This window comes from Streptomyces brasiliensis, from assembly GCF_014647875.1.
GTDB lineage: Bacteria > Actinomycetota > Actinomycetes > Streptomycetales > Streptomycetaceae > Streptomyces > Streptomyces brasiliensis.
In genome coordinates this window covers 341814-453472 of record NZ_BMQA01000002.1, presented here as the reverse complement: position 1 = coordinate 453472, position 111659 = coordinate 341814, and the positions used below count along the sequence as shown (strand labels likewise).

Here is a 111659-nt window from a genome sequence, read left to right as displayed (position 1 = left end):
CGAGGTCACCCTGCACGAGGGCCGCAAGCACATCGTCCGCCGCATGCTCGCCGAGGCGGGCTTCCCGGTGGAGAAGCTGGTGCGTACGTCCTTCGGCCCGATCACCCTGGGCGACCAGAAGTCGGGCTGGCTGCGCCGCCTGTCCAACACCGAGGTCGGCATGCTGCTGAAGGAGGTCGACCTCTAGGAGGCGGCTCCTGTCGTGGGCCGGTCCCGGATTCGTCCGGGACCGGCCGATGCTTTTTCACGCTCCCGCCGGTCTGTATCCCAGGCGGACGGAGGGAGCCGGCATGGCTGTGACGGGGACGGACCACGAGGAGTTCGTACGGCTGACCGACCCGTACCGGCGGGAGCTGCTCGCGCACTGCTACCGGATGCTGGGCTCGGCCGACGAGGCCGAGGACCTGGTGCAGGAGACGTATCTGCGGGCCTGGCGGTCGTACGACGGCTACGAGGGCCGGGCGAGCCTGCGGACCTGGCTGCACCGGATCGCCACCAACACGTGTCTGACGGCGCTGGAGGGCCGCGCGCGGCGTCCGCTGCCCTCCGGGCTCGGCGGGCCCTCCGAGGCGCCCGAGGAGGTCCTGAGCGCTCCCGTGACGGACGTTCCGTGGCTGCGGCCGCTGCCCGACGCGCTGCTCGACCCGGCCACCGTCGTGGCCGCGCGGGGCAGCCTGCGGCTCGCGCTGGTCGCCGCGTTGCAGCATCTGCCCGCGCGCCAGCGGGCCGTGCTGATCCTGCGGGACGTCCTGGCCTGGCGGGCCTCCGAGGTCGCCACGCTGCTCGGGACCTCGCCGGTCGCCGTGAAGAGCACCCTGCAACGCGCGCGTGCCCGCCTCGACGAGGTGGCTCCGGACGAGGACCTGCTCGCCGAGCCGGAGGGCGCGGCGGACCGGGAGGTGCTCGACCGGTACATGGCCGCCTTCGAGCACGCCGACATGGACGCGCTGATCGGGTTGCTCCAGGAGGGCGTCGAGCTGGAGATGCCGCCCAACCCGGAGTGGTTCAGCGGGCGCAAGAACGTGCTGCGCTTCCTGGCGTCCCGGGCGCACCACCGGGCGGGCATCGCACGGATGCTGCCCACGCGCGCGAACGGACAGCCGGCCGTCGCGATGTATCTGCGTGACGAGGACGGCGTCTTCCGCGCGCATTCGGTCCAGGTGCTCACCGTGCGCCAGGGGACCGTCACCCGTATCACCGCCTTCCTGGACGCCGGGTTGTTCGAGGGGTTCGGCATGCCGCGGGTGCTGTCGTGAGCGCCGGGAGGCCCAGGTGAACGCCGGTGAGTTGCTGGAGCGGTCGCTCGCCTACGCGTTGGGCAGTGTCGCCGGGGTGGTGCCCGGCAGCCTCGGGCGGGCCACCCCGTGCGCCGCGTGGGACCTCGGGGATCTGCTCGGTCATCTCGACGACTCGGTGGAGGCGTTGTACGAGGGGCTGACCGGCGGGCGGATCGGGCCGTTTCCCTCCCCCGCCGGTGGCGACGCGGCGTGTGGGTTCCGTACGCGCGCGTGCGCACTGCTCGGCGCCTGGGCCGCCGGGCCCGGGGAGCGGGTCCTGGTGGGCGAACGGGCGCTGGACGTGCGGGTGATGGCCGCCGTCGGCGCCGTGGAGATCACCGTGCACGGCTGGGACGTCGCCCAGGCCGGCGGGCGGCCCCGGCCGATCCCGGGCGCGCTCGCCGCCGAACTGCTGTCCGTCGCGCGGTGCGTGGTCGCGGCGGAGGACCGGGGCGTGCGGTTCGCGGCGCCGCTCACCGTGTCGCCGCGCGCCGGTGCAGACGTCCGGCTGCTGGGCTTTCTCGGGCGCCGCGGTTCCTTCCCGGGGTGAGCCGGGTCGATTCTTCGTGACCGGCCCTCAGGGCCTCACGAAAGGAACCGTCATGACCGACACGACCGTACGTGTCCCCGCCGCGAGGCACCCCCCGGCGAGGCGCCCTGGCGGCGCGGCTGGACCGTCGCCCTCGCCGGGCTCGGCGCCCTGCTGTGCTCCCTCGACGTCGTGGTCGTCGCCACGGCGCTGCCCGCGCTGCGGGCCGGCTTCGGGGCGAGCCTGTCCGACCTGGAATGGACCATCAACGCCTACAACCTCGTCTTCGCCTGCCTGACCCTGACCGGAGCGGCCCTCGGCGACCGTTTCGGCAGGCGGCGGATGTACGTCGTCGGGCTCGCCGTCTTCACGCTGGCCTCCGCGTTTTCCGCACTGGCTGGCAGGCCGGGCGAACTCGTCGCCGCGCGGATCGCCCAGGGCGCCGGCGCCGCCGTCCTGCTGCCGCTGACCCTGACCCTGATCAGCGACGCGTTCCCGGCCGAGAAGCGGGGTGTCGCGATCGGTGTGTGGGGCGGGGTGACCGGGCTCGGCGTGGCGGCCGGACCGGTGCTCGGCGGGGCCGTCACCGAGGGACTGTCCTGGCAGTGGATCTTCTGGCTGAACGTGCCGACCGGCCTCGTCATGCTGCCCCTGGCCGCCACGAAGCTCCGCGAGAGCCGTGGTCCGCGGCACCGACTCGACGTTGTCGGGCTGCTGTTGGCGGCTGTGGGGCTGACCGGACTGGCCTGGGCGCCGGTGCGGGCGCCCGCGGCGGGCTGGGGGAGCGCCGAGGTGATCGGGGCCCTGGTCACCGGTGTCGCGTTCGTGACGGCGTTCCTTCGGTGGGAGCGGTCGGGCGCCCGCTATCCGATGCTGCCGCTCGCGCACTTCCGCAACCGCGGATTCTCCACCGCCAACGCCGCCGGCTTCCTGACGTTCGCGTCGCTGCTCGGCGCCCTCTTCATGATCACGCAGCTGTTCCAGGTGGGGCTCGGCTACTCCCCGCTGGAGGCGGGCGTGCGCATCCTCGTGTGGAACGCCATGCCGCTGCTGGTGGCCCCGGTCGCGGGCGCGCTCGCGGACCGTTACGGCACCCGGCCCTTCATGCTGGCCGGCCTGCTGCTCCAGGCGGTGGGCCTCGGCCTGCTGGCCTGGCAGGTGGAACCCGGTGTCGGCTACGGCCGTCTCGTCGGCCCGCTCATCGTCGCCGGCGTCGGCATCTCCCTGGTCTTCCCGAGCGTCGCCAACGCCGTGACCTCGTCCGTGCCGCTCGGCGACGCGGGCGTGGCGGCCGGCGTCAACAACGCGCTGCGCGAACTCGGCGGGGTCTTCGGCATCGCCGCCGCCGCGATCGTCTTCACGGCCTACGGCGGTTACGGCTCACCGCAGGCCTTCGTCGACGGCTGCGGCGCAGCGCTGTGGGTGACGGCGGGAGCGGCGGGCCTCGGGGCGGTGGCGGCGGCGTTCGCACCGGCACGCGGGGGCAGTTGAGAGGGGCGACGGGGTTGTGCGGCCCGCTCGCGCTCTTTATAGTCGTAACGACTATTAGTCAACGCCGATCGTGAAGGGGGCGAGCGGGCGTGACCATGCCGACCGGCTACGACAAGTACGCCTTCGAACCTTTCGCCGTCACCGTCGACCTCGCCGTGTTCACCCTGCGCGCCGGCGCCCTGCACGTGCTGCTCGTCGAGCGCGGGCAGGAGCCGTACGCCGGCCACTGGGCGCTGCCCGGCGGCTTCGTGCTGCCGACCGAGTCCGCCGAGACCGCGGCCCGGCGCGAACTCGCCGAGGAGACCGGCCTGTCGGACGTCGGCGGCCTGCACCTGGAGCAGCTGCGCACCTACAGCGAGCCCGGCCGCGACCCCCGGATGCGGGTCGTGTCGGTCGCGTTCACCGCGCTCGTGCCCGACCCGCCCGAACCGCACGCCGGCAGCGACGCGGCCCAGGCGCGGTGGCTGCCGTACGACACGGCGAAGCCGCTCGCCTTCGACCACGACCGGATCCTGGCGGACGCCCACGACCGCGTCGGCGCCCGGCTCGAGTACACGTGTCTCGCCACCGCCTTCTGCCCGCCCGAGTTCACGCTCGGCGAACTGCAGCGGGTCTACGAGACCGTGTGGGGCACCGCCCTCGACCGGCCCAACTTCCGGCGCAAGGTGCTCGCCACTCCCGGCTTCGTCGAACCGGTCCCGGGCGCTGCCCGGCTGACCGGCGGCCGCGGCAAACCCGCCGCGCTCTATCGCGCCGGAGCCGTCACCACCCTGCACCCGCCCCTGCTCCGACCGTCCCGGGAAGGACGCCCCGCATGACCTCAACGGTGAACAAGCTCGCCGCCACCGGCTCTCTGCTCGGCCTCGCGCTCGGGGACGCCCTCGGGTTCCCCACCGAGTTCAACGACGTGCCCTCGATCCTCGCCAAGTGCGGGCCGTGGCGCGAGATGGAGCTGCCGAAACGCGCCTTCGTCTCGGACGACACCCAGATGACGCTGGCGGTGGGGCGGGGCCTGAGGACGGCCATGGACCGCGGTGTGCTCGCGCCGAAACGGCTGGCGCGGCCGGTGCGCGAGGAGTTCGTGGACTGGTACCGGTCGCCGGAGAACAACCGTGCGCCCGGCCGCACCTGCCTCAAGGCGTGCAGCCTGCTGAAGGAGGAGGGGCGGGTCTGGCAGGACGCCAGCCAGATCGGCTCCAAGGGCTGCGGCGCCAACATGCGGGTGGCGCCCATCGGCCTCGCCCCCGGCCTGAGCGACGAACAGCGCGCGGGGGCCGCCCAGTTGCAGGCCGCGCTCACCCACGGGCACCCCACCGCCCTGGCCGCCTCCGACCTCACCGCCCACGCCGTTCGGCTGCTCGCCCAGGATGCCGAGCCGACCGGACTCGTCGGACAGCTCCGCTCGTACGCCTACGACAGCCGCGGCCACTACCACCACGAGTGGCTCGGCGACCTGTGGACCCGCGCGCAGGACCCCACGCCCGAGCACTTCATCGGCCGCGGCTGGGACGACTGCCTGGCCGCCCTCGACCGGCTCCAGGACGCCCTGCGCACCCCCTCGCCGGAGACCGACCCCTGCCTGGCCACCGGCGCGGGCTGGATCGCCGAGGAGGCCCTGGCCACCGGCCTGCTGTGCTTCCTGCTCTTCGTCGACGAACCGGTCACCGCGCTGCGCCGGGCCGCGTGCAGCTCCGGCGACTCGGACTCGATCGCCTGCCTGACCGGCGCCTTCGCGGGTGCCCACCTGGGTGCGGAGGCCTGGCCGACACCGTGGGCGGACCGCATCGAGTACCGGGGCGACCTGATGACGCTCGGAGCACTCTGGGACGCTTAGCCCATGCTCGACGCTCTCGACACCGACCTGGCTCCGGTCATCGCCGAACAGCCCCACCCCGTCCTCTTCGCGACCGTCTCCGGCGCGCATCTGTACGGCTTCCCCTCCGAGGACTCCGACCTGGACCTGCGCGGTGTCCATCTGCTGCCCGCCGGCGAGCTGCTGGGGCTGCGAGAGCCGGAGGAGACCCGGTCCAGGGCCTGGGTGCGCCAGGGCGTCGAGATGGACCTCGTCACCCACGACCTGCGCAAGTTCGTACGGCTGATGCTGCGGCGCAACGGCTACGTCCTGGAGCAGCTGCTGTCGCCGCTGGTCGTGCACACCGGCGACGCGCACCGCGAACTGGCCGCGCTGGCGCCCGGGGTCCTCACCAGCCATCACGCGCACCACTACCGGGGGTTCGCGGTGACGCAATGGCGGCTGTTCGAGAAGACCGGTGAGCTGAAGCCGCTGCTGTACACCTTCCGTGTGCTGCTCACCGGCATCCATCTGATGCGCAGCGGCGAGGTGCAGGCCCATCTGCCCACGCTCGTGGCGGAGTCGGACGTGGCCCCCGGCTACCTGCCCGGCCTGATCGCCGCCAAGGCGCAGCGCGAGCACGGGTCCGCCGAGGTCGACCACGCGCGCGTGCAGGCCGATGTGGAGCGGCTGCACGCCGTGCTCGACGAGGCGCAGGCCGGCTCAGCCCTGTCAGACGCCCCCTCCGCGTACGACGCCCTGCACGACTTCGTGGTGCGGGTCCGGCTCGACGGGCAGCTCCCGCAGGGCTGAGGCGCGGCGGACCCGCACCAGGAAGTCCTCCACGCACCGGCGGTCCGGCTCCGGCGGGAGCGGCGAGCGCGGTGCGGCCCGCTCGGTCTCGCCCGCCAGCCGGGCCATCCAGGCCTCGACCTCCGGCCACGGGACCTCGCCCCGCTTCACCGCCAGCAGCGCGTCCCGCTGATCGCCGACGTCGATCCGCAGCTCGCCCGTGGCCAGCAGATCGCGGGCGCTCGTCAGCAGCCGCAGCAGATGCATCGCGTGCTTCCAGCGCGGGGCTCCGTGCGTGCGGACATCGACGTCGAGCTTCTTGCGCTGCCCGAGCGCGTAGCGCGTAAACGTGTCGTGCACCTGCCGGGACAGGAACGCCCCGCGCAGGGCCAGCAGTTCGCGGCCCGTGTCGTCGACGTGCTCCACCAGGGGCGAGTGCAGACACTCCAGGACGTTCGGGTTCCCGCGCAGGGCGAGTTCGCAGAAGCGCTCCAGCTCCCAGCCGAACTGCTCCTCGGCCGGGCCCTCCACGTGCGTCGGCGGCTTCTCGAAGCGCCAGAACAGCGGCGTCGGGGCGAGGAAGACGCCCCGCCGGTCGGTGTCGCTGCCCTCCGTCGCCAGACCGAAGGCGCGCGAGCCCATCACGCACGCGTAGACGGTGTGGTCGCGGACCAGGTCGTGAGGGTGCATGCCCGTGAGCGTACGGGCCCGCTCACGCGAGGCGGATCGAATTTCCGTCCACGGTGATGTTCGCCGGCGCCAGGGGCTGCATCGCCGGGCCGTTGGCCACCGAACCGTCGGCCACATGGAACTTGCTGCCGTGGCAGGCACAGTCGATCGTGCCGTTCGCGACCTTCGCCACCGTGCAGCCCTGGTGGGTGCACAGCGCCGAGAACGCCTTGAAGCGGCCCTGCGACGGCTGCGTCACGACGACCTTCTCGGCCTCGAAGACCCGGCCGCCGCCGACCGGGATGTCACTCGTCCTCGTCAGCTCCTGCCCGGCGGCGGCCGCGGTCGTGGACCCGGGGGCCGATTCCGTCGCCGTCTCGCTCGCCACTTCCGTCTTCGTGTCGCCGCTCTCGCTGCCGCAACCCACGCAGCCCACGGCGAGTGCCGCCGCGCCGGTGGCGAGGACGCTGCGCCGCGTTGCACTGTCGGTCATGTCGTCACTCCAAAACGCAGGGAAATCGCTCCGAGCGGAGCATCAGCATCCTGGCACCGGAGCCATCGAAGTCAGAGCAACCCGGGGTGAAGTGCACCAAAACGCGCAATCCGTACACCAGGCGGCGCAACGCACACGGCGCCGCGCCCTCACCCCGAGTAGCAGGGCGGGGAGATCCGAGTGACATTGGCAGGGTCCGAGGCCGGCTCCCTACCAGCGCCCGGCCGTACGCGAAAGGCAGGACGATGGCGGGTGACGATCTCGATCTCGGCAAGATGCTCGGGCAGCTCCTCGACAGTCAGAGCGGCAGCGCGGCCGGCGGCACGCTGGGCACGCTGCTCTCCTCGCTGGCCGGCCGCCAGGGCGGCGGCTCCAACCCGCTCGGCGGGCTGCTCGACATGCTCGCCAAGTCCGGGACGGCCCAGCAGAAGGACTCCTGGGCCGGCAACGGCCCGAACCGGTCCGTCACCGGCAGTCAGATCCAGAAGGCCCTGCCCGACGAGACCATCCGGCACGTCGCCCAGCAGGCCGGAGACACACCCCAGCAGGCCGCCGACGAGATCGCCCACTCGCTGCCCCGGGTCGTCGACAGACTGACCCCGACCGGCCAGATGCCCTCGGGCACCTCCCTGGAGGACCTCGCCGAGCAGCAGAACCTCTGAGGCGCCGGCCCACCGCGCCCGGCCGCGGTCTCAGGGGGCGGGCGCCACGCACCGTTGTGACGCGGGCTGACTAGGCTGGACGGGCAAGAGCCGACAAGCACCTCAGCAAGGAGCAGCACCGTGGCGGTACGAGCGGTCCGGGGGGCCGTCCAACTGGAACGGGACGAGGCCGGTCACATGGACGAGCAGGTCGGGGCCCTGCTCACCGCCATCCTCGAACGCAACGGGCTGACCGCCGACGACCTGATCAGCATCTGGTTCACGGCCACGCCCGATCTGCACAGCGACTTCCCGGCCGCCGCGGCCCGCAAGCTCGGCATCGTCGACGTGCCCCTGATCTGCGCCCAGGAACTGGACATCGAGGGCGCCATGCCCCGCGTGGTCCGCATCCTCGCGCACATCGACTCCGACCGGCCCCGCGCCGACCTCGCGCACGTCTACCTCGGTGCCGCGGCCGCCCTGCGCAAGGACATCGCCCAGTGAGGACCGCACTCGTCATCGGCACCGGCCTCATCGGCACCTCCGCCGCGCTCGCCCTGACCCAGCGCGGCGTCACCGTCCACCTCGTCGACCACGACCCCGAGCAGGCCCGTACGGCGGCCGCGCTGGGCGCCGGCACGGACGAGGTTCCGGACGGCCGCGTCGACCTGGCGATCATCGCCGCGCCGCCCGCGCACGTGGCTACCGTCCTCGCGGACGCCATGCGGCGGGACGCGGCCCGCGGCTACATCGACGTGGCCAGCGTCAAGGGCGGCCCGCGCCGCGAACTGGAGCACCTGGGCCTCGACCTCTCGTCCTACATCGGCACGCACCCCATGTCGGGGCGCGAGAAGTCCGGGCCGCTGGCCGCCAGCGGCGACCTCTTCGAGGGCCGCCCCTGGGTGCTGACCCCCACCCGGGACACCGACACCGAGGTGCTGAACCTCGCCCTGGAGCTGGTCTCGCACTGCCGGGCCGTGCCGGTCGTCATGGACGCCGACGCCCACGACCGCGCGGTCGCCCTGGTCTCCCACATGCCCCACCTGGTCTCCAACATGGTCGCCGCGCGTCTGCAGCACGCCGAGGAGGCCGCCGTACGGCTGTGCGGACAGGGCATCCGCGACGTGACCCGGATCGCCGCGTCCGACCCCGGGATGTGGATCGACATCCTGTCCGCGAACCCGGGCCCGGTCGCCGACCTCCTCGCGGACGTCTCCACCGACCTCGACGAGACCGTCCGCGCCCTGCGCGCCCTGCAGTCCTCCGACGAGGCCAAGCGGCAGGAGGGCAGCGCCGGCATCGAGGACGTGCTGCGACGCGGCAACGCGGGGCAGGTCAGGGTGCCCGGCAAGCACGGGTCCGCGCCGCGGGTGTACGAGGTCGTGGCGGTCCTCATCGACGACCAGCCGGGCCAGCTGGCCCGCATCTTCGCGGACGCGGGGATGGCCGGGGTCAACATCGAGGACGTCCGCATCGAGCACGCGACGGGACAGCAGGCCGGTCTCGTCCAGCTGATGGTGGAGCCGAAGTCGGTGCCGGTGCTGTCGGCGGCGCTGCGGGAGCGAGGGTGGGCGTTGCGGCAGTAGGCGGGCGGTGCTGTCGGTACCGGTCGTCCCGCCGGGACAGAGCCGTCACCCGAAGCCAGTAACCTTGTGCAGGGCACCATCGCGCCCCGCCCACTCCCGCCTCACCGCACCAGGAAGGTGTCCCTCCGTGGAAAACGGCGCCGCCCGACCCGTGATTGTCGCCATCGACGGCCCCTCCGGCACGGGCAAGTCGAGCACGTCGAAGGCCGTCGCCGCGCAGCTCGGCCTCAGCTACCTCGACACCGGGGCCCAGTACCGGGCGATCACCTGGTGGATGGTGAACAACAGCATCGACCTCGACGACCCGACCGCCGTCGCCGCCGTGGCCGCGAAGCCGGAGATCGTCTCGGGCACCGACCCGGCCGAACCGACGATCACCGTCGACGGCACCGACGTCGCCGCCCCGATCCGCACCCAGGAGGTCACCTCCAAGGTCAGCGCGGTCAGCGCCGTGCCCGAGGTGCGCGCCCGGATCACCGAGCTGCAGCGCTCGCTGGCGGCCTCCGCGGAGAAGGGCATCGTCGTCGAGGGGCGGGACATCGGCACCACCGTGCTGCCGGACGCCGACCTGAAGATCTTCCTCACCGCCTCCCCCGAGGCCCGCGCGGCCCGCCGCAGCGGTGAGCTCAAGGGCGTCGACGTCCACGCCACCCGCGAGGCGCTGATCAAGCGCGACGCGGCCGACTCCTCCCGCAAGACCTCGCCGCTCGCCAAGGCGGACGACGCGGTCGAGGTGGACACCACCGACCTCACCCTCCAGCAGGTCATCGAGTGCGTCGTCACCCTCGTCGAGGAGAAGCGGACGGCGAAGTGACCGAGGCTGCCGCGTCGGAGCGGGGCGCCGAGGTCGGGCGGCGCCTCGGCGTCGGCCTGATGCACACGCTGTGGCGACCGCGCGTGCTCGGCGCCTGGAGGGTGCCCGCGAGCGGCCCGGCGATCCTCGCCGTCAACCACTCCCACAACATCGACGGCCCGATGGTCATGGGCGTGTCGCCCCGGCCGACGCACTTCCTGATCAAGAAGGAGGCGTTCGTCGGACCGCTCGACCCGTTCCTGCGGGGCATCGGCCAGCTGAAGGTGGACCGCCACAGCGCCGACCGCACGGCGATCACCCGCGCGCTCTCCGTGCTGGACGCCGGGGGAGTGCTCGGCATCTTCCCGGAGGGCACCCGCGGCGAGGGCGACTTCGCCTCGCTGCGCGCCGGGCTCGCCTACTTCGCCGTACGCAGCGGTGCGCCGATCGTGCCCGTCGCCGTACTGGGAAGCTCCGACAAGCCGGGACGGTTGATAAAGGCACTGCCCCCGCTGCGCTCCCGCGTGGACGTCGTCTTCGGCGACCCGTTCGAGGCGGGCGACGGCAGCGGCCGGCGCACGCGCAAGGCGCTCGACGAGGCGACCGAGCGCATTCAGAAGCAGCTCACCAGCCACCTGGAAAACGCCAGGCGCCTCACCGGGCGCTAGGGCGACACTTGAGTAGTGGATCTCCGTTTGTGCGGGGATGCCACCGATCACCACGATGGAACGACGAGGTACGGACTTCATGAACGAGCAGAACCAGCCCGACGGCTCGGCCGAGCACGAGTACGAGCACGGGGCGCTCGGCGACGCCGAGTACACGGAGTTCATGGAGCTCGCCGCGGAAGAGGGCTTCGACCTCGAGGACGTCGAGGGTGCCATCGAGGCGGCGGGCCACGGTCCGCTGCCTGTGCTCGCCGTCGTCGGCCGCCCCAATGTCGGCAAGTCGACCCTCGTCAACCGGATCATCGGCCGTCGCGAGGCGGTCGTCGAGGACAAGCCCGGCGTCACCCGCGACCGCGTGACCTACGAGGCCGAGTGGTCGGGCCGCCGCTTCAAGGTCGTCGACACCGGCGGCTGGGAGCAGGACGTCCTCGGCATCGACGCCTCCGTGGCCGCCCAGGCCGAGTACGCGATCGAGGCCGCCGACGCCGTGGTCTTCGTCGTGGACGCCAAGGTCGGCGCGACCGACACCGACGAGGCGGTCGTACGGCTGCTACGCAAGGCCGGCAAGCCGGTCGTGCTGGCCGCCAACAAGGTCGACGGCCCGAGCGGCGAGGCGGACGCGGCCTACCTCTGGTCGCTCGGTCTCGGCGAGCCGCACCCGGTCTCGGCCCTGCACGGCCGGGGCACCGGCGACATGCTGGACGCCGTCCTGGAGGTCCTGCCGACCGCGCCCGAGCAGACCTTCGGCGGCACCGGAATCGGCGGCCCGCGCCGCATCGCGCTGATCGGCCGCCCGAACGTCGGCAAGTCCTCCCTCCTGAACAAGGTGGCCGGCGAGGAGCGCGTCGTCGTCAACGAACTCGCGGGCACCACCCGCGACCCGGTCGACGAGCTGATCGAACTCGGCGGCGTGACCTGGAAGTTCGTCGACACGGCCGGCATCCGCAAGCGCGTCCACCTCCAGCAGGGCGCCGACTACTACGCCTCGCTGCGCACCGCCGCCGCCGTCGAGAAGGCCGAGGTCGCCGTCGTACTCATCGACGCCTCCGAGAACATCTCGGTACAGGACCAGCGCATCATCACGATGGCCGTCGAGGCGGGCCGCGCGATGGTCATCGCCTACAACAAGTGGGACACCCTCGACGAGGAGCGCCGCTACTACCTCGAGCGCGAGATCGAGACCGAGCTGGGCCAGGTCACCTGGGCGCCCCGCGTCAACGTCTCCGCGCGCACCGGCCGCCACATGGAGAAGCTGGTCCCGGCGATCGAGACGGCCCTGGCCGGCTGGGAGACCCGCGTGCCGACCGGTCGCCTGAACGCTTTCCTCGGCGAGCTGGTCGCGGCCCACCCGCACCCGGTTCGCGGCGGCAAGCAGCCCCGCATCCTGTTCGGCACCCAAGCCGGCACCAAGCCCCCGCGGTTCGTCCTCTTCGCTTCCGGCTTCATCGAGGCGGGCTACCGCCGCTTCATCGAGCGCCGTCTGCGCGAGGAGTTCGGCTTCGAGGGCACGCCGATCCATATCTCCGTGCGGGTGCGCGAGAAGCGCGGCGCGAAGAAGAAGTAGAGACCGAACGACCGAAGGGCGGTCCCTGTTCCGACGGGGGCCGCCCTTCGTGCCGTACGTCAGAGGCCGCGCCGCGGGCCGGGCGGCAGTGCCGCCGGGACGTGGGGCACCCCCGTGTCCTGCCGCCCCAGCAAGCCGACGCGCTGCCACTGCACCTGCGACTGACCGCTGCTGCTCGGCCGGACGCTGTACGCCCCCGCGCTGTAGGCGCTGTACACACTCGACCCGTACGACGTCGAGCCGTACACCCCCGTGTCGTGCGTGCCGGTGCTGTGCGGGGCGTACCCGAAGGCCACGAACCCCAGCTCCTCCTCGCCGGTGCGGTCACCCGGCAGGGTCCGGAAGGACTTGACCCACTCCGCGTAGAGCGTGTCGTAGATCGGCGTGGCCGATGGTCCGCCCGGAGAGTCCCGCCCGGCCCGCGCGGACGGGATGGTGGTGAAGGAGGGGCGGCGGGAAGAAACGTCGTATGCGTGCACGTATGTCCAAACGACCCGAAACGTGAAGAGATGCGGGCGTATGGCGCCCCGCGGGCGCGCCCCGAAAAGGCACGGGCCGTTTCGGCATGCGGCTCCGCCGCGTGGGCGCGAGCAGCCGAAACGTGGCCCTCACCCGCCCTCGCGTCCGCACGGGCCACAGCACTAGGCGCTCACGTCCCCGGCGTTGGTGCTCACGTCCCCGCCAGCGGCAACGTCGCAGCGACCAGCAGACCGTTCGCCGCCGCCTTGTCGAGCGCGTCCCGCAGCAGGTCCTCACGCGGCTGACGCCCGATCGACCCGACCGGCGCCGCGAACATGAGCACCTGCTGGTGCTTGTTCGCCGCCGCCCGCCAGCTGTCCGTCACCTGGAGCGGCTGGTGCGCCTGCCACCAGGCGACCGGCTGCCCGCCGTTGCCGCCGGGCTGCAGGACCGCGTGCAGCTGACCGACCGCGAGCAGCACCGACCAGCCGTGCAGCACCGGCGGCACGCTGCTCAGCTCGATCACCGGCATGAACCCCTGCTCGATGAGCAGCGGCAGGAAGTCGTCACCGGCACCGGTCGTACCGGGGCGCACGATCGGCGCGGTCGGCTCCACGACGAGCGCCGGGTGCAACTCCCCGGCGATCAGGACGAGTCCGCTGGTCACCCCGAGCACGGCCTGCTCGGGCGCGGGCTGCTGCGCGGTACCGGGGGAGGCGCTGTCGCCGTTGATGGAGCGGACTGCGCCCTGCAGTTGCTCCTCGGTGACCTGGACGACCTGCGAGGGCAGGCAGCTGGCGTGGGCGAAGGCGAGGACGGCGGTCTCGTCCCCGATGAACAGAACGGTGCTGGTGCGCTCCTGCTCGGAGTCGCCCGGGGTGCGACAGGACGTGCAGTCGTAACTGCCCGGTGCGTTCTCTCCGGCGAGCAGCCGGTCGGCTTCTTCGTCGCCGATCTCGGCGCGTACGGCGTCACTGACGTCGAGCATGCGCGGCACGGTGGCTCCCTCGGGATGCGGTGCGGTGCGACCGGGTGGCTCCCGGCCCAATGAGCCCCGGGGGTTCCGGGCTCATGAAGAAGACAACGGGTGATCTGTGGCCGGAGTCACGCACCGGCGCGAACGGAATCGAACCATCCACCGCACAGCGTCACGACCGGCGCGGAATCGGATACTCCGTGTCAACTCTTCGGAGAGCAAAGGAATTTGGGCCGGTGAAGTGAATCACAGACGACTCGTGTCTCTGGTCGACAAATCCGGAAATCAGCGAATGAAATGGGTGGCTGAAAATCGTCGATACCCGGGGTAACAGTGAACTGGCCTGGAATGACGGGGAGTTGGTTGATATCAGCCGGTCCGGCTCCCTAGATTCCTCCGCCGTGTGCAACGAGCACCGCTCGGGTACGTCCGCCGGCCGCACCAGGCAAGAACGCAGCACCGGTCCAGGCGGACGGGTCGGAGCGCGGCGAACCGCGTCCATGCGCGGCGACCGTGTTCCGGCCTGGGGGACCCCGGGTCCGTGGAGAGGGAATTACATGTCCGAATGTGCCGATACCTACGCCGCCACCACCCGTGACAGCGCGCGCCCCGACGGCGCCCGCAAGGCACGCACGACGGCGGTCCTCGCCGGCGCGGCGCTGCTCGTCCCGCTGGGACTGCTGGCCGCGACCGGCAACGCCGCGGCGGCTGACAACGGGGTGTGGGACCGCATCGCCCAGTGCGAGAGCGGCGGCAACTGGCACATCAACACCGGCAACGGCTACTACGGCGGACTCCAGTTCTCCGCCGGCACCTGGCGCGCGTACGGCGGAACTGCCTACGCGTCGACCGCCGACCGGGCCTCCAGGGCCCAGCAGATCGCCGTCGCCACCCAGGTCCAGCACGCGCAGGGCTGGGGTGCGTGGCCGGTCTGCTCGGCACGGGCCGGTGCGTCCGGCGCCGCACCCGCGGCCGCCTCCTCCGGTACGGCGGCCGGGAAGACCGCGAGCCGCAACAGCACCGCGCACACCGTCAAGTCCGTCCCGTCGAAGCCGGTGAAGACGCCGGAGCGTACGACGGGCCACACCACCCGGGGCTCGTCCCGCGGTGACTACACCGTGCGCGAGGGCGACACCCTGAGCGGCATCGCCGCCCGGCACGGGACCACCTGGCAGCGGATCTACGCTGCCAACAAGGCCCTCATCGGCGGTGACCCCGACCTGATCGTGCCCGGACAGCGCCTCGCCCTCTGAACAGCTCCCTCTGTCCCGGACACGCGGCCCCGCCCGGTCACCCGACCGAGCGGGGCCAGGGGCCGCGCGCGATGGCATCGCGCGCGTGCGTGGACGCGTTCATGAACCGCAGCCGGCACTGTCCCGCAAGAGGACATGAACCGTACGTGCTTCGACGTGCCGCAACTGCCGTACGAGCCCTGAGACAGACTGGGCCCATGCTGGAGACCTCGGCACGACTGCTGCGCCTGCTCTCGCTCCTCCAGGCCCACCGCGAGTGGTCCGGGGCCGAACTGGCCGAACGGCTCGGTGTCACACCGCGCACCGTGCGCCGGGACGTGGACCGGCTGCGCGAACTCGGCTACCCCGTCAACGCCAGCCCCGGCACCGGCGGCGGCTACCAGCTGGGCGTGGGCGCGGAACTGCCGCCGCTGCTCCTGGACGACGACGAGGCCGTCGCCGTCGCCGTCGGCCTGCGCACCGCCGCCGGACAGGGCATCGAAGGCATCGGTGAGACCTCAGTACGCGCCCTGGCCAAGCTGGAGCAGGTGCTTCCGCACCGGCTGCGGCGCCGGGTGGGCGCCCTCAACGCGGTCACCGTGCCGATGCTGCGCGGCCCGCTGTCCTCGGCCGTCGACCCGGCCGTCCTGACCGAACTGGCCCACTTGTGCCGGGACTCCGAGCGCCTGCGCTTCGAGTACCGCGGCCACGACGGCACCGTCACGCGCCGTACCGCCGAACCGCACCGGCTGGTGTGCACCGAGCGCCGTTGGTACCTGGTCGCCTGGGACACCGACCGCGCCGACTGGCGCACCTTCCGGGCCGACCGCATCACCCCCAGGCCCCCGCACGGCCCTCGCTTCACCCCGCGCCGGCCGCCCGCCGAGGACCTCGCCGCCTATGTCTCCAAGGGGGTCTCCACGCGCGCGTACACCGACCGGGCCGTCGTACGGCTGCTGGTGCCCCTGCGCGAGGCCGCCGAACGCATCTCGCCCTCCGTGGGCACGCTGGAGGCCGACGGCGACGACGCCTGTCTGCTGCGCACCGGGGCGCACGGGCTCGACGTGATGGTCATCCACGTGATGATGATGGGCTTCGAGTTCGAAGTCGTGGAACCGGCCGGGCTGACCTTGGCGATCAGGACGGCCCGGGACCGGCTGTCCCGCGCGCTGGAGCGGGACGGTCGTCCTCCAGCGCCGCGTACTCCGGGTGGTGCAGATCGAACGCGGGGGCCTCGGAACGGACCCGGGGCAGCGTGATGAAGTTGTGCCGCGGCGGCGGACACGACGTCGCCCACTCCAGGGAGCGTCCGTACCCCCAGGGGTCGTCGACCTCGACCTTCTCGCCGTGCTTCGTGGTCTTCCAGACGTTGTAGAGGAACGGCAGCGTCGACAGGCCGAGCAGGAAGGCGCCGATCGTCGAGACCGTGTTCAGCGCCGTGAAGCCGTCGGCGGCCAGATAGTCGGCGTACCGGCGCGGCATGCCCTCCGCGCCCAGCCAGTGCTGCACCAGGAACGTGGTGTGGAAGCCCACGAACAGAGTCCAGAAGTGGATCTTCCCGAGCCGCTCGTCGAGCATCTTCCCGGTGAACTTGGGCCACCAGAAGTAGAAGCCGGCGAAGATCGCGAAGACGACGGTGCCGAACACGACGTAGTGGAAGTGCGCGACGACGAAGTACGAGTCCGTGACATGGAAGTCCAACGGCGGCGACGCGAGAATCACCCCGGTCAGTCCGCCGAACAGGAACGTCGCCAGGAAGCCGCACGCCCACAGCATCGGCGTCTCGAAGGACAGCGAGCCCTTCAGCATGGTCCCGGTCCAGTTGAAGAACTTCACGCCCGTCGGCACCGCGATCAGGAACGACATGAAGGAGAAGAACGGCAGCAGCACCGCGCCCGTGGCGAACATGTGGTGCGCCCACACCACCACCGACAGGCCGGTGATCGTCATCGTCGCGCCGACCAGCGTCAGATAACCGAAGATCGGCTTGCGGCTGAACACCGGGATGATCTCCGTGACGATTCCGAAGAACGGCAGCGCGATGATGTAGACCTCGGGATGCCCGAAGAACCAGAACAGGTGCTGCCACAGCAGCGCACCGCCGTTGGCGGCCTCGAAGACCTGGGAGCCGAACCGCCGGTCAGCCTCGAGGACCAGCAGGGCCGCCGCGAGCACCGGGAACGCCATCAGGATCAGGATCGACGTGAACAGCGTGTTCCAGGTGAAGATCGGCATCCGGAACATCGTCATGCCGGGCGCGCGCATCCCGATGATCGTGGTGATGAAGTTGACCGCGCCCAGGATCGTCCCGAAGCCGGCCAGCGCCAGCCCCATGATCCACAGGTCGGGTCCGACGCCGGGGGAGTGCACGCCGTCGTTGAGCGGCGCGTAGGCGAACCAGCCGAAGGCGGCGGGGCCCCCGGGCACGGCGAGCGAGCCGAGCACGATCAGACCACCGAACAGGAAGAACCAGTACGACAGCATGTTCAGCCGGGGGAAGGCGACATCGGGCGCGCCGATCTGCAGCGGCATCAGCTCGTTGGCGAAGCCCGCGAAGCTCGGGGTCGCGAACAGCAGCAGCATGATCGTGCCGTGCAGGGTGAACAACTGGTTGAACTGGTTGTTGTCGACGATCTGCAGCCCGGGACGGGCGAGTTCGGCACGCATCAGCAGCGCCATGACCCCGCCGACCAGGAAGAAGGCGAACGACGTGATCAGATAGAGATGGCCGATCTTCTTGTGGTCGGTGGTGGTGAGCCAGTCCACGGCCAGCCGCCCGCCCCGCGGACGCGGCACGGGTCGCACCGCCGTCCCTACGGTCTCGGTCCCCATCGCTCGCTCGCCCCTTCGCTCGTCGCGCCCGGGTCCGCCGCAGCCATGATGCTCGTCTCCCCGTGGGCCCGACAGAGGGCGTACGGGGGTTCTGTGGCGACGCGGTGAATTTCCTATGCGACGTCATTTCCCGCGGTATCGGTCGGATTCGGCGGTGAAACAGCCCGCGTGATGCTCCCCGGGCAGCACTCCCGCGAACTTTCCAGCAGGCTTTTCGAAGGGGCGTCGCAACACGCGGGAATTACGTTCGAATGCGCCGGTAAGGCGTAAGGAACCGCCCGGTCGTGTGACGGAGTTCGACGGAAACGCGTGTCGTGATCCTGTGACAGAAGTGTGACCGGAGAGGTATGCGTGACGGTCGCCACGCCTTTGACTTCCACGGTCGGCGCGGAGCGCCTAGCGTGGCCGTATGGCAAACATTCCCACTCCGCCGCCGGAGCCCCAGGACAGTCCGGCCGGGTACGTCGGCCTCGACGCAGCGCACGCCGAGCGGCTCGCGCGGGAGCGCGGATGGTCGACGGTACGGTCGTTGCCGCCGGGCGCGATCATCACCATGGAGTACCGCGTGGGGCGACTGAACTTCGAGGTGCGGGACGGCACGGTGGCCCGCGCCTGGAAGGGCTGAGCCGCCGCGCGGGCGACGAGACACATAACGGCGAAGGCCCCGGTCCTGCATCCAGGACCGGGGCCTTCGAACGTCGCGGGGGTGGGCTGTGCGTACCGGTCCCGCCGATGCGGCTGCGTCAGCCGCCCGTCAGCGGACGGGCCGCCGGGGCGGTGCCGCGCGGGACACGGTCCGAGTGCGGCGGGCGGCGGCTGCCCGCCGGGGTGACCGGGGTGCGCTCCGAGCGGGCGGTGTGCGGGCCGAGCGCCAGATGAGTCGGCGCCCGGGGTGGGCGGACCGAGGCGGCCGGCTCGCGGCCGGGTGCCGCTCCGTCCGCGGGCGTGGTGCGTGGCTGGAGCACAACGGGCGTGACCGGTACGGCCGGTGCCGGCACCGTACGGCCGCGGCGGGAGCGCCAGCGGTCGCGCAGGTCGAACAGCGCGATCTCGGCCCGGGCGATCAGCGGCTCGAACCACGGCAGCGCCAGCAGGATCAGCAGCCCCGCGGCCCAGCCGAGCAGCACGTCGCTCAGCCAGTGCGTACCGAGGTAGACGGTGGTGAGGCCGACGCCGAGCGAGGTCACCGCCGACACCGCGGACAGCCAGCGGCGCGCTCCCGGAGTGGAGGCCAGATAGGCCAGGATGCCCCAGGTGACGACCGCGTTGGCGGTGTGGCCGCTGGGAAATATATCGCCGCCCAGACCCATCTCGTTCGAGCCGATCACGGTGGCGTAGTGCGGCCCGAGCCGGCCCATGCCGATCTTGGCGGCGCCGACCGTGATGTTCAGCAGCAGCAGGGACGCGCCGAGGGTCAGCATCGGACGGAGCGTGTGCTGCCGCCAGGAGCGCCAGCCCAGCCAGGCCGCGACCATCACGGCGGTCGGGCCTCGCTGGCCGAGCACCACGTAGTAGTCGAGGAAGGCGTGGATCTCCGGCCATTGCTGGTACGGCCGGAAGAACATGACCTGCCAGTCGAGGCGGACCAGCCACGAAGTGGTCACCACGGCCCACACGATCGCCAGGTAGAAAGCCAGGGTCGCGGAGAACAGAACGACCCGGTGCCGGCTCATCTTCGGCACATCGATGTGAGCCGGTCGTTCCGGCTCACGGTCCAGCCTGGCGAACACCCGGTCCAGACGGGTGAGGTTTCGTTCGGTACGCACCCAATGGACGTTACAGCGAGTGAGCTCATGCCCCGGTCGAATCACCGGCTTTGTGATGACGATGTGATGTGGGAAACCTCTCAGGAGCACGCTAATTTCCGATGAATCCGCAATCTGTGGCGGGCATCTTCTTCAATTCCTTTGATCATGCCGGGCGTTCGTTATAGCGCACTTATGAATTCGTTCACCGGGGCATGGGGTGGAATTTTCCCGGCGCTCACTGGCCGTACAGACGGCTCACGGTGGACCGGAGCCATTCAGCCAGAACGCGCCATAGACCGCCGACGCCACTGCGACACCGGCCATGACCAGGGCCGATCGAGACGTGCGTAGTCGGGCCAGGGCCGACGCGACGGGCAGCAGGAGAGGGAAGGCGGGCAGCAGGAGCCTCGGCTTGGAGCCGAAGTAGCTTGACGCGCACAGGGCGAGAGCGACGACGACACCCGTGTACACCAGCAGCGGAAGCGGCTGATGCTGCCGCACGCCGGTGACGTACAGCCAGATCACCAGGCCCACCCCGATGATCAGCCCGAGCCCGGCGAGAGCCGACGGGAATGACGTGAACTTGTCGGCGACGAAACGGGCGAAGGCGTACCCGCCGTCGAAGCCGTTGCGCCAGCCGGCCTGTACGTCGAGATAGCCGAGGGGGCCCTTGCCGGTGCGACGGCCGACCCACAGGACATACGCGGCGGCGCCGAGGGGGGCGAGGAGCATGCCGAGGGCGCGAGGCCACAGGGGTGCGCCGAGAGTGACGGAAGAGGCGCGTGTTTCGCCGTTCGCGCCGTCCGCTTCCCGAACGCGCCGGGCGTGGACGGCGCTTGCCAGATCAGGAGCGCGTTCGCCGACCCGCGCGCCGTACGAGGTGAGCGTGCGCCGATCTCGCACGAACGGGGCAATGCCCGCGACCCACACCGCCGCCACGACGGCGAGGCCGACCGGCCGGGTAAGCCCCCCGAGGGCGGCGAGCGTCCCCGCCGTCACCCAGCGGCCGGTCAGTACGGCGTACAGCGACCAGGCGGCGAGCGCCGTGAAGAGCGACTCGCTGTACGCCATCGACTGCACGATCCCGACGGGCAGTACGGCCCACAGCAGAACGGCGCAGACACCGGCCCTGGGCCCGTACGCATGATCAGCGACCGCGAAGATCCCCCACGCCGCCGCGAGAGACGAGACCAGAGCCACGACGAAGCCGGCGTCGGCGTACGACAGCGGCGTCAGCGCGTGCAGCAGCCGCTCCAGCCAGGGCAGCAGCGGGAAGAACGCGAGATTGGAGTGGACGTCGCCGTTCGGTAGCCGCACCTCGTAGCCGTAACCGAGATCGGCGACCCGCGTGTACCACAGCGCGTCCCAGCGGGCGGTCAGCAGCGTGTATCCGCTCGAGCCGCGCGCCGCGCTCCACACCGCCAGCACCAGCAGGCCCAGGGCGCGGACGGCGGCGTACCCGAGGAGGGCCGGGGCCGCCCGGCGCAGGGGTGTGGCGCTGGACGGTGCCACACGCGTCGCAAGATCGGTCACGGGCTCGATTATCGACCGGGCGCGGAACCGGAACGGTAACCGGGACGTGGTCAAGGAGGCGGACAGTGGCGTACGCCACATGCGTCCGCGGAGAGTGTGAGAGGTCCGCCACGTGCCGCCGTAACGAACTCGCGTACGCTGACGTGTCACTCGCGTTCGTCTCGAACGGCGCCGGAGACCCCGCTCCTCTCCGGCCGAACGACGGGGCGTCCCCACTCCGCCGAGCCGCCGCACGCGAGGGAACTTCTTGGAGGTACGTACATGTCCGGGACGACCACGGCCGCCGCAGCGCTGCGCCGTCGGGCGGCCGGGGCCGGTGCCAACCGCTGGGTCGTCCTCGTCGTCCTCTGCGTCAGCCTGCTGCTCGTCGCCCTCGACGCGACCGTGCTGCACGTGGCCGTGCCCTCCGTCACCGAGGATCTCAAGCCCGGCGCCATGGAGCTGCTCTGGATCGTCGACGTCTATCCACTGGTCTGTGCCTCGCTGCTGATCCTCTTCGGCACGCTGGGCGACCGGGTCGGCCGCAGACGCGTCCTCCTGCTCGGGTACGCCCTGTTCGGCGTCGCCTCCGCGGTCGCGGCCTTCGCGCCGAGCGCCGAGGTGCTGATCCTGGCGCGGGCGCTGCTCGGTGTGGGCGGCGCGATGATCATGCCCGCGACGCTGTCGATCCTCCGGCAGGTCTTCCCCGACCGCCGCGAGCGGGCGCTGGCGATCGGCATCTGGAGCGCGGTGGCTGCGGTCGGCGCGGCGGTGGGTCCCCTGCTCGGCGGCTTCCTCCTCGAGCACTTCTGGTGGGGCGCGGTCTTCCTCGTCAACATCCCGCTGATGCTGGTCAGCCTGCCGGTCGGCCGACTGCTGCTGCCCGAGTCGCGGGGCGATCGCGACGGGCCCTGGGACGTGGTCGGCGCGCTGATGGCGGCGGCCGGGCTGTTCGGGGTGGTCTTCGGGGTGAAGCGGCTCGGCGGCGGGGAGCCGGCGCTCGACGCGCTCACCCTGGCGCCGCTTGTGCTGGGCGTGCTGCTGCTGGTGTTGTTCGTACGGCGTCAACGGCGGCGTCCGTTCCCGCTGGTGGACCTGCGGATGTTCGTGCGGCCGGCGTTCAGTACGTCGGTGGGCTGCATCGTGCTGGCGATGCTCGCGCTGGTCGGCCTGGAGCTGATCGCGGCGCAGTACCTGCAACTGGTCCTGGGCCTGTCGCCGCTGGAGACGGGTCTACGGCTGCTGCCGCTCACGATCGCGGCGATGGCGTCGGGGTTGGCGGGCGCGCGGATGCTGCGGCGGTTCGGGCCGCGCCACATGGTGTGCTTCGGGTTCTGCCTGACCGCGGCGGCGGTGGTGACGCTGACCGCGATGGGCGGGGAGGACGACGCGGGGCTGCTGCTGTTCGGGTTCGTGCTGCTGGGCTTCGGGCTGGAGACGACGCTTTTCGGGGCCTACGAGTCGATGCTCAGCGAGGCGCCGTCCGAGCAGTCGGGCGGGGCGGCGGCGATCGGCGAGACGTCGTACCAGCTGGGCGCCGGGATCGGCATCGCGCTCCTCGGGAGCGTGATGAACGCGGCGTACGCGCCTGGACTTGCGTCCGTGCCGGGGGTGCCGGCGTCGGCGTCCGCGTCGGCGGGGCATTCGCTGGGCGAGGCGTACGAGGTGGCCGGGCGGCTGGGCGGGGCGCCGGGCGCTGCGCTGAGGCGGGCGGCACGGGACTCGTTCGTGCACGGGCTGCATGTGACGTTGCTCGTGAGTGGCGGGCTGTTGTTGCTGGGGGCGGTGATGGCGTTGCGGTTGCCGCGGGTCATGCACTGCGAGGAGGCTCCGCTGGAGGTCCCGTCCCCGAGGGAACCGGAACGGTCCCGCGTCTCGGTGTGACCCACTTCGCCCACCCACGCACCACCCGTGCCACTGGGCGGAGAGGCCGGACTTGCCCGCGGGGGCGGACCGCCGCCGGCGGCTGCGGGCGGTGGGTCGGGGGGTGACCTGCGGTGGGTTGTGGGAGCGGTCCGCGGTGGGGGGGTGGGGCGGTCTGCGGTAGGTGGTGGGGAGAGCGGTGTGGGGGGGGGGTGGGGGCGACCTGCNGGGGGGGCGCTCCGCGGTGGGTAGTGGGGAGTGGTGTGGGGGTTGGGTGGGGTGACCTGCGTGGGTTGTGGGGAGCCTGTCTGCGGTGGGTAGTGGGGAGTGGTGTGGGGGTGGGTGGGGTGACCTGCGTGGGTTGTGGGGAGCCTGTCTGCGGTGGGTAGTGGGGAGTGGTGTGGGGGTGGGTGGGGTGACCTGCGTGGGTTGTGGGGAGCCCGTCCGCGGTGGGTTGTCGGGAGCGTCCGTCGGTGGGCTGTGGGGAGCGATCCGCGCCCGCCGACCGACTCGCTGACGCCTTGAAATCCTGCCGCGGCCGCCGAGGGCGCGAAGCCCCACGGGAAGCCCGGCCTGTCGCCCCAGCCGCACGGGTGGTGCGTGAGCGGGAGAGGAAAGGACCGTCGGCTGGACGTGCAGCGGGCCGCGCCGTAGTCTCAGCCCGTACTTAGCGCTGCTAGTTTTATTTTGCCGGAGTCGGAGGGTTCCATGTCCTCGTCCCAGAAGCCGCCCCCGTTCGACCCCGCCGACCCCCTCGGCATCGACGACCTCCTCACCCCCGAGGACCTCGCCGTCCGCGACACCGTCCGCACCTGGGCCGAGGACCGCGTCCTGCCGCACATCGCCGAGTGGTACGAGAAGGGCGAGCTGCCCGGCATCAGGGACCTCGCCCGCGAACTCGGCCGCATCGGCGCCCTCGGCATGTCCCTCACGGGATACGGCTGCGCCGGCGCCTCCGCCGTGCAGTACGGTCTCGCCTGTCTCGAACTGGAGGCCGCCGACTCCGGCATCCGCTCCCTCGTCTCGGTCCAGGGCTCCCTCGCCATGTACGCGATCCACCGCTTCGGCAGCGAGGAACAGAAGCAGCACTGGCTGCCCCGTATGGCTGCCGGAGAGGTCATCGGCTGCTTCGGCCTCACCGAGCCCGACCACGGCTCCGACCCCGCCTCCATGCGCACCCACGCCAAGCGCGACGGCACCGACTGGGTGATCAACGGCCGCAAGATGTGGATCACCAACGGCTCCGTCGCCGGTGTCGCCGTCGTCTGGGCGCAGACCGACGACGGCATCCGAGGCTTCGCCGTACCCACCGACGCCCCCGGTTTCTCCGCGCCGGAGATCAAGCACAAGTGGTCCCTGCGTGCCAGCGTCACCAGCGAGCTGGTCCTCGACGACGTACGGCTGCCCGCCGATGCCGTACTTCCCGGGGTCACAGGACTGCGCGGCCCGCTCAGCTGTCTCTCGCACGCCCGCTACGGCATCGTCTGGGGCGCCATGGGCGCGGCCCGCAGCAGCTTCGAAGCAGCCGTCGACTATGCGAAGACACGGGAGCAGTTCGGTCGGCCCATCGGCGGCTTCCAGCTCACCCAGGCCAAACTCGCCGACATGGCGGTCGAACTGCACAAGGGCATCCTGCTCGCCCACCACCTGGGGCGGCGCATGGACGCCGGGCGTCTGCGTCCCGAGCAGGTCAGCTTCGGCAAGCTCAACAACGTACGGGAGGCCATCGAGATCTGCCGCACGGCGCGGACGATCCTCGGTGCCAACGGGATCTCGCTCGAATATCCCGTGATGCGGCACGCGACCAACCTCGAGTCGGTGCTCACCTACGAGGGCACCGTCGAGATGCACCAGCTCGTGCTGGGCAAGGCGCTCACCGGGCTCGACGCCTTCCGCTGATCCCCATGAGCGGGGCAGGGCCGGCGAGCGGCCCTGCCTCAGCTCTGGTTGAAGAAGCCGTCCGAGCGGTGCGCGGCCGCGTCGCCGCTGACGATCTCGGTGTCGGCGGGGGTCAGCAGGAACACCCGGTTGGACACGCGGTCGATCGAACCGCGCAGCCCGAAGATGAGCCCCGCCGCGAAGTCCACGACGCGCTTGGCGTCGGCGGGCTCCATGGCCGTGAGGTTCATGATGACCGGGACCCCGTCCCGGAACAGTTCGCCGATCGCGCGCGCGTCCCGGAAGCTGTCCGGGGTGACCGTGCCGATACGGCGGCCCTTCTCCTCGGCGGTGTCCGAGGCCACCTTGACCCGCGGGTCGGTGACCCAGGCATCCCCGGACTCGGTCCCTTCGGAGTAGTCGTCGTCGTAATAGCGCTCGTCATCGTTGTCGTCGACGAGGCCAAGCCAGGCACTCGCCTTGCGTACCGATCCCATGGACGCCTCCTCTCACAGCGGTCCTTCTTGCTTTCCGCATCCCTATGGTCATCCATGATGCGGATGGCGCGCCAAGTGGATAGACGCCGCGCGGGGGGTTTGTGACGCTACTGGTGCACAGCCGATCCGTCGAGAGTCCTTCTCCCCCAAGGGTCGTACCACGTACGGCTGCTGACTGTGAGTGAAATAATATTCTTCGCGGCGTACGGGTGAGATGTGGTGCGTCCGGGTGAGCCGAACCACTGATACGACGTGACAGTCGGCCGATACGATGCCGCAGCTCAACGTCGAATCACGGCGCGGGGGATCGTCGTGTTCGGAATCGTCAGGCCTTGTGGTCACCGGCTCGGTGAGAGCCTCAAGACACAATGGATAGCGCATTTGTGCGGGCTGTGTCTCGCGCTGCGCGGGGACCACGGCCAGTTCGCACGGGTCGTGACGAACTATGACGGGCTTCTCATATCGGTTCTGACGGAGGCTCAGTCCGAACGGGCCGGAGGATGGCGGCGTGCGGCCGGACCGTGCCCGTTGCGCGGCATGCGCACCGCGTCCGTCGCCCAGGGCGAGGGAGCGCGGCTCGCGGCGGCCGTCTCGCTGGTGCTCGCGTCGGCCAAGGTGCGTGACCATGTCGCCGACGGGGACGGGGTGCTGGCGCGCCGGCCGGTGGCGGCGGCCGCGCGCCGGGTCGCCGACAGCTGGGGGCGTGCGGGTGCGCGCAGCGGTTCCGCCGTGGGGTTCGACACGGGGCTCCTCGTGGACGCCGTCGACCGGCAGACCGGCATCGAGGCGCTCGCCGGGCCGGGGACGCCGGTCCTGACGGTGACCGAGCCGACCGAGACCGCGACGGCCGCCGCCTTCGCGCACACCGCGGTGCTGGCCGGGCGGCCGGGGAACGCCGAGTCGCTCGCCGAGGCGGGGCGGCTCTTCGGACGGCTCGCCCACCTGCTGGACGCCGTGGAGGACAGGGAAACTGACGCCACGTCGGGTGCGTGGAACCCTCTGGCCGTGACGGGGACGTCCCTTGATGAGGCCCGTCGGCTCGCCGACGATGCCGTGCACGGCATTGGGCTCGCCTTGCGGGAGGTCCAGTTCACCGACGGCAGGCTGGCGCATCTGCTGCTCGCACATGAGCTGGAGAGGTCGGTCGACCGGTCCTTCGGCACGATTCCCTCCGGGGGTGAGCCGCCGCGTCTTGAGAAGCGGGGGTTCTGGGCGGGGTGTGCCGTGGCGACAGGGCTGTGCTGTACGTGCAAGGTGTGTTGTGCCGACGAGTTCGAGGGGCCGTGGTCTCGTCGGCGACGGCAGGGTTGTTGCAGCAACTGCGATTGCTCATGCTGCGAGGCGTGTGAGTGTTGCGAGTGCTGTGAGTGTTGCTCGTGCTGTGACTGTGGGGTTTAGCGCCGTTTCGCCGTAGGGGTTCTCTCTCCGGGCGGGTGCGGCTTTTCATATGGTTGCTCGCGCCCACGCGGCCGAGCCGCACATCGATACAGCCCCGCGCTCCTGGGGGGGGGGCGCGGGTGCCGGCGTCAGCCCTTTAGTTCCGGGGGGCTGATCTGGGACTTTGTTATTGCCGAGTCCGTTGTTCCCCATTTCTTGAGAATTTTTTCGTACGTGCCGTCAGTTATCAGTTCGTCGACCGCCGCCTGGAAGGCAGGGGCCAGTTTCGTGCCCTTCTTGGAGGCGAAGCCGACGTCGAGGCGGTGGAATTCGTTGAGGAACTTCACGCCGGGCTGGTGGGCGACGGCGTAGCGCAGGCCGTTGATCGTGGACATCACGACGTCGCTGCGGCCCTGCTGGATCGAGGACCAGATCGCGCCCTGCTCGGCGTAGGTCTGCACCGCGTACGGCTTCTTGCCGGCGTCGGTGCAGACGTGCTTGTTCTCCTCCAGCGTGGCCTCGAAGGTCGTGCCCGCGCTCGTCGCGATATTCAGGCCGCACAGCTGCGCGAGGTCGGTGACCTTGCCCAGCTTGCTGTCCTTGCGGACAGCGAAGCCCTGGCCGTCGTTGATGTACGTGACGAAGTCGATCGTCTTGCGGCGCTCGTCGGTCACGCCGAAATTGCTGGCGCCGAAGTCGTACTTGCCGCTGTCGAGCGCGGGCAGGATCGCCTCGAAGCCGGCCTGTTCGACCTTGACCTCGAGGCCGAGGACATGCGCGACCGCCTCGGTGAAGTCGACGTCCTGGCCGGTCAGCGTCTTGTTGTCGTCCAGATAGCTGACCCCGGGCGGGGTGTTGCCCACGGCGACCCCGACGGTGAGGTTCTTCGTGCCCGGTGGCAGCAGAGCGGCGGCCGCCGGGTCCTTGTGGATGGCGGAGACCACGTCCGTGATGGGGATCTTGTCGGACGCGGCGGCAACGCGGGCGGCGCCGGTCGTGGACGACTCGTCGCCCGAGCCGCATGCAGTGAGCAGCAGGGCGGCCGAGGTGAGCAGGGCGAAGGGGGCGAAAAGTCTATAACGGGCGCGAGTGGGCGTATGCATCGGGTAGCTGTCTCCTGGGAGCAGAAGGCGTGCGGAGCGCGAGGGGAGGGGTGCGCGTGTGAAGGCGTGAAGCAGGGAGCAGAGAGATGTGCGGGGCACGCAGGAAGCGGCTGCCTACGGGCAGCGCGCGCAGGGGGTCAGCTCAACAGGAACAGGACCACACGCGACCGAAGTCGATGTGGGAGCGGGTGACCAGCCACTGCTGTGGATGCATGGGCCAAGTGGAACAGGTCCCCGGAACCGCGTCAACTGACTTGAGACGTACGGCTCACAGTGTGGACAACCTTGACAGTGAAGGGAAACGCCCGCGTACGCTCGGTGCACGGCCCTGCTGAGGGGCTCGGCCGTACAGCGCCGTGCGCGGCGCTCCGTGTGAAGGCACCCACCGTGTTCGACCTTCCCCACTCTCGGCTTCGCACGAGCGGGGGGATCCCCACCACGGAGCCTTCGCATGTCATCCGACACCCTCGCCAAAGTCCCCGTCGATCCGCAGATACCTCCTGAGCGCGCGGAGACACTGCGGATCGTCCCGCATCGCCGGTTCGGGCAGTGGACGGCCGCCGTCGTCGTTCTGGTCCTGCTCGGGTTCGCGGTCGATTCCGTCCTGCGCAACGACGCGTTCCAGTGGGACGTCGTCGCCGACTGCTTCACCGCGGACTCCGTGCTGCGCGGGCTGTGGCTCACGCTGTGGCTGACGGCCGTGGTCATGGTTCTCGGCTTCGCCCTCGGCGCCCTGCTCGCCGTCTTCCGGCTCTCGGCCAACCCCGTGCTGCGGGCTGTGAGCTGGGGGTACGTGTGGCTGTTCCGGTCGATCCCGATCCTGGTGCAGCTGCTGCTGTGGTTCAACATCGGGGCGCTGTACCCGCATGTCTTCGGTGTGAAGACGGTCGATCTGTTCAGCCCGATCGCCGTCGCGATCATCGGGCTCACCCTGCACGAGGCCGCGTACGCCGCCGAGGTGGTGCGCGGCGGCATCCTCTCCGTCGACCGCGGCCAGATCGAGGCCGCGCAGGCGCTCGGCCTGAGCCGGTGGCGCCGGCTGTGGCGGATCGTACTGCCCCAGGCGATGCGCTCCATCGTGCCGCCCGCGGGCAACATGCTGATCGGCGCCCTCAAGGGCACCTCCATCGTCAGCGTCATCGCCGTCAGCGACCTGCTCTTCTCGGCGCAGCTCATCTACCACCGCACCTACCAGGTCATCCCGCTGCTGATGGTCGTCACGATCTGGTACACCGTCGTCACCTCGCTGCTCGGCGTTGGCCAGTACTACGTGGAGAAGCACTTCGCGCGCGGCACGAAGGCGGCGCGATGAGTGCGACGGGAGCGGGAGGGCTCGGGCGGCCGCAGCTGGTGATCGTCGGGGCCGGGCCGCGGGGAACCGGCCTGCTCGAGCGCATCGCCGCCAACGCACCTGATCTGTATGCCGGTTCAGGCCTTGACATCCATCTGGTCGACCCGCACGAGCCGGGCGCCGGACGCATCTGGCGCGCCGCGCAGTCGCCGCTGCTGTGGATGAACTCGCACGCCGAGGACGTCACCATGTTCACCGACGAGACGGTGACCATGAAGGGCCCGGTACGGGAGGGGCCCACCCTGCACGAGTGGGCCGGCCTCGACGGCCGTACCTTCGCCGACCGGCAGATCCAGGGGCGCTATCTGCGGTGGGTGTACGACCGTGCGGTGGCCGAGCTGCCTCCGGGCATCACCGTCCACCACCACCCCCGGCGCGCCCTGCGCGTCAGCGGTCCGCGCGAGGGCCGCCAGCAGGTGTGGCTGGAGGGCCGCCCACGCCCGCTCCTCGCCGATCTCGTCGTCCTGGCCCTCGGCCACCTGGACGCCGAACTCGGCGACGAACAGGCCGAGTTGGCCTCGTACGCCGCCACCCACGGGCTGGTGCACCTGCCGCCCGACTTCACCGCCGACAGCGACCTCACCTCGCTGGAGCCCGGCGCGCCCGTCGTCGTCCGCGGCTTCGGGCTCGCCTTCGTCGACCTGATGGTGCTGCTCACCGAGGGCCGCGGCGGACGGTACGAGGGCGACACCTATGTCCCCTCGGGGCGGGAGCCGGTGCTGTACGTGGGTTCGCGGCGCGGTGTGCCGTACCACGCGAAGATCGGCTACGACTGGAGCGGCGAACGGCCCCCGCTGCCCCGCTTCCTCGGGCCGGCCGAGGTCGACGAACTGCTCGCCCGACCCGCCGGCTTCGACTTCCGGCGGGATGTCTGGCCGTTGGTGGAGAAGGAGCTGGGGTTCGCGCACTACCACCGGCTGTTCACCGTCCACCCGGGGCGGACGGCGGTCGCCTGGGCCGACTTCGAGGAGAAGTACGCCGCCGCGGCGAGCGCCGTCGAGATCCAGGCCCTGGTCTCCGCCGCCGTACCGGACCCGGCCGACCGGCTCGACCTCGCCGCGCTCGACCGCCCCCTCGACGGGGTGCGCTACGCCTCGCACGAGGAGTTCCAGCACGGGTTGCGCGGCTACGTCGAGCACGACCTCGGCCGTCGGCACGATCCCCGGCACAGTGCCGACCTGTCCGTCTTCCTCGGGCTGCTCTCCGTGTACGGGCAGTTGATCCGGCTCGGGGACATCGGGCCCTGGTGGCACGGCTTCTTCAGCTATCTCGCCTCCGGGCCGCCCGGACCCCGGCTGCGGCAGCTGCTCGCGCTGTCCCGGGCCGGCGTCGTCCGATTCGTCGGCGCCGACATGGCGGTGACGGCCGAGGGCGCGGTGTTCCGGGCGTCGAGCCCGACCGTACCCGGCTTCTCGGTCGAGGCGCGGGCGCTGGTCGAGGCGCGGCTGCCCGAGCCCACCGTCGGACGCGCCCGCGACGGTCTGCTGCGCGAACTGGCCGCCGACGGGGCCGCCGAGACCCCCGACGGGCTGCTGAGGGTGGACGCCGGGGACGGCCGGGTCCTCGACCGGTCCGGGCGGGCGCATCCGCGGCGCTTCGCGCTCGGGCCGTTCACCGACGCCCGCGCCCCCGGCGCGTTCACCCGGCCGCGCACCGGCGGTCCGGCGTTCCGGCAGAACGACGCCACCGCGCGGGCCGTCCTGGCCTTCCTGCGGGAGCGGTCCGGACGCGCCGCCGCGTAACCCCCAGTCCACCCAACCGAGTTCACCGAGTCCACCGAAGGATCCACGCGATGAGCGTCATGGTCGACATCAGATCCGTCCACAAGAGCTTCGGCACGCTCGATGTTCTCAAGGGCATCGATCTCCAGGTGCGCACCGGAGAGGTCACGGTCGTCCTCGGCCCGTCCGGCTCCGGCAAGTCGACGCTGCTGCGCGCCATCAACCACCTGGAGAAGGTGGACCGGGGCGCGATCAGCGTGGGCGGCACGCTGATCGGCTACCGGCGCTCCGGAGACAAGCTGTACGAACTGCCCGAGCGCGAGGTGTTGAAACAGCGCACCCGGATCGGCTTCGTCTTCCAGGACTTCAACCTGTTCCCGCACCTCAGCGTGCTGGACAACGTCATCGAGGCGCCGGTCTCCGCGCTGAAGCGGCCCCGGAAGGAGGCCGTGGACGACGCGCGCCGACTGCTCGACCGGGTGGGGCTCGCGGACAAGGCCGACAGCTACCCGGGGCAGCTGTCCGGTGGTCAGCAGCAGCGGGTCGCCATCGCTCGCGCCCTTGCCCTGAAGCCCAAGCTGCTGCTGCTCGACGAGCCGACCTCCGCGCTCGACCCCGAGCTGGTCGGTGAAGTCCTCGACGTCATCAAGGACTTGGCGGGGCAAGGCGCCACGATGATCGTCGTCACCCACGAGATCGGCTTCGCCCGCGAGGTCGCCGACACGGTGGTGTTCATGGCCGACGGGCGGATCGTCGAGCAGGGCCCACCTGCCCAGGTGCTCGACGATCCGCGCAGCGAGCGGACACAGGCGTTCCTCTCGAAGGTGCTGTGAAGAACATTTCGCATCTACTGAGAAAGGGGGTCCCCGCATGACCGCACCGCACGGCCGCAGGCAGCTGCACCTGGCCGCCGCCGTCGACCAGCAGTCGGCGTACGACTTCGGCTCCTATGTCGAGCTGGCGCGGCTCGCCGAGAGCGGTGGCCTCGACTTCGTGACGCTCGGCGGCGGCTTCGCCCGCCCGGGTCCTGACCCGCTCGCCGTCCTGTCCCGGGTGGCGTCCCGGACATCCCGTATCGGCCTCGTGCCCACAGTGACCTCCTCCCAGGCCCAGGCGGACGTCGCGACTCTCGACCGGGTCAGCCGCGGCCGGGCCGGCCGGCGGCTCGACGTCCCGGCCGGCGAGGGCGAGGCCCGTCTCCTGCGCCACCAGCCCGTCCGCATCGTCGACGTCGCCGACGGGGAGGCCCCGCGCGCGGCGGCCCGGTACGCCGACGTGGCGCTGGTGGGTGCCGCGAGCGCCGCGCAGGCGTCCGCCGTACGCGACCGACTGCGCGCTCTGGCCGACGAGTCCGGCCGGGACCCGGACACGCTGCGGGTCCTGGTGAGTCTCGTCGTCGACCTCGGGGGCGGCGAGCACGCCGCCGAGCCGGGGCACGGCGGGGGCGGCCCCCGCCAGACCGCCCAGGGCCCGTTCTACCGGGGCGGCCCGGTCGACCTCGCGGAGCTGGTCGCCGCCTGGCACCAGGACGGCACCGTCGACGGCTTCCACTTCATCCCCGCCGAACCGCACCGCGACCTGGAGCGGCTCGTCAACGGCACGGTCGCGCTGCTCCAGCACCGCGGACTGTTCCGCACCTTCTACCCGGGCAGCACGCTGCGGGAGCACCTGGGCCTGCCCCGGCCCGCCGACCGGTACGTCGTGAGCGGGGGAACCTCATGACCGTACGAAAGGATCACGACATGACGACGACGGACGCGTCCGGCGACTGGAAGCGTTGGCACGCGCACCGCACGGAGACGGTCTCGGCGCCCTACGGGCCGCTCGCGCTGGCGGGCACCCACTGGATCGAGGACCATCCGGCGGGGCGACTTCCGGACATCCCGGGGAGCTGGGCCGTCGACGGCGACGCGGTCGTGCTCACCGCCGACGGGGCCGACGGCCTCCTGCTGGACGGTGAGCCCTTCGCCGGCGAGGCCCGCCTCGGTGCCGACAGCGAGCCGTCGGCCCGCGTCACACTGGGCGGACGCAGACTGGTCGTGCTGGTCCGCGAGGGTGTGTGGGGCGTACGGGACTACGACCCGCAGGCCGGGGCGCGCCGCGCCTTCCGGGGCATCGACGCCACTCCGTACGCGCCGAACTGGTCGGTGCCGGGGCGCTTCACGCCGTACGACGGGACGCGCACCGTGCGCGTGGGCAACGCGGACGGACGCGAGCGCGGACTCGCCCTCGCCGGTGAACTCGCCTTCGCCCTCGGCGGACAGGAGCTGACGCTCCAGGTCGCGCAGCAGGCCGACGGGCGGCTGTGGGCCGTGTTCGCCGACGCCTCCAGCGGCGAGGGCAGCTTCCGGTTCCGCTTCCTGTACCCGGCCGCGCCCGACGCGGACGGCCGCACCACGGTCGACTTCAACCGCGCCCAACTGCCCCCGTGCGCCTTCGCCGGCCACTTCATCTGCCCCTTCCCGCCGCCGGGGAACACACTGGACGTCGCGATCGAGGCGGGGGAGCGCAACCTCGTCGGGTAGCGGGCACCCCCGCAGGGGAGCGTGAAGCGGTCGAAAACCGTGTGGTTACGGACACGAAATGGGCAGCAATTCGCAAAGGTAGTTCAAAGGTTGACGGCCGAAAGGCGCTCTTGCGCCGACCGGCCGTCCGGCCGAATACTCCCCCCAGCGCTTGTCAGGGGCACGGCATGTCCGGAATCCGGGCGGCCCGCCCCCTGACCGCGCCTCACGGGCCCCGACCCCACGCGGGCCCCCGACTTCCCCCGGGAGGGAACGAAAAGTGAGGATCAAGCGCACCACCCCCCGCAGCGGAATCGCGAGACGGACCAGGCTGATCGCCGTGGCCACCGGATTCGTGGCCGCAGCCGCGATCGCCGTCCCCACCGCGAACGCGAGCGACGCCCACACGTTCAGCGCCAACCAGCTCACCAGCGCGCGGGACTCGGTCCTCAAGGCCGACGTCCCCGGCACGGCCTGGGCGGTGGACAGCACGACCAACCGTGTCGTCGTCACCGTCGACAGCACCGTCTCCGACGCCGAGATCGCCAAGATCAAGGAGCAGGCGGGCAGCAACTCCGGCGCGCTCACCATCAAGCACACCTCCGGCACGTTCAAGAAGCTGATCTCCGGCGGCGACGCCATCTATGCGAGCAGCTGGCGCTGCTCGCTGGGCTTCAACGTCCAGGACAACAGCGGGAACTACTACTTCCTCACCGCCGGTCACTGCACCGACGGCGCGGGCACCTGGTGGTCGAACTCGTCCCACTCGACCACCCTCGGCACCACCGCCGGCTCGTCCTTCCCCGGCAACGACTACGGCATCGTGCGCTACACCAACAGCTCGGTGGCCAAGTCGGGCGCGGTGGGCAGCGTGGACATCACCAGCGCGGCCACGCCCTCCGTCGGCGCCACGGTCTACCGGCGAGGTTCCACCACCGGCATCCACAGCGGCCGGGTCACCGCGCTCAACGCGACCGTCAACTACGGTGCCGACGGCGTTGTCAGCGGCCTGATCCAGACCACGGTCTGCGCCGAGCCCGGCGACTCCGGTGGCCCGCTCTACTCCAACGGCGGTGTGGCCTACGGTCTGACGTCCGGCGGCAGCGGCAACTGCACCTCCGGCGGTACGACCTTCTTCCAGCCGGTCACCGAGGCACTGAGCGCCTACGGGGTCCACGTCTTCTGACGCCGGCTCCAGGGCACGGCCCCGCACGCACCGGCCCCCGCACGCAACTGGCGTGCGGGGGCTCCCTCTTGCCCGGCTCGGGGAGTTACCGTCGAAGTACAGGAAGTGCTCTCCTGAACACTCCCACTTCGGACCCCTGGGGGCCGGCATGGTCGAGTTGCTGGTGGCGGCGGGAGCGACCCTCGTGTCCGCCGGAGCGGTGTACGTGATGGCGGCGGCGCGCGTCGTCAAACAGTACGAGCGGGGTGTCGTCTTCCGGCTCGGCAAACTCCGCTCGGACGTCCGCGAGCCGGGATTCACCCTGATCGTGCCGTTCGTGGACCGGCTCCAGAAGGTCAACATGCAGGTCGTGACCATGCCGGTGCCGGCCCAGGAGGGCATCACCCGCGACAACGTGACCGTACGGGTCGACGCCGTCGTCTACTTCAAGGTGACCGCGCCCGCCGAGGCGGTCGTCCGGGTCGAGGACTACCGGTTCGCGGTCTCGCAGATGGCGCAGACCTCACTGCGTTCGATCATCGGCAAGAGCGAGCTGGACGACCTGCTGTCCAACCGCGAACAACTCAACCAGGGGCTGGAGTTGATGATCGACAGCCCGGCCGTGGAGTGGGGCGTCACCATCGACCGCGTCGAGATCAAGGACGTGTCCCTGCCCGAGACCATGAAGCGGTCCATGGCGCGGCAGGCCGAGGCCGACCGGGAGCGCCGGGCCCGGGTCATCAACGCCGACGCCGAGCTGCAGGCGTCGAAGAAGCTGGCGGAGGCGGCCAAGGAGATGTCCGAGCAGCCCGCCGCGCTGCAACTGCGGCTGCTGCAGACGGTGGTGGCGGTGGCGGCCGAGAAGAACTCCACGCTGGTGCTCCCCTTCCCGGTGGAGCTGCTGCGCTTCCTCGAGAAGGCCCAGCAGCAACTGCCTCCGGCATCCGGAGGGTCGAATTCCAGCCAGGGCTAGACGTCACTCTCCGCCGAGGAGTTACTCGCTCGTAGCATTTGCAGTGCGAATTTCCTGGGGTGACCGTAAACGGTCAAAGAGGTGGGGGCGTGCGGCACCGTCCACGCGCGTCCTGAACTCGACCTTGTGCGCTCCCTGCGGAGTTCGGAAGAGTGGGCGCCCGTCAACCAGCCTTCCGGTCCATGAGGCCCCCACAACCTCGCGGATCATCCCCCCACAGGAGGACGTGAGTTGAAGCACCGACGCATACCCAGGCGGCGGGCCGTCGGGGCGGGTGCGGGAATCGCCGCACTGGTCGCAGCGGGGGTCGCCTTGCAGAGTGCGAACGCCAGCGAGACCGCGAAGACCGCCGCGCCCGAGACCCTGTCGGTCCCGGCGGCCGGAAAGCTCGCCTCCACGCTCGTCCAGGACCTCGGCGGCGACGCGGCGGGCACCTACTACGACGCGCAGACGAAGAGCCTCGTCGTCAACGTGCTGGACGAGACGGCCGCCAAGGCCGTCGAGGCGGCCGGCGCCAAGGCCAAGGTCGTCGTGAACTCCCTCGCCGAACTCGACGGCGCCCGTGCGACGCTGGAGAAGGACGCGGCCATCCCCGGCACCTCGTGGGCGACCGACCCGGTCACCAACAAGGTCGTCGTCACCGCCGACAAGACCGTCTCCAAGACCGAGTGGGCCAAGCTCACCGACGTGGTCCAGGGGCTCGGCGACAAGGCCGGACTCCAGCGCTCGAAGGGTGAGTTCAAGCCCTTCATCGCGGGCGGCGACGCCATCACCGGCTCGGGCGGGCGCTGCTCGCTCGGCTTCAACGTGGTCAAGGACGGCCAGCCGTACTTCCTGACCGCCGGACACTGCACCGAGGCCATCTCCAGCTGGTCGGACTCGTCCGGCAACGTCATCGGCGAGAACGAGCAGTCCAGCTTCCCGGGCAACGACTACGGCCTGGTCAAGTACACCGCGGACGTCGACCACCCGAGCGAGGTCGACCTCTACAACGGCTCCGCGCAGCAGATCACCGGCGCGGCCGAGGCCACCGTCGGCATGCAGGTCAGCCGCAGCGGCTCGACGACCCAGGTGCACGACGGCACGGTCACCGGTCTGAACGCCACGGTGAACTACCAGGAGGGCACGGTCAGTGGTCTCATCCAGACCGACGTCTGCGCCGAGCCCGGTGACAGCGGCGGCTCGCTCTTCTCGGGCAGCAGCGCGATCGGCCTGACCTCCGGCGGCAGTGGCGACTGCACCTCCGGCGGCGAGACGTTCTTCCAGCCGGTCACAGAGGCGCTCTCGGCGACGGGCAGCTCGATCGGCTGACGCACCACCGCACGGCCCAGGAGTCCCGCCCCGCGCGCGAGGGGCGGGACTTGGTGCCGGGCATCGCCCCGGCTGCCCGGCCGTCGCGGCCTCCGTCGTCGACCTCGCCGATCCCGCCAGGGACCGCTGGACGGTCGTCCCCGCGGCCGACGGCGAGCGGGACGGCCCGCGCCGTTGCCGGCCGCGGCGGGATTCGACCCGCCCGTGCCGCACGCGGGCTGTCACACGACCACGTCCTTGACCGTGGTCGGTGAAGCGGTGGCCCCCGCCGGCCCACCTCCGGCCCGCGCGAGGGCATGGCGATCGGTCCGCTGCGGGGAGACCTGCTGGTGGCACGCCTGCTGCTCCACCGGCGCCGCGGCTCGGACCCGGAGACGTACGCCCTCCTCTGCACCGAGCTCGCCGCTGCCTGTCGGGAGGCGGCCCTGAGCGCCGGCCCGTACCGGCAGTGGCTCCCGCGCAACAAGAGCCTGCTGCTGCACGCACCCGCGGCGTGACACCCCGCCGCCCGTTCGCGCAGGTGAGACGCGCTCGAACAGATGTCGCACACTTGTTCGAGGATTGGGGGTATGGTGGGTGAGAGGGGAAGGGAACTGATGTTCGAGAGTCGGTCGGGGCTCACGAGTGCGGGAGGTGCGGATGCCGGGCTTCACGCATCTGCGTACCGTCTCCGGGTTCTCCCTGCGGTACGGCGCCTCGCACCCGGAGCGCCTCGCCGAGCGCGCCTCCGAACGGGGCATGGACGCCCTCGCCCTCACCGACCGCGACTCCCTCGCCGGCACGGTCCGCTTCGCCAAGGCCTGCGCGAAGGCGGGCGTCCGCCCACTGTTCGGCGTCGACCTGGCGGTGGGGGAGCCGGAGGCCGTACGACGGGACGAGTCCGTACGCCGGGAACGGCGCCGTACCCCGGTGCGCGGCGGTGCCTTCATCGACGAGTCGACACCCCGGGCGACCTTCCTCGCCCGGGACGGCGCCCGCGGCTGGGCCGGCCTGTGCCGCCTGGTCACCGCGGCCCATGCCGGCGAGGGCACTCCTCTGCTGCCCTGGTCCGGCGACCACGGCGACGGGCTGACCGTCCTGCTCGGCCCCGGCTCCGACGTCGGCCGCGCCCTCGCCGCCGGCCGCCCGGACCGTGCCGCGAAGCTCCTCGCCCCCTGGCGCGAGGTCTACGGCGACGCCCTGCGCCTCGAAGCCGTCTGGCACGGCCGCCCGGGTACCGGATCCGGTTCCCTGCGCCTGGCCGCCCGCACCGTCGGTTTCGCCGCCGAGCAGCGGATCCGCCCGGTGCTCAGCAACGCCGTCCGCTACGCCGACCCCGGCCAGGGGCAGGTCGCCGACGTCCTGGACGCCGCCCGCCGGCTGGTCCCGATCGACCCGGCCGGGGAACTGGACTCCGGTGAGGCCTGGCTCAAGGGCGCGGGCACCATGCTCGCGGTGGCCGAGCAGATCGTGGAGGCCGCGGGCTTCCGGCGCGACACCGCCCACCGCCTGCTGGAGCAGACCCGGGCGACGGCCGCCGAGTGTCTGGTCGACCCCGAGGACGACCTCGGCATCGGCACCGTCCACTTCCCCGAGCCGCACCTCGTCGGTGCGGGCCGCCGCACCGCTCAGCGGGCGCTGGCCTCGCGGGCGGCGGCGGGCATGGTGCTGCGCGGCCACTCGGGGAAGCGGGAGTACTGGGAGCGGATGCACCACGAGCTGGACATCATCGCCCACCACGGCTTCGCCTCCTACTTCCTGACGGTCGCTCAGGTCGTGGACGACGTACGGGGGATGGGTATCCGGGTCGCCGCGCGGGGGTCCGGCGCGGGCTCCCTCGTCAACCATCTCCTCGGCATCGCGCACGCCGACCCGCTGGAGCACGGGCTGCTGATGGAGCGCTTCCTGTCCAAGGAGCGGGTGGTGCTGCCCGACATCGACATCGACGTGGAGTCCGCGCGCCGGCTCGAGGTCTACCGGGCGATCATCGACCGGTTCGGCACCGAGCGGGTCGCGACCGTGTCCATGCCGGAGACGTACCGCGTGCGGCACGCCGTCCGGGACGTCGGCGCCGCCCTGTCCATGGACCCCGCCGAGATCGACCGCATCGCCAAGTCCTTCCCGCACATCCGCGCCCGCGACGCCCGTGCGGCCCTCGAGGAGCTGCCCGAACTCAGGCAGCTGGCGGGGGAGAAGGAGAAGTACGCACGGCTGTGGGAGCTGGTCGAGTCCCTCGACGCCCTGCCGCGCGGCATCGCCATGCATCCGTGCGGGGTGCTCCTGTCCGACGCCTCCCTGCTCTCCCGTACGCCGGTCGTGCCGACCAGCGGCGAGGGGCTGCCCATGTCGCAGTTCGACAAGGAGGACGTGGAGGACCTCGGACTGCTCAAGCTCGACGTGCTGGGCGTGCGGATGCAGTCGGCGATGGCGCACGCGGTCGCCGAGGTGGAGCGGGCGACGGGGGAGCGGATCGACCTGGACACCGTGCCGGAGGGCGACCCGGCGACGTATCGGCTCGTCCAGTCCACCGAGACGCTGGGCTGCTTCCAGATCGAGTCGCCGGGCCAGCGGGACCTGGTCGGGCGACTCCAGCCGGCCACCTTCCACGACCTGGTCGTCGACATCTCCCTCTTCCGGCCCGGTCCGGTCGCCGCCGACATGGTGCGGCCGTTCATCGAGGCACGGCACGGACGGGCGCCGGTGCGCTATCCGCACCCGGACCTGGAGGAGCCGCTGAAGGGGACGTACGGGGTCGTCGTCTTCCATGAGCAGATCATCGACATCGTCGCCATCATGACCGGCTGCGGGCGGGGCGAGGCGGACCGGGTGCGGCGCGGGCTGTCCGACCCGGAGTCGCAGGGGCGGATCCGGGTCTGGTTCGCGCAGCACGCGGCGGCCGGCGGCTATGACGCGGAAACGATTCAGCGCACCTGGGCGATCCTCGAGGGGTTCGGCAGCTACGGCTTCTGCAAGGCGCACGCGGTCGCCTTCGCCGTACCGACGTACCAGTCGGCGTGGCTGAAAGCGCACCACCCGGCCGCCTTCTACGCCGGGCTGCTCACTCATGACCCCGGGATGTACCCGAAGCGGCTGCTGCTGGCGGACGCGCGGCGGCGCGGGGTGCCGATCCTTCCGTTGGACGTGAACCGGTCGGCGGTCGCCCACCGTATCGAACTGGTGTCTGAATCGAAGGAGTGGGGACTGCGGTTGGCGCTCTCCGACGTGCACGGCATCAGCGAGGCCGAGGCGGAGCGGATCGAGGCCGGACAGCCGTACGCCTCCCTACTGGACTTCTGGGAGCGGGCGCGCCCGAGCCGACCGCTCGCCGGGCGGCTCGCGCAGGTCGGCGCGTTGGACGCCTTCGGCGCCAATCGCCGTGACCTGCAACTGCATCTGACCGAACTGCACCGGGGCGCCCGGGGCGCGGGCGGCAGCCAACTCCCCCTGGCGGGAGGCCGGAAGACCGCGCCGGCCGGGCTGCCGGACCTGTCCTCGGCCGAGCGGCTCAGCGCCGAACTGGGTGTGCTGTCCATGGACGCCTCGCGCAATCTGATGGACGACCACCGGGAGTTCCTGGCGGAGCTGGGCGTGGTCCCGTCGCGGCGGCTGCGCGAGGCCCGTCACGGCGAGACGGTCCTCGTGGCGGGCACCAAGGTGGCCACCCAGACCCCGCCGATCCGCTCCGGCAAGCGGGTCATCTTCACCACCCTGGACGACGGCACCGGCCTGGTCGACCTCGCCTTCTTCGACGACTCCCACGACGCCTGTGCACACACCGTCTTCCACTCCTGGCTGCTGCTGGTGCGCGGAGTGGTGCAGCGACGCGGCCCGCGCAGCCTGAGCGTGGTGGGCGCCGCCGCCTGGAACCTCGCCGACCTGGCCGAACTGCGCGCCGGGGGCGGGCTCGACGAGGTGGCCGCGCGGCTCGCGGAGCCGGTGCCGGAAGGGGGCGGGGATTCGACCGGCGGACGGCGAATCCAGATGCCCACCGGATACGAAATGCACCCGTGGGCCGATCTGCGTCCGGCGGGTCAAGAGCCTTCACAGATACGGAAGTTGTGGCACCAGAGTCCGGGGAGCGCGGGATGACCATCCTCTGTGTACGTTTCCAGCTGCCGCCGATGTACGAGGCCGCCCTGCCGGGTCTGCTCGGCCTGCTCGAGGAGTTCACCCCGGTCGTGCAGGCGCTGCCGCCGGACGGGGCACTGGCCGATCTGAGGGGCGCCGAGCGGTACTTCGGGCGTGACGCCGTCGAGCTGGCATCGGTGATCCGGGTCCGCGCCCTCGCCCTGTACGGCGTCGACTGTCTGATCGGCGCCGGCCCCGGACCGATGCTGGCCCGCATGGCGCTGCGCGACGCCCGGCCCAGGATGACGTGCGAGGTGCCCGCGGACGCCGTCCTGGAGTTCCTCGCCGAGAAGCCCGTCGCCGCCCTCCCCGGCGTCGGCACCGCCACCGCCCGAACCCTGTGCGAGTACGGCCTCGACACCCTCGGCCGGGTCGCCGCCGCGCCGCTGTCCACGCTCCAGCGCCTGGTCGGCGCCAGGGCGGGCCGCGAGCTGCACGAGAGGGCGAACGGTGTCGACCGGGGCCGGGTCGTACCGAACGGGGTGTCCCGCTCCCTCGCCGCCGAACGCCCCTTCGACCTCGACGAGGTGGACCCCGACCGGCACCGCCGTGCGCTGCTCTCGGCGGCCGGGGAACTGGGCACCCGGCTGCGCGCCCTGGAGAAGGTCTGCCGCACCCTGACCCTCACCGTCCGCTACGCCGACCGCACCTCGACCACCCGCAGCCGCACCCTCGCGGAACCGACGGCGCACTCCGGCGCGCTGACGAGAACGGCGTACGGCCTGTACGAGTCGCTCGGCCTCCAGCGCGCCCGGGTCCGCGCGGTCCTGCTGCGCGCCGAGGGTCTCACCCCCGCAGAGCAGGCCTCCCACCAGCTCACCTTCGACCCCGTGGACGAGAAGGTCCGCCGCATCGAGGAGGTCGCGGACCGCGCGCGAGCGAAGTTCGGGCCGAGGGCGGTGATGCCCGGGACGCTGGCCGCGTAACTTCCCGCGGCCGGCGATCAGTTGGCCCACGGCGGCACGATGCGCGTGCCGTCGGCCAGGTCGGCCGCCAGACCGATGGACGTGGTGACCCAGGTGACCGCGGTGCCCTCGGTGAGGTTCTCCACGCCGAGGGTCGCGCCCGGGCCGACGAGCACGGTGTCGCCCGCGAGGACGCGCTCGGTGCGGCCGTCGAGGGTGATCAGCAGCTCGCCGTCGAGCAGATGGATGACCTCCTCGCGATTGACGGTGTGGGCGGGGGCCTTGGTTCCGGGCGGGACCCCGCCGCGCCACGCGCAGAGTTCCTTGCTGCCGGTGCGCGGGGTGACGTACGAGATGAAGCGGGCGCCGTGGATCTCGTGGGTGACGGCGTCGGACGAGTGGATGACGGGCATGGACGGCCTCCGGTTTCGCCGGTTGGTCAAGCTACTTGACTATATGGTCAAGCTGCTTGACCTTCCCGTCAAGGGTGTTTCAATGCAGGCGTGCAGAACTCTGAGGCCCTGGCCCTGACCGCCGCCCTGCTCGCCGCCGCGGGTGATCTGACCCGGCGCATCAACGAGGGGGTCGTGGCCCGCGGGTTCGAGGGGCGCCCCGCGTACGGATTCGCCTTCACCCGGCTAGCGCGGGGCGGTGCGACGGTGACCGACCTCGCCGCCCACCTCGGTGTCACCAAGCAGGCGGCGAGTCAGCTGGTCGACGAGATCGTGCGGAAGGGGTATGCCGAGCGGCGCGCCCATCCCGGGGATGCGCGGGCTCGATTGGTCGTGCTGACCGAGCGGGGGGTGGCCTGCACGCGGGCCACGGAGGAGGCCGCCGCCGACGCCGTCGCCGCGTGGGTCGACATCCTCGGTGAGGGTGAAGTGCGGGCGTTGCGCGAGCGTCTGACGCGGATCGCGCCCTACGGTCCGATCAGGCCTGCCTGGTGACGGTTCATCAGAGACCGAGCGCACCGCTGGTTACCGCTGGAAGTTTTTACTGACGCGTAACTTCTCAGTTGAGCTACTCGCCCGTAACTTGACGAGTGAACAGCATCCTCGTGATCCGGGTCACAGGGTAAGGCCGTCGCACCTCCCTTGAGCCGCAAGGAGATCACACGATGCTGCCCTGGAAGCGAGTGCTCAGACCTCTCGCCGCGCTGCTCCTCACCGCCGCGATCGCCATCGTCCCCGCCGCCACCGCCACCGCCCACGCCGCGACCGCTCCCAGCTCGGGCTGGAACGACTACACCTGCACGCCCTCGGCCGCCCACCCCTGGCCCGTCGTCCTCGTCCACGGCACCTTCGGCAACTCCGTCGACAACTGGCTGTCCCTCGCGCCGTACCTGAAGGACCGCGGGTACTGCGTCTTCTCCCTCGACTACGGACGGCTCCCCGGCGTCCCCCTCTTCCACGGCCTCGGCCCCATCGACGAGTCGGCGGAGCAACTCTCCGCCTATGTCGACAAGGTGCTCACCGCCACCGGAGCCGCCAAGGCCGACCTCGTCGGCCACTCGCAGGGCGGCATGATGCCCCGTTACTACCTCAAGTTCCTCGGCGGAGCCGCCAAGGTGAACACCCTCGTCGGCCTCGCCCCCGACAACCACGGCACCGACCTCGGCGGCCTCACCAACCTGCTGCCGTACTTCCCCGGCGCCGAGGACCTGCTCAAGGCCACCACCCCCGGCCTCGCCGACCAGGTCGTCGGATCCGCCTTCCTCACCAAGCTCAACCAGGGCGGCGACACCGTCCCCGGAGTCCACTACACGGTCATCGCCACCCGGTACGACGAGGTGGCCAAGCCCTGGCGCGGCCAGTACCTGAGCGGCTCGGACGTCCACAACGTCCTGCTTCAGGACCTGTGCCCGCTCGACCTCTCCGAGCACGTGGCGATCGGCCTGTTCGACCGCATCGCCTTCCACGAGGTGGCCAACGCGCTCGACCCGGCGCACGCCACCGCCACCACCTGCGCGTCGGTGTTCAGCTGACAGGTGCTCGACCGACGCCACCGGGTCCCGACCGGCCTGAGCCGCCGGTCGGGACCCGGAGTTCCTCACCGGTCGTGCCGGCTGCGGTTCGCACCGCGTCGCACCGAGCCGAACAGCGCGGCGGCGCCCAGGGCCAGGCCGGCCGCACAGCCGATCGCCAGATACGGGGTACTGCCGTCCCCGCCGGTCTCGGCGAGATTCTCCGAACTCCCCGCGACTTCGGGCGCGTCGGCCGGGATGCGCTCCGCGGGAGCGCTCGGCTCGGCCGACGTGCTCGCGTCGTCGTCCCCGTGACCGTGCTGCTCGACGGTCGACTTGTCGGCACCGGCCTCGACCCGGCCGTCGGAGGGCGCGGGCGCGCTGGGCGCGGGGGCCGTCGCCGCACTGCCGCTGCCGAAGTCCACGTCCGAGCACGAGCAGAACGCCTCCGGGCTGTCCGAGCGCTGCCAGACCGCGTACAGCAACTGCCTGCCGGAGCGCTCCGGCAGGCTGCCGGAGAACGTGTAGAAGCCGCCCGCCGCGACCGGGTGCGCCAGATCCAGGTCGGCCCAGGCCGGTGGCTTCGCCGGGTCGTAGCCGGGCTCGGTGACATAGACCTTGAAGGTGCCCTTGTGCGGGGCGTCACCGATGCGGATGCCGTTCCAGTCGTAGAGCACCTGGGCGCCGACGGCCGTGACCGCCGTCCGGCAGGCCGCCGCCCTCGGGTTCTCCGGGCCCTCCGCGTAGCACTGCGAGACCCGGCTGACCGGGTCGCCCATCGAACCGTGCGCGAAGGCGGGCGCGGTGGCGAGGGCGGTCAGGGCGAGCGGCGTCAGGCCGAGGACGGCGACGCCGGCGGCCGTGCGGCGTGCGGGCATGGGGGAACTCCTCGGAACGGTCCTCATGGGGAGCGGACCGGTGGGGAACCCGTGGGGCGGATCCCGTGGGGCGATCAGAAGCTAGCCCCAAGAAACCCTGGAATCGTCTGCTGGCGGCGGGTGGAGGAGATCCTTATGGCGCCGTTAAGGCGGGGCTAACTGGGGGCTCAGGAAGGAGGGGCGGGGAGCCCTGTGTCACCTGCATCTGAGCAGCGTCGCCGTCCCCGGTAGTCCGCCAATGTCCGCTGCCGGACGCCTCAGTTGGCTCCCGGATTGGCTCCCAGCGGGGCTGGCTCAGGGCCCCGGCGTTTGCCCGGCTCGTGCGACCTTGGGTCGGTTGACGTCGACGGCGGGCCCCGGAAGCAGGCGAACACGGCTCCTGTGGATCATGGAGTCCTACCTTTCAAGCGTAGCCTGGTAGCGGAGTTCGAGTCACTCACCGATCCGCGCGGAGCCAGCGGTGTGCGTTACCGGCTCTCCTTCCTGCTGGCCCTGGTGGTCTGCGCGATGATGCCCGCGGGCCACGACTCGATCACTGCGGCAGCGGAGTGGTGCACGCGTGCGGCACCCGAGGAACTGGCCGCCTTCGGCCTGCCCTACCACCCGCTCCTGGGCCGCTACCGGGTGCCGAGCGAGAAGACCCTGCGCAGCCTGCTGGGACGCCTTGATCCGGCCGAGCTCAGCGCGGCCGGGTTCGCCTACCTGACGTCCCTGCTCTCCGACGAGCGCGCGCATCCCGCGCTGCTGATGCCGGACGGCGGCCCGGAACACGAACAGCGCCGGGCCCACCAGGCTGCCGCCCAGACCGATCCGGTGCGCCAAAGACGCCGGGCGATCGCGGTGGACGGCAAATGCCTGCGCGCTGCCAGGCGCCCTGACGGCAGCCGGGTCTTCGTGCCCGGTAGGTGATCACTCCCGGCTCGGGTAAATCCATCAGCTTCGTCACGATCCTGGCGACGAACTCTCCGGTACGGCGTTCCAGGTCTTCGACCTCCAGGCGGACGCCGCCAGGGATGGCGTACTTGCCCTGCTCCCAATGCCGGACTGTGCGCCCGGAGACGCCGAGGTGGCTGGCGCCACTCCGGGCTGAGGCCCAGGAACTCCCGGACGGCGTGGAGTTCCGCCGGGGTCATCCGCTCTTCCTCGGGCATGCCTGGCGGATCGTTGTACTGCGGGACGCTGCTGCTGAGAGTGCGCGCGGGGGCCCTCAAGTCGCCGAATCCGGGAGGCCATGGCTAAATCGATGGGCGTGCCCGAGAAGTGACCGATGGGGCAGAAGTTCAAGACGGGAGCACATCATGAACGCCACGTTCCGTAGCCACTGGGGTCGCACCCTCACCGTCGGAGCGCTCACAGCGGCGCTGCTGACCGGGGGAGCGGCGGGCAGTACCGCCTTCGCCGGTTCGGGTGCCGAGCACATACCCGACCAGACCGTCTCGCCGCCCGCCTCGCCGCCCGCCTCGCCGTCCCCGAAGACGACCTCGACGACGACGGCCAAGCCGTCGCCGACGAAGACCAAGAAGGGCAAGAAGGGCAAGAAGAAGCCCAAGGCCTCGCCGTCGCCGTCGCCGACGAAGACCAAGAAGGGCAAGAAGAAGCCCAAGGCCTCGCCGTCGCCGACGAAGACCAAGAAGATGTCCCCGGCGCCCACGGTGTCGGCCAAGCCGTCCTAGACAACGACGTCAACCAGCCCGTCCCCGAGCAAGACCTGACGGCCCGGGCCGCATGACCTCGCTCGCCGCCGGACCCTGGCGGCGAGCGAGGCATGTCACTACAGCCGGCTCCGCGGCGCTGGTTGGAGGACAACCTAGCCTTCACCAATGAGGGTGAGCAGCGCGTCTACCAACTGCTGAAGCACCGGCAGGAGAGTGTGCTGCCAGTGGAGGAGACGATCGCTATCTTCCCTCTGCCCAATGGCAGGATTGCGCAACGTACTTGGGAGCCGGATTTCCTAGTCACATACAAAGGAAGGGCCGGGACTCTTGAGATCGACGGACCTCATCACAACGCCCGCCGAGCACTTGACGTGACCCGCGAACATCTGATGCGCGACTCGGGTATTGCGTATGTTGATCGCGTGCCGGTCGAGACTCTTGAGAGCCGGGTGGAACTTGAGCGTGTGATCGACCGTTTTCTGCGTCGGCTCGCTGAAGCCCGGTAGTCCTTGGCTTCAGCAGAGATGGACCAGATGCAGAAGCGAGGGCGCGTCGACCGCGTCAAAGCTCTTACAGACGGCGACTTCGCCGAGCTGGCCCGCTGGCTCGGCGCCACCATGAGCAATCGCCCCCAAGCACCGCTTTAGGAGCGAGGTGAGGCGAGTGCGGCTCTGACCTACGAAACGCCCACGTGGGCGGACAGGGGAGCAGTCCCCCGCCGGCCACCGCTGTTCCCCGTGGTTCCCCCCTGGATCTGGCACGGATGTGGCACGGGGAACTTCCGATCCGTCGCTCTACAGAGATCGGTCGGGGAGCCTATCCACTTGCATGGTGGTGCGCCCACCCATTTCCCCACTCGGGGCCGCAGGCACCTGCCATGCCCTATCGCGCAGGCGAACGGCCCCTGACCAGGCGAAACGGTCAGGGGAAGTAGCGTTGTGCGGTGCCCGCACGGCAGCGTGGGTCCCCGTGGTTTCCCGCAGGATCAGGCACGGATGGGGCACGGGCAACTTCTGATCCGTAGAGAGGGAAGAGAAGGGAGCATGCCGCGGAATAAATCGCGCCTCCTGGTGGACCCCAGGCTGGTCATACTCGCCGTCGGAGCAGCCATTGGTGCCCCTGTGGCTGTGGTCTCCAAGCCGATGGATGTCGTGGAGCGTTTCGCATGGGGGGCGTCTGGGCTGCTCGCTTGGTGGTACCTGCTGCGGTGCGTGAAGGAGATGTGGGCACGTCGGCGCAAGAGTGTGGAGCCCGACGATACAGGTGCCTCCGGCACCGCATAGGGCGCCTAGCGGGAAGCGCCGTATGGCGGGTGGTCGGCGGACTTGCCATCGGGCAGGTCTTCTGCCGTTGCCGTCAGACTGCCGTCAGGGGACGCCTCAGAACGCGACGGTTGCTGAGGGTCGATTGGCTGGCCGTTGGCTTGCCAGGGGTCTTACTCGGTTGACTGTGGTCTGTGCGGTTGCTGTGCTCCGCTGCTGTACAGCGACTTCGGGGGACCCGTGACCACACTGCCGGCAAGCGTAGATCGCGACATCGTCGATCACCGGATCATCTTCGCGCTCAAGACGATCCGCGAAGTGTTGGGCTGCACGATTCATGAAGCCATCGACGTGTTCGCGGTCCGGTATGAGGAGCTGCGCCGTGATCGTCCGGATGACTTCAGTGTCGGGCCCGAGGAGTACGGCCGGGGCTTCTACTCCTGATCGGCGGCGTACTGGGTTGGAAGACCAAGTGAGCGGTCTTGAAAGCCGGCACTCCTAGGCGGCCCGGCATGACCAGCGCGTCCAGGTGGCTCCCCGGCAGTGCCGAGGAGCGATCGAACTCCTTAGCCACCTCACCGGCACGCACACCACAGCCCCGCACCGGACTGAACCGCCCTGACCTGGCGCCAGCCATTCGGTGGAGCCCGAGCCCAGCTCAGACACCAGACCTGGATGACACGTCGCCAGGTCGGACACACTCCCCATTTAATCACTTATCGTGCAAATCGGATCACGGTGAGTGATCCATCGGCTCTGCCCCGCCGGGCTCCCGCACGGCGGAAAGAGGCCTCACCTCAAGCCAGGAAGTCAGGAGACACCGGTGGTCAAACATCACGCCCCGCAACAGCCCCCCTCTGGAGTGGGGACGAGACGAGGCCAAGCCCGCACAGGCGTCGGCACTCGTCAGCAGTGGCTGCGGGCAGGGGCGGTAGCAGGACTGTGCGTGGCGCTGTCCGGCACCGCGCTGACCCCCGCGTCCGCCGCACCGACGGGGGCCAGGCCGGCCACCGACCCGGTGCGGACACGAGGGACCGACCCGTCGTTCACGTTCAGCTTCACCGGAGCCTCGCAGAGCCTCACCGTCCCGGCGAACGCGACCGTCACCATCACCGCCGACGGCGCCGGCGGCGCGGACGACACCGGCACCGCCTGTTCCGTCACGGGGACGGGCGGGACGGGGGCGCGGGTGGTGACCACGCTCCCGCAGACCGCCTCGCCTACGACCTACACCATCAACGTCGGCGGTACCGGCGGCAAGGGCTGCAACGGCACCGGGACGGGGGGTGCCGGCGGGTTCAACGGCGGCGCCCCAGGCGGGGCCTTCCCGGCCAGTGGTTTTCAGTTCGAAGGTCCGGGCGGGGGTGGCGCGTCCAGCGTCAGCACGGGCGGCTCCTTGCTGGCGGTCGCCGGGGGCGGCGGCGCCGCCGGCGGCACCGGAGCAGGCTCTCCAGGGGGGAACGGAGGCAACGGGAGCAACGGCACGACGGCGGATGCCACGGCCGGTACCGCGGGAAGTGCCACCGGCCCTGGGGCTTCGCCAGGGCAGGGCGGGGGCGGCGGCAGCACCAGCACCAGCACCGGGGGTACCCCCGGTACCGCCGGCACCGGCACGCTTTGTGGCGCCACGAACGGCGGGGTGGGAGGCGGGTTCTCCGGTACCACGGTCGGTACCGGCGGCACCGGAGGCAGCATCGGCGCTGGCTGCGCCCTCACCATCACCGGGGCCGGTGGGGGCGGTGGGGGCGGGTACTTCGCCGGCGGAGGCGGCGGCAGCGCCACCGTCGACAACCGCGGCACCTCGGGGAGTGGAGGCGGAGGTGGTGGGGGCAGCAGCTTCGCCACCCCGACGGGTACCGGCACCAGCTATGCGCTGTCCACGATCGGGACGGCGAACAACAACGGCCAGGTGATCATCTCCTACACCCTGCCCCCGCCCACTCTGGCCATCAAGAAAACCCACACCGGAAACTTCACCCAAGGAAAACAGGGCACCTACACCATCACCGTCCGCAACACCGGCCTTGGCCCCACCGACGGCAGCACCGTCACCGTGCACGACAAGCTCCCGCGCGGACTCACCGCCCGCAGCATCACCGGCACCGGATGGAAATGCCACCGGAACACCCTCACCTGCACCCGCAGCAACGTCCTGACACCAGGCAGCAGCTACCCACCCATCACCCTGAAGGTCAACGTCTCCTGCGGCTGCGACACACACCACAAGATCAAGAACAAGGCCACCGTCACCGGAGGCGGCGACACCACCACCCACACCGCCACCGACCCCACCACCGTCAAACGCAACAAACACTGTCACCGCGCCGGGCACGACCCCAGGTGAGCGATCGGCTGGTACAGCAGCGAAGTACAGCAACCAACCCCGCCCAGCAGTATCCCTTCGGGACTTCGACGCGACCGCAATAACCGTCGCTGACCGATCCAGACAAAGTTACGGATCAGAGGGTGCCCGTGCCCCTTCCGTGCCCGATCATGCGGGGAACTATGGTGGCGAGCGGGCACCGCGCAGCACAACGGCTACTTGGCCGGCCGACTGATCGTTACGTCGATGGCACGGGCGTCCCAGCCTGGGTTGTCCTCGGGCTTCATTAGCCCCTGCGGCCATCCTCTGGCCAGATTCGCCCACGCAAGCCAGACAGAGACAGCGAACGTCCTGGTCAGCGGGCCTTGGCCATGGCCTTTTCGGCGGTCTTGAAAACCGTCGTGGCAGCGATGTCACCGTGGGTTCAAATCCCACCGCCTCCGCTTGATGAGCAGTGAGAACGGCCCGTGACCAGCGAGCTTGGTCACGGGCCGTTCTCTTGCCCGCGTACTGTGACTGACTGCCATTCCCCGGGGTTCCCCGATTCGACGGGCACGCAAGGGGCACGGCTCTCGGGCCCGTATCGACCAGCGATCTCGTTGACGCGGTCGATCGGATTTGTGGGCCGTCCGGGGCCAGGCGCCAGGGGTAGGTGGGGATGCCGTAGCGGGCGCCGCTCGGGTCGAAGCACCGGCAGCCCGGGCCCTCACCTGGATGCATGTCCATCTGAAACCACCGGGCAAGGAGAAGCCACATGTGGATGTGTGGCGCTCCGTGCGCAGACATGGCGACACGAAGACCCGAAGGAGTCGGAGGTCGCTGGCTATGCCTCGCCAAGCCGCGCTGGTAATGAAGGCTCATAAGACTCGAGTGCGAGCCGATTGCCTGGCGGCCGGCATGGAGTGGACTGACGAGAGGCTCGTCTTCCCGACGGATGCGGGTGACGTGCGCAGCGCCCTCAACGTGCGCCGGAACTTCAGGGCGCTGCTGAAGGAAGCCGGTTTTGAGAATCCGAAGGAGTGGACTCCGCGCGAGTTGAGGACAAGCTTCGTGTCCCTGCTGTCGGACCATGGCATCCCGATCGAGGTGATTGCGCGTCTGGTCGGACACAGCGGCGGTAGCGGAACGACCGAGAGGGTCTATCGCAAGCAGCTGCGACCGGTCATCTCGGAGGGGGCTGAAGCTATGGACGACATCTTCGCCGATGACGACGAGGGCGGAGAGACCGCCGAGACGGGCTGACTCAAGCCGCCATGGCTCCCGGTTTGGCTCCCGTCCGTCCGGAGGCATCCCGGCGGCCTTCCGCTGACCTGCGTAAAAGCGGTCTGGAACGGTCAGCGGGCCTTTATGGCGCCGTTAAGGAAGTGCTGAGGCTGCGCTCAGGTAGGTACCGTGCGAGGCATGACGAACGACGGGATCCGGCCGGCCGTCGCCGCCGACGTACCGGCCGTCAAGGCCGTGACCGACGCGGCGTACCACCCCTACCTCGCGCGCATCGGGGTGGTGCCGCAGCCCATGGAGGCGGACCACGCGGCGAACGTGGCCGCGGGGAGCGTGTTCGTCACCGGTGAGCCCGTCGTCGGCCTCGTGGTGATCGAGGCGCGCGCCGACCATCTCTTCCTGGACAGCATCGCCGTCCACCCCGACGCGCACGGCAGGGGAGTCGGGGGACGGCTGCTGAGGTTCGTGGACGCACGCGCGCGTGGGCTGGGGCTGCCCGAGGTCAGGCTCTACACCAACGCGCTGATGTGGGAGAACCAGAAGATCTATCCCAAATACGGGTACGAGGTCCTGGAACGCCGCGTGGACGGCCCCTACGACCGCATCCACTACCGCAAGCGGCTGGACTGAGAGCACCCGCGCCGCATCAGCCGTCGGGCCACCAGGTGCGTGCGATGTCCTTGCGCACCTCTGGGCGCTCGGCGGGCCGCTCGTCGGCCTCCTCGCGGAGCCGGCGGGCCGTCGTCTTCTTCAGGGGCTTCTGCACGGTCGAGCGGCGCATGGCTGCCTCCTTCAGGGGCCACCGGGTTCCGTGGTCGAACGGTTCCCACTGGGGTGGACCCATTGGGGGGAGGGTTACTCATCGGTGCCGCCCTGTCAGTGGCGGCTGTCACGATTCCGCTGTCAGTGGCGCGTGTCACTCTTGGCGGCATGACGAACGAGAGTGACCACGCGACCGCGCCGGGTATCGACTGGGACGCCGAGGCCGTGGCCTTCGACGATGAGCCGGACCACGGTCTGCGCGACCCCGAGGTGCGCGCGGCCTGGGACGCCAGACTCGGCACATGGCTGCCCGACCGCCCCTCCGACGTCCTCGACCTCGGCTGCGGCACCGGCAGCCTGTCGCTCCTCGCCTCCGAGCGCGGACACCACGTCACCGGCGTCGACCTGTCCCCGGCGATGGTCGAGCGGGCCCGCGCCAAGCTCGCCGGACGTGACGCCGTGTTCCTCGTCGGTGACGCGGCGGCGCCGCCGGTGGGGGAGCAGCGCTATGACGTCGTGCTGGTGCGGCATGTGCTGTGGACGCTGCCCGACCCCGCCCGTGTCCTGCGCCACTGGTGGAGCCTGCTGCGACCGGGCGGGAGACTCGTGCTGGTCGAGGGGGTGTGGGGGATGGGGACGGTCAGCCCGGTCGGCATCGCGGCCGACCGGGTCACCGCGCTCCTGGAGTCCCTCGCCGGGCACGTGCGCGTGGAGCCGCTGTCCGACGACCCGCTGCTGTGGGGGCGGGAGGTCGAGGACGAGCGGTACGCGGTGCTGGCGACCGGCTGAGTCCGGCCCGCCCGATCGGGCCGGATCACCTCGGATCAGATCAGCAGGTCGTCGAAGCCGCCGTCTCGGGCCAGCGCCTCCAGCTCGTCGAGCGCCTCCTCGGCGGCGGCCGCGGCCTCGGGGTCCGACTCCCTCAGGCCGCTCTCCTCGAACTCGTCCTCGTCCAGCCGCCGTACGTCCGTGCCGTCGGCGGAGCGCCACAGGTCCAGGTCGAGGTCCTCGACCACCAGCTCCATGCCGGAGAAAGTGGCCGGGCGGGCGATGTCGCAGTACCAGCCCTTGAGAGCGCCGTCGGGATCGCGGACCTCCATCACCGCGTACCAGCGGTCCCGCCAGTAGTACTCGGTGAAGACGTCACCGGGCTCGAACCGGACGAACCCGAAGTCCCGGACGGTGCCACCGGCGAAGTCGGCGCGTACGACGATCCTGGTGCCGTCGTCCTGGAGCAGTTCGGCGGGGTAGCGGAGCTTCGTACCACCGCCCTTCACCAGAACCACCTCCACTTGCCGGGCCTCGTCAGCCGAGTTCGCGGGCATAGTGCACCTCCGTCGCACAGATCTCGTACCCGAACCACTTGTTGATCGCGAGCATCGGGCCGTTGCCCGCGTCGTTTCCGGTGAACGCCTCCGTGAACCCGGCGGCGCGGGCGCGGTGCAGCGAGTCGTTCTTGGCGAGCTTGGCCAGGCCCCGGCCGCGGAAGCCGCGCGCGGTGCCGGTCATGACCGTCCCGTAGCGGGCGCCGCCGTCCGTGCGGGCCGCGCTGAACGCGACGGGGCGGCCGTCCACTACGGCGACCGAGGTCAGCTCCTGACTGAGCAGCGGATGCCGCCAGGTCTCCGCGAGCCAGGCGTCGTAGTCCGTGAACTCGTGGTCGATCTCGCTCGGTTCGTCGGACATCGTCTCCGCGTCCAGCTCGAACAGCGGGCGCGGATCGTCCGCGAAGTCGGCCGCCGTCCGCAGCTCGACGCCCGGCGGGAGCGGTTCACGCGGCGGCAGCGTGCTGTGTGCCAGGTCCAGGCGCAGGAAGTGCGCGCTGCGACCGGCGTGATAGCCGCGCCGCTCGGCGAAGCCGCGGTTGCCGGGCTCGTCCAGGACCCAGGCGAAGAGCTTTTGTGCGCGGTTCGCCGCCAGGTGTTCCTCCGCCACGGCCGCCAGCAGCGCGCCCGCGCCCCGGAGTCGTGCCGCCGGGTCCGTGTAGACGTTCACATAGGCCTGGCCGGGCCGGGGACTGTCGTACGCGAAGCCGACCTGGGCCGCGCCGATGATCTCGCCGTCCGCCTCGGCGATGAGGAGGCGCTGATGGGCCTCTGGAGGGGCGTGGGTGAGGTCGTAGGCGACGGAGTCGGCGGTGAACAGCATGAACGGGAGGGAGCGGTGCCGGACGCGGGCGTAGCCCTCGACGTCGGACCGGGCTTCGGAACGCAGGTCGCGCACGAGCACTGTCATGGGGCCGCACGGTATGCGGGACCCGCGCCGGATGCCTCCCATTTTCCGGCGGGTGCGGGAGAATCAGCTCCGTGACCTTGAAGATCCACATCGACGACAGCGCGCCGCCGTACGAACAGGTGCGGGCCCAGATCTCCGAGCAGGCGCGGGCCGGGGTGCTGCCGGTGGGGTACCGGTTGCCGACCGTGCGGGGGCTCGCCGAGTCGCTGGGGCTGGCGGTGAACACGGTGGCCAAGGCGTACCGGGCGCTGGAGACGGACGGGGTGATCGAGACGCGCGGGCGCAACGGAACGTTCGTGGCTGCGGCCGGCTCGGCCGCGGTGCGTGAAGCGGCGGTTGCCGCGCAGGCTTACGCGGAGAGGGTACGGCGGCTCGGGTTGGACGAGGGGGAGGCGCTGGCCGCGGTCAGGGATGCCCTGCGGGCGGCCTATGGGGGGTAGGGAAGTGCGTTGCGCGCCGTTGCGGCGGACACACATCGGCGGTGCCGGTCGGATCAGCGGGACGAAACAAGTGCCTCGGGAGTCCGGGTCACCGTGAGTCCCGCCCTTCTCGCTCTTCCGCCGAAGGCCACCGCGTCCTCGACCGCCGCGCCTCCCGCGTCGTTGTTGAAGTACGTGTAGACGTCCTCCGTCTTGGCCCAGGTGGTCGCGATCCTGTCGATCCAGGTCTCCAGGGAGCGTCGGCCGTAGCGTGGCCAGGGGTGGGCGATGCCCTGGTGGAAGCGGACGTACCCCCAGTCGGTCGTGCGCCACAGCGGGGTCACCGGGTGGGCCTGGACGTCCGCCCAGCACACGGCGGCGGACCGGGCTTCGAGGACCCCGCGGATCTCCGGGATCCACCAGGAGTCGTGCCTCGGCTCCACCGCGATCCTCGTGCCGGACGGGAACGACGCCAGGCAGGTGTCCAGCAGGCCGGCGTCGGCGTGCAGGGTCGGGGGGAGCTGAAGGAGGATCGGGCCCAGGTGGTCGCCGAGGCCCGTCGCGTGGGTCATCAGGCGGTCCACCGGTTCCGCGGGGTCGTGGAGGCGCTTGATGTGGGTGAGGTAGCGGCTCGCCTTGACCGCGATCACGAAGTCCTCCGGCACCCGGTCGCGCCAGGCCTCGAAGTTCTCGCGCGTGGGCAGCCGGTAGAACGCGTTGTTGAGTTCCACCGTGGCGAAGCGTGCCGCGTACTCCTCCAGCCACAGCCGTGTCGGACGGTCGGCCGGGTACAGCACGCCCCGCCAGTCCTTGTACTGCCACCCCGACGTCCCGACGAACAGGGTCATACGTCCATCAAAGCACTACAGGTACAGCCCCGCGTCCGCCCCGTCCCGCGCACCCGGCACCGAGGTCGGTGACGTGCCGCGGCGCAGCGCGTACAGCTCCGCCAGCGTGGCCCCCTCGCGGCCCACGCCCTCCTCGCTGCCGAGCCACGTCACCGCCTCCCGGCGGGTCAGCGGGCCCACCTCGATGCGGGCCAGACAGCGGCCGGGGCGGACCACTGCGGGGTGGAGGCGCTCCAGGTCCTCGTTGGTGGTGACGCCGACCAGGACGTTGCGCCCCTGGCCGAGCAGGCCGTCGGTGAGGTTCAGCAGCCGGGACAGCGCCTGGCCCGCCGTGTGCTTGGCCTCGCCCCGGATCAGTTCGTCGCAGTCCTCGAGGAGGAGCAGGCGCCAGCGGCCCTTGCCCGTCGAGTCGTCCTCGCCGATGGCGATGTCCATGAGATAGCCGACGTCGCTGAACAGCCGCTCCGGGTCGAGGACGCAGTCCACCTGGCACCAGTCGCGCCACGAGCGGGCCAGCGTGCGCAGGGCCGAGGTCTTGCCGGTGCCCGGCGGGCCGTGCAGGAGCAGCAGCCGGCCCGCGATGTCCTCGGGGGTCGTCTTCATCAGGCGGTCCATCGCCTCGGCCACCGGTGCCGTGTAGTTGGGCCGCACCTCGTCCCAGGTGCCCGCCGAGATCTGCCGGGTCGTGCGGTGGGGGCCGCGTCTCGGGGAGACGTACCAGAAGCCCATGGTGACGTTCTCCGGCTGCGGTTCGGGTTCGTCCGCCGCGCCCTCGGTGGCCTGGTCGAGGACCTTCTTCGCCAGCTCGGCGCTGGTCGCGGTCACCGTGACGTCGGCTCCCCGGTTCCAGCGGGAGACCAGCACGGTCCAGCCGTCGCCCTCCGCGAGCGTGGCGCTGCGGTCGTCGTCGCGGGCGATGCGCAGCACCCGGGCGCCTTGCGGCAGAAGCGTCGCCCCGGAGCGCACGCGGTCGATGTTCGCCGCGTGTGAGTAGGGCTGCTCGCCCGTCGCGAAGCGGCCGAGGAACAGCGCGTCGACGACATCGGACGGCGAGTCGGAGTCGTCGACGTTGAGCCTGATCGGCAGCGCGTCGTGCGGGTTGGCAGACATGCCGCCATGATCCGTCACGGACGCGCTCCGCGCACTGCATTTCCACCGCTTGATCCGGTCTTCCCAGGCCTGGTGGGCGTGGCCGCTCCGGCCCTGACGGTGACTCCGGTCAACACGCTTCCGGGGGGGAGTACCGCCGGCACCTCGCGCGACGGCGACGAGGTGCACGGCACGCCGGCCACTCCACACCGGACCATCCTCGGCCGGCCGTGGGCTGCGCCGACGGGGGCAGTGGCACGGCCACCGACGTGTCGAGCAGCTGCTGGGGAAGTACGGCGGGCTGCCGCAGAGTCGGCGCATCATGGGCTGGGGCGCCGAACCCCGAGCCGGTGAAGGGGCGTTACGACTTGGGCGCGATGAACCGCCGCATCGGCTTCATGTGCCGGCCGGGGGCCACCCCGGTGATCACGCCGTGCTGCTCCCCGGACCGGATGAAGGGCGGCAGGCCCGGCGTCGACGACACGAACTGGAGCCAGGCCGCCCTCGAGACCGCCCTCACCCCGGACCATTGCCCACTGTCGGCCCGGAGCCACGGAGTTGACTCTCTGTCAACAAGCTTGCTGTGAACGGGTGATCAAAGGATTGCGAAGGCCCGTGATCGAGTTGGTTGATCATTGAAAAAGGGTTGGCATGGACACTTCCATTCAACGCGCGTAGTGGTCACCATGGTTGCCGCAGTGATCCTGCTAAAGGGAGGTTCCGTGAGACGTTCCCGAATTACGGCCTATGTCATCTCAACTCTCCTCGCCGTCAGTGCCGCCCTCACCGGGGCGGCAACGACCGCGAGTGCTGCCACCGGCGGCTATGTGGCACTCGGCGACTCCTACAGCTCGGGTGTCGGCGCCGGCAGCTACATCGACTCCAGCGGCTCCTGCGACCGCAGCACCAAGGCGTACCCCTACCTCTGGAACGCCGCGCACGCCCCGTCCTCGTTCGCCTTCAACGCCTGCTCGGGCGCGGTGACGACCGACGTCATCAACAACCAGCTGAGCTCGCTCAGTTCGTCGACCGCTCTCGTCTCCATCACCATCGGCGGCAACGACGCGGGCTTCGCCGACGTGATGACGACCTGCGTGACCAGCTCCGACAGCACGTGCATCTCCCGCATCAACACCGCGCGCAGCTACATCTCCAGCACCCTGCCCGGCCGGCTGGACACCGTGTACTCGACCATCAGGAACAAGGCACCCAACGCCCGTGTGGTCGTGCTCGGTTACCCCCGCTTCTACGAGCTGTCGACGACCTGCATCGGTCTGTCCGGCACCAAGCGCGCCGCCATCAACGACGCGTCCGACCTGCTGAACAGTGTCATATCCGGCCGCGCCGGCGCCGGCGGATTCGTCTTCGGCGACGTGCGGACCACCTTCACCGGCCACGAGATCTGCTCGGGCAGCTCCTGGCTGCACAGCGTGAACTGGCTTGACATCGGCGAGTCGTACCACCCCACCGCGACCGGCCACTCCAGCGGCTACCTGCCGGTGCTCAACAACAACGACTGACCGTCAGGCGCAACGGCTTCGCCCTCAGTACGAGTCCGAAGGTGAAGGGGAGGCCCCGCCCGTCGGGGTCTCCGTCATTTCGCACGTCACCGAGAACGGCACCTTCTGCGACGTCGTCCGCACCGGATCGCGCACCTCCACACTGACCGCGTTCTCGATCGTCCCGCCGGTGGAGTACGTCGTCACGGTCACGTTGTCCTCCTGCGTCCTCGCGCCACCGGCCGGGAACGACAGCGATTTCCACCCGGGGTCGGAGACCGACCCGTCCTCCAGCACCCACCGGTACTCCACCCGCGCGGGCACCCGCCCCACGGTGAACGTCGCCGTGAAGGCGGGCGCGTCCGCGTCCGGCGGCGGGCACTCACCGGAGTAGTCGGTATGAGCGCCCGTCAGCGTCACATGCACGGTCTGGGTGGCCTGGCTGCTCGCCTCGGTGGTGACCGGGGCGGACGGCTGGGAGCCGGAGTTCGACTCGGTGGTGGGCGACGCCGCGGGCGAGCTCGCCCCGCTGCCCGCCTCCCGGCTGCTGCCCGACGTGCCGCCGTCGCTCCCGCCGCCGTCGCGGTTGAGCAGTGCGTACGTCAATCCGGCCAGCGCGAGCAGGACCGCGACCAGACCCGCCACCAGGAACACCGCGGCCCGGCGATTGCGCTTCTGCGGCATCGGCTGCGTGTCCGGTGGCACCGCCGGCTGCGTCGGCAGCGGCAACGGTGGTGTGGGGGACGGGCGCTGGGGCTGTGCGGCGACCGTCGGCGCGGTGTACGGCGACGCCTGCACGGTGCCGGCACGCGGGGCCCCGCCCGCCGCGACGAGCCGCAGGTCCCGCTCGGCCGGATCGGCCGTGAGGCGCTCGGCCGGGTCCTTGCGCAACAGCCCTTCGATGACCGGCACGAGCGGACCGGCCCGCAGCGGCGGCGGCAACTCCTCGTCGACCACGGCACGCAGCGTGCTCAGCGGGGTGTTCTGACGGAACGGCGAACTGCCCTCGACGATCGCGTAGAGCAGCACACCGAGGGACCACAGATCGGACTCGGGACCGGGCGTACGCCCCAACGCCCGCTCCGGGGCGAGGAATTCGGGGGACCCTATGACCTCGCCGGTCATCGTCAGCGCGGAGCTGCCCTCCACCATGGCGATACCGAAGTCCGTGAGCACCACGCGACCGTCGTTCGACATCAGCACGTTGCCCGGCTTCACGTCCCGGTGCAGCACGCCGGCTTCGTGTGCGGCGCGCAACGCGGCCAGCACCTCGGCACCGATGTGCGCGGCCCGCTGCGGCGACAGCGGACCCTCCGCCTCCAGCAGGTCGGCCAGCGACAGACCGCGGATCAACTCCATGACGATCCAGGGCCGGCCGCCCTCCATCGCCACGTCGTACACCGTCACCACGTTCCGGTTCGAGACCCGGGCAGCGGCCCACGCCTCGCGTTCCAGGCGGGCGTACATCCGCTCGACCTCCGGGGCGGGCAGACCGGCCGGGGCCCGCACCTCCTTGACGGCGACCTCGCGGTGCAGCACCTCGTCACGGGCCCGCCACACGGTTCCCATCCCGCCCTCGCCGAGCGGGGACAGGAGCCGGTAGCGCCCCGCGATCACTCGTTCACTGCCCGGTTCTTCGGACACCGACGCCCCCCACGGCATCTCGCGCGAATTCTCCACAAAAGTAGCTCAGCCGAGTGCGGATGCCGCCCCCCTGAACACCAATCCGACCCCGAGTGCCACGACGAGACACGCGGACGCCAGGGGCACCGACCGGCGGACCAGGGCGGTCACCGGGTGGGCGGTCCAGCGCGGACGCCGGTCCATCACCCGGGTCATCCCCGTACCCAGCTTGACGACGGCGAACCCGGCCGCGGTCAGCGTCAGGGCCAGCCCGACGCCGTACGCCACGACGAGCAGCAGTCCGAACCAGGCCTGACCCAGCGCCGCGGCGCCCACGAGGACGACCACGGCGGACGGACTGGGCACGAGCCCGCCGGCGAAGCCGAGGAGGATCGTGCCGCGGAGGGTGGGGGCGGTGGCGTGAGTATGGGTGACACCGCCGTGAGTATGTGCCACGGCGTGTGGGTGGTCGTGGCGGTGATGGTGGTCGTGGTGATGGTGGCGTTCGTGTCCGGAGTGTTCGCGTCCCGCGTGCGTGTGCCCCGCGGGAGCGCCCGCCAGGGCCGACTCGCGTTCCGGTGCCGCCTCGTGCGCATGGGTGTGGTGCCCGTGTGCGGTGCGGTTGTGCCAGGCCCGGCGTACGAGGTTCGCGCCCGCCAGGACCACCAGGACGCCGCTCGCGATGCCGAGCCAGGCGATCACCGAGGGCGTCGCCGCCGAACCGGCCGTGACCAGCAGCCCCAGGGCGACGACGCCCAGGGTGTGGGTGACCGTGACCGAGGCGGCCAGCGGCAGGACGTCCTTCAGCCGGGCCTTGCCGCCGCGCGCCGCCGCCGTCGCGGCCATCAGGGTCTTGCCGTGGCCCGGGGCGAGGGCGTGCATCGCGCCGAGACCGATGGCGATGACCAGCGCGAGGGCGGCGAAGCCGAGCGTGAGGTCGTGGCGGGCGACGAGGTTGTCCAGAGCGCGGGTCCAGCGGTCGGCGCCACGGGGCAGTACGGAGGCGGCCGGGGCGTCCTGGCGCTGCTCGGCGAGGGCCGGGCCGCCGGGTCGCACCCGTACCGACGCGGTGGCCGTGTCGGCCGGCGAGGACAGCAACTCCTTGGGATAACCGGTGAGTTCGTGCGAGATGGACTTCTCCGGCACGTCCGAGGAGGTGAACGTCATACGGTCGCCGCGCGCGGTGATCTCCCGCCAGCCGGGCCCGGAGGAGGCGCCCGCGCTGTGGAAACCGAGGGAGACGGTGTCGCCCTCGGGCAGTGGTGCGGTCAGCTTGCACTCGACGCGGAGCGTGTCGAGCCCGGCCTGCCCGGGGCGCCGGTGCGCGGTGCTGCCGGTGACGGTCAGCTCGGTCCCGCGGCCGTCGACGGTGAGTCTGCTGCCGGCGGCGGCGCTCACGCACCGCCGCCGGGCCCACTCGGTCATGCCCAGCCGCTCGATGGCGGGCCCGGCCTGGGTCGCCGGGATCTCAGCGAGGTCCTCGACGTGGTCGACGCGCAGTTGCCCGGGGGCGGCGACGAGACCGTCGTACCGGTTGACGGTGAAGTTGCCGAGGGGATGCGCGCTCGCGCCGGTGGAGGGGAGGAGCGCGAGCGCGCAGGCGGCCGTGAACACGACCAGGACGGAGGCGATCCTGCGACGGAGCTTCACTTGGCCGCCTCCAGGTTCTTCAGTGCCGTACGGGCCTTGGCCGCGCCCAGCGGTGAGAAGCCGGGGTTCAGCTTCAGGGCCGCGGTGAGGGAGGCGCGGCCCTCCCGGGGGTGACCGGTGGCGAGTTCGATCGTGCCGCGGTGGTAGAGGAAGGACGCGTTGCGGTAGCCGGTGGCGGTGGCCCGGCGGGCGTAGGGGAGGGCCTCTTCGTCCTTGCCGCGCACGTGCAGGGCCCAGGCGAGGGCGTTCGCGGTGTGCACCGTGTGCCGCCGGGCCCACTCGGCGCGTGCCGCACGCAGGGCCGCGGCCTTGTCGCCGTGGTCGGCGGCCGCGAGCGCGGTGTCGAGGTCGGCGTTGACGCCGTTGGCACGGGCGAGGGCGGTCCAGGCGTCGACGAGGGCGTACTGGTCGCCGGCCTTCGCCTTGTCGCCTTCGCCGCCCCGCGCCTCGTACAGTTCGCCGAGTTCGACCAGCGGGCCCGGCAACGGGTAGCGGGAGACGACGAGTTCCATCCCCTTGATCGCCTCGGCCCGGTCACCGCTCGCGGCCTGCGCGCGAGCGCGGCCCTCGAGGGCGGGGAGACAGTCTTCGTCGGCGGCCAGTGCGCGGGCGTGGTAGGTGAGCGCTGCCTTGTAGTCGCCCTGGTTCCAGGCGAGCTGGCCGAGCTGGGCGGCGACGTACGCCACGTCGCCGGGAGAGGTGGCGGTGGCGAGCGCCTGCTGGAGGACGCGGCGCGCGGTGCCGACGTCTCCGCGCAGCTCGCGCACATAGGCGTAGCGCGTGAAGACGGGGACTCCGGGCCGCCGTTCGTCGGCGGTGTCGGCGGCCTTCGCGGCCGCGCCGTACCGGCCGAGTTCGACCAGGGCGTCGATACGGGAGGACAGGGCGCGTTCGCTGTACGGGTTCTGCGTCAGGGCCTCGTCCGCGTAGCTGAGGGCGTGCGCGAAGTCGTGCCGTGCGGCGGCGAGCGCTGCGCGGCCGGACAGGGCCTGGTCGTTGTGCGGGGCCAGTTCGAGGGAGCGCTTCAGGGCCTTGTCCGCCTGCGGGTAGCGGGACGGGTCGCCCTTGGTCCGCGCCTGCTCGACGTACGCGAGCCCGAGGGTGGCCCAGGCGCCGAAGTCCTTGGGCTGCGTGCGGAGATGGGCCTGCACGGCGGCGATGCTCGCGTCGAGGTCCGAGCCGCTCAGCAACCCGGGCGGTACGGCACTGGACGCGGTCGCGACGGACCCCGACCCGCCGTCGCGCACGGCCCCCAGCGCGATGGCCCCACCGGTGAGCGCGACGGCCAGCAGCAGCGCGCACCCGGCGATCCGCCACCGCCGCCCGGCCGCCGAGACCCGCCGTACACGGGTCTCGGCTTCGTCGGGGCCCGGGGTGCCCGCGCTGTGCGGACTTTCGGGCTTCGGGTCGTTCTGGCGCGAGGACATGTCCTCTCCTTGGTCGCCTGGTCGGTCGTCGAAGTCGTGGAGCGGCGCGGCCCGCGCCGTGGGGGATGAGAGGGAGCGGGCCGCGCCAGTAGGAGGGGACCGGGATCAGTACGGACGCTGCATCCGGCGGCGCCACCACGCGAGCGCGGTGCCGATCAGCAGGATCCCGGCCGCGCCCGAGGCCGCCGACGCGGCGACCAGCATGGTGTTGTCGGAGCCGTCGGACGACGAGCCCGCCGGCTTCAGCGCGTCACCCAGTTCGTTGCGCACGTCCGCGCCGCTGGTCGTGCCCTTGGCGAGCGGACCGCGCGAACCGGCCGTCGGCTGGGCCACGTACGGGAAGCTCTTCTCGAACTTCTTGTCGTTGGCGTCCACCGCGTCGCCCAGGTCGTTCTTGGAGCCCACCAGTTCGCCCTCGACCACCTGGAGAGAGGCGTCCACCACGTCGTCGGTCAACCGGCGCCCGTTCGGGAAGCCCGCGTTGTCACCGTCGAGGACACCGAGGCGCTTGGGGCTGGCGGTCGGCTTGACCGAGGTGTTGAGCCGCAGCTCCTCCGCCGGACGCACGTTCGGCGGCTGGTTGAGACCCTTGACGCCCTTCAGGAAGACGTCGACCAGGTCGTTGCGCGGCTCGGCCGGGGCCTTGATCTTGTAGATTCCCTCGATCAGCTTCGGCAGCTCGGGGTTGGTGACGTTCTTCAGGAACTGGCCGTCGTTCCAGGGCGCGGAAGCGTTGAACTTGTCCTTGTCCTTCTGCGGGTTGACGACCTCGTTGACCAGAGGGTTGCCCAGGCGCGAGACCTGCGTGTAGTAACCCTGCGCGTTCCTGCGCTGCGTGGTCGACCAGATGCCGACGACCGGCTGCTTCGCCGACTGCGTGATCAGACTGTTGGGCACCTGCAGGGCGATGGTGTTGACGTTGTAGCCCTTGAGCGTGTCCCGGCCGACCTCGGACAGGTTGCCGCCGTAGAGGAGGTCGAAGACCCGCAGGTCCAGGAAGAAGGGGTCGTCGGCCTGTCCGGCGAAGGTGGACGTGCCGTTCGCCGTCCGGTGGACGGCCTGCGTGCGCAGCTTGCCGTAGTCCGGCATCGACGCCTTGCCGACGTTCGACGGTGCCACCGGCACGTCGTCCGCGACCTTGGTCCTGGAGATCACGCGCTGGTTCTTCAGCCTGATCAGGTCGATGTCGTACGTCTGCGTGATGTTGAGGTCCGGGTCGTCGAGACTGGTGACCGGGCCCGTGTTGTAGAGGAACGTGTTGCCGTTCTTGCGGTGGGTCTTGAAGGTGTAGCGGAAGAGCAGCTCGCCCTGCGCGTCACCGTTGTTGTCGATGTGGATGTCGTACTGCGCGTCGTCCGCGAACGTGTAGAAGTTCGGTCCGCCCGCCGGCTCCTCGAACGGGATCCAGTCCGCCACGATGGTCGTGGTGTCGGGCTTGTCCGGACTGACGAACGCGTACACGTCCGTGTTGTCGTACTGGGGGGTCCCCGAGATCAGCGGGGCCTCCCGGTGAGAGGAGGCGGAGGCCGCCCCCGGTTCCAGCGTGGCCACACCGGCGGCTGCGAGCCCCCCGGCGGCCAGCGCACCACAGATCAGGGTCACGAGGCCCTTGCGCCCCGCTCCGCTCCTGGAGATGTGAGGTGTCATGCCGTCCGTCCTCGATGCCAACTTGCCTGACGCACCGGGATTCGGAGTCGGCCGCGGGGCGGATTGGTCGGCCGGGAAAATTCTTTTCCGGCTGCTCGACCCGCGATTTCGGGCTGTTGATCCGTAACCCCATCCGGAGGTGCGTTCGTTGCGAATGCCTGGTGTGACGAGATGGGCCGGGTGCGGCCGGGGGAAAGGGGGACCGCGTGGATGCGGACGAGCTTCTGGTGCTCGTGGCGGACGGCGACCAGAAGGCATTCGAGGAGCTGTACGGGCTGGTGTCGGGGCCGGTGTTCGGTCTGGTGCGGCGCGTGGTGCGCGATCCGGCCCAGTCGGAGGAGGTGGCCCAGGAGGTGCTGCTCGAACTCTGGCGCTCCGTCGCGCGGTTCGACCCCGGCCGGGGCAGCGCCCTGTCGTGGATCCTCACCCTCGCCCACCGTCGGGCCGTCGACCGGGTGCGCAGCGCCCGCGCGGCCGGCGAACGCGAGCAGCGAGAGGCGCGGCGTGCCCACCACCCCGCCTTCGACCAGGTGTCCGAAGAGGTCGAGGCGGGGCTGGAACGCGAATGGGTGCGCCGCTGCCTGGAGCGGCTCACCGCCCTCCAGCGCCAGTCCGTGACCCTCGCCTACTACGACGGCTACACGTACCGTGAAGTGGCCGAGCGGCTCTCGCTGCCGCTGGGCACGGTGAAGACGAGGATGCGCGACGGGCTGACCCGGCTGCGCGAGTGCCTGGGAGGTGCCGCATGAGCGTCCTCGGCCGGCTGCTGAACCGAGAGGATCCGCACTCCCTCGCCGCCCCCTACGCGCTCGACGCCCTCGAGGCGGACGAGCGGCGCCGCTTCGAGAAGCATCTCGCGCGCTGTGACCGCTGCGTGGCCGAGGTCCGGGCTCTGTGCGAGGACGCGGTGCGCCTCGCCTGGTCCACGGCGGCCCCGGCGCCGGCCGCGCTGCGCGAACGGGTACTGACCGCCGTACGGACCATGCCGCAGGAGCGCGCTCCCGCTCCCTCGCGCGAGCGCGCGCCTCACCTGCCGCCGCACGTCTGGGGCACCCAGCCGCCGCCGGCACGCACCCGTACGCCCCGCACGCGCCCCCTCCTCCTGCTGTTCGCCACGGTGACGGCCGCGGCGGCGCTCGTCGTCGCCGCGCTGTTCGCCGTTCAGGCGGACCAGACCCAGGACCGGCTCGACGCGGAACGGGCGCAGGCGCGTGAGATCGCCCACGTCCTGGCCGCCCCCGACGCCCGCGCGACCAGCAGCGAGGACGCGAGCGGAGCCGGTATCGGAGTGATCGCCTCCGCCTCGGAGGGGCAGGCCGTCGTCACGCTCAGCGGATACGACGCCCCGCCCAGCGGACGCGTGCGCCAGCTGTGGCTCATGCGCCCCGATGTGCAACCGCGCTCCCTCGGGCTCTTCGACGGCGACACGCCCTTGGTCGCCACCGGCCTCACCAAGTCCGCGACGTCACTCGCCGTGACCGTGGAGCCCGACGGGGGGTCAGAACAGCCCACTTCGCAGCCGGTTGCGCAACTCGCCCTGAAATCGGTCGGATTCGGAGAGTAATCATCGAGGAATCGTCAACCTCCTTGTGGGGAAGGTGAATCCTGTGACCGCGATACACGAGTGCCCGGAGGGGACGATAGGGTTACCCTGCCCGGGCCGGGTGGACTCGTTACGGGTGGGGAGTGACATGGAGCAGATAACAGTGCGCAGCAGGGCGAGGGTCCCTGCGATCACCTGCGGGAGCAGCGCGACAAGTTCGCGCCTCGACCGCCATCTCTCGGTGCTGGCGGGTCCCGCCGTACCGCAGCAGAAGGCCGCCGAGGCGACCTCGCTGATGCGTGAGCTGACCACGCGTGACACGGCGCACGAGCGCAGCGACAGGGGTTCGCGGGTGAGCCGCGTCTCACTGTTCGCGCCGCTGCGTCGGCTGCGTCGTTCACTGTTCGGGGGCAACAAGCACTGACACCCCGCGCTCAGGCCGCGACGCCGTCCCGGCGCAACGCTGCGATCTCGTCGTCCGTCATCCCCACGGCACGCAGCAGCGCCGCGGTGTGCTGCCCGAGCGCGGGCAGGTCTCCCCTCCTTGCCTCGTCTCTGCCCGACAAGGTGAGGGGCGGGAGCAGTGCCCGCAGCGGCCCGACCGGCGACCCCACCTCCCACCACCGCTCCCTGGCCGCCGGCTGCGGATGCTCCGCCGGCTCGTGCAGGTTCCTCAGCCGTGCGCACGCGATGCCCGCCGCCTCCAGGCGTGCCGGCGCGGTGTCCGTGTCCAGCACCCTCACATCGCCAGGCTGGAAAGAGCCCTGCGGGCCTAGACCAGCGTGAACTGGCCTTCCGGGCCTTCCTCGCGATGGTCCAGCACCGAGGCCGGCCTGCGGGCCGCCTCCGGTACCGGCAGCACGCCGGCCGTGTGCAGGTCCGTCGTCGTGATCGGTGACGTCACCTTCAACTCGGCCTGCTGCGGGCGTAGTTCCGCGAGCAGGGCCAGGACCGTGATCAGTTCCAGGAGTTCCGACGTCCAGGTCTGTGGCCAGGTGGGCGGGCGGATCGCCGACAAGGTGCCGGGGGGTGCCTCCGCCGTTCTCGCGGTGAACCACTGTTCCAGGACGCGGGCGCCCGCCACCTCGAAGTCCCAGGCCTCCGCGGGCACCGGGGAGATGCGCCCCTCGTCGATGAGCAGGGTCTCCTCGTCGCGGTCGTAGTCGAGGGTGAGCGGTCGGGGCGGGAGCGGGGCGCGGACGTAGGGGCGGCGGCCGCCGGGGAGTTTGGGGCGTTCGCCGTCGCGGCGCATCAGCCAGAGCATGCGATGACCCAACTCGACACCCCTGGACCAGAGTTCCGGGTCCTCGGTGAGGGGGACCGGAAGACCCGGGCGGATCGTCGCCGTGATCCAGGCCAGAACGTCCAGGGGAGTGGCGGGCCGGCCGAGGCGGGTCGACAAGTGGTCGAGCAGGCCCGGCGTCAGGTTGGGTTCCTCGCCGCCCGGGCGGCGGTAGAGAGGGCGGATCCGGCCCGGACGGAGGGCGGGCAGCAGTGACGTCGCCAGTAGGAGCGGGCCCGGGGCGCCGTTCTCGGGGGGCTCCACGGTGAACACCTGGTGCTCGTCGGCCACCCGCCACAATTCCGGGCGTGCCGTGTCGATCAAGCGGTGGTCGGGGATCAGCCACTGCTCGTCGAAGGGCGCCGCCAGGACGCGTACCGGCTCCGGGCAGGGGCCCGAGGCGCGGATCAGTTTCTCCGTGCCGCTGGGCTGGCCGGGGAGCTGGCCGACCGCCGAGTGCGGTGTGCGCGAGCGCGTCGGCTCGAACAGCGTCTCCCGGTCCGGGCCGGCCGCCTTGAGCAGGGCGGCCCAACGGGCCTTCAGGGACGCCGCGTCGGGCGCCGTCGGCCAGGCGCGGCCCAGCCGCAGAGGTGCGACGGACCACGGCATGAGGTCCGCGAGCAGCGGAGCGTCGTCGTGCGTCACGCTGGGCATGGTACGACCTGGTGACGACAGCGGGGTCAGGTGGCGTCCAAGGTCACCGTGAAGGAGAACCGGTCCCCGCGGTAGTGGATGACCGCGACGTCGAGGACCCGGCCGTCCCCGTCGTACGTCACCCCCGTGTAGTGCAGGATCGGGCTGAGCAGCGGCACCTCGAGCAGCCGCGCCGTCTCCGGGTCGGCCAGCCGGGCCTCCACGGTGTCCGTGATGCGGCTGATGTCCGCGCCCACGACGTCCCGCAGCACTTTCGTCATCGGCCAGCGCACCAGGTCGTCCGGGTCGATGCGCCCGGCCAGCGAGGGACGCACGTAGTTGCGGGCGTGGTTGGTCGGCTCGCCGCTCTTCTCGTCGCACCGCAGCCGGTGGTACGTCGCCACCTCGGCCAGGTCCGGGAAGTACTCGGCGACCTCCGCCGGCACCGGCACCCGGCCCCGGTCGAGCAGTTCGGTCGTCATGCCGGACTGCTGGGCCACGATCGCGTCCACCGAGCCGAGGAGCCGCACGGGCGTACCGCGCCGCGCCGGCGGCTCGATGAACGTGCCGCGCCGCCGGTGCCGGCTGATCAGCCCCTCGTCCTCCAGCTCCTTCAGCGCCTGCCGCATGGTCAGCACGCTCACGCCGTAGTGCTCCGCCAGCCGCTCCTCGGTGGGCAGCCGCAGCGAGTCCAGGGGCGAGCGGCCGAGTATCGAGGCGCGCAGCGACTGCGACACCTGGTACCAGAGCGGCAGCTTGCGGTTCAGGACGATCGAGTCCGGAGAAAAGGAGGTCACGGGCTATCCGTACCCGTGCATGAAGGTTCAGTGCAATGGGCGAACGGCGTCATGAAGGCGTGCGGAAGTGGCGCTCGAGGCCTCGCCACACGTCGTCGTACCTCTGCTGCAGGTGCTGCGCCCGTGCGGCGTGCGGTGTCAGCGTCACCGGCCAGCGGGTCTCGAACATGAACGCCAGCCCGTCGTCCAGCTTCTGCGGCCTCAGCTCGGCGGCGCTCGCCCGGTCGAAGGTCTCCCGGTCGGGGCCGTGCGCCGACATCATGTTGTGCAGCGAGCCCCCGCCCGGCACGAAGCCCTCGGACTTCGCGTCGTACGCCCCCTCGATCAGCCCCATGTACTCGCTCATCACGTTCCGGTGGAAGTACGGCGGCCGGAAGGTGTCCTCGCCCACCAGCCAGCGCGGCGCGAACACGACGAAGTCCACGCCCGCCAGGCCCGGGGTGTCGCTCGGCGACGTCAGCACCGTGAAGATCGACGGGTCCGGGTGGTCGTACGAGATGGTGCCGATCACATTGAAGCGACGCAGATCGTAGACGTAGGGCACATGGTTGCCGTGCCAGGCGACGACGTCCAGCGGCGAGTGGTCGTACGTCGCCCGCCACAGGTTGCCGCAGTACTTGTTGACCACCTCCACCGGCTCCTCGACGTCCTCGTACGCGGCGACCGGCGCCCGGAAGTCCCGTGCGTTCGCGAGCCCGTTGGCGCCGATGGGCCCGAGGTCGGGGAGCTGAAAGGGGGCCCCATAGTTCTCGCACACATAACCCCGGGCAGTGTCCTCGAGCAGCTCCACACGGAAGCGCACCCCACGCGGCACCAGCGCCACATGTCCCGGCTCCACATGCAGCAGCCCGAACTCCGTGCGCAGCAGCAGCCCGCCGTGCTCCGGGACGATCAGCAGCTCACCGTCGGCGTCGCTGAAGACCCGCTCCATCGAGGAGTCGGCGTGGTACAGGTGCACGGCCATCCCGGTCCGCTGGGCCGCGTCTCCGTTGCCGCCCAGCGTCCACAGGCCCGCCAGGAAGTCCGTGCCGGGCGGGGGCCCGGGCAGCGGGTTCCAGCGCAGCCGGTTCGGGTCGGGCACGGTCTGGGTGAAGGGGGCCGTGTGGAGCGCGCCGTTGCCGGTGCGGGTGAACGCCGGGTGCGCGGCCGAGGGACGGATCCGGTAGAGCCAGGACCGGCGGTTGTGCGAGCGGGGCTCGGTGAACGCCGTACCGCTGAGCTGCTCCGCGTACAGCCCGAGGGGCGCGCGCTGGGGTGAGTTGCGGCCCTCGGGCAGGGCGCCCGGCACCGCCTCCGAGGCGTGTTCGTTGCCGAACCCCGAGAGATACACCAGTCCCTCGGCGGTCTTCCGTGCGTCCCCGCTCATCATCGCTCCCTTGCGAACCCGATTCCTATGCCACACCGTAGGATTGTGGTTTCCTCGGTGCAAGGGGATCTCGTGCACGCCACGCCCGGCGGGTGTCCGCCTCTCGCGGGGGAGGTGCTCTCCTCCTCGCGGGGAAGGGTGTCTGCTCCTCACGGGGTAGGACGACAACCCGACTCCAGATGGATTCGGAGTGCCGGACCGGTGTTCTACGCTCCCCGGCATGTCGTGGACGCGTGGACTCTGTGCCGCGCTCGCGGTCTGCGTCCTGCTGCTGGTCGCGCCGGCGGGCTGTGGAACCGGCGAGGCGGACGAGCGGAGGGACGGGGAGTCGCCCTCACCGGTGGGCAGGCTCCTCGACGAGACGGACGACGCGGGGCAGCGCTACCGCCAGGTCGACGAGGACGACGCCCCCGAGGTCGGCATCGAGGTGACCCCCGACAGCGTGGACGGCTGGGACGTACGGCTGACCGTCCGCCACTTCCGCTTCTCGCCTCCCGGTGCGAAGTCCGAGGCGAAGGCCGGGCGCGGCCTCGCGCACCTCTTCGTCGACGGCGACCCGGTCGCCCTGCTGAGTACCCCGGCGTACCACCTCGCCGCCCGTATCGTCCCGCACGGCACCCACCATGTCACCGTCCGGCTGTACGCCGACGACGGCACCGTGTGGGCCGTACACGGCAAACCGGTCGAGAGTACGGCCGACGTCACGGCCTCGGAGACGGAGTCGTCACCCATGCCGTGAGCCACGGCAGCGGGGAGCGGCCCGGGCGCGATGAGCGCGCACGCCGTGGACCTCCGTACTGTGGGGTGAGGTTCACGTGATCCCGCCGGAAAGGCATCATGAAGTCCGTGCCCCACGCCGCATCGCTCCGCCGCGCACCCGTCCAACGGCGCAGCGCCGAACGCCTGACCAGGATCCTCGACGCCTGTGCCGACCTCCTCGACGAAGTCGGCTACGACGCCCTGAGCACCCGGGCGGTGGCCGTGCGCGCCGGAGTCCCCATCGGCTCGGTCTACCGGTTCTTCGGCAACAAGCGGCAGATGGCCGACGCGCTGGCCCAGCGCAACCTGGAGCGGTACACCGAGCGCGTCACGGAGCGGCTGACCGACGCGGGCGCGGGCGACTGGCGCGCGGCCATGGACGCCGTGCTCGACGAGTACCTGGCCATGAAGCGCACCGCGCCCGGCTTCTCGCTCGTGGACTTCGGCAACCAGATCCCGGTCGGCGCCCGGGACGCCGAGCCCAACCACCGGGTCGCCGACCGGCTCACGGACCTGCTCTCCGGCTATCTCGGCCGCACGCCGGACGACGCGCTGCGGCGCACCGTCCTGATCGCCGTGGAGACCTCCGACACCCTGGTGCACCTGGCGTTCCGGATGGACGCGCAGGGGGACGAGGCGATCATCGCGGAGACCCGGGAACTGCTGCGCGCGTACCTGGGCCGGGTGCTGGACTGACCTCGCGGCCCACGGGCGGATCTCGGGCGCCGGCCGTGGGCTGGACTGATCGTGCTGCCCACGCGCGGAAACCGACGCTGGTCGCGTGCTGGACCGGCCCACCGCCGACAGGCGGATTTCCGGCGCCGGCCGCGTGCCGGCCCGGCCACGCTGCCCACGGGCCGGAAGTCGATCCTGGTCCCGTGTTCGACCGGTGCCCCGGTCACCGGCGGTTTTCCGACGGGTGTCCGGCGACCCCTCCCTTCCGTGCATACCGGTCGGTATGCTCGCCCTCAGTCCGAGCGCCATCGACGCCGCCGTCCTCCGGGAGGACCCGTGTCCCGCACCGCCCTGCGAATCTGCCCCCTGTGCGAGGCCACCTGCGGGCTGACCCTCACCATCGAGGGCGCCCGTGTCACCGGCGCCCGCGGTGACCGTGACGACGTGTTCAGCCGGGGGTTCATCTGCCCCAAGGGCGCTTCGTTCGGCGCCGTCGACGGCGACCCCGACCGGCTGCGCACCCCGCTCGTCCGTCGCGACGGCGAACTCCGCGAGGCCACCTGGGAGGAAGCGTTCGACGCCGTGGTCGCGGGCATCCGGCCGGTCGTCGAGCGGTACGGCCCGGACGCCGTCGGTGTCGTCCTCGGCAACCCCAACGTGCACACCGTGGCCGGCGCCCTCTATCCGCCGGTGCTGCTCGGCGCCCTGCGCACCCGCAGCCTGTTCACCGCCTCCACGGTCGACCAGATGCCCAAGCACGTCTCCAGCGGGCTCCTGTACGGCGACGCGAACGCCATTCCGGTGCCCGACCTGGACCACACCGACCATCTGCTGCTCATCGGCGCCAACCCCCTGGAGTCCAACGGCAGTCTGTGCACCGCCCCCGACTTCCCGGGCAAGCTCAAGGCGCTCAAGGCCCGCGGCGGCACCCTCACCGTCGTCGACCCGCGCCGCACCCGCACCGCCCGCCTCGCCGACCGGCACATAGCGATCCGCCCCGGCACCGACGCACTGCTGCTCGCGGCGATGGCGCACGTCCTCTTCGACGAAGGCCTCGTCACCCTGGGCGAGTTGGCGCCGCACGTCCTGGGTGTCGAAGAACTCCGAGCAGAAGTAGGTGACTTCACTCCCGAGGCGGTCGCGGAGGCCTGCGACGTGGACGCCGCCACCATCCGCGCCCGCGCCCGCGAACTCGCCGCCGCCCCCACCGCCGCCGTCTACGCCCGCATCGGCAGCTGCACCGTCGCGCACGGCACCCTCGCCAACTGGCTCGTGGACGTCCTCAACATCCTCACCGGCAACCTCGACCGGCCCGGCGGCGCCCTCTTCCCGCAGGCCGCCACCGACAGGACGCCCCGGCCCGCAGGTCCCGGCCACGGCTTCGCGCTCGGCCGCTGGCACTCCCGGGTGAGCCGGCACCCCGAGGCCAAGGGCGAGCTGCCGCTGGCCGCGCTCGCCGAGGAGATCGACACCGCGACCGAGGAGGGCGAGCCGGTCCGGGCGCTCGTCTCGGTCGCCGCCAACCCCGTGCTCTCCGCGCCCGACGGCGACCGTCTCGACAAGGCCCTGGACTCGCTGGACTTCATGGTCAGCGTCGACCCGTATCTGAACGAGACATCGCGCCACGCCCATGTCGTCCTGCCCCCGCCGCCGCCCGCGCAGAGCCCGCACCACGACTTCGCGTTCAACACCCTCGCCGTGCGCAACCAGGTCCGCTACACGCGCCCCGCCGTCCCCCTCGAACCCGGCCGGATGGCCGAGACCGAGATCCTGGCCCGGCTGATCCTCGCCGTCACGGGCATGCACGGCGCCGACCCGGCCACCGTCGACGCGATGGTCGTCGACCAGACCCTCGGCAAGGCGGTCCGCGAGGAACACTCGCCGGTGCACGGCCGCGACCCGAAGGAACTCGCCGCCCAGCTCACCGGCGACACCGGCCCCGAGCGGCGGCTCGACATGATGCTGCGCCTCGGTCCCTACGGCGACGGCTTCGGCGTACGACCCGACGGGCTGACCCTGGAGCAGCTGCTGGCCCACCCGCACGGCATGGACCTCGGCCCGCTGCGCCCGCGTCTGCCGCAGCCGCTGAAGACCCGCAGCGGCAAGGTCGAGCTGCTGCCGGAGCCGGTCGCCGCCGACCTGCCCCGGCTGCGGGCCGCCCTGCGGGAGCGGCCCACCGGGCTCGTCCTCGTCGGCCGCCGCCATCTGCGCTCCAACAACAGCTGGATGCACAACGTGCCCGCCCTGACCGGCGGTTCCAACCGCTGCACGCTGCACATCCACCCGGAGGACGCGGAACGTCTGGGGGTGCGCGACGGGGCCGACGTGCGCGTGAAGGGTGCCGGGGGAGAGGTGACCGCGCCGGCCGAGGTCACCGACGCGGTGCGGCCGGGCGTGGTGAGCCTGCCGCACGGCTGGGGCCACGACCGTCCCGGCACCCGGCTGACCCACGCGGCGAACAACCCCGGAGTCAACGTCAACCAGCTCCTGGACGGCAGCCTGCTCGAGCCGCTGTCCGGCAACGCGGTCCTCAACGGCATCCCCGTCGAGCTGACCGCGCGGCTGTGACCTTCACTTTTTTACTGGTTCAACGCGCTGCACACGGTGGCCCTGCTCACCGCCGTGATCACGGAGTGGCTGCCGACCCCGGTGCTGTTCCTGCTCGCCGCCGCGCTCGCCCGCACCGTCACCTTCCCGCTCACGCCCGACCAGAAGGCCCGGATCGCCGCGCACGCCGAGAACGTCATCGTGCCCGTACTCGCCGAGGCCGGACAGGCGCACGGCGTACCCACCCTCGAGATCACCCGCGCCCCCCTCGTCGGACAGCCGCTGCACATGTCGAGCCACCTCGTGCCGCCGTATACGTCCTCGTCGGCATGGCCGAGGTCGAGTTCGGCGACCACACGCGCTTCGTGGCCAAGCGGCGGCCCTGCCTTCACTCGTGGTTCTCGGGGCAGGGATCCTGTTCGGCAGCATCTGATCGTTCGACGGAGGTCATCACCATGGAGCCCGGGAGGAACCGCGGCTGGCTGCTCCGCCTCGTCATAGCCTTCGGCTTCGCGCAGGGGGCGGTGTCGATGGCCCGGCCCGCCGTGTCCTACCGAGCCCTCGCCCTCGGCGCCGACGAGCGGGCCGTCGGCGTCATCGCGGGTGTGTTCGCGCTGCTGCCGCTCTTCGCCGCCGTACCGCTCGGCCGGCGCACCGATGACGGACGTGCCGCGCCCCTCCTGCCCGTCGGCGTCGTCCTCATCGCGGCCAGCTGCGCGCTCAGCGGCATCGCGAACTCGCTGGGGACGATGGCCCTGTGGAGCGGGGTGATGGGCCTCGGCCACCTCTGTTTCGTGATCGGCGCCCAGTCGCTGGTGGCCCGCCAGTCCGCCCCGCACGAACAGGACCGCAACTTCGGCCACTTCACCATCGGCGCATCCCTCGGCCAGCTCGGCGGCCCGATCGCGGCCGGCGTACTGATCGGCGGTCCCGACATGGCCGGCACCAGCGCGCTCGCGCTGATGGTCGCGGGCGCGGGCGCCGCGGTCGCGTTCACCTCGCTGTGGCGCATCGAGGACCGTACGGCCGTGACGTCCCGCACCGCACCGGGCGACCGGGTCGCGGTCGGCGGCATCCTACGCGCCCGGGGTGTGCCCGCGGGCATGCTGATCAGCCTGTCCGTACTGTCCGCGACCGATGTCCTCACCGCCTATCTCCCGGTCGTCGGCGAACACCGTGCCATCGCCCCGTCGGTGATCGGTGTCCTGCTCAGCCTGCGCGCCGGGGCCACCATCGCCTGCCGGCTCGTCCTCACTCCGCTGCTGCGGCTGCTCGGCCGCCCGGCCCTGCTCACCGTGACCTGCCTGCTCGCGGCGCTGCTGTGCGCGGGCATCGCGCTGCCGGTGCCCGTGTGGGCCCTCGCCCTGATCCTCACCGCGCTCGGCTTCTGCCTGGGCGTCGGTCAGCCGCTGTCCATGACTACGGTCGTGCAGGCCGCCCCCGACGGCGCCCGCTCCACCGCCCTCGCCCTACGGCTCACCGGCAACCGACTCGGTCAGGTCGCCGCGCCCGCCGCCGCGGGTCTGGTCGCCGGAGTGGCGGGCGTGGCGGCCCCGTTCGTGATGCTGGGCGGGCTCCTGCTGCTGTCGGCGGGGGTCGCGGTACGGTCACCGGCGAAGCCGGTCGCGCGCCCTGAGCCCGTGCCCGGGACGACACGAACCCGCGCCCGGCGCTGAACCTCGGCGTCCGATTCCGCTCCGACCTGCCGCTTCGTGGCCGTCCCGGCACGTGTCTTCCCCCGGCCGGGCACATTCCGTTGACTTCCGTGACTCACGGCTCCGTACGACCCGCACGTGGCCTCCGACCCACGGAGCACCCGTCACAGCGCTCTGGTGAGCACCCGGGGACACCTGTCATGACACGCGCCATCTCCCTGCACGACGTGAGCAAGTCCTGCACACACGGAGTCCGCGTCGTGGACCGGCTCTCGTTGGACATCGCCGCCGGCGACTTCCTCGTCCTGCTCGGACCCTCCGGCTGCGGCAAGTCCACCGTGCTGCGGTGATCGCCGGCCTCGAGGACATGGACGAGGGCGAGGTGCTGCTGGACGGGCAGGTCGCGGGCGACCTTCAGCCGTCCGCCCGGGGCATCGCCATGGTCTTCCAGAACTTCGCGCCCTACCCGACCATGCCGAGCCGCGACAATATCGGCTTCCCACTGCGCATCGAGACCCCCGGCGCGGACCCGCGCCCCCGTGCGGACGCCACCGCCCGCATGCTGGGCATCGAGGACCTCCTCACCGGCTCCCGGTCCGCCTTCGTACCGGAGTTGGAGGCCCCGCGTCCGGCCGGCCGCGCGCGGCGCCCTCGCCGTACGGGCCCGAACGTGCTCGACCGCCTCCGGGACAAGACAGGCGCGCTGCGGGCCGGGCCGGTGGTGGTGCTGGAGCACCCTGCCGACGCCGAACCCGAACCCGTGCCCCGGGAGGGCCGGCTGCCCGGCGACCTCGTCGTGCGCACCACGCCCGACATCCACCTCCGGCACGGCATGCACGTGCCGCTCCTCGTCGACATCGCCCACCTGTTCGTGTTCGACCAGCACGGCGAACGCATCTGCCCGTCCCCGGCGCGGCTGCCCGACCTGGAGGAGTGGGAGAGCTAGGGAAAGGTGCATGACCAAGCACCTCACCCGGACCCGGGCCGGCCTGGCCGCCGCCGGAGTCGTGCTGGCCGCAGCGGCCCCGACCGCCTACGCCTCCCTCACCGAGGAAGCCCCGAAGCGCGGAAACCCGTACGTCGAGACCCGGCTCCTCTTCGGCACCGCGCGCCCGGACGGCGGACCGGCGGTGACCGACCGGCAGTTCATGGCCTTCGTCGACCATGAGGTCACCCCCGACTTCCCCGACGGGCTCACCGTGCAGAGCGGGCGCGGGCAGTGGCGGGACGCGCACGGCACGATCGAGAAGGAGCGGTCGTACGAGCTGATCCTGCTGTATCCCGTGGCACAGGAGGACGCGAGCGACCGCAAGATCGAGGAGATCCGCCGCGCCTACGAGAAGGTTTTCGGGCAGGAGTCCGTGGGCCGGGTGGACGAACGGGCGCAGGTCGACTTCTGAGGCCTTCCGCTTCGGCTCGAAGCCCCCTGGCGCCCAAAAACTATCGCCGCTAGTTTGTGAGCCGGACGACGCAGCCCCGCCGGGAGGAAACAACATGAAGGCACACGACGGCCTCTACATCGACGGCGCCTGGCGCCCGGCCGAGGGCCATGACGTGATCGAGGTCGTGAACCCGGCCGACGAGCAGGCCATCGGCCAGGTCCCGGCGGGCACCGCCGCGGATGTCGACGCGGCCGTACGGGCCGCCCGTGCCGCCCTCCCGGCCTGGGCCGCGACCGCGCCCGCCGAGCGTGCGGCCCGGCTGGCGGCTCTGCGGGACGTGCTCGTGGCCCGCAAGGACGAGATCGCCGAGACGGTCACCGCCGAGCTGGGCGCGCCCCTGGCGTTCTCGCAGACCGTCCACGCGGGCGTGCCGATCGCGGTGGCCGGCTCGTACGCCGAACTGGCCGCGGCCCACGCCTTCGAGGAGAAGGTCGGCAACTCGACCGTGTATCAGGAACCGGTCGGTGTGGTCGGCGCGATCACCCCCTGGAACTACCCGCTCCACCAGATCGTCGCCAAGGTCGCCCCGGCGCTGGCCGCGGGCTGCACGGTCGTCCTGAAGCCCGCCGAGAACACCCCGCTCACCGCCCAGCTGTTCGCCGAGGCGATCCATGAAGCGGGTGTCCCCGCGGGCGTGTTCAACCTGGTCACCGGTCTCGGCCCGGTCGCCGGACAGGCCCTGGCCGAACACCCCGGCGTCGACCTCGTCTCCTTCACCGGCTCCACAGCCGTCGGCAAGCGCATCGGCGCCGCCGCGGGCGCGGCCGTCAAGAGGGTCGCACTCGAACTCGGCGGCAAGTCCGCCAACGTCATCCTGCCGAGCGCCGACCTCGCCAAGGCGGTGGCGGTCGGCGTGGCCAACGTGATGTCCAACTCCGGCCAGACGTGCAGCGCCTGGACGCGCATGCTCGTGCACAGCGACCAGTACGACGAGGCCGTGGAGCTCGCGGCGGCGGCCGCCGCCAAGTACGGCGACCGCATCGGCCCGGTCGTCAGCGCCCGGCAGCAGGCCCGGGTGCGGGGGTACATCGAGAAGGGCGTGGCCGAGGGCGCCCGCCTGATCGCGGGCGGCCCCGAAGCCCCGCGCGAGAAGGGCTACTTCATCAGCCCCACGGTCTTCGCGGACGTCACCCCCGAGATGACGATCGCCCAGGAGGAGATCTTCGGGCCGGTCCTCACGATCCTCCGCTACGAGGACGAGGAGGAGGCCCTGCGTATCGCCAACGGCACGGTCTACGGCCTCGCCGGCGCCGTCTGGGCCGCCGACGAGGGCGAGGCGGTGGCCTTCGCCCGGCGTATGGACACCGGTCAGGTCGACATCAACGGCGGCCGCTTCAATCCGCTGGCACCCTTCGGCGGGTACAAGCAGTCCGGCGTCGGCCGGGAACTCGGCGCACACGGACTCGCCGAGTACCTCCAGACCAAGTCCCTCCAGTTCTAAGGGAGTCACGAGCCATGGCCGTACGTGCCGTCGTCCTGCCCGCCGTCGGGGCACCCCTGAAGATCACCGAGGTCGACCTGCCGGACCCGGGCCCCGGACAGGTCCGCGTCCGCCTCGCCGCAGCGGGCGTCTGCCACTCCGACCTGTCCCTGTCCGACGGCACGATGCGCGTGCCGGTACCGGCCGTCCTCGGCCACGAGGGCGCGGGCACGGTGGTCGCCGTGGGGGAGGGGGTCACCCATGTGGCACCCGGCTCCCCGGTGGTCCTCAACTGGGCCCCGTCCTGTGGTAGTTGCCATGTCTGTACCCTCGGTGAGGTCTGGCTGTGCGCCGACGCGCTCACCGGCGCCGCCGACGTCTACGCCCGCACGGTGGACGGCACCGACCTCCACCCGGGCCTGAACGTGGCGGCGTTCGCCGAGGAGACGGTGGTCGCCGCCTCCTGCGTCCTGCCCCTCCCGGACGGCGTACCCCTCACCGACGCTGCCCTCCTCGGCTGCGCCCTCCTCACCGGCTACGGAGCCGTCCACCACTCGGCACGGGTCCAACCCGGCGAGACGGTCGCGGTGTTCGGCGTCGGCGGAGTCGGCCTCGCCACCCTCCAGTCGGCCCGCGTCGCGGGAGCGTCGCGCATCATCGCCGTGGACGTGACCCCGGAGAAGGAGGAACTCGCACGAGGCGCGGGTGCCACCGACTACGTGGTCGCCTCCGAGAACACCCCGCGCGAGATCCGCGCCCTCACCGCCAGGCAGGGTGTCGACGTCTCGATCGAGTGCGTGGGCCGCGCGGTCAGCATCCGCGCCGCCTGGGAGTCCACCCGCCGGGGCGGCCGTACGACGGTCGTCGGCATCGGTGGCAAGGACCAGCAGGTCACCTTCAACGCCCTGGAGATCTTCCATTGGGGCAGGACCCTCTCCGGCTGCGTGTACGGCAACTCCGACCCGGCCAGGGACGTACCGATCCTCGCCGAACACGTCCGGGCGGGTCGCCTCGACCTGTCCGCACTGGTCACGGAACGGATCGCCCTGGACGGCATCCCGGCCGCGTTCGAGAACATGCTGGCGGGCAAGGGCGGCCGGGCGCTGGTGGTGTTCTGACCGTCAGGAGACCTGCTCGGGGCGCGGTTCCGCTACCGGGGTCGGGGTGGTGACCCGGTGCGACCTGGACCGGGACACCGCCACACCCGCCAGACACAGCACACCGCCCGCGAGCGTCAGCACACCCGGCACCTCACCGAGCGCCAGCCAGGACATCAGCACGACCAGCGCGGGTACGGCGTAGGTCGTGGCGCCCATACGGCTGGCGGTCGTCCGCGCGAGGGCATACGCCCAGGTACTGAAGGCGATCGCCGTGGGAAACACCCCCAGATAGACCATGTTGAGCGTCGCGGACACGGGCGCGTGCGCGACCTCATGGACCAGCTGCCCGGCGAACGGCAGACAGGCCACGGCGCCGACGAGACACCCGAAGGTCGTCACCTGAAGCGCACTGCCCCTGGCGAGGGCGGGCTTCTGCGCGACGACGCCGCCCGCATAGGCGACCGCGGCGAGCAGACACAACACCACGCCGAGCAGGGTGGACCCGCCTCCACCCGACATGGACAACCCCACGGTGACCGCACCGGCGAACGACACCGCCATGCCCGCAAGCAGCCGGGGCGGCATCGGATCACCGAGCAACCGGGCCCCGAGCAGGGCGATGAGCAGGGGTCCGACGTTCACCACGAGTGCGGCGGTTCCCGCGTCGACCTGCTGCTCACCCCAGTTGAGGGCGACCATGTAGAACCCGAACCACAACACCCCCGATATCGCGATCCCCCGCCACGCGGCCCGCGGCGGCCACCCTTCCCGCCGTACGGCCCATATCGCCCCGAGCACGAGGACCCCCGCGAGCAACCGCCCGAGCGCCAGCGCCCCGGGCGAATAGGCGGCACCCGCACTACGGATGGACACAAAGGCGGAGGCCCACAACACGACGGTGACCAGCGCGGCACCGGCGGCACGCGGGTCGGGCGGGGAGGAGGAGTGCTTCATCATGCTCCTGAGGCTAGACAGCGACATGGGACAGGGGCTGGCGGAAAACGGACGGCGTGAGGGTCACTCGGGGGCAGGTCGAATGGGCGGCAAGTCACATATAGGGGGCGCGGGGGCTGCGCGACCAGCCCAAACGCAACCCGAAGTCGGCACCGCACAGCCCCCACCTCGCCAGCCGCTCACAACTCCCCGGCATCGAAACCCAAGAGGTCGAAAAACACCCGTTCCCCCACCGACGTCACCTTCACAGCCCTGGCGGAGCCAACCCGCACGCACCACCCCACATCCAGCGCGTGCCGGCACAACGCGGCCCCCGCCGCACCGGCCAGGTGCGGCCGTCGCTCGGTCCAATCCAGACACGCCCGGGCCATGGGCCGCCGAGCCGACCGATCGAGCGGAATCCCGGCCGAGGCGAACCACTCCACCCCCGCATCGGTCAGCGCGAACCCGGTGTCCTGCCGCAACAGGCCCCGGAGGGTCATCGCGTCGGTCACCGCGATACCGAGCCGCCCCGCGAAATGGTCGTAACAGGTACGCCCCCGAGCCATCGCGGACTCGGCACTCGCCCGTCGCAGACTGCGCACGGGCCCACGTGAAGCCGCCGCAGGCGCCACGGCCGCCAGCTCCTCCACGAGCTGCGCAACCCGCGCATCGGCCAGCCGTACATACCGATGCCGTCCCTGCCGTTCCTCGGCGAGCAGCCCGCCCCCGACAAGCTTGCTGAGATGCTCACTCAGCGTGGACGGCGCGACCCCGGCGTGCCGCGCCAGCTCACCCGCCGTCCAGGCCCGTCCGTCCAGCAGCGCCAGCAGACATGCGGCCCGCGTCTCGTCGGCGATCAGTCCGGCGAGCGCCGCGAGCCCCGGGGCCTGCGGATCCTTGGCGGAGGTGGCGGAGGTCATGCACCCAGCATGCGCCACGCACACTTCGGCGCTCACCGAAGTGTCGTCACGCGGTCCGCGCGACCTGCGCATACTGCTGTGCCAGCCCGTCCAGCAGTGCCGTCAGCCCCGTCTCGAAGGCCCGCTCGTCGATCTTCTCCTGCTGCTCGGCGAGCAGGTGCGCCTGCCCGAGGTGGGGATAGTCGGCGGGGTCGTACGCGCTCGCGTCGCCGACGAAGCCCCCGGCGAACGAGCCGAGCGCCGAGCCCATGATGAAGTACCGCATCAGCGCGCCGATCGAGGTGGCCTGCGCCGGCGGCCAGCCCGCGTCGACCATGGCGCCGTACACAGCGTCCGCGAGCCGCAGCGCGGCGCGCCGGCGGCCGGGGCCGCGGGCGAGGACCGGGACGATGTTCGGGTGGTCGCGCAGGGCGGCACGGTAGGAGACGGCCCAGTCGTGCAGCGCGGTGCGCCAGTCCCGGCCGTCTTCGAACATCGACAGGTCGACAAGTCCGCTCACCGAGTCGGCGACCGCTTCCAGCAGCTCGTCCTTGGTGCGGAAGTGGTTGTAGAGCGAGGGCCCGCTCACGCCCAGTTCAGCGGCGAGCCGGCGCGTGGAGACGGCCGCCAGGCCCTCCGCGTCCACGAGTGACCGGGCCGTCTCGACGATCCGGTCGGTGCTCAGGAGGGGCTTGCGCGGTCGGGCCATGGCGCACATAGTAGGGCTGCGCCCAGAAACTAGCAGTGCTAATTTAAATGTACGGCATTCAAGATACGGCGTTCAAGATCTGTCGTCTGTGGGGTGATCTCGTGGTGAACCTGGGGCTCAGTGAGGAGCAGGCCGCCGTACGGCAGCTCGCCCGGGACTTCGTGGAGCGTGAGATCGCCCCCCATGTCATCGCGTGGGACCGGGCCGAGGAGGTGGACCGCGACATCGTGAAGAAGCTCGGCGCGGTCGGTTTCCTGGGGCTCACGATCGACGAGGAGTACGGCGGGTCGGGCGGTGACCACCTCTCCTACTGCCTGGTCACCGAGGAACTGGGCCGTGGCGACTCCTCGGTCCGCGGCATCGTGTCCGTCTCCCTCGGCCTCGTCGCGAAGACGATCGCGGCCTGGGGGGACGAGGACCAGAAGCGCCGGTGGCTGCCCGGCCTGACCTCGGGCGATTACGTCGGCTGCTTCGGCCTGACCGAACCGGGCACCGGATCCGACGCGGGCAGCCTCACCACCCGGGCCGTACGCGACGGCGACGCATACGTCGTCAACGGCACGAAGATGTTCATCACGAACGGCACCTGGGCCGATGTCGTCCTCCTCTTCGCGCGCTCCACCGACGCCCCCGGCCACAAGGGCGTCTCCGCCTTCCTGGTGCCCACCGACACGCCCGGCCTCACCCGCCGCGCCATCCACGGCAAGCTCGGCCTGCGCGGCCAGGCGACGGCCGAGCTGGTCCTCGAGGACGTACGGGTCCCGGCCTCGGCGATGCTGGGCGAGGAGGGCAAAGGCTTCTCCGTCGCGATGTCCGCGCTCACCAAGGGGCGGATGTCGGTCGCGGCCGGCTGTGTAGGCATAGCGCAGGCCGCGCTGGACGCGGCCGTGACGTACGCCGGTGAGCGCGAGCAGTTCGGCACCTCCATCGCGCACCACCAGCTCGTTCAGGAGCTGATCAGCGACATCGCCGTCGATGTGGACGCGGCCCGGCTGCTGACCTGGCGGGTGGCCGACCTCATCGACCGCGGGCAGCCCTTCGCCACCGAGTCGTCCAAGGCCAAGCTGTTCGCCTCCGAAGCCGCCGTCCGCGCCGCGAACAACGCCCTCCAGGTCTATGGCGGCTACGGCTACATCGACGAGTACCCGGCGGGCAAACTCCTGCGCGACGCCCGCGTGATGACCCTCTATGAGGGCACCAGCCAGATCCAGAAGCTGCTCATCGGCCGCGCGCTGACCGGGGTTTCGGCGTTCTGAGTACCCGACTGAGTACGTTTGCGGATGTGGCGTGGGCCACGTCCGCCGACGCTGGTCCCCATGAGCGACTCACCGTCCAAGCAGAACACCGCCGCCTTCTACGGCCAGGCGGTCGCCTCCTTCTCCGTCGCCATGGCCGCGACGGCGGTCGGCATCTTCAAGCTGAACGTGGATGCCTGGGTGCGGGCCTTCCTCGGCATCGCCGTCCTCTACCTCGTGACCTCCGCCTTCACCCTGGCCAAGGTGATCCGGGACCGCCAGGAAGGGACGGGGCGGGACTACCACCCCTTCGAGAAGCTGTGAAAACCCGGAGTGCCTTCTGAGCGGGCACGCTAAGCGCTCGCTCACCCTCGACGGTATGGTGGAGCTCCTGTACCGAGAGGGGCGAACGAGCGATGAGTACGGCGGAGGAGACGACCGGCGGCGAGGTCGAGCCGTGGGAAGAGGTCACCCCTGACGCGGCCCGGCGTCTGCTGGTCGCCGCCGTGGAGGCCTTCGCCGAGCGCGGCTACCACGCGACCACGACCCGCGACATCGCGGGCCGCGCCGGTATGAGCCCGGCCGCGCTCTACATCCACTACAAGACCAAGGAAGAGCTGCTCCACCGGATCAGCCGGATCGGCCACGACAAGGCCCTGGACATCCTGCGCACCGCCGCGCGCCGCGATGGCACCGCGACGGAGCGGCTCGCCGACGCCGTCAGCTCCTTCGTCCGCTGGCACGCCGGGCGGCGCACCACCGCCCGTGTCGTGCAGTACGAGCTGGAGGCGCTCGGTCCGGACGCCCGCGACGAGATCTTCGCGCTGCGCCGGCAGGTCGACGCCGAGGTGCGCGGGATCATCCGGAACGGCGTGGACTCAGGTGAGTTCGACGTCATCGACCTGCACGGGACGACCCTCGCGGTGCTCTCCCTGTGCATCGACGTGGCCCGCTGGTTCAACGTGGACGGACCCCGGACCCCCGAGGAGGTCGGCGCGCTGTACGCCGACCTCGTGCTGCGGATGGTGGGCGCGGGGAAGCAGCCGCGGGGACGCGGACGTGGTGCGGAGCCTCAGAGGTAGTAGCGGGAGACCGACTCCGCGACGCAGACCGGCTTCTCGCCGCCCTCGCGCTCGACGGTGAAGGCGACGGTCACCTGGACACCGCCGGTGACGTCCTCGACGCCCGTGATCCTCGCCGTCGCGCGCAGCCGGGAGCCGACCGGGACGGGCGAGGGGAAACGGACCTTGTTCGTACCGTAGTTCACGCCCATCCTCACGCCCTCGACGCCCATCAGCTGCGGGCCGAAGAGCGGGAGCAGCGAGAGGGTCAGATAGCCGTGCGCGATCGTCGTCCCGAACGGGCCCTGGGCGGCCTTCTCCGGGTCGACGTGGATCCACTGGTGGTCACCGGTGGCGTCCGCGAACAGATCGATCCGCTTCTGGTCGACCTCCAGCCAGTCGGTGTACCCCAACTGCTCACCCACGGCGGCCTTCAGCTCGTCGGGGGAGGAGAAGATCCTGGGCTCTGCCATGTTGCCGACCCTTTCGCTAGCGCTTGGCGCACCTCATTGTCTAAGCAACTGCTTAGCATGCTCGGGTGCGGGATCGATGTCAACGGACGGCGTGATGGCCGGGTCGGTAGGCTCTGAGGGATGCCCCAGATCCCCGAGGAGATCCACGAGCTGACCGTCGGCCAGCTGTCCGCACGCAGCGGCGCCGCCGTCTCCGCCCTGCACTTCTACGAGTCCAAGGGCTTGATCAGCAGCCGCCGCACCGCCGGCAACCAGCGCCGCTACACCCGTGACACCCTGCGCCGCGTCGCCTTCGTCCGGGCCGCCCAGCGGGTGGGCATCCCCCTCGCCACGATCCGCGAGGCCCTGGCCGAACTCCCGGAGGAACGCACCCCGACCCACGAGGACTGGGCGCGCCTCTCGGAGGCCTGGCGCACGGAACTGGACGAACGCATCAAGCACCTCAACCGCCTGCGAGACCACTTGACGGACTGCATCGGCTGCGGCTGCCTGTCCCTGGAGAGCTGCGTCCTGTCCAACCCGGACGACGCGTTCGGCCAAGCCCAGGCCGGCTCCCGTCTGCTGCCGGGGGGACGGTAGGCCGGGGCCGGGGGAGCGCCGTGGCCTGTCCGGTTGCGCGCCGGGTGCGGGTACGCGGCAGCTGGTCGCGCAGGTCCCCGCGCCCCTTACGGGGCTCGTAGCCGCGGGCGGTCGGGCTCCCCCGGTGCCTCGAGGGCCTGGGAGACACCCCGCGAGCGCCGGCGAGCGAAACCCACCCCGGCCGGCCCCGGCACCGGGTCACTCGAACTCCGTCCCACCCTTCCGCGTGAGATACGCCGGGCTCACCGCCTTCGCGATCGCCCGTCCCCCGGTCACCGGGCTGTACCGTTCGGCAACCGGCCGGATCACCACACCCTCCCGCAGATGCAGCCCCCGCCCCGACACGGTCTCCCGCCCCGTGGCGACCGACAGCACCCGTTCGATGTCGTACGGACCCGAGAACAGCGATGGCACCAGCGGCAGTTCACCCTCCAGCAACTCCACCGCGTCCAACCACCGCACCTGCCCGCCCACGTCCGCCGACACGTCGAACACCGCGTACCCGAGCGAGTCCCGCCGCCCGTCCGCGCCGTACGTCAGGTCCTGCACCCCCGCCCCGAACACCTCCCCGAAGATCCCGACGCGCCGTGCCCCGAGCCGCTCCGCGAGCCGCGCGGCCGCCTCGGCGACGCCGTGCGCGCGTATCGCCCGCCAGTACAGGTTGCGCGGATCCTCCTTCAGGGCCAGAGACTTGGCACCGAACCCCTTGGAGGACACGTACACCCGGCCCTGCCCGGCGACATACGTCAGCAGGCACGCCGACCCGTGCAGCTTCTCGGTCAGTACCACCGGCTCGCCCGGCGTGAAGATGTCCGGGTAGCGCTGGATGTTCTCGATGTCGACCCAGGGCAGCAGATCCGGCGCCGGCTCCACCTCGCCGCTCATCGTCGGCGGAATCGGCGGCACCCACTTGGTGATGCCGAGCAGTTCCGCGAAGTCGGTCCGGTCGGCCGCCGCTCGGGCCAGATCGACGCCGTCGAGCGCCTTCGGCCGGCACACGATCCCCTGCGACAGTTCCCCGCGCAGCCGCACCGCCTTGACCCGGTCGGCGTTCCCGCCCGCGAGACGCCCGGTCAGCCCCAGCTCCTCGATCAAGGCCGCCGGGAGCACGGACTGCTCGGGGATGTAGACGGCGGCCTCACCGGTGCGGTACGCGCCCTTGGCGACGACGGCCCGGTACAGACCCACCTGGGCCAGTTCGAGCGCGTCGGCGTTGGGGTGTTCGTGGACGGTCAGCACTTCGGCGGTGACGCGCAGCGTCGACATCGGGACTCCTCGGTCGGTCTTCGCCCAGGGCTCAGGTGTGTTTCATCGGCCCCAACTGTCCGGACGGGAAAGGGGTGGAGCCACCTGATTAGCGGCTGGTACCGTCGTGATCTTCGGCCGGTGGCGACGCCGCGCACGGAGTCCCGACGGGACCGACTCCCATGTCCTCAATCGCCCTTGATGCCGCGCTCGCCGACATCGACACCGTGTTCAACGGCTTCGCGAGCCCCACCGAGACCGGCTGCGGCCGCTGCCATCTGCCCGAGGAGACCGCGTATCTGCGCACGCCGTACACGCGCGTGCCCGCGGACGTCCTGCGGATGTACGTCTTCGAGGTGCCGGACCACTTCGACGACCACGCCGCAGCGATGCGCCGGCTGCTGCCCCAGGCTGCGCACGCGATGGCCGACGGCACCCTGGACAGCGTCGGCTGGGGCGCCCACGGACTGGTGCGGGTGGACTGGCGGGCCTGGCCGGCCCAGCAGGGCGCGGCGATCGACGCGTTCGTCAAGGCCTGGTGGCGGGAGGTCCTCGCCACGCCCGAGCCGCCGTACCCGGTCGCCGACGTCTTCGAGACCTGCGCGGCGGTCGCCCGTACCGTGACCCCGTTCCTCGACGTCTGGGGCCGCGGCCCGGTCGCCGACTCCCATCTCGTCGCCTGCGCCGACACCTGGCTCTACGATCTGTTGTCCGACTACTCCCCCTTCGCCTGGTGGGACAACGACGGGGAGGACGCCGGTGTCGCCGGGCTGCGGGCCTGGCTGTCGGGCGAGGGTGCCGCACGCCTGCGCGACCTGGCCGAGCATGATCTGGCCCTGCGCGCCGAACTGCTCACCGTGCCCTACGAGGAGCGTTTCGACCGTCTGGACTGAAACAGTGCCTCCGTCACCAACCGGGCGTTGGAGGCGGCCGGTTGCCCGTCCGGCATGAGCAGGGTGTCCTCGAGGCCGATCCTCGTCGCGAGCCCCAGCCGCCCGGCCAGCCGCAGTACCGGCCACGTGCCGCCGTCCTCGCCGTGCAGCAGCACCGGGCGGCCGTGCGCGTCGCCCAGCTCGGCGAGCAGTGTCCGCGCCGTCCCCTCGGCCGTGCCGGGGTCGGTGTCCGTCACCTCCGCCAGCACGCGCAGCACCCCCGGAGCGAGCGGCGCCGCCGCGAACCGGGCCGCGCCGTCCGTGCCGGACCAGATGCCCGCCTCCACGCCGACGCCCAGGGCCATGAGCTGTGCGGCGAGTTCCTCGGCGCCTTCCTCGTGCCAGTTGACCGAGGCGTGGTCGGGCAGCACGCGCCAACCGCGCACGAGCTCCAGCCGGGTCGCGGGACCGGGCTCCGCCCAGGCACCGGTGGTCACACCGACCGGCACCGCCACCCGCGCCCGTATCGCGTCGAGCGTCGCCGCAACCGCGTCCGGGCGCAGACTGTCGCGCCCGTCCGGTGTCCTGGGATGGACGTGGACGTCCGTGGCCCCGGCCGCGACCGCCTCGGCCGCCGACCGCGCCAGCTCCTCGGGGGACGACGGCACGCGCGCGCCGTCGCCGCTCTGCCGGGATCCGTTGAGACACACCTGCACCATGTCCCGATGGTGCCGGACACCACTGACAACGGCCGTGCGGGCGGACGTTCAGGTCGGGGGGTGCGGTCTCCCCGGCGCACCCCCGGATGGTCAGGCCGACATGAGCAGCCGCCCGTGCCTGGCGTGGGCCAGGGCCTCGGGGGTGAGGACGGGCCGCGGTACGAGAATCCCGCAGTCCGCGCAGACCGGACCGGACGACGGCTCGTGGTCCAGGTCGTACTTCCAGCCGAGGTGTTCCGCGCCGCACACCGGGCACGTCGAGCCCGGAGCGCGCTCCAGGGCAGCGATCAACCGCCGCAGCACCTCGGCGAGTGGTTCACGGGGGTGGACACCTGGGTCGTCGCACCAGGCCACCCCGAAGCCGCCCCAGGTCAGCCGGTGCCAGTCGTCCACGCTGCCCGGGCGGCGCAGCCCGTCGTGCTTCTCCTTCCTGCGGCGCTTCGCGAACTCCCCCTCATAGGCGAGCCAGACTGCCCGGGCCTCCTCCAGCTCCTCCAGCGCGGCCACGAGCCGCACCGGGTCGGGGGAGCGGTCCTCGGGTCCGAACCCGGCCCGGCAGCACAGATGATCCCAGGTCGCCCGGTGCCCATAAGGGGCGAACCGCTCCAGGCACTTGCGCAGCGAGTAGCGCCTGAGCGCCAGATCGCACCGGGGATCTCGTACCTGTCTCGCCAGACTCCGGAAACCGGCCATGGCCGTGCACCTCCGTCACACCTGCACCTGTACTTCGGTCACTTCGGCGTAGTCGTACGGACTTCGCGCCCCCGTCGCCGGATAGACGTGTCGACACGCGAATCGGCTCCATCCGGTTTCCAGCTGCCCCGCCGTCGACTCCACGGCGACTCCGCAAAAGTGACGCATGTTCATCTTCAATCTCGGGGATACCGGCGGTAACGTCCGGCCCACCCCCATCGGGAGGAGCTGCCATGCCACGGCGTACCCCACACAACTGGTTCTTCGACAAACTGAGAACTCCCGGCAGATTCCCGGGGTTCCTGAAGACCGCATCCGTCTGCGTCCTGGTCGCGGGACTGCTGTCCCCGCTGACCCAGGCCGCCACGGCGGCACCCCAGCTCACGGCCTCGAACGACTACTGCGGCGGCCAGTGCTCCGACATCCTGCCGCCCGGCGAGAACGGCAACGCGACCCTCGCCCAGATCCTCCTCAACCAGGCGTTCGGCACCCAGCCCTCCCATGCCGAGGACCAGCTCGGCCCCTATGCCGACCTGGCCACGGGCTACTCCGGACTCACCGACACGAAGATCAACACCTTCTTCAACGACGCGTCGTTCGGCGTCCCCTCCGGCCAGGTCGCCTCCACCGAGAAGCCCGCCGGCCGTGGTGACGTGACGATCGTCCGTGACAAGAAGACCGGTGTGCCGCACATCACGGGCACCACCCGGTACGGCACCGAGTTCGGCGCCGGTTACGCGGCTGCCGAGGACCGGCTCTGGCTCATGGACGTCTTCCGGCACGTCGGCCGCGGACAGCTCACGTCCTTCGCGGGCGGCGCCCCCGCCAACCAGGGCCTCGAGCAGGAGTTCTACCGCAACGCCCCCTACACCGAGGCCGACCTGCAGGCCCAGATCGACAACGCCGTGGCCGGGAACGGCGCCCGCGGTCAGCAGGCGCTCGCCGACGCCACCGCCTATCTCGACGGCATCAACGCCTACATCGACGCCTCCGACAGCGGCCGTTACTTCCCCGGTGAGTACGTCCTGACCGGCCACAAGGACGCGATCACCAACGCGGGAACCATCGGCCACTTCAAGATCACCGACCTGGTGGCGCTCGCCTCCGTCGTCGGCGCCCTGTTCGGCTCCGGAGGCGGCGGCGAGGTCAACAACGCCCTCTCGCTGATCGCCGCCCAGTCCAAGTACGGCGTCGAGGAGGGCACCGAGGTCTGGGAGTCCTTCCGTGAGCGCAACGACCCCGAGGCCGTCCTCACCGTCCACAACGGCGAGAGCTTCCCCTACGCCGCCAAGCCGGACACCCCACGCGGCGAGGCCCTGCCCGACGCCGGCTCGGTGACCCAGGAACCGCTGGTCCACGACCGTACGGGCAGCGCTGCCACCGCGAGCGCCACCGGCACCTCGGCCGACGCCGCGAAGACAGCACTGAGTTCCGCCAGGCGCGGCATGTCCAACGCTCTCGTGGTGAGCGGCACGCACACGGCGAGCGGCCATCCGATCGCCGTCTTCGGCCCGCAGACCGGCTACTTCGCCCCGCAGCTGCTCATGCTCCAGGAGATCCAGGGCCCGGGCATCAGCGCCCGCGGCGCCTCCTTCGCCGGACTGAGCATGTACGTCGAACTCGGCCGCGGCCAGGACTACTCGTGGAGCGCGACGACCTCCGGCCAGGACATCATCGACACGTACGCCGTCGAACTGTGCCAGGACGACTACCACTACCTGTACCACGGCACCTGCACGGCCATGGACAAGGTCGAACAGAAGAACGCCTGGACGCCGACCGTCGCCGACGGCACCGCCGCGGGCTCGTACACGATGCGGGTCTGGCGCACCAAGTACGGTCCGGTGGAGTACCGGGCGACCGTCGGCGGCAAGAAGGTCGCCTACACCAGCCTGCGCTCCTCCTATCTGCACGAGGTCGACTCGATCATCGGCTTCCAGCTGCTGAACGACCCCGACTACCTCAAGGGTCCGCAGACCTTCCAGAGCGCGGTGCAGCACATCAACTACACGTTCAACTGGTTCTACGCCGACTCCCAGCACACCGCGTACTACAACAGCGGTGACAACCCGGTGCGGGCGAGCGGCGTGGACGCCGAGTTCCCGGTGTGGGCGCAGTCAGCGTACGAGTGGCAGAACTGGAACGGTGCCGCCAACACGGCTGACTACACCCCGCCGTCCGCGCACCCCGATTCCATCGACCAGGACTACTACGTCTCCTGGAACAACAAGCAGGCCAAGGACTACACGTCCGCGCCCTGGGGCGAGGGCTCGGTGCACCGCGGCGATCTCCTCGAGGACCGGGTGAAGAAGCTGGTCGACGCCGGTGGGGTCACCCGGACGTCGCTGGTCAGGGCGATGGCGGACGCGGCACTCGCCGACCTGCGCGCGGAGGACGTGCTGCCGGACCTGCTGAAGGTGATCAACAGCTCCCCGGTCACCGACTCCACGGCCGCGGCGGCGGTGAGCAGGCTGCAGGCATGGGTCACGGCCGGCGCGCGCCGTACGGAGACGTCGGCCGGTTCCAAGACATACGCCGACGCCGACGCGATCCGCATCCTGGACGCCTGGTGGCCGCTGCTGGTGAAGGCCGAGTTCGAACCCGGTCTGGGCAGCGACCTGTACACCGCCTTCACCAATAACATCCCGGTCGACGAGGCCCCGTCCGCGGGCCACGGCCCGACCGGCTCGCACGCCGGAAGCTCCTTCCAGTACGGCTGGTGGAGTTATGTCGACAAGGACATCCGGGCGGTGCTCGGTGAGCCCGTGCAGGGCGGCCTCCGGCAGAAGTACTGCGGCGGAGGCGACCTCGGCTCCTGCCGGGACACCCTTCTCGGCACGCTCAGGCAGGCGGCCGGTCTCACCGCGGCCCAGGTCTACCCGGGCGACGATCAGTGCTCGGCGGGCGACCAGTGGTGCGCCGACTCGATCGCCCAGCGCGCACTGGGCGGCATCGGACACGGCAAGATCAGCTGGCAGAACCGACCGACGTATCAGCAGGTCGTGGAGTACACGTCACACCGTTGACGACCTGGCGGCGGGTCACGCGACGCGGCCCGCCGCCAACACCAGCCTCGCTAGTTCGGTGTGCACGATGTCGCTGTGGGCGCCTGCCGGTGGGGCGCCGCGTCTGACGACCGCTGCCGCGTCGATGTTCACGCATCCCGATGCCGGCAGCGGGCCGTTCAGTGCCGCGGCGAGCGTCAGCGCGTGCGTGCCCGGCACCGCCTGTACGCCGTCGTGTCCCATCGCTCCCCACTTGGCGCCCAGCATCGAACCGACGTCGAGGCCCAGGACCGACGCGTCGTCGTCAGCCATCCGCGACGCCAGGGGATACATCGTGCCGAGGGCCTGGTCGAAGTGCGAGTAGCAGCACACCAGTGGCCCGTCCACCCGGTTGTGCTGGCCCTGCAGCACCCCTCCCGCGCGCGGGTCGTGGGGCAGCCGGGACGCGAACGCGTAGTGGGAGAAGGCCCCTTGGAGCAGCGTCACGGACTTCACCGTGTGTACCCCCTCGGGCAGCCCGCGCAGTGCGAACGACACCAGCCGCCCGCCGAAGCTGTGTCCGACCAGATGCACCCGCACCCCCGGTGCCCGTTCCGCCAACTGCCCGACCACCCGCCCGAGCCCACGCTCACCGACCGTGCCGGCGCGCCGCTTCATCGCGTAGTACGTCGCCTGCCGCAGCAGCTCGCGGGCGCCGTTCCAGGGATTGGGCAACGCGAACTCCGCTGCCTCGCCCGGGCTTTCGAGACCGGCCAGCGCATGCGCGAACTCGTCGCAGAGCGCCACCGTGTCCCCGGTGAACAGGACGGGCTCGCTCTGCGGCACCCCCTCGGCCAGGGTGTCCGCGGCGAACAGCAGCTGCGGACCGCCCGGCACGACCTCCACCAGCTGCCGTACCAGCCGCCCGAACTCCTCCAGTTCGGCCTCCTCGGGCGGCCGCTGGTCCAGCAGCCGGGCGATCCGGTCGACCACCGTGGCCCGCCCCGGGAAGGTCTCCAGCAGGGCGTGCCGGGTGTCCTGGTCGAGCGCGGGCCCCGCCGCCACGGCCGTCGCGACGGACCTCGGGAAGTCGGGGATCGGCTCGTCGCTGAAGCGCATCGACGGCCAGATCACCCCGACGTACCCGATGCGTGCCGTGGGCGCGAGCGTCGGTACCGGCGCGAAGAATCGGCGGTAGAGGGCGGTCGCGCCGGAACGGTCGTTGTTCCAGCCGTGCGCGAAGACGATCAGGTCACGGACACCCCGGTCCGTGACCTCGTCGAGCAGCCGGTCCCGTTCCCGGCCGTCCGGATCGCCGTCCGCGTCGAAGGTCAGCTCCCAGTACGGAGAAACGCTCGTCCCCTGATCCGCCATGCCGGCCCCCTCGTCCCCCGAAGTGGTGCGATGTGCGGGCATCGTCCTGCCGGAGGACAGGGTTGGCCATACGGAGCGGCTCACTTGTAGAGGAGATATTCCTTTCGAATCCGCCGGAACGCGGCCAGCTCGTCCTGCCAGGCGGCGACCACCTCGTCCGTCCCGGCGCCCGCGTCGATCATCGTGCGCACGCTCGTGGAGCCCGTGAGCTTGTCGATCCAGTTGTCGGACCGCCAGGCGAACCCGCTCCACACCCGCTTGGCGGTGACCAGCAGCGCGATGCCGGTCCGCACGGGGTCGTACGCCTCCCGGTCGTGCACATGGATCTGCACACCTCCGACGGTCACCCCCTGGAACTTGGAGAAGGTGGGCGCGAAGTACGCCTCCCTGAAGCGCACACCCGGCAGCCCGAGTTCGTTCGCCGAAGCCGCCCACCGGCCGTCGACGCCGTCCGCGCCCAGCAGTTCGAAGGGCCGTGTCGTGCCGCGTCCCTCCGACAGGTTCGTCCCCTCGAAGAGACAGGTTCCCGAATACACCAGCGCGGTGTCCGGGGTCGGCATGTTCGGGCTCGGCGGCACCCAGGGCAGCCCCGAGGCGTCGTAGAAATCCGACCGCTTCCAGCCCGTCGTCAGCACGGTCTCCAGCGGCACCGGCGTGCTCAGGAACTCGCCGTTGAACAGCCGCGCTAGCTCCGCGACGGTCATCCCGTGCGCCTGCGCGATGGGCTGCCGCCCGACGAACGTCGCGAACTCCTTGTGGAGCACCGGCCCCGTGGCCGCGCGGCCCGTCACCGGGTTCGGCCGGTCGAGCACCACGAACCGCTTGCCGGCGAGCGCGGCCGCCTCCATGCAGTCGTACAGCGTCCAGATGTACGTGTAGAAGCGGGCGCCGGCGTCCTGGATGTCGAAGACGACCGTGTCCACGCCGGACGTGGTGAAGATGTCGGCCAGCGGCTGACCGCTCTTCAGGTAGGTGTCGTAGACGGGCAGGCCGGTCGCGGGGTCGTCGTAGCGGCCCTCGGAGCCGCCGGCCTGCGCGGTGCCGCGGAAGCCGTGCTCGGGGCCGAAGACGGCGGTGAGGTTCACGCGCGGGTCTTCGTGCATGACGTCGACGATGTGGCGGACGTCCCTGGTGATGCCGGTGGGGTTCGTGACCATGCCGACGCGCTGTCCGCCGAGGAGTGCGTAGCCGTCCTTGGCGAGGCGGTCGAATCCTGTGCGCACCTCGCTGCGGCGTTCGGCGGCGGCTACGGGCGCGGTCGTGGTCGCCGCCGCCGCGGGGGACACGGCCGCTGCCGCAAGAAGGCTCCGTCTGGACAGGTGCATGAGTCGTGACCTCCGCTGCATCCGGGACGTTGGCATGTGCACGGTATGCGCTTCCTCCGGTCGTGCGGAAGGTCCGGGTCCATCGTGGTCGATCTCGCCCCCGGGCGGAGCCGCACATCGATGCAGCCCCGCGCCCCTATGGGTGTGGCGGTGGACCCTTTCTTCAAACATACCGACCGGTTAGTGTGGGCCCGCTGAGCCGTGACGCGTCGTGTCGAAGGAGACCGATTGTGGGAGCCGTGCGGGGTGCCGGTGTCATCGTCACCGGAGCCGGGGGTGGGATCGGGGCCGCTCTGGCCCGGCGGTTCGCCGCCGGAGGGGCGCGGGTCGTCGTGAACGACCTGGACGGTGATCGGGCCGAGGCCGTTGCCGAGGAGATCGGTGGGGTCGCGGTTCCCGGTGACGCCTCCGGCATCGTCGGTGAGGCCCGCGCCGCGCTCGGGGGCACGGTCGACGTCTACTGCGCCAACGCCGGACTCGGTTCCGGTGGCACGGAGGCCGCCGGGGAGGACGTCTGGGTGCAGGCCTGGGACGTCAACGTCATGGCCCATGTGCGCGCGGCCCGGGAGCTGATCCCGGACTGGCTGGAGCGCGGCAGCGGCCGCTTCGTGTCGACCGTGTCCGCCGCCGGGCTGCTCACCATGATCGGCGCCGCTCCCTACAGTGTCACCAAGCACGGTGCCTACGCCTTCGCCGAGTGGCTGTCGTTGACGTACCGCCACCGGGGGCTGAAGGTGCACGCCATCTGTCCGCAGGGTGTCCGGACGGACATGCTGGCCGCCACCGGCAGTGCGGGAGACCTGGTCCTCCAGCCGACCGCGATCGAGCCGGATGCCGTCGCGGACGCCCTGTTCGAGGGCATCGAGGAGGACCGCTTCCTGATCCTCCCGCACCCGGAGGTCGCCGTGTACTACGCGGCTCGCGCCGCCGATCCCGACCGCTGGCTGACCAACATGAACCACCTTCAGCAGAAATGGGAGGCGTCCCGGTGACCGGCTACGCCGAACGGCCCTGGGTGACCCTGCTCAACGACGCCCAGCGTGGTCCCGTCGACCCCGCCGACTCGCTCGTGCACGCTCTGCGCCGGTCCGTCACCGAGGCGCCCGACCGGACCTTCCTGGCCTACTTCGACGCACGGCTGACCTACCGCGAGGTCGACGAGTTGAGCGACTCCGTCGCAGCGCATCTCGCCGCGCGCGGACTGGAGCGCGGCGACCGCGTGGCCGTCCTGCTGCAGAACTCCCCGCACTTCGTGCTCGCCGTCCTCGGCGCCTGGAAGGCCGGGGCGACCGTCGTCCCGGTCAACCCCATGTACAAGTCGGCGGAGGTCGCGCACGTCCTGCGGGACGGTGAGGTGGCCGCGCTGATCTGTTCCGACCGGGCCTGGGAGTCGTATCTGCGCGGGACGGCGGACGGATCGCCGGTGCGCATCGTGCTCACCGGCTGCGAGTCGGACTTCCAGACCCGGAACGACGCGCGCGTGCTGACCTTCGAGCGGCTGCCGCAGGCGCCCGACGCCGACGACCTCGTGGCCGTCGCCCGGCAGGGCGGCAAGGCACCGGAGGGCCGCGACCCTCGGCCCGGGGACATTGCCCTGATCAGTTACACCTCGGGCACCAGCGGCACCCCCAAGGGCGCCACCAACACGCACGCCAACATCATGTACAACGCCGAGCGCCAGCGGACCGGGCTCGCCCTGCCCGAGGCGCCCGTCTACTACGCCCTCGCCCCGCTCTTCCACATCACCGGCATGGTCTGCCAGTTCGGCGCCGGCCTGAACAGCGCGGGCACGCTGGTGCTGACGTACCGCTTCGAACCGGGCGTGGTCCTCGAGGCGTTCGCCGAGCACCGCCCGCACTACACCGTGGGCCCCGCCACCGCCTTCATGGCGCTGGCCGCCCACCCGGACGTCACGCCGGAGCACTTCGCCTCCTTCGCGAATATATCCTCCGGCGGCGCGCCCCTGCCGCCCGCCCTGATGGAGAAGTTCCGGGCGGGCTTCGGGCCGTACATCCGCAACGGCTACGGCCTCACCGAGTGCACCGCGCCCTGCGCGTCCGTGCCGCCCGAACTGGAGGCGCCCGTCGATCCCGTCTCGGGGACGCTGGCCGTGGGTGTGCCCGGCGCCGACACGGTCGTACGGATCGTCGACGACGCGGGCGAGGAGGTGCCGTTCGGCGAGCAGGGCGAGATCGTCGTGCGCGGACCGCAGGTCGTGCCCGGCTACTGGCGGAGTCCCGAGGCCACCGCCGAGACCTTCCCCGACGGCGAACTGCGCACCGGCGACATCGGCTTCATGGACGAACAGGGCTGGCTGTACGTCGTCGACCGCAAGAAGGACATGATCAACGCGTCCGGCTTCAAGGTGTGGCCGCGCGAGGTCGAGGACGTGCTCTACACGCATCCGGCGGTGCGCGAGGCGGCCGTCGTCGGCGTGCCCGACGGTTACCGGGGTGAGACCGTCAAGGCCTACATCAGCCTTCGTCCGGGTGCCGACACCGACCCCGGTGCGCTGGCCGCCTACTGCAAGGAGAGACTGGCGGCCTACAAATACCCGCGTCAGGTGGAGATCCTGCCCGACCTGCCCAAGACGGCGAGTGGGAAGATCCTTCGTCGGGAACTGCGTTCCCGCGTACAGGACGTACAGAACAGAAGCGACGACAGCCAGTAGGCATCAAGGAAAGGCAGGTGGCGGCAGTGCCCAGGACGACGGACGGAGACGGTACGCCCGTCCCGCAGCGGCTCCTCGCCGCCGCCACCCGGCTCTTCGCCCAGCAGGGCTACGACCGCACCTCCGTGCAGGAGATCGTCGAGGCGGCCGGCGTCACCAAGGGTGCGCTGTACCACTACTTCGGCTCCAAGGACGACCTCCTGCACGAGGTGTACGCGCGCGTGCTGCGCGTACAGCAGGAGCGCCTCGACGCGTTCGCGGACGCCGACGAGCCGGTCGAGAAGCGGCTGCGGGCCGCGGCGGCCGACGTCGTCGTCACCACGATCGAGAACCTCGACGACGCGATGATCTTCTTCCGCTCCATGCACCATCTGAGCCCGGAGAAGAACAAGCAGGTGCGCGCCGAGCGCCGGCGCTACCATGAACGCTTCCGCGCGCTCGTCGAGGAGGGCCAGCGCGAGGGCGTCTTCTCCACGGCGACCCCGGCCGACCTGGTCGTGGACTACCACTTCGGCTCGGTCCACCATCTGTCGACCTGGTACCGCCCCGACGGTCCGCTCGGCCCGCAGGAGGTCGCCGACCACCTGGCCGACCTGCTGCTGCGCGCACTGCGGCCCTGAGGCTCGAAGGGGTAAGGGGCGAGCGCCCTTGCGGTCGCCCCTTACCCACGACTGCTCACAGGTACTTCTTCAGCTCCCGCCGCGCCAGCGACCGCTGGTGGACCTCGTCCGGACCGTCGGCGATCATCAGCGTCCGCGCCGCCGCGTACAGCTCGGCCAGCGGGAAGTCCTGGCTGACGCCGCCCGCGCCGTACAACTGGATGGCCCGGTCGATGATGCCGACGACCGCGCGCGGCGTGGCGATCTTGATGGCCTGGATCTCCGTGTGGGCGCCGCGGTTGCCGACCGTGTCCATCAGCCAGGCCGTCTTCAGGACGAGCAGGCGCAGCTGTTCGACCTGCACGCGCGCGTCCGCGATCCAGTTGTGGACCACGCCCTGCTGCCCCAGCGCCTTGCCGAACGCGGTGCGGGAGACGGCCCGGCGGCACATCAGCTCGATCGCCCGCTCCGCCATGCCGATCAGGCGCATGCAGTGGTGGATACGGCCCGGACCCAGCCGCGCCTGCGCGATCGCGAAACCGCCGCCCTCCTCGCCGATCAGGTTCGGCACCGGCACACGCGCGTGGTCGAAGATCACCTCGGCATGGCCACCGTGGTAGTGGTCCTCGTAGCCGAAGACCCGCATCGCGCGCTCGACGGTGACGCCGGGGGTGTCGCGGGGGACCAGCACCATGGACTGCTGACGGCGGATGTCCGCGCCGTCCGGGTCCGTCTTGCCCATCACGATGAAGATCCTGCAGTCCGGGTTCATCGCCCCGGAGATGTACCACTTGCGGCCGGTGATGACGTACTCGTCGCCGTCGCGCTCGATGTGCGTGGTGATGTTCGTGGCGTCGGACGACGCCACCTCCGGCTCGGTCATCGCGAACGCCGAGCGGATCTCACCCGCCAGCAGCGGCTCCAGCCACTGCTTCCGCTGCCGCTCGTCGCCGAACTGCGCCAGCACCTCCATGTTCCCGGTGTCCGGCGCCGCGCAGTTCAGCGCGGTGGGCGCGAGCTGCGGGGAGCGGCCGGTGATCTCGGCGAGCGGGGCGTACTGGAGATTGGTGAGCCCGGCGCCGTACTCGGCGTCCGGCAGGAAGAGGTTCCACAGGCCCTGCCTGCGCGCCTCGGCCTTCAGCTCCTCGACCACGGCCGGGCTGTCCCACGGCGAGGCCAGCGCGGCCCGCTGCTCCTCCGCCACCGCCTCGGCCGGATACACGTACTCGTCCATGAAGGCGAGCAGCTTGCCACGCAGCTCCTCGGTGCGCGCGTCGAACGCGAAGTCCATGTCCGGTCAGCCTTCCTGAAGAGTGTTCAGCCCGTGATCGATGAAGACCGGCACGAGATCGCCGATGTGGTCGAAGCCGCGCCCGACCGTCTGTCCCAGCGTGTACCGGTAGTGGATGCCCTCGAGGATCACGGCGAGCTTGAACCAGGCGAACGCCGTGTACCAGGAGACGGCCGCCACGTCGCGCCCCGAGCGGGCGGCATAGCGCTCGACCAGCTCGGCCGGGGCCGGGTGCCCGGCGGCCGAAGCGGTCGTCGAGATGGGGGAGTTCGGCAACCCCAGCGGGATGCTGTACATCACCAGCAGGCCCAGGTCGGTCAGCGGATCGCCGAGCGTCGACATCTCCCAGTCGAGGATGGCCTCGATCCGGTCGTCGTCACCGATCAGGACGTTGTCGAGCCGGTAGTCGCCGTGGACGACGGCCGGGGCCGGGGAAGCGGGCAGTGCCCGGCCCAGGGACGCGTGCAGTTCGTCGATGCCCGCCAGATCGCGGTTGCGGGAGGCGTCCAGCTGCTTGCCCCAGCGGCGCAGCTGCCGGTCCAGGAAGCCCTCCGGCCGGCCGAAGTCCGCGAGGCCCACCTCGGCGGGGTCCACGGCGTGCAGTTCGACGAGCGTGTCCACGAGGGAGAGCACGGCGCCCCGGGTGCGCTCCGGGCCGAGCGGGGCGAGCTGCTCGGCGGTGCGGTACGGCGTGCCCGCGACGAACTCCATGACGTAGAAGGGCGCCCCCAGCACCTCCTCGTCCTCGCACAGCAGCACCGGACGCGGCACCGGCACCCGCGTCGGGTGCAGCGCGCTGATCACCCGGTGTTCGCGCTTCATGTCGTGCGCGGTGGCCAGGACGTGGCCGAGAGGGGGACGCCGTACGACCCACTTCGAGGTGCCGTCCGAGAGCTCGTAGGTGAGGTTCGACCGTCCGCCCTCGATCAGCCTGCCGCTGAGGGGGCCGTCGACCAGACCGGGCCGCTCGCGGTCGAGCAGGCCGCGCAGCCGGTCGAGATCGAGTCCGGGCGGGTGGTCGGGGTTCATACATCACTCCTACGAACGGGTGAACAGGACCCGACTCATGATGCCGACCGGTCGGTATGCCGTCCAGTGGGTGAGCCGAACGTGATCGGGGCCACGATAGGCCGACGGCTCCCCGCGGGCTGTGCGGGGAGCCGTCGGCGAGTGGTTTCCGGCCGGGGTCAGTGGTCGTCCCAGTGGCCGCCGTGCTCCGCGTGCCGGTGGCCGTCGTGCAGGTAGTCGACGTGGTCACCGTGCTGCACGCGCGCGTGCCCGCAGCCTTCGCCGTGCCGGTGGTCGTGGCCCTCGTGCGCGGTGTGCCCGGCCGGCTCGCACTCGTCCCAGTGGCCGGAGTGCTCGCGGTGGAGGTGTCCGTCGTGCGCGTAGTCCATGTGATCGCCGTGCGGCACCGCCGTGTGTCCGCAGTCGGGGCCGTGCGTGTGGGTGTGCGTGCCGTGTTCCTGGTGGGAGGTCGTCATGGCGCTCGCCTTCGGGGTGCGCGGGTCGGGTGATGACGACGGACAGGCTGCCAGATGGAGGGTGCATATCGGGGCAATTCGCCAACGTGGCTCGTCCACATGGCTCGCCTGTACGGCTCGTCCACGGGGCTTGCTTGCACGGCTTGTGTGCGCGGCGCGGCTCTGCGGTTCGTCCCCGGGGCTCGTGTGCGTGGCGCCCGGTGCTCTACCGGGCGATGAGTGCCACCGCGCACACGGCCATCGCCGACGCGCACAGCACTGCCGCCGCGGCCTGCCGGGGACCGAGGGCCGCGGGACGGGGCGTCGTCGCGAGCGTCCGGATCCGGTGGTGGGCCACCCACAGGAAGGCCGCGAAGAACGCGCAGCACAGGGCGCACACCACGATCCCGGCGGCGGAGTGGCCACGGTGCAGGGCCACGCGCAGCGCCAGCACGGTGACCACGGCGTACGTCAGCGTCGTACGGCGCCATGCGAGCCGGGTCCGCTCCGGTTGCAGGCCCGGGTCCCGCCCGGCCGTCATCCGTCCCAGCCGAAGAGCACGATCACGACCATCGCGACGGCCACCACCCCGACCACGACCCCGAGCAGCGCCGGGAACCGGGACGTCGGCAGATCCTCGCCCCGGCGCATCGCCAGCTCGCAGCGCACCCAGTGGTTGACCGCGCGCAGCGAGCACAGCACGCCCGCGCCGAGCAGGGCCAGCGCCAGTCCCACCCGCCAGGCCCAGCGCAGGCCGGGCAGGAACTGGTCCACCGCGAAGCCCCCGGCGATCAGCGCGAGCGCGGTGCGCAGCCAGGCCAGGAAGGTGCGTTCGTTGGCCAGCGAGAACCGGTAGTCCGGGGTGGAGCCCTCCTGCCGGACCTGCTCCGGCGCGAACCACAAGCGGACGTTCCGCATGAACTCGATCACGTGCCGGACCTTATCGGGGCAGGCCGGACCGGTACGCGCGCAGCCGCTCGTACGCCGCCAGGCCGTCCGGCACCCACGCCCACTCCCCGAGCCGGGCCGTCAGCTCGTCGTCGGTGAGGAAGTCGTGCCAGGCGACCTCCTCCACCTGAGGGCGTACCGGCAGCTCGCAGCGGACCTCGTACACCGCCGACCACCAGCTTCCGGCGGCGCCGTCGTCGTACAGGAACTTGAACCGGAACACCGGGCGCGGCAGCCCCGAGACGCCCAGCTCCTCCTCGGCCTCGCGCAGAGCCGCGTCGTCGTAGGACTCGCCGGAACCGACCACCCCGCCGACGAACATGTCGTACAGCGAGGGAAAGACCAGCTTGGTCGCGGTACGGCGGTGGACGAAGACGCGACCGGCGGCGTCCCGGGCCTGGACGAACACGGCGCGGTGACGCAGCCCGCGCGCATATGCCTCGCCCCTCGGGGACCGGCCGACGACCCGGTCGTTCTCGTCGACGATGTCGAGGATTTCGTCAGCAGCGCTCATGAACCCATCCAAGCAGGGGGCACGGCGGCGCCGGAGAGGCAGGGGTCACGACGGCGCCGGTCGAGTGCGGGCCGGGGCTTTCGTCGGCAGGGCGTACGGCGGCGGTGGTCGGGCGGCCCCGGAGGCCACCCGCGCCCAGGGCCGGGCAGGCGGCGGGGGCCGCCGGCCGGCGATCAGTGCGGCTGCAGATCCCGCGCCGGCTCCCGCTCACCCGTGCCGCACGGCATCGCCGGATGCAGGCCCAGCAGCACGATGCCCACGACCACGGCCGCGAGCCCCGCCGCCTCCCAGGCGAGCGCCCCGGTGTCGGTGCGCAGCCGGTCGCCGAGGAAGCCCACTCCGCACAGGATCCCGGCGAGCGGCTGGGCCGCGGTGAGCGCGGGCAGCGACATGCGCAGCGGCGCGGTCTCGAACGCGCTCTGCACCAGGATCAGCCCGGTGACGCCGATGACCAGCACGCCGTACGGCTGCCAGCCGGTGAGCACCTCGGTGAGGCCGCCCTCGGAGAAGCGCTGGCCGCTCACCCGGGTCAGCGCGTCCTGCACGCCGTACAGCAGGCCTGCGGCGATCGCCAGCAGCACGGGGCCCGAGCTGAGCCGGGAACGCTTGGCGAAGGTGGTCAGCAGCAGGGCCAGGCCGACCGTCACGCCGATGATCAGCCAGTGCCGCAGCGGATTGGAGATGGCGTGCCCGCTGTGCGGCTGGCCCGCCAGGATGAACGCGCACACACCACCCGCGAGCAGCGCGAGCCCCGACCAGCCCTGGCGGCCCAGCGGCTGCTTCGTCTGGTGGCGGGAGAGCGCGAGAGCGAAGAGCAGATTCGTGGCGAGCAAGGGCTCGACCAGAGAGATCTCGCCGTGGCCCAGGGCGATCGCGCCCAGGACCATCCCGGCCACCATCAGCCCGATGCCGCCGAGCCAGCGAGGCACCTTCATCAGGTCGAGCAGCAGGCGCGGCCGCAGGAAGTCGCTCAGGGGTGCCTTCTGGGCGGCGTTCTGCTGGAGCACGAACCCGAAGCCGAGGCAACAGGCCGCACTCACGGCGAGAATCAGAACCAGAACCGACACGCTGCGTACCTCGATCATCCGGCCGGGCCACGGGGTGCGTTTGGCCGACTGTAGCGTCCCGGGCCCCGGTATGTGCCCAGGGAGTGCCCGGAACCGGGCAGTGGACTCGGTCACGATGATCCGTCGGCCAGGGGCGGTCGAGGGCGGCGCGACCCGTACCGTCATGGTCCGACGCCCGGACGGGCGGCGCCATGGCGTACGCCACAGGAATCCTGCGGCGTTCGGCCCACGATACCGCCGGGCAGCCGTTGCCGCGCCACAACTGCCCCTCGGTAAAGGGTTGTTGAACGCGATAACACTGCCGACGAACTTGACGCAAACTGTGGCCCGAGGGTTGGCTGTGAGTGATCGGCCGATGGCAGCCCGAGAATCAGGAAGTCCCGCGGTGCCCCCACCACTTCCCCTGCTCCACCCCCGCCGCGAGCGCCCGGCCCAGGCCGTGGACCGCGCCGAGAACCATGCCGATGACCACGCCGTTGACCACAGCGTCGACTGCGGCGAGCATCACGCGGAGTTCCGCGCCCCGGACAGCGCTCTGGGCGACACGGAGCTGATCGCCGCGCGCACCGCGCTGACCCAGGAGCGTCACCAGGCCGCCCGCGCGCTGCTGCTGCGTACCGGTGACGACTGGGACCGCCGCGGCCACCGGATCACCGTCCTCGCCCGCGAGCCCTGCGCCGCCGCCCGGGCCCGCGACTGGCTCCTCGCCGAGCCCGGGTCGGCCGGCGCCGCCACGCTGTTCGCCCTCGCCCTGGTCCACCGGGCCCTGCGCGGCGAGGAGGGACCCGGCACGGCGCGCATGGCCTGCCGGGAGGCGGCCGGCCTCGCACCCGCCGATCCCACCCCATGGCTCGGCCTGCTCCTGCTGGAGCGCGCGTCGGGCACGGGGGACGGGACGCGGCGGATCTTCGCCGAGGTGCGCGCACGTCACCCCGACCACCACCACGCCCACCACCTGATGACCGCCCGCCTCGCCGAACGCGGGCCCGACCGGGGCGCGAACCCGGACCACGAGGTGTACGCCTTCGCCGATGAGTGCGCCGCCCGCGCCCCGGCCGACTCCCCGCTCGCCCTGTTACCCGTCGTCGCGCACACGGAGCGCTACCGGGTCCTGGCCGTCGCGGGCCTGGCCGCCGCCGACCCGGCCGCCTCCGGGCACTGGTCACAGCCCGCGACCGGGCCCCTCCTCCAGGCCTCCTTCGACTGGTGGCTGGAGTGGGAGCCGGAGGACCACCCCCGCAGCCACGTCGACCTGAACTTCCTCGCCCACGCCCTGTACTGCGCGGGCCGCGGCGCCGAGGCGGCCGCCCTGTTCCAGCGCATCGACCGGTACGTCACCCCGGCGCCCTGGTCCTACCCGGCCCACGACCCGTGCGCCGCCTTCCACACCGCCCGCGCCCGAGCGCTCGGCACCGTCGCATCATGAGACGAACGTAAGAAGTCATTACGGAACCCTGACCGCTGTCCGCCGTCCCTGGTTCGACGGGCCCCGGAGTGTTCGAATGAATGCGTGAACTCTGAACAATCCGAGGAGGCCCGCCCGCCCGAGGAGGGCCGGCCGATCGGCCGTCGTGTCTTCCTCGGCACCGTCGGCCTGGGCGCCCTCGGCGTGATCGCTGCGCCCACGCTGCAACGCGGCATGGAGTCCTTCCTCGGCAGCATGTCCGGCAAGGACCCCACGGGCCTGACCGGACTGCTCCCGAACGGCGGCGGCTTCCGCTACTACTCGGTCACCGCGTCCGTGCCGCACAAGGGCCCCACGAACTACCGCCTCACCGTCGACGGGCTCGTGGACCGCCCGGGCAGCTACACCCTCGCGGATCTGCGCGCCCTGCCCCAGACCCGGCTCGTCAAGGACGTCCAGTGCGTCACCGGCTGGCGCGTGCCGCACACCCCATTCGAGGGCGTACGGCTCTCCACGCTGCTGGACGCGGCCGGCATCCGCGACACGGCCCGGGCGATCCACTTCACCTGCTTCGACGGCGCCTACACCGAGAGCCTCACCCTCGACCAGGCCCGGCGCGCCGACGTCCTGGTCGCGCTGCGCATGCAGGACAAGGAGATCGGCCACGACCACGGCGGCCCCGTCCGCCTCTATGTCGCCCCCATGTATTTCTACAAGTCCGCGAAATGGCTCTCCGGCATCACGGTCACCGACAGGGTCGAGCCCGGGTACTGGGAGAAGCTGGGCTACGACGTCGACGCCTGGGTGGGCCGGTCGAACGGACGCACCGATGAGCCTACGAACTGAAGCCCCGGCCGGCACCGGACGGCTGCACCGCTTCACCCGGGCCGAGCGCTGGGTGCACCGGTCGACGGCCCTGCTGATGGGGATCTGCGTCCTGACCGCGGCCTGCCTCTACATCCCGCAGCTGGCGGTCCTGGTCGGCCGCCGCGAGTTGGTCGTCCGCCTCCACGAGTGGGCCGGCCTCGCCCTGCCCGTCCCCGTCCTGCTCGGCCTGGCCTCCCGCGCCTTCCGCGCCGACCTCGGCTTCCTCAACCGGTTCGGGCCGCACGACCGCGTCTGGCTGCGCGCCGCCCTGCACCGCGACAAGCGGGCGTCCTCCCGCCCGGCGGGCAAGTTCAACGCCGGGCAGAAGGTCTACGCCGCCTGGATCGCCGGGGCCGCGCTGGTGATGCTCGGCACCGGCCTGATCATGTGGTTCACCCATCTGACGCCGTTGATGTGGCGTACATCGGCGACCTTCGTCCACGACTGGCTGGCCCTGACCATCGGCATCGTCCTCGCGGGCCACATCGGCATGGCCCTGGGCGACCCGGAGGCCCGACGCGGTCTGCGCACGGGGACGGTGAGCCGGGACTGGGCGAAACGGGAGCATCCACTGTGGCGTCCGTGAGCCGACCGGCCTGCTGAGTCAGGTCAGGCCGCGAAGTCCAGCAGCACCTTGCACGACCGGCTGCGGTCCGCCGCCAGCGCGAACGCGGACTCCGCATCGGTGACCGGCACCACCGCGCTCACCAGGCCGTCGAACCGCGGATCGGTCGCGAGGAGTTGGAGCGCGTCACCGAACTCCGCGTCGAAGCGGAACGCCCCGCGCAGCTCGATCTCCCGGCTCACCACCAGGTTCCCGGCGAACGGGCTCTGCCCCGGCGGCAGCATCCCGAGCTGCACGACGACCCCGCCGCGCCGCCCGAGCCGTAGACAGGTGTCGAGACCGGCGGCCACGCCCGACGCCTCGACGGCCACGTCGACCTCCGCCGGCCACCCGGCGTCGTCCGGATCGTCGGCCCGTACGACCGTGTCGGCGCCCGCGATCCCGGCGTAACGCAGCGCCTCGGGCAGCAGATCGGTCACGGTCACCCGTGCAGCGCCCGCGGCCTTCGCCGCCGCCACGAGCAGGCACCCGATCGGGCCGGCCCCGGTGACCAGGATGTGCCGTCCGGCCACGTCGCCGGCCCGCCGCACCGCGTGCAGTGCCACCGACAGGGGCTCGGCGAGCGCCGCCCGGCGCAGTTCGAGGCCTTCCGGGAGCTGCCTCAACCGGGTGGCCGGTACGACCACTTGACCCGCGAACCCGCCCTGCACATGCGGGAACCGGGCCGCGCTGCCGAGGTAGCGGGTGTCACGGCAGACGTTCGCGCGGCCGTCGGCGCACTCCGGGCACGCTCCGCACGGTGTCGCCGGGTGCACGGCGACGGCCGTACCCGCCGCGGGACCCGGGGTGTCCGGGGAGCCGTACGCGACGACCGTCCCCACCACCTCGTGCCCCAGCACCATCGGTTCCCGGAGCCGGAAGTCGCCGACGCCGCCGTGCCGCCAGTAGTGCAGATCGGACCCGCACACCCCGCCGTAGCGGACGGCGACCAGGGCCTGTCCGGGGCCGGGTTCGGGCGCTGCCAGTTCCTCGACGCGCAGGTCGCCCTGCCCGTGGATCACACAACCCAGCATTCCCGGAGCCCCTTTCACAACACGCTCGTCATGCCGCCGTCGATGTAGAGGACCTGCCCGCCCACGAAGTCGGCGGCCGGGGAGGCGAGGTAGAGCAGCCCGCCCACCAGGTCCTCGGTACGGCCCCAGCGGCCGGCCGGGGTGCGGCGGCGCACCCAGGCGCTGAACTCCTCGTCCTCGACGAGGGGTTCGGTCAGCTCGGTCTCGATGTAGCCGGGGCCGAGCCCGTTGACCTGCACGCCGTACGGGCCCCAGTCCGCGCACATGCCCTTGGTGAGCATCTTCAGCGCGCCCTTGGTCGCCGCGTACGGTGCGATCCCGGGGCGGACCACCTCGCTCTGCAGCGAGCAGATGTTGATGATCTTGCCGCGCCCGCGTTCCGTCATGCCCCGGGCGACCTCGCGGCCGACGAGGAACGCGCTCGTGAGGTTGGTGTCCAGGATCCGGTGCCAGTCCGGGTCCGTGAACTCCAGGAGCGGGGCGCGCAGTTGCATCCCCGCGTTGTTGACCAGGATGTCCAGCGGGCCCACCCGCTCCTCGACCTCGGCTGTGCCCGCGGCCACCGAGGGCCCGTCGGTCACGTCGAACGCGGCCGTGTGGACGTCGCCGGGCAGCGCCGCGGCGGCCTCCTCGAGCCGGTCGGTGTCACGTCCGTTGAGCACCACCGTGCAGCCGGCCTCCAGCAGCCCGCGGGCCAGAGCGAGCCCGATGCCGCGGCTGGAGCCGGTGACCAGGGCCCTGCGGCCGCTGATGTCGAAGAGGGGGTGAGCCGTCATCGCCGTACCGTTCCTAGACCACGAGGGACAACAGGAGGACCAGAGCGCCCGCGACCACGGAGATGATGGTCTCCATGATCGACCAGGTCTTGAGCGTCTGCCCGACGCTCAGCCCGAAGTACTCCTTCACCAGCCAGAAGCCCGCGTCGTTGACATGGCTGAAGAAGAGCGAGCCGGCGCCGATGGCCAGGACCAGCAGGGCCGCGTGGGTCGTCGACATGTCGGCGGCCAGCGGGGCCACGAGACCGGCGGCGGAGACGGTCGCCACCGTCGCGGAACCGGTCGCGAGCCGGATCGCCACGGCGATCAGCCAGGCCAGCAACAGAGCCGGGATCGACCAGTCCTTGGAGACGTCCAGGATCATCTGGCCGACGCCGGAGTCGATCAGCGTCTGCTTGAAGCCGCCGCCCGCGCCGACGATCAGCAGGATGCCCGCGATGGGCATGAGACCCTTCTCGACCGTCTGCGAGAGCCGCGCCCTGCTGAACCCGGCGGGCCGGCCCAGCGTGAACATGGCGACGATCACGGCGGCGAGCAGGGCTATCAGCGGGGAACCGATCACGTCGAAGACGCGTTGGGTGGTGTCGGCCGCGTCGTCGATGATGAGGTCGACCAGCGCCTTGGACAGCATCAGCACGACGGGCAGCAGAACCGTGGCCAGGGTGGGGAAGAAGCCGGGGCGCTTCTTCAGGTCCTCGGAGGCGCGCGGCGGGAGCATCCGGTCCGGGACCGGGACGTCCGCCCAGCGGGCGGCGACCTTGGAGAAGAGCGGACCGGCGATGATCACCGTCGGGATGGCGATGAGCACGCCGAACGCCAGCGTGACACCCAGGTTGGCGCCGACCGCGTCGATCGCGACCAGCGGGCCGGGGTGCGGCGGCACGAGACCGTGCATCACGGACAGGCCCGCGAGCGCCGGGATGCCGATGCGCATCAGTGAGTAGTTGCCGCGCTTGGCGACCATCAGGACGACCGGGATCAGCAGCACGATGCCGACCTCGAAGAACAGCGGCAGACCGATCACGGAGGCGATCAGCACCATCGCCCACGGCATCGCCCGGCCACCGGCCTTGGCGAGGATCGTGTCGACGATCTGGTCCGCGCCGCCGGAGTCGGCGAGGAGCTTGCCGAGGATCGCGCCGAGCGCGATGAGCACACCGACACCGGCGACCGTGGAGCCGAGGCCGGTGGTGAAGCTGGTGATCGCCTTGTCGAGCGGTGCCCCGGCGAACGCGCCCAGGGCGAGCGAGCCGATGGTCAGGGCCAGGAAGGCGTGAAGCTTGAACTGGGTGATGAGCAGAATGATGACGGCGAAGGCCGCCAGCACGGCGATGCCCAGCTGGGCGTGGCCTGCCGAGGTGATCGGCTGGACCGCGTCCGCTGCCAGCACCTCGACGCTGAGTCTGGTCACGGAGGTTTCCTTGCAGATAAGGGGACTGGGGGGTGTTGCTGCGGTGGGGGGTGCGGTAGGGGTGGTTACCGTGCCGCGTCGGGAAGCGTGGCGAGCGCCTCGACGGCCCGCTCGGTGATCTCCTCGGGGCTGCCGGAGACGTCCACGGCGACCCCCACCTCGTCCGGCTCCAGGGGCTGGAGCGTGGCGAACTGGGAGTCCAGCAGCGAGGTCGGCATGAAGTGCCCGTGCCGGTGGGCCATGCGGTCCTCGATGAGCTTGCGGTCGCCCGTGAGGTGTACGAACACCACACCGGGCGCCTCCGCGCGCAGACGGTCCCGATACGACCGCTTCAGTGCGGAGCTGCTGACCACCCCGCCGAGCCCGGCCCGACCGTGAGCCCAGCTGCCGATGGCGTCGAGCCACGGCCACCTGTCCTCGTCGTCGAGCGGGATCCCGGCCGTCATCTTGGCGATGTTCGCCTGGGGGTGGAAGTCGTCGCCCTCGGCGTAGGGGACGCCGAGCCGGGCGGCGAGCAGGGGACCGATGGTGGTCTTGCCCGTGCCGGCGACGCCCATGACCACGACGACGTGGGGGGTGCTCATTGCTGCCTCGCTGTCTTCTTCGACGCTGGACGTCTGGCTGCTGACGTCGCGTAGATGAAACCCATTAGGTACTACGAATTCAAGACTCTGTGACAAATAAGTCTGACTTTTTGTTCCTGTGATCCGCCCCGTACTCTGTGTGCATGAGCACACCGGGCCGAGGGCTGCACGGCCATGTACTGGGCACCCTTGGTCCCGCGATCACGGCGGGTGAGTACCCGGCGGGCAGCGTCCTTCGGACGGACGAACTGGCCCAGCACTTCGAGGTGTCCCGGTCCGTGATGCGCGAGGCGGTGCGCGTCCTGGAGTCCATGCACCTCGTCGAATCGCGCCGCAGGGTGGGCGTGACGGTGCTGCCCAAGTGCGAGTGGAACGTCTACGACCCGCAGGTCATCCGCTGGCGCCTCGCGGGCGCCGACCGCCCGCATCAGCTGCGCTCACTCACCGTGCTGCGCTCGGCGATCGAACCGGTCGCGGCGGGCCTGACCGCGGCGAACGCCACGGCGGAGCAGTGCGCCGAGCTCACCGAGTGCGCGCTCGGCATGGTCGCCAACTCCCGCGGCCACAAGCTGGAGGCGTACCTGATCCATGACATCGCCTTCCACCGAGTGATCCTCACGGCGTCCGGCAACGAGATGTTCGCGCGCCTCGGTGACGTCGTCGCCGAGGTCCTGGCCGGCCGCACCCACCACGAGGTCATGTTCGAGGACCCCGACCCGGCCGCCGTCACCCTGCACGTCCAGGTCGCGGAGGCGGTGCGCGAGGGCGACGCGACCCGCGCGGAACAACTCACCCGGGAGATCACGGTAGGAGCGCTTCAGGAACTGGACATCCTGGTCCCGAAGTCCTAGCCGGGTGAGGAGAGTTCTCGCCGCCTAGTCCTCGAGGAAGTCCCCGTCGACGTACACCCAGGCCCCGCCGACCCGCTCGAACCGACTCCGCTCGTGCAGCGAGCCACCCCGGTAGGACGCCCGAAAGGTCACGGTCCCGGTGGAGTGGAAGGCCGACCCGTCCCGAGCGTCCAGCACCTCGAGCCCCGTCCACCGCATCCCGGCATCCAACTCCAGCCGCGCGGGCCGCGTCCGCGGATGCCAGGTCCGCAACAGATACCCCGCGTCCCCCACGACGAACGCACAGTACCGCGACCGCATGAGCGCCTCGGCGGTCGGAGCTGCGGCGGCACCGATGGGGGTCTCCCCGGTCGAGCGTGTTCGAGACTGGGGGAGATATCGCCCACAACACTTCGCGTAGGACTCGGGCAGGCCGCAGGGACAGGAACGTGTGGTCATGACCGCCATTGTCCTAGACGGCCGTACGTGTGCCCGGCAAGGGCAGCGGTGGCAACGGCCCCCCGTACACCCACGCCTCGAACAGGGCGTCCGCCGGCTCGTCCGCGAAGCGGGACACGTGGGAGACGAGGGCCGGAGTGGTCACCGAGCCGCCCCGGTGCAGCCGGACCCAGCTGCGCAGCATCAGGAAGAACGCCTCGTCGCCCAGGGCGCAGCGGATCGCGTGCAGGGTCAGGCCACCGCGTTCGTAGAGGCGGTCGTCGAACATCGCCTTGCGGCCCGGGTCGGCGAGGCGCAGGTCCTGCGGCTGGTCCGACAGCAACCGATGTGCGGCGGCGGCCAGTTGGTGCGCGCTGCGGCCGCCCGAGCGCTCCGACCACAACCACTCCGCGTACTTGGCGAACCCCTCGTTCAGCCAGATGTGCCGCCAGTCGGCGATGGACACGCTGTTCCCGAACCACTGGTGCGCCAGCTCGTGCGCGACCAGCCGCTCCGAACCCCGC

The 111659-nt window shown here is 71.2% G+C and carries 109 protein-coding genes and 5 pseudogenes (2 of these 114 cut by a window edge); 67 read left to right on the top strand and 47 right to left on the bottom strand.

Annotated elements, in window-relative coordinates; all coding sequences use genetic code 11:
• The 7 genes from IEZ19_RS05760 to IEZ19_RS05730 form a co-directional block, all read left to right on the top strand.
• Positions 1-187, top strand: partial view of a pseudouridine synthase gene (locus IEZ19_RS05760; protein WP_189309884.1) — the 3' portion only. 884 nt of this gene lie to the left of the window's left edge; 187 of the gene's 1071 nt are visible here — the last part of the coding sequence; its start codon lies beyond the left edge, outside the window; it ends in the stop codon at positions 185-187.
• Between the two features lie 103 nt (positions 188-290).
• Positions 291-1256, top strand: a complete 966-nt coding sequence (locus IEZ19_RS05755; RefSeq protein ID WP_189309883.1) for a sigma-70 family RNA polymerase sigma factor — start codon at positions 291-293, stop codon at positions 1254-1256.
• 16 nt (positions 1257-1272) lie between these two features.
• Positions 1273-1827, top strand: coding sequence for a TIGR03086 family metal-binding protein (locus tag IEZ19_RS05750; protein WP_189309882.1), 555 nt, complete (start codon positions 1273-1275; stop codon positions 1825-1827).
• 150 nt (positions 1828-1977) lie between these two features.
• A complete protein-coding gene (locus IEZ19_RS05745) occupies positions 1978-3297 on the top strand; it encodes an MFS transporter (protein ID WP_373296918.1) in 1320 nt (439 codons plus the stop codon).
• Positions 3298-3392: 95 nt separating this feature from the next.
• Positions 3393-4115 carry an NUDIX hydrolase gene (locus tag IEZ19_RS05740; RefSeq protein WP_189309934.1) on the top strand — a complete coding sequence of 241 codons (723 nt, stop codon included), beginning with the start codon at positions 3393-3395 and terminating at the stop codon, positions 4113-4115.
• Positions 4112-5131, top strand: coding sequence for an ADP-ribosylglycohydrolase family protein (locus tag IEZ19_RS05735; protein ID WP_189309881.1), 1020 nt, complete (start codon positions 4112-4114; stop codon positions 5129-5131). The genes IEZ19_RS05740 and IEZ19_RS05735 overlap by 4 nt, the downstream gene beginning before the upstream one ends.
• A gap of 3 nt (positions 5132-5134) precedes the next feature.
• Positions 5135-5902 (top strand): nucleotidyltransferase domain-containing protein, encoded by a 768-nt coding sequence (locus IEZ19_RS05730; RefSeq protein ID WP_189309880.1) that lies wholly within the window; start codon positions 5135-5137, stop codon positions 5900-5902.
• On the opposite strand, the gene IEZ19_RS05725 is transcribed toward IEZ19_RS05730, so the two are convergent.
• Positions 5822-6571 carry a nucleotidyltransferase domain-containing protein gene (locus IEZ19_RS05725; RefSeq protein ID WP_189309879.1) on the bottom strand — a complete coding sequence of 250 codons (750 nt, stop codon included), beginning with the start codon at positions 6569-6571 and terminating at the stop codon, positions 5822-5824. The two genes, IEZ19_RS05730 and IEZ19_RS05725, sit on opposite strands and share 81 nt — an antisense overlap.
• Before the next feature lie 22 nt (positions 6572-6593).
• On the bottom strand, positions 6594-7043 hold the full coding sequence (locus IEZ19_RS05720; protein ID WP_189309878.1) for a Rieske (2Fe-2S) protein: 450 nt from the start codon (positions 7041-7043) through the stop codon (positions 6594-6596).
• Between the two features lie 245 nt (positions 7044-7288).
• Here IEZ19_RS05720 and IEZ19_RS05715 point away from each other — a divergent pair, with 245 nt between their 5' ends.
• From IEZ19_RS05715 to der, 6 genes are all read left to right on the top strand, one after another.
• Complete coding sequence (locus IEZ19_RS05715) at positions 7289-7705, top strand: YidB family protein (RefSeq protein ID WP_189309877.1); 417 nt, start codon at positions 7289-7291, stop codon at positions 7703-7705.
• A 120-nt stretch (positions 7706-7825) separates the two neighbouring features.
• Complete coding sequence (gene aroH, locus IEZ19_RS05710; RefSeq protein ID WP_189309876.1) at positions 7826-8188, top strand: chorismate mutase; 363 nt, start codon at positions 7826-7828, stop codon at positions 8186-8188.
• A complete protein-coding gene (locus IEZ19_RS05705; RefSeq protein ID WP_189309875.1) occupies positions 8185-9270 on the top strand; it encodes a prephenate dehydrogenase in 1086 nt (361 codons plus the stop codon). Before aroH ends, IEZ19_RS05705 begins: the two co-directional genes overlap by 4 nt.
• Positions 9271-9397: 127 nt before the next feature.
• Positions 9398-10084, top strand: coding sequence for a (d)CMP kinase (cmk, locus tag IEZ19_RS05700; protein WP_189309874.1), 687 nt, complete (start codon positions 9398-9400; stop codon positions 10082-10084).
• 59 nt (positions 10085-10143) lie between these two features.
• A complete protein-coding gene (locus IEZ19_RS05695) occupies positions 10144-10731 on the top strand; it encodes a lysophospholipid acyltransferase family protein (protein WP_373296916.1) in 588 nt (195 codons plus the stop codon).
• Positions 10732-10810: 79 nt separating this feature from the next.
• Positions 10811-12295, top strand: coding sequence for a ribosome biogenesis GTPase Der (der, locus tag IEZ19_RS05690; RefSeq protein WP_189309872.1), 1485 nt, complete (start codon positions 10811-10813; stop codon positions 12293-12295).
• Positions 12296-12354: 59 nt separating this feature from the next.
• Here der and IEZ19_RS05685 read toward each other — a convergent pair whose 3' ends face one another.
• Positions 12355-12774 (bottom strand): hypothetical protein, encoded by a 420-nt coding sequence (locus tag IEZ19_RS05685; RefSeq protein WP_189309871.1) that lies wholly within the window; start codon positions 12772-12774, stop codon positions 12355-12357.
• Between the two features lie 191 nt (positions 12775-12965).
• Positions 12966-13751 (bottom strand): DUF8842 C-terminal domain-containing protein, encoded by a 786-nt coding sequence (locus tag IEZ19_RS05680; protein ID WP_189309870.1) that lies wholly within the window; start codon positions 13749-13751, stop codon positions 12966-12968.
• 536 nt (positions 13752-14287) lie between these two features.
• Here IEZ19_RS05680 and IEZ19_RS05675 point away from each other — a divergent pair.
• Positions 14288-14983: a LysM peptidoglycan-binding domain-containing protein gene (locus IEZ19_RS05675; protein ID WP_189309869.1), complete on the top strand. Its 696-nt coding sequence runs from the start codon at positions 14288-14290 to the stop codon at positions 14981-14983.
• 197 nt (positions 14984-15180) lie between these two features.
• Positions 15181-16221, top strand: a complete 1041-nt coding sequence (locus IEZ19_RS05670) for a helix-turn-helix transcriptional regulator (RefSeq protein WP_189309868.1) — start codon at positions 15181-15183, stop codon at positions 16219-16221.
• 1 nt (position 16222) lies between these two features.
• Here IEZ19_RS05670 and ctaD read toward each other — a convergent pair.
• A pseudogene (ctaD, locus tag IEZ19_RS05665) lies at positions 16223-17794 on the bottom strand (aa3-type cytochrome oxidase subunit I); the annotation flags it as partial.
• Between the two features lie 409 nt (positions 17795-18203).
• Here ctaD and IEZ19_RS05660 point away from each other — a divergent pair.
• Entirely contained in the window at positions 18204-18419 is a 216-nt protein-coding gene (locus tag IEZ19_RS05660) for an I78 family peptidase inhibitor (RefSeq protein WP_189309867.1), read from the top strand.
• Positions 18420-18537: 118 nt separating this feature from the next.
• Here the strand turns inward: IEZ19_RS05660 and IEZ19_RS05655 are convergent, their stop codons facing one another.
• Both IEZ19_RS05655 and IEZ19_RS05650 read right to left on the bottom strand, forming a co-directional pair.
• The gene (locus tag IEZ19_RS05655) at positions 18538-19560 is read right to left on the bottom strand and encodes a phosphatase PAP2 family protein (protein WP_189309866.1); all 1023 of its coding nucleotides are present in this window, start codon (positions 19558-19560) and stop codon (positions 18538-18540) included.
• 237 nt (positions 19561-19797) lie between these two features.
• On the bottom strand, positions 19798-21075 hold the full coding sequence (locus tag IEZ19_RS05650; RefSeq protein ID WP_189309865.1) for a glycosyltransferase family 39 protein: 1278 nt from the start codon (positions 21073-21075) through the stop codon (positions 19798-19800).
• A gap of 261 nt (positions 21076-21336) precedes the next feature.
• Here IEZ19_RS05650 and IEZ19_RS05645 point away from each other — a divergent pair, with 261 nt between their 5' ends.
• Together IEZ19_RS05645 and IEZ19_RS05640 are read left to right on the top strand one after the other, a co-directional pair.
• Positions 21337-22938 (top strand): MFS transporter, encoded by a 1602-nt coding sequence (locus tag IEZ19_RS05645; protein ID WP_189309864.1) that lies wholly within the window; start codon positions 21337-21339, stop codon positions 22936-22938.
• Positions 22939-23625: 687 nt separating this feature from the next.
• Positions 23626-24816, top strand: a complete 1191-nt coding sequence (locus tag IEZ19_RS05640) for an acyl-CoA dehydrogenase family protein (RefSeq protein WP_189309863.1) — start codon at positions 23626-23628, stop codon at positions 24814-24816.
• A 38-nt stretch (positions 24817-24854) separates the two neighbouring features.
• On the opposite strand, the gene IEZ19_RS05635 is transcribed toward IEZ19_RS05640, so the two are convergent.
• Positions 24855-25292, bottom strand: a complete 438-nt coding sequence (locus IEZ19_RS05635) for a cell division protein SepF (protein WP_189309862.1) — start codon at positions 25290-25292, stop codon at positions 24855-24857.
• 312 nt (positions 25293-25604) lie between these two features.
• Between IEZ19_RS05635 and IEZ19_RS05630 the strand changes: the two genes are divergently transcribed.
• Positions 25605-26690, top strand: a complete 1086-nt coding sequence (locus IEZ19_RS05630; RefSeq protein WP_189309861.1) for a DUF5685 family protein — start codon at positions 25605-25607, stop codon at positions 26688-26690.
• Positions 26691-26818: 128 nt separating this feature from the next.
• On the opposite strand, the gene IEZ19_RS05625 is transcribed toward IEZ19_RS05630, so the two are convergent.
• The gene (locus tag IEZ19_RS05625) at positions 26819-27772 is read right to left on the bottom strand and encodes an ABC transporter substrate-binding protein (RefSeq protein ID WP_189309860.1); all 954 of its coding nucleotides are present in this window, start codon (positions 27770-27772) and stop codon (positions 26819-26821) included.
• 451 nt (positions 27773-28223) lie between these two features.
• Between IEZ19_RS05625 and IEZ19_RS05620 the strand changes: the two genes are divergently transcribed.
• From IEZ19_RS05620 to IEZ19_RS05570, 11 genes are all read left to right on the top strand, one after another.
• Complete coding sequence (locus IEZ19_RS05620; RefSeq protein ID WP_189309859.1) at positions 28224-29084, top strand: amino acid ABC transporter permease; 861 nt, start codon at positions 28224-28226, stop codon at positions 29082-29084.
• Positions 29081-30865, top strand: a complete 1785-nt coding sequence (locus IEZ19_RS05615; protein ID WP_189309858.1) for an FAD/NAD(P)-binding protein — start codon at positions 29081-29083, stop codon at positions 30863-30865. The genes IEZ19_RS05620 and IEZ19_RS05615 overlap by 4 nt, the downstream gene beginning before the upstream one ends.
• A gap of 50 nt (positions 30866-30915) precedes the next feature.
• Positions 30916-31677, top strand: coding sequence for an amino acid ABC transporter ATP-binding protein (locus IEZ19_RS05610; RefSeq protein ID WP_308428928.1), 762 nt, complete (start codon positions 30916-30918; stop codon positions 31675-31677).
• A 37-nt stretch (positions 31678-31714) separates the two neighbouring features.
• Complete coding sequence (locus IEZ19_RS05605; RefSeq protein ID WP_189309857.1) at positions 31715-32566, top strand: LLM class flavin-dependent oxidoreductase; 852 nt, start codon at positions 31715-31717, stop codon at positions 32564-32566.
• Positions 32567-32586: 20 nt separating this feature from the next.
• The gene (locus IEZ19_RS05600; protein ID WP_189309856.1) at positions 32587-33369 is read left to right on the top strand and encodes a DUF1684 domain-containing protein; all 783 of its coding nucleotides are present in this window, start codon (positions 32587-32589) and stop codon (positions 33367-33369) included.
• Positions 33370-33628: 259 nt separating this feature from the next.
• Positions 33629-34534 (top strand): S1 family peptidase, encoded by a 906-nt coding sequence (locus IEZ19_RS05595; protein ID WP_189309855.1) that lies wholly within the window; start codon positions 33629-33631, stop codon positions 34532-34534.
• A 148-nt stretch (positions 34535-34682) separates the two neighbouring features.
• Positions 34683-35486, top strand: coding sequence for a slipin family protein (locus tag IEZ19_RS05590; protein ID WP_189309854.1), 804 nt, complete (start codon positions 34683-34685; stop codon positions 35484-35486).
• A 231-nt stretch (positions 35487-35717) separates the two neighbouring features.
• On the top strand, positions 35718-36797 hold the full coding sequence (locus IEZ19_RS05585; RefSeq protein ID WP_189309853.1) for a S1 family peptidase: 1080 nt from the start codon (positions 35718-35720) through the stop codon (positions 36795-36797).
• A gap of 296 nt (positions 36798-37093) precedes the next feature.
• Positions 37094-37294, top strand: coding sequence for a hypothetical protein (locus IEZ19_RS05580; protein ID WP_189309852.1), 201 nt, complete (start codon positions 37094-37096; stop codon positions 37292-37294).
• 142 nt (positions 37295-37436) lie between these two features.
• Complete coding sequence (locus tag IEZ19_RS05575; RefSeq protein WP_189309851.1) at positions 37437-40865, top strand: DNA polymerase III subunit alpha; 3429 nt, start codon at positions 37437-37439, stop codon at positions 40863-40865.
• A complete protein-coding gene (locus tag IEZ19_RS05570; RefSeq protein ID WP_189309850.1) occupies positions 40862-41830 on the top strand; it encodes a DNA polymerase Y family protein in 969 nt (322 codons plus the stop codon). The genes IEZ19_RS05575 and IEZ19_RS05570 overlap by 4 nt, the downstream gene beginning before the upstream one ends.
• A 17-nt stretch (positions 41831-41847) precedes the next feature.
• Here the strand turns inward: IEZ19_RS05570 and IEZ19_RS05565 are convergent, their stop codons facing one another.
• Positions 41848-42222, bottom strand: a complete 375-nt coding sequence (locus IEZ19_RS05565) for a cupin domain-containing protein (protein ID WP_189309849.1) — start codon at positions 42220-42222, stop codon at positions 41848-41850.
• Positions 42223-42312: 90 nt separating this feature from the next.
• Here IEZ19_RS05565 and IEZ19_RS05560 point away from each other — a divergent pair, with 90 nt between their 5' ends.
• A complete protein-coding gene (locus IEZ19_RS05560; RefSeq protein WP_189309848.1) occupies positions 42313-42756 on the top strand; it encodes a MarR family winged helix-turn-helix transcriptional regulator in 444 nt (147 codons plus the stop codon).
• 170 nt (positions 42757-42926) lie between these two features.
• Positions 42927-43793, top strand: a complete 867-nt coding sequence (locus tag IEZ19_RS05555) for an esterase/lipase family protein (RefSeq protein ID WP_189309847.1) — start codon at positions 42927-42929, stop codon at positions 43791-43793.
• A gap of 65 nt (positions 43794-43858) precedes the next feature.
• Here the strand turns inward: IEZ19_RS05555 and IEZ19_RS05550 are convergent, their stop codons facing one another.
• Positions 43859-44650 carry a lytic polysaccharide monooxygenase gene (locus tag IEZ19_RS05550; RefSeq protein ID WP_189309846.1) on the bottom strand — a complete coding sequence of 264 codons (792 nt, stop codon included), beginning with the start codon at positions 44648-44650 and terminating at the stop codon, positions 43859-43861.
• A gap of 408 nt (positions 44651-45058) precedes the next feature.
• Between IEZ19_RS05550 and IEZ19_RS05545 the strand changes: the two are divergent.
• From IEZ19_RS05545 to IEZ19_RS05515, 7 genes and pseudogenes are all read left to right on the top strand, one after another.
• Positions 45059-45547 (top strand): annotated as a pseudogene (locus IEZ19_RS05545) (transposase family protein); the annotation flags it as partial.
• 401 nt (positions 45548-45948) lie between these two features.
• Positions 45949-46323: a hypothetical protein gene (locus tag IEZ19_RS05540; protein ID WP_189309845.1), complete on the top strand. Its 375-nt coding sequence runs from the start codon at positions 45949-45951 to the stop codon at positions 46321-46323.
• A gap of 122 nt (positions 46324-46445) precedes the next feature.
• Positions 46446-46811 (top strand): hypothetical protein, encoded by a 366-nt coding sequence (locus tag IEZ19_RS05535; protein ID WP_189309844.1) that lies wholly within the window; start codon positions 46446-46448, stop codon positions 46809-46811.
• A gap of 996 nt (positions 46812-47807) precedes the next feature.
• Positions 47808-48011, top strand: a complete 204-nt coding sequence (locus IEZ19_RS05530) for a hypothetical protein (protein WP_189309843.1) — start codon at positions 47808-47810, stop codon at positions 48009-48011.
• Between the two features lie 502 nt (positions 48012-48513).
• Positions 48514-49911, top strand: a complete 1398-nt coding sequence (locus tag IEZ19_RS52560) for a DUF11 domain-containing protein (protein WP_189309842.1) — start codon at positions 48514-48516, stop codon at positions 49909-49911.
• Between the two features lie 693 nt (positions 49912-50604).
• Positions 50605-51132, top strand: a complete 528-nt coding sequence (locus tag IEZ19_RS05520) for a tyrosine-type recombinase/integrase (protein ID WP_189309841.1) — start codon at positions 50605-50607, stop codon at positions 51130-51132.
• A gap of 159 nt (positions 51133-51291) precedes the next feature.
• On the top strand, positions 51292-51741 hold the full coding sequence (locus IEZ19_RS05515) for a GNAT family N-acetyltransferase (protein WP_189309840.1): 450 nt from the start codon (positions 51292-51294) through the stop codon (positions 51739-51741).
• A gap of 16 nt (positions 51742-51757) precedes the next feature.
• On the opposite strand, the gene IEZ19_RS52555 is transcribed toward IEZ19_RS05515, so the two are convergent.
• The gene (locus IEZ19_RS52555; protein WP_268248613.1) at positions 51758-51892 is read right to left on the bottom strand and encodes a hypothetical protein; all 135 of its coding nucleotides are present in this window, start codon (positions 51890-51892) and stop codon (positions 51758-51760) included.
• A 149-nt stretch (positions 51893-52041) separates the two neighbouring features.
• Between IEZ19_RS52555 and IEZ19_RS05510 the strand changes: the two genes are divergently transcribed.
• Entirely contained in the window at positions 52042-52662 is a 621-nt protein-coding gene (locus IEZ19_RS05510; RefSeq protein ID WP_189309839.1) for a class I SAM-dependent methyltransferase, read from the top strand.
• A gap of 35 nt (positions 52663-52697) precedes the next feature.
• Here IEZ19_RS05510 and IEZ19_RS05505 read toward each other — a convergent pair whose 3' ends face one another.
• Together IEZ19_RS05505 and IEZ19_RS05500 are read right to left on the bottom strand one after the other, a co-directional pair.
• Positions 52698-53198, bottom strand: a complete 501-nt coding sequence (locus IEZ19_RS05505) for a ribonuclease FAU-1 family protein (protein WP_189309838.1) — start codon at positions 53196-53198, stop codon at positions 52698-52700.
• Positions 53179-54108, bottom strand: a complete 930-nt coding sequence (locus IEZ19_RS05500) for a GNAT family N-acetyltransferase (protein WP_189309837.1) — start codon at positions 54106-54108, stop codon at positions 53179-53181. Before IEZ19_RS05500 ends, IEZ19_RS05505 begins: the two co-directional genes overlap by 20 nt.
• Before the next feature lie 71 nt (positions 54109-54179).
• Between IEZ19_RS05500 and IEZ19_RS05495 the strand changes: the two genes are divergently transcribed.
• On the top strand, positions 54180-54548 hold the full coding sequence (locus IEZ19_RS05495) for a GntR family transcriptional regulator (protein ID WP_189309836.1): 369 nt from the start codon (positions 54180-54182) through the stop codon (positions 54546-54548).
• A 53-nt stretch (positions 54549-54601) separates the two neighbouring features.
• Here the strand turns inward: IEZ19_RS05495 and IEZ19_RS05490 are convergent, their stop codons facing one another.
• The 3 genes from IEZ19_RS05490 to IEZ19_RS53000 form a co-directional block, all read right to left on the bottom strand.
• On the bottom strand, positions 54602-55375 hold the full coding sequence (locus IEZ19_RS05490) for a DUF72 domain-containing protein (protein WP_189309835.1): 774 nt from the start codon (positions 55373-55375) through the stop codon (positions 54602-54604).
• Positions 55376-55390: 15 nt separating this feature from the next.
• A complete protein-coding gene (locus tag IEZ19_RS05485; protein WP_189309834.1) occupies positions 55391-56485 on the bottom strand; it encodes a DUF5925 domain-containing protein in 1095 nt (364 codons plus the stop codon).
• Positions 56486-56825: 340 nt separating this feature from the next.
• Positions 56826-56948, bottom strand: a complete 123-nt coding sequence (locus IEZ19_RS53000; RefSeq protein ID WP_308428927.1) for a hypothetical protein — start codon at positions 56946-56948, stop codon at positions 56826-56828.
• Positions 56949-57186: 238 nt separating this feature from the next.
• Here IEZ19_RS53000 and IEZ19_RS05480 point away from each other — a divergent pair, with 238 nt between their 5' ends.
• Entirely contained in the window at positions 57187-57984 is a 798-nt protein-coding gene (locus tag IEZ19_RS05480) for an SGNH/GDSL hydrolase family protein (RefSeq protein ID WP_189309833.1), read from the top strand.
• Between the two features lie 24 nt (positions 57985-58008).
• Here IEZ19_RS05480 and IEZ19_RS05475 read toward each other — a convergent pair whose 3' ends face one another.
• The 4 genes from IEZ19_RS05475 to IEZ19_RS05460 form a co-directional block, all read right to left on the bottom strand.
• On the bottom strand, positions 58009-59625 hold the full coding sequence (locus IEZ19_RS05475) for a serine/threonine-protein kinase (protein ID WP_189309932.1): 1617 nt from the start codon (positions 59623-59625) through the stop codon (positions 58009-58011).
• Between the two features lie 27 nt (positions 59626-59652).
• A complete protein-coding gene (locus IEZ19_RS05470) occupies positions 59653-61236 on the bottom strand; it encodes a HoxN/HupN/NixA family nickel/cobalt transporter (protein ID WP_189309832.1) in 1584 nt (527 codons plus the stop codon).
• Entirely contained in the window at positions 61233-62663 is a 1431-nt protein-coding gene (locus tag IEZ19_RS05465) for a tetratricopeptide repeat protein (RefSeq protein WP_189309831.1), read from the bottom strand. Before IEZ19_RS05465 ends, IEZ19_RS05470 begins: the two co-directional genes overlap by 4 nt.
• A gap of 105 nt (positions 62664-62768) precedes the next feature.
• Complete coding sequence (locus tag IEZ19_RS05460) at positions 62769-64310, bottom strand: DUF4331 domain-containing protein (RefSeq protein WP_189309830.1); 1542 nt, start codon at positions 64308-64310, stop codon at positions 62769-62771.
• A 206-nt stretch (positions 64311-64516) separates the two neighbouring features.
• Here IEZ19_RS05460 and IEZ19_RS05455 point away from each other — a divergent pair, with 206 nt between their 5' ends.
• From IEZ19_RS05455 to IEZ19_RS05445, 3 genes are all read left to right on the top strand, one after another.
• Positions 64517-65059 carry a sigma-70 family RNA polymerase sigma factor gene (locus IEZ19_RS05455; protein WP_189309829.1) on the top strand — a complete coding sequence of 181 codons (543 nt, stop codon included), beginning with the start codon at positions 64517-64519 and terminating at the stop codon, positions 65057-65059.
• Positions 65056-65874, top strand: a complete 819-nt coding sequence (locus IEZ19_RS05450; protein WP_189309828.1) for an anti-sigma factor — start codon at positions 65056-65058, stop codon at positions 65872-65874. Before IEZ19_RS05455 ends, IEZ19_RS05450 begins: the two co-directional genes overlap by 4 nt.
• A 127-nt stretch (positions 65875-66001) precedes the next feature.
• Positions 66002-66277, top strand: coding sequence for a hypothetical protein (locus IEZ19_RS05445; protein ID WP_189309827.1), 276 nt, complete (start codon positions 66002-66004; stop codon positions 66275-66277).
• A gap of 10 nt (positions 66278-66287) precedes the next feature.
• On the opposite strand, the pseudogene IEZ19_RS05440 reads toward IEZ19_RS05445, so the two are convergent.
• From IEZ19_RS05440 to hmgA, 4 genes and pseudogenes are all read right to left on the bottom strand, one after another.
• A pseudogene (locus tag IEZ19_RS05440) lies at positions 66288-66587 on the bottom strand (CoA transferase); the annotation flags it as partial.
• 38 nt (positions 66588-66625) lie between these two features.
• Positions 66626-67789, bottom strand: coding sequence for a type ISP restriction/modification enzyme (locus IEZ19_RS05435; RefSeq protein WP_189309826.1), 1164 nt, complete (start codon positions 67787-67789; stop codon positions 66626-66628).
• A gap of 26 nt (positions 67790-67815) precedes the next feature.
• Complete coding sequence (locus tag IEZ19_RS05430; RefSeq protein ID WP_189309825.1) at positions 67816-68565, bottom strand: GntR family transcriptional regulator; 750 nt, start codon at positions 68563-68565, stop codon at positions 67816-67818.
• Positions 68566-68614: 49 nt separating this feature from the next.
• On the bottom strand, positions 68615-69931 hold the full coding sequence (hmgA, locus tag IEZ19_RS05425) for a homogentisate 1,2-dioxygenase (RefSeq protein WP_189309824.1): 1317 nt from the start codon (positions 69929-69931) through the stop codon (positions 68615-68617).
• Between the two features lie 220 nt (positions 69932-70151).
• Between hmgA and IEZ19_RS05420 the strand changes: the two genes are divergently transcribed.
• The 9 genes and pseudogenes from IEZ19_RS05420 to IEZ19_RS05380 all read left to right on the top strand — a co-directional run bounded on the left by IEZ19_RS05420 (position 70152) and on the right by IEZ19_RS05380 (position 79547).
• Positions 70152-70670: a hypothetical protein gene (locus tag IEZ19_RS05420; protein ID WP_189309823.1), complete on the top strand. Its 519-nt coding sequence runs from the start codon at positions 70152-70154 to the stop codon at positions 70668-70670.
• 98 nt (positions 70671-70768) lie between these two features.
• Positions 70769-71386: a TetR/AcrR family transcriptional regulator gene (locus IEZ19_RS05415; RefSeq protein WP_189309822.1), complete on the top strand. Its 618-nt coding sequence runs from the start codon at positions 70769-70771 to the stop codon at positions 71384-71386.
• 315 nt (positions 71387-71701) lie between these two features.
• Positions 71702-73933: a molybdopterin oxidoreductase family protein gene (locus IEZ19_RS05410; RefSeq protein ID WP_189309821.1), complete on the top strand. Its 2232-nt coding sequence runs from the start codon at positions 71702-71704 to the stop codon at positions 73931-73933.
• A 12-nt stretch (positions 73934-73945) separates the two neighbouring features.
• A pseudogene (locus IEZ19_RS05405) lies at positions 73946-74345 on the top strand (citrate:proton symporter); the annotation flags it as partial.
• A 22-nt stretch (positions 74346-74367) separates the two neighbouring features.
• A complete protein-coding gene (locus tag IEZ19_RS05400) occupies positions 74368-75588 on the top strand; it encodes an MFS transporter (protein WP_189309820.1) in 1221 nt (406 codons plus the stop codon).
• A 179-nt stretch (positions 75589-75767) separates the two neighbouring features.
• Positions 75768-76513: pseudogene (locus tag IEZ19_RS05395) on the top strand (ATP-binding cassette domain-containing protein).
• 10 nt (positions 76514-76523) lie between these two features.
• On the top strand, positions 76524-76967 hold the full coding sequence (locus IEZ19_RS05390; protein WP_189309819.1) for a DUF3574 domain-containing protein: 444 nt from the start codon (positions 76524-76526) through the stop codon (positions 76965-76967).
• Between the two features lie 94 nt (positions 76968-77061).
• Complete coding sequence (locus tag IEZ19_RS05385; RefSeq protein WP_189309818.1) at positions 77062-78450, top strand: aldehyde dehydrogenase family protein; 1389 nt, start codon at positions 77062-77064, stop codon at positions 78448-78450.
• Positions 78451-78464: 14 nt separating this feature from the next.
• Positions 78465-79547: a Zn-dependent alcohol dehydrogenase gene (locus tag IEZ19_RS05380; protein WP_189309817.1), complete on the top strand. Its 1083-nt coding sequence runs from the start codon at positions 78465-78467 to the stop codon at positions 79545-79547.
• 3 nt (positions 79548-79550) lie between these two features.
• Here the strand turns inward: IEZ19_RS05380 and IEZ19_RS05375 are convergent, their stop codons facing one another.
• The 3 genes from IEZ19_RS05375 to IEZ19_RS05365 form a co-directional block, all read right to left on the bottom strand.
• The gene (locus IEZ19_RS05375; protein ID WP_189309816.1) at positions 79551-80486 is read right to left on the bottom strand and encodes a DMT family transporter; all 936 of its coding nucleotides are present in this window, start codon (positions 80484-80486) and stop codon (positions 79551-79553) included.
• Positions 80487-80662: 176 nt separating this feature from the next.
• The gene (locus tag IEZ19_RS05370; protein ID WP_189309815.1) at positions 80663-81385 is read right to left on the bottom strand and encodes an ArsR/SmtB family transcription factor; all 723 of its coding nucleotides are present in this window, start codon (positions 81383-81385) and stop codon (positions 80663-80665) included.
• Between the two features lie 46 nt (positions 81386-81431).
• Complete coding sequence (locus IEZ19_RS05365; RefSeq protein WP_189309814.1) at positions 81432-82073, bottom strand: TetR/AcrR family transcriptional regulator; 642 nt, start codon at positions 82071-82073, stop codon at positions 81432-81434.
• A gap of 104 nt (positions 82074-82177) precedes the next feature.
• Here IEZ19_RS05365 and IEZ19_RS05360 point away from each other — a divergent pair, with 104 nt between their 5' ends.
• The 3 genes from IEZ19_RS05360 to IEZ19_RS05350 all read left to right on the top strand — a co-directional run bounded on the left by IEZ19_RS05360 (position 82178) and on the right by IEZ19_RS05350 (position 84390).
• On the top strand, positions 82178-83329 hold the full coding sequence (locus IEZ19_RS05360) for an acyl-CoA dehydrogenase family protein (RefSeq protein ID WP_189309931.1): 1152 nt from the start codon (positions 82178-82180) through the stop codon (positions 83327-83329).
• A 60-nt stretch (positions 83330-83389) separates the two neighbouring features.
• Positions 83390-83632, top strand: coding sequence for a YiaA/YiaB family inner membrane protein (locus IEZ19_RS05355; protein WP_189309813.1), 243 nt, complete (start codon positions 83390-83392; stop codon positions 83630-83632).
• Between the two features lie 92 nt (positions 83633-83724).
• Positions 83725-84390: a TetR/AcrR family transcriptional regulator gene (locus IEZ19_RS05350; protein WP_189309812.1), complete on the top strand. Its 666-nt coding sequence runs from the start codon at positions 83725-83727 to the stop codon at positions 84388-84390.
• On the opposite strand, the gene IEZ19_RS05345 is transcribed toward IEZ19_RS05350, so the two are convergent.
• Complete coding sequence (locus IEZ19_RS05345) at positions 84381-84842, bottom strand: MaoC family dehydratase (protein ID WP_189309811.1); 462 nt, start codon at positions 84840-84842, stop codon at positions 84381-84383. The genes IEZ19_RS05350 and IEZ19_RS05345 overlap by 10 nt on opposite strands.
• A gap of 120 nt (positions 84843-84962) precedes the next feature.
• Between IEZ19_RS05345 and soxR the strand changes: the two genes are divergently transcribed.
• Positions 84963-85421 carry a redox-sensitive transcriptional activator SoxR gene (soxR, locus tag IEZ19_RS05340; RefSeq protein WP_189309810.1) on the top strand — a complete coding sequence of 153 codons (459 nt, stop codon included), beginning with the start codon at positions 84963-84965 and terminating at the stop codon, positions 85419-85421.
• A gap of 198 nt (positions 85422-85619) precedes the next feature.
• Here soxR and IEZ19_RS05335 read toward each other — a convergent pair whose 3' ends face one another.
• On the bottom strand, positions 85620-86687 hold the full coding sequence (locus IEZ19_RS05335) for an RNA ligase (ATP) (protein ID WP_189309809.1): 1068 nt from the start codon (positions 86685-86687) through the stop codon (positions 85620-85622).
• Between the two features lie 161 nt (positions 86688-86848).
• Between IEZ19_RS05335 and IEZ19_RS05330 the strand changes: the two genes are divergently transcribed.
• Positions 86849-87559, top strand: coding sequence for a hypothetical protein (locus tag IEZ19_RS05330; protein WP_189309808.1), 711 nt, complete (start codon positions 86849-86851; stop codon positions 87557-87559).
• On the opposite strand, the gene IEZ19_RS05325 is transcribed toward IEZ19_RS05330, so the two are convergent.
• Both IEZ19_RS05325 and IEZ19_RS05320 read right to left on the bottom strand, forming a co-directional pair.
• Positions 87529-88257, bottom strand: a complete 729-nt coding sequence (locus tag IEZ19_RS05325; protein ID WP_189309807.1) for a 3-keto-5-aminohexanoate cleavage protein — start codon at positions 88255-88257, stop codon at positions 87529-87531. The two genes, IEZ19_RS05330 and IEZ19_RS05325, sit on opposite strands and share 31 nt — an antisense overlap.
• A gap of 90 nt (positions 88258-88347) precedes the next feature.
• Positions 88348-88950: a hypothetical protein gene (locus tag IEZ19_RS05320; protein ID WP_189309806.1), complete on the bottom strand. Its 603-nt coding sequence runs from the start codon at positions 88948-88950 to the stop codon at positions 88348-88350.
• Positions 88951-89183: 233 nt separating this feature from the next.
• Here IEZ19_RS05320 and IEZ19_RS05315 point away from each other — a divergent pair, with 233 nt between their 5' ends.
• On the top strand, positions 89184-91976 hold the full coding sequence (locus IEZ19_RS05315) for a penicillin acylase family protein (RefSeq protein ID WP_189309805.1): 2793 nt from the start codon (positions 89184-89186) through the stop codon (positions 91974-91976).
• Positions 91977-91991: 15 nt separating this feature from the next.
• Here IEZ19_RS05315 and IEZ19_RS05310 read toward each other — a convergent pair whose 3' ends face one another.
• Together IEZ19_RS05310 and IEZ19_RS05305 are read right to left on the bottom strand one after the other, a co-directional pair.
• The gene (locus tag IEZ19_RS05310; RefSeq protein WP_189309804.1) at positions 91992-93308 is read right to left on the bottom strand and encodes a serine-threonine protein kinase; all 1317 of its coding nucleotides are present in this window, start codon (positions 93306-93308) and stop codon (positions 91992-91994) included.
• Positions 93309-93388: 80 nt separating this feature from the next.
• The gene (locus IEZ19_RS05305) at positions 93389-94633 is read right to left on the bottom strand and encodes an exo-beta-N-acetylmuramidase NamZ family protein (protein WP_189309803.1); all 1245 of its coding nucleotides are present in this window, start codon (positions 94631-94633) and stop codon (positions 93389-93391) included.
• Positions 94634-94860: 227 nt separating this feature from the next.
• Between IEZ19_RS05305 and IEZ19_RS05300 the strand changes: the two genes are divergently transcribed.
• Genes IEZ19_RS05300 through IEZ19_RS05290 form a run of 3 tightly spaced genes read left to right on the top strand, consistent with a single transcriptional unit; the run spans position 94861 to position 97924 of the window.
• Entirely contained in the window at positions 94861-95625 is a 765-nt protein-coding gene (locus IEZ19_RS05300) for an SDR family oxidoreductase (RefSeq protein ID WP_189309929.1), read from the top strand.
• Complete coding sequence (locus IEZ19_RS05295; protein WP_189309802.1) at positions 95607-97304, top strand: class I adenylate-forming enzyme family protein; 1698 nt, start codon at positions 95607-95609, stop codon at positions 97302-97304. Before IEZ19_RS05300 ends, IEZ19_RS05295 begins: the two co-directional genes overlap by 19 nt.
• A gap of 26 nt (positions 97305-97330) precedes the next feature.
• Entirely contained in the window at positions 97331-97924 is a 594-nt protein-coding gene (locus tag IEZ19_RS05290) for a TetR/AcrR family transcriptional regulator (RefSeq protein WP_189309930.1), read from the top strand.
• 55 nt (positions 97925-97979) lie between these two features.
• Here the strand turns inward: IEZ19_RS05290 and IEZ19_RS05285 are convergent, their stop codons facing one another.
• From IEZ19_RS05285 to IEZ19_RS05255, 7 genes are all read right to left on the bottom strand, one after another.
• Complete coding sequence (locus IEZ19_RS05285; RefSeq protein WP_189309801.1) at positions 97980-99194, bottom strand: acyl-CoA dehydrogenase family protein; 1215 nt, start codon at positions 99192-99194, stop codon at positions 97980-97982.
• A 6-nt stretch (positions 99195-99200) separates the two neighbouring features.
• Positions 99201-100223, bottom strand: coding sequence for a phosphotransferase family protein (locus tag IEZ19_RS05280; protein ID WP_189309800.1), 1023 nt, complete (start codon positions 100221-100223; stop codon positions 99201-99203).
• A 158-nt stretch (positions 100224-100381) separates the two neighbouring features.
• Positions 100382-100678, bottom strand: a complete 297-nt coding sequence (locus IEZ19_RS05275; protein WP_189309799.1) for a hypothetical protein — start codon at positions 100676-100678, stop codon at positions 100382-100384.
• Between the two features lie 205 nt (positions 100679-100883).
• On the bottom strand, positions 100884-101198 hold the full coding sequence (locus tag IEZ19_RS05270; protein ID WP_189309798.1) for a DUF202 domain-containing protein: 315 nt from the start codon (positions 101196-101198) through the stop codon (positions 100884-100886).
• The gene (locus IEZ19_RS05265) at positions 101195-101587 is read right to left on the bottom strand and encodes a YidH family protein (protein WP_189309797.1); all 393 of its coding nucleotides are present in this window, start codon (positions 101585-101587) and stop codon (positions 101195-101197) included. The genes IEZ19_RS05270 and IEZ19_RS05265 overlap by 4 nt, the downstream gene beginning before the upstream one ends.
• A gap of 10 nt (positions 101588-101597) precedes the next feature.
• Positions 101598-102119: an NUDIX hydrolase gene (locus IEZ19_RS05260; RefSeq protein ID WP_189309796.1), complete on the bottom strand. Its 522-nt coding sequence runs from the start codon at positions 102117-102119 to the stop codon at positions 101598-101600.
• Between the two features lie 173 nt (positions 102120-102292).
• A complete protein-coding gene (locus tag IEZ19_RS05255) occupies positions 102293-103186 on the bottom strand; it encodes a DMT family transporter (RefSeq protein ID WP_189309795.1) in 894 nt (297 codons plus the stop codon).
• A gap of 385 nt (positions 103187-103571) precedes the next feature.
• Here IEZ19_RS05255 and IEZ19_RS05250 point away from each other — a divergent pair, with 385 nt between their 5' ends.
• The 3 genes from IEZ19_RS05250 to IEZ19_RS05240 all read left to right on the top strand — a co-directional run bounded on the left by IEZ19_RS05250 (position 103572) and on the right by IEZ19_RS05240 (position 106044).
• Positions 103572-104612 (top strand): hypothetical protein, encoded by a 1041-nt coding sequence (locus tag IEZ19_RS05250; RefSeq protein WP_229839959.1) that lies wholly within the window; start codon positions 103572-103574, stop codon positions 104610-104612.
• An 84-nt stretch (positions 104613-104696) separates the two neighbouring features.
• Complete coding sequence (locus IEZ19_RS05245) at positions 104697-105437, top strand: molybdopterin-dependent oxidoreductase (protein WP_189309794.1); 741 nt, start codon at positions 104697-104699, stop codon at positions 105435-105437.
• Positions 105421-106044, top strand: coding sequence for a cytochrome b/b6 domain-containing protein (locus tag IEZ19_RS05240; RefSeq protein ID WP_189309793.1), 624 nt, complete (start codon positions 105421-105423; stop codon positions 106042-106044). The genes IEZ19_RS05245 and IEZ19_RS05240 overlap by 17 nt, the downstream gene beginning before the upstream one ends.
• Positions 106045-106067: 23 nt before the next feature.
• Here the strand turns inward: IEZ19_RS05240 and IEZ19_RS05235 are convergent, their stop codons facing one another.
• The 4 genes from IEZ19_RS05235 to IEZ19_RS05220 form a co-directional block, all read right to left on the bottom strand.
• On the bottom strand, positions 106068-107096 hold the full coding sequence (locus IEZ19_RS05235; RefSeq protein ID WP_189309792.1) for an L-idonate 5-dehydrogenase: 1029 nt from the start codon (positions 107094-107096) through the stop codon (positions 106068-106070).
• 14 nt (positions 107097-107110) lie between these two features.
• Positions 107111-107872: an SDR family oxidoreductase gene (locus IEZ19_RS05230; RefSeq protein WP_189309791.1), complete on the bottom strand. Its 762-nt coding sequence runs from the start codon at positions 107870-107872 to the stop codon at positions 107111-107113.
• 13 nt (positions 107873-107885) lie between these two features.
• Positions 107886-109283, bottom strand: coding sequence for a GntP family permease (locus IEZ19_RS05225; protein ID WP_189309790.1), 1398 nt, complete (start codon positions 109281-109283; stop codon positions 107886-107888).
• Between the two features lie 65 nt (positions 109284-109348).
• Entirely contained in the window at positions 109349-109867 is a 519-nt protein-coding gene (locus IEZ19_RS05220) for a gluconokinase (protein ID WP_189309789.1), read from the bottom strand.
• Between the two features lie 143 nt (positions 109868-110010).
• Here IEZ19_RS05220 and IEZ19_RS05215 point away from each other — a divergent pair, with 143 nt between their 5' ends.
• A complete protein-coding gene (locus IEZ19_RS05215) occupies positions 110011-110718 on the top strand; it encodes a FadR/GntR family transcriptional regulator (protein ID WP_189309788.1) in 708 nt (235 codons plus the stop codon).
• Between the two features lie 24 nt (positions 110719-110742).
• Here IEZ19_RS05215 and IEZ19_RS05210 read toward each other — a convergent pair whose 3' ends face one another.
• Positions 110743-111156, bottom strand: a complete 414-nt coding sequence (locus tag IEZ19_RS05210) for a YchJ family protein (protein ID WP_189309787.1) — start codon at positions 111154-111156, stop codon at positions 110743-110745.
• 13 nt (positions 111157-111169) lie between these two features.
• Positions 111170-111659, bottom strand: partial view of a M1 family metallopeptidase gene (locus tag IEZ19_RS05205; protein WP_189309786.1) — the final stretch only. Its footprint extends 854 nt past the window's final position; the window shows 490 of its 1344 coding nt (coding positions 855-1344); its start codon lies off the right edge, out of view; its stop codon occupies positions 111170-111172.

Coding starts and splice junctions, on each gene's coding strand:
- IEZ19_RS05460 (WP_189309830.1), bottom strand. CDS start 64,310: ATGACACCTCACATCTCCAGGAGCGGAGCGGGGCGCAAGGGCCTCGTG.
- IEZ19_RS05435 (WP_189309826.1), bottom strand. CDS start 67,789: ATGCCCAGCGTGACGCACGACGACGCTCCGCTGCTCGCGGACCTCATG.
- IEZ19_RS05235 (WP_189309792.1), bottom strand. CDS start 107,096: ATGCTGGGTTGTGTGATCCACGGGCAGGGCGACCTGCGCGTCGAGGAA.
- IEZ19_RS05725 (WP_189309879.1), bottom strand. CDS start 6,571: ATGCACCCTCACGACCTGGTCCGCGACCACACCGTCTACGCGTGCGTG.
- IEZ19_RS05755 (WP_189309883.1), top strand. CDS start 291: ATGGCTGTGACGGGGACGGACCACGAGGAGTTCGTACGGCTGACCGAC.
- hmgA (WP_189309824.1), bottom strand. CDS start 69,931: ATGAGCGGGGACGCACGGAAGACCGCCGAGGGACTGGTGTATCTCTCG.
- IEZ19_RS05720 (WP_189309878.1), bottom strand. CDS start 7,043: ATGACCGACAGTGCAACGCGGCGCAGCGTCCTCGCCACCGGCGCGGCG.
- IEZ19_RS05355 (WP_189309813.1), top strand. CDS start 83,390: ATGAGCGACTCACCGTCCAAGCAGAACACCGCCGCCTTCTACGGCCAG.
- IEZ19_RS05600 (WP_189309856.1), top strand. CDS start 32,587: ATGACGACGACGGACGCGTCCGGCGACTGGAAGCGTTGGCACGCGCAC.
- IEZ19_RS05270 (WP_189309798.1), bottom strand. CDS start 101,198: ATGACGGCCGGGCGGGACCCGGGCCTGCAACCGGAGCGGACCCGGCTC.
- IEZ19_RS05240 (WP_189309793.1), top strand. CDS start 105,421: ATGAGCCTACGAACTGAAGCCCCGGCCGGCACCGGACGGCTGCACCGC.
- IEZ19_RS05645 (WP_189309864.1), top strand. CDS start 21,337: ATGTCCGGGACGACCACGGCCGCCGCAGCGCTGCGCCGTCGGGCGGCC.
- IEZ19_RS05515 (WP_189309840.1), top strand. CDS start 51,292: ATGACGAACGACGGGATCCGGCCGGCCGTCGCCGCCGACGTACCGGCC.
- IEZ19_RS05230 (WP_189309791.1), bottom strand. CDS start 107,872: ATGACGGCTCACCCCCTCTTCGACATCAGCGGCCGCAGGGCCCTGGTC.
- IEZ19_RS05605 (WP_189309857.1), top strand. CDS start 31,715: ATGACCGCACCGCACGGCCGCAGGCAGCTGCACCTGGCCGCCGCCGTC.
- IEZ19_RS05575 (WP_189309851.1), top strand. CDS start 37,437: ATGCCGGGCTTCACGCATCTGCGTACCGTCTCCGGGTTCTCCCTGCGG.
- IEZ19_RS05625 (WP_189309860.1), bottom strand. CDS start 27,772: ATGCATACGCCCACTCGCGCCCGTTATAGACTTTTCGCCCCCTTCGCC.
- IEZ19_RS05555 (WP_189309847.1), top strand. CDS start 42,927: ATGCTGCCCTGGAAGCGAGTGCTCAGACCTCTCGCCGCGCTGCTCCTC.
- IEZ19_RS05620 (WP_189309859.1), top strand. CDS start 28,224: ATGTCATCCGACACCCTCGCCAAAGTCCCCGTCGATCCGCAGATACCT.
- IEZ19_RS05660 (WP_189309867.1), top strand. CDS start 18,204: ATGGCAAACATTCCCACTCCGCCGCCGGAGCCCCAGGACAGTCCGGCC.
- IEZ19_RS05675 (WP_189309869.1), top strand. CDS start 14,288: ATGTCCGAATGTGCCGATACCTACGCCGCCACCACCCGTGACAGCGCG.
- IEZ19_RS05510 (WP_189309839.1), top strand. CDS start 52,042: ATGACGAACGAGAGTGACCACGCGACCGCGCCGGGTATCGACTGGGAC.
- IEZ19_RS05695 (WP_373296916.1), top strand. CDS start 10,144: ATGCACACGCTGTGGCGACCGCGCGTGCTCGGCGCCTGGAGGGTGCCC.
- IEZ19_RS05305 (WP_189309803.1), bottom strand. CDS start 94,633: ATGCACCTGTCCAGACGGAGCCTTCTTGCGGCAGCGGCCGTGTCCCCC.
- IEZ19_RS05315 (WP_189309805.1), top strand. CDS start 89,184: ATGCCACGGCGTACCCCACACAACTGGTTCTTCGACAAACTGAGAACT.
- IEZ19_RS05580 (WP_189309852.1), top strand. CDS start 37,094: ATGGCGATCGGTCCGCTGCGGGGAGACCTGCTGGTGGCACGCCTGCTG.
- IEZ19_RS05485 (WP_189309834.1), bottom strand. CDS start 56,485: ATGTCTGCCAACCCGCACGACGCGCTGCCGATCAGGCTCAACGTCGAC.
- IEZ19_RS05325 (WP_189309807.1), bottom strand. CDS start 88,257: ATGGTGCAGGTGTGTCTCAACGGATCCCGGCAGAGCGGCGACGGCGCG.
- der (WP_189309872.1), top strand. CDS start 10,811: ATGAACGAGCAGAACCAGCCCGACGGCTCGGCCGAGCACGAGTACGAG.
- IEZ19_RS05285 (WP_189309801.1), bottom strand. CDS start 99,194: ATGGACTTCGCGTTCGACGCGCGCACCGAGGAGCTGCGTGGCAAGCTG.
- IEZ19_RS05335 (WP_189309809.1), bottom strand. CDS start 86,687: ATGTCGACGCTGCGCGTCACCGCCGAAGTGCTGACCGTCCACGAACAC.
- IEZ19_RS05565 (WP_189309849.1), bottom strand. CDS start 42,222: ATGCCCGTCATCCACTCGTCCGACGCCGTCACCCACGAGATCCACGGC.
- IEZ19_RS05375 (WP_189309816.1), bottom strand. CDS start 80,486: ATGATGAAGCACTCCTCCTCCCCGCCCGACCCGCGTGCCGCCGGTGCC.
- IEZ19_RS05445 (WP_189309827.1), top strand. CDS start 66,002: ATGGAGCAGATAACAGTGCGCAGCAGGGCGAGGGTCCCTGCGATCACC.
- IEZ19_RS05590 (WP_189309854.1), top strand. CDS start 34,683: ATGGTCGAGTTGCTGGTGGCGGCGGGAGCGACCCTCGTGTCCGCCGGA.
- IEZ19_RS05635 (WP_189309862.1), bottom strand. CDS start 25,292: ATGGGATCGGTACGCAAGGCGAGTGCCTGGCTTGGCCTCGTCGACGAC.
- IEZ19_RS05505 (WP_189309838.1), bottom strand. CDS start 53,198: ATGCCCGCGAACTCGGCTGACGAGGCCCGGCAAGTGGAGGTGGTTCTG.
- IEZ19_RS05350 (WP_189309812.1), top strand. CDS start 83,725: ATGAGTACGGCGGAGGAGACGACCGGCGGCGAGGTCGAGCCGTGGGAA.
- IEZ19_RS05365 (WP_189309814.1), bottom strand. CDS start 82,073: ATGGCCCGACCGCGCAAGCCCCTCCTGAGCACCGACCGGATCGTCGAG.
- IEZ19_RS05310 (WP_189309804.1), bottom strand. CDS start 93,308: ATGGCGGATCAGGGGACGAGCGTTTCTCCGTACTGGGAGCTGACCTTC.
- IEZ19_RS05370 (WP_189309815.1), bottom strand. CDS start 81,385: ATGACCTCCGCCACCTCCGCCAAGGATCCGCAGGCCCCGGGGCTCGCG.
- IEZ19_RS05610 (WP_308428928.1), top strand. CDS start 30,916: ATGAGCGTCATGGTCGACATCAGATCCGTCCACAAGAGCTTCGGCACG.
- IEZ19_RS05400 (WP_189309820.1), top strand. CDS start 74,368: ATGGAGCCCGGGAGGAACCGCGGCTGGCTGCTCCGCCTCGTCATAGCC.
- IEZ19_RS05390 (WP_189309819.1), top strand. CDS start 76,524: ATGACCAAGCACCTCACCCGGACCCGGGCCGGCCTGGCCGCCGCCGGA.
- IEZ19_RS05320 (WP_189309806.1), bottom strand. CDS start 88,950: ATGGCCGGTTTCCGGAGTCTGGCGAGACAGGTACGAGATCCCCGGTGC.
- IEZ19_RS05330 (WP_189309808.1), top strand. CDS start 86,849: ATGTCCTCAATCGCCCTTGATGCCGCGCTCGCCGACATCGACACCGTG.
- IEZ19_RS05280 (WP_189309800.1), bottom strand. CDS start 100,223: ATGAACCCCGACCACCCGCCCGGACTCGATCTCGACCGGCTGCGCGGC.
- IEZ19_RS05475 (WP_189309932.1), bottom strand. CDS start 59,625: ATGCCGTGGGGGGCGTCGGTGTCCGAAGAACCGGGCAGTGAACGAGTG.
- IEZ19_RS05465 (WP_189309831.1), bottom strand. CDS start 62,663: ATGTCCTCGCGCCAGAACGACCCGAAGCCCGAAAGTCCGCACAGCGCG.
- IEZ19_RS05640 (WP_189309863.1), top strand. CDS start 23,626: ATGTCCTCGTCCCAGAAGCCGCCCCCGTTCGACCCCGCCGACCCCCTC.
- IEZ19_RS05420 (WP_189309823.1), top strand. CDS start 70,152: ATGTCGTGGACGCGTGGACTCTGTGCCGCGCTCGCGGTCTGCGTCCTG.
- IEZ19_RS05215 (WP_189309788.1), top strand. CDS start 110,011: ATGAGCACACCGGGCCGAGGGCTGCACGGCCATGTACTGGGCACCCTT.
- IEZ19_RS05735 (WP_189309881.1), top strand. CDS start 4,112: ATGACCTCAACGGTGAACAAGCTCGCCGCCACCGGCTCTCTGCTCGGC.
- IEZ19_RS05730 (WP_189309880.1), top strand. CDS start 5,135: ATGCTCGACGCTCTCGACACCGACCTGGCTCCGGTCATCGCCGAACAG.
- IEZ19_RS05615 (WP_189309858.1), top strand. CDS start 29,081: ATGAGTGCGACGGGAGCGGGAGGGCTCGGGCGGCCGCAGCTGGTGATC.
- IEZ19_RS05715 (WP_189309877.1), top strand. CDS start 7,289: ATGGCGGGTGACGATCTCGATCTCGGCAAGATGCTCGGGCAGCTCCTC.
- IEZ19_RS05275 (WP_189309799.1), bottom strand. CDS start 100,678: ATGACGACCTCCCACCAGGAACACGGCACGCACACCCACACGCACGGC.
- IEZ19_RS05220 (WP_189309789.1), bottom strand. CDS start 109,867: ATGAGCACCCCCCACGTCGTCGTGGTCATGGGCGTCGCCGGCACGGGC.
- IEZ19_RS05260 (WP_189309796.1), bottom strand. CDS start 102,119: ATGAGCGCTGCTGACGAAATCCTCGACATCGTCGACGAGAACGACCGG.
- IEZ19_RS05385 (WP_189309818.1), top strand. CDS start 77,062: ATGAAGGCACACGACGGCCTCTACATCGACGGCGCCTGGCGCCCGGCC.
- IEZ19_RS05415 (WP_189309822.1), top strand. CDS start 70,769: ATGAAGTCCGTGCCCCACGCCGCATCGCTCCGCCGCGCACCCGTCCAA.
- IEZ19_RS05570 (WP_189309850.1), top strand. CDS start 40,862: ATGACCATCCTCTGTGTACGTTTCCAGCTGCCGCCGATGTACGAGGCC.
- IEZ19_RS05450 (WP_189309828.1), top strand. CDS start 65,056: ATGAGCGTCCTCGGCCGGCTGCTGAACCGAGAGGATCCGCACTCCCTC.
- IEZ19_RS05210 (WP_189309787.1), bottom strand. CDS start 111,156: ATGACCACACGTTCCTGTCCCTGCGGCCTGCCCGAGTCCTACGCGAAG.
- IEZ19_RS05550 (WP_189309846.1), bottom strand. CDS start 44,650: ATGCCCGCACGCCGCACGGCCGCCGGCGTCGCCGTCCTCGGCCTGACG.
- IEZ19_RS05540 (WP_189309845.1), top strand. CDS start 45,949: ATGAACGCCACGTTCCGTAGCCACTGGGGTCGCACCCTCACCGTCGGA.
- IEZ19_RS05345 (WP_189309811.1), bottom strand. CDS start 84,842: ATGGCAGAGCCCAGGATCTTCTCCTCCCCCGACGAGCTGAAGGCCGCC.
- IEZ19_RS05740 (WP_189309934.1), top strand. CDS start 3,393: ATGCCGACCGGCTACGACAAGTACGCCTTCGAACCTTTCGCCGTCACC.
- IEZ19_RS52555 (WP_268248613.1), bottom strand. CDS start 51,892: ATGCGCCGCTCGACCGTGCAGAAGCCCCTGAAGAAGACGACGGCCCGC.
- IEZ19_RS05295 (WP_189309802.1), top strand. CDS start 95,607: ATGGGAGGCGTCCCGGTGACCGGCTACGCCGAACGGCCCTGGGTGACC.
- IEZ19_RS05670 (WP_189309868.1), top strand. CDS start 15,181: ATGCTGGAGACCTCGGCACGACTGCTGCGCCTGCTCTCGCTCCTCCAG.
- IEZ19_RS05380 (WP_189309817.1), top strand. CDS start 78,465: ATGGCCGTACGTGCCGTCGTCCTGCCCGCCGTCGGGGCACCCCTGAAG.
- IEZ19_RS05490 (WP_189309835.1), bottom strand. CDS start 55,375: ATGACCCTGTTCGTCGGGACGTCGGGGTGGCAGTACAAGGACTGGCGG.
- soxR (WP_189309810.1), top strand. CDS start 84,963: ATGCCCCAGATCCCCGAGGAGATCCACGAGCTGACCGTCGGCCAGCTG.
- IEZ19_RS05520 (WP_189309841.1), top strand. CDS start 50,605: ATGCATGTCCATCTGAAACCACCGGGCAAGGAGAAGCCACATGTGGAT.
- IEZ19_RS05500 (WP_189309837.1), bottom strand. CDS start 54,108: ATGACAGTGCTCGTGCGCGACCTGCGTTCCGAAGCCCGGTCCGACGTC.